At 69.1% G+C, this 115343-nt stretch carries 113 protein-coding genes and 2 pseudogenes (2 of these 115 only partly in view); 50 read left to right on the top strand and 65 right to left on the bottom strand.

Annotation, left to right across the window (positions count from 1 at the left end; translation table 11 throughout):
* Positions 1-573, top strand: partial view of an amidase gene (locus EBN03_RS04365; protein ID WP_122186469.1) — the 3' portion only. Its footprint begins 900 nt before the window's first position; only the last 573 of its 1473 coding nucleotides appear in the window; its start codon lies beyond the left edge, outside the window; the stop codon is at positions 571-573.
* A 54-nt stretch (positions 574-627) separates the two neighbouring features.
* Here the strand turns inward: EBN03_RS04365 and serA are convergent, their stop codons facing one another.
* From serA to EBN03_RS04345, 4 genes are all read right to left on the bottom strand, one after another.
* The gene (gene serA / locus EBN03_RS04360) at positions 628-2217 is read right to left on the bottom strand and encodes a phosphoglycerate dehydrogenase (RefSeq protein ID WP_122186468.1); all 1590 of its coding nucleotides are present in this window, start codon (positions 2215-2217) and stop codon (positions 628-630) included.
* 55 nt (positions 2218-2272) lie between these two features.
* Positions 2273-3175, bottom strand: a complete 903-nt coding sequence (locus tag EBN03_RS04355; RefSeq protein WP_122186467.1) for a DivIVA domain-containing protein — start codon at positions 3173-3175, stop codon at positions 2273-2275.
* Positions 3172-4371 carry a globin domain-containing protein gene (locus EBN03_RS04350; RefSeq protein ID WP_122186466.1) on the bottom strand — a complete coding sequence of 400 codons (1200 nt, stop codon included), beginning with the start codon at positions 4369-4371 and terminating at the stop codon, positions 3172-3174. The genes EBN03_RS04355 and EBN03_RS04350 overlap by 4 nt, the downstream gene beginning before the upstream one ends.
* A 466-nt stretch (positions 4372-4837) precedes the next feature.
* Complete coding sequence (locus EBN03_RS04345; RefSeq protein ID WP_122186465.1) at positions 4838-6877, bottom strand: ATP-binding protein; 2040 nt, start codon at positions 6875-6877, stop codon at positions 4838-4840.
* 208 nt (positions 6878-7085) lie between these two features.
* Here EBN03_RS04345 and EBN03_RS04340 point away from each other — a divergent pair, with 208 nt between their 5' ends.
* A complete protein-coding gene (locus EBN03_RS04340; RefSeq protein WP_233608111.1) occupies positions 7086-7928 on the top strand; it encodes a nucleotidyltransferase domain-containing protein in 843 nt (280 codons plus the stop codon).
* A 96-nt stretch (positions 7929-8024) separates the two neighbouring features.
* Here the strand turns inward: EBN03_RS04340 and EBN03_RS04335 are convergent, their stop codons facing one another.
* The 6 genes from EBN03_RS04335 to EBN03_RS04310 form a co-directional block, all read right to left on the bottom strand.
* The gene (locus EBN03_RS04335; RefSeq protein ID WP_122186814.1) at positions 8025-8228 is read right to left on the bottom strand and encodes a cold-shock protein; all 204 of its coding nucleotides are present in this window, start codon (positions 8226-8228) and stop codon (positions 8025-8027) included.
* Positions 8229-8811: 583 nt separating this feature from the next.
* Positions 8812-9024: a cold-shock protein gene (locus tag EBN03_RS04330; protein WP_122186463.1), complete on the bottom strand. Its 213-nt coding sequence runs from the start codon at positions 9022-9024 to the stop codon at positions 8812-8814.
* Positions 9025-9130: 106 nt separating this feature from the next.
* Positions 9131-10972, bottom strand: a complete 1842-nt coding sequence (gene iolD / locus EBN03_RS04325) for a 3D-(3,5/4)-trihydroxycyclohexane-1,2-dione acylhydrolase (decyclizing) (RefSeq protein WP_122186462.1) — start codon at positions 10970-10972, stop codon at positions 9131-9133.
* Positions 10969-11856: a 5-deoxy-glucuronate isomerase gene (gene iolB, locus EBN03_RS04320; RefSeq protein WP_122186461.1), complete on the bottom strand. Its 888-nt coding sequence runs from the start codon at positions 11854-11856 to the stop codon at positions 10969-10971. Before iolB ends, iolD begins: the two co-directional genes overlap by 4 nt.
* The gene (iolC, locus tag EBN03_RS04315; protein WP_122186460.1) at positions 11853-12824 is read right to left on the bottom strand and encodes a 5-dehydro-2-deoxygluconokinase; all 972 of its coding nucleotides are present in this window, start codon (positions 12822-12824) and stop codon (positions 11853-11855) included. Before iolC ends, iolB begins: the two co-directional genes overlap by 4 nt.
* Positions 12821-13792, bottom strand: a complete 972-nt coding sequence (locus EBN03_RS04310) for a TIM barrel protein (RefSeq protein WP_122186813.1) — start codon at positions 13790-13792, stop codon at positions 12821-12823. Before EBN03_RS04310 ends, iolC begins: the two co-directional genes overlap by 4 nt.
* Before the next feature lie 210 nt (positions 13793-14002).
* Here EBN03_RS04310 and EBN03_RS04305 point away from each other — a divergent pair, with 210 nt between their 5' ends.
* From EBN03_RS04305 to EBN03_RS04285, 5 genes are all read left to right on the top strand, one after another.
* Positions 14003-15049 carry a Gfo/Idh/MocA family protein gene (locus EBN03_RS04305; protein ID WP_199742583.1) on the top strand — a complete coding sequence of 349 codons (1047 nt, stop codon included), beginning with the start codon at positions 14003-14005 and terminating at the stop codon, positions 15047-15049.
* Between the two features lie 26 nt (positions 15050-15075).
* Positions 15076-15885, top strand: coding sequence for a tyrosine-protein phosphatase (locus EBN03_RS04300; RefSeq protein WP_122186459.1), 810 nt, complete (start codon positions 15076-15078; stop codon positions 15883-15885).
* Positions 15886-15951: 66 nt separating this feature from the next.
* The gene (locus tag EBN03_RS04295; RefSeq protein WP_122186811.1) at positions 15952-16989 is read left to right on the top strand and encodes a DUF2332 domain-containing protein; all 1038 of its coding nucleotides are present in this window, start codon (positions 15952-15954) and stop codon (positions 16987-16989) included.
* Positions 16990-17042: 53 nt separating this feature from the next.
* On the top strand, positions 17043-17789 hold the full coding sequence (ugpQ, locus tag EBN03_RS04290; RefSeq protein ID WP_122186458.1) for a glycerophosphodiester phosphodiesterase: 747 nt from the start codon (positions 17043-17045) through the stop codon (positions 17787-17789).
* A gap of 70 nt (positions 17790-17859) precedes the next feature.
* A complete protein-coding gene (locus EBN03_RS04285; RefSeq protein ID WP_147471460.1) occupies positions 17860-18495 on the top strand; it encodes a DUF4232 domain-containing protein in 636 nt (211 codons plus the stop codon).
* 64 nt (positions 18496-18559) lie between these two features.
* On the opposite strand, the gene EBN03_RS04280 is transcribed toward EBN03_RS04285, so the two are convergent.
* On the bottom strand, positions 18560-19102 hold the full coding sequence (locus EBN03_RS04280) for a dihydrofolate reductase family protein (protein WP_122186456.1): 543 nt from the start codon (positions 19100-19102) through the stop codon (positions 18560-18562).
* Positions 19103-19288: 186 nt separating this feature from the next.
* On the opposite strand from EBN03_RS04280, the gene EBN03_RS33595 reads away from it, so the two are divergent.
* Positions 19289-19525 carry a hypothetical protein gene (locus EBN03_RS33595; protein WP_147471459.1) on the top strand — a complete coding sequence of 79 codons (237 nt, stop codon included), beginning with the start codon at positions 19289-19291 and terminating at the stop codon, positions 19523-19525.
* Between the two features lie 133 nt (positions 19526-19658).
* Here the strand turns inward: EBN03_RS33595 and EBN03_RS04275 are convergent, their stop codons facing one another.
* Entirely contained in the window at positions 19659-21047 is a 1389-nt protein-coding gene (locus EBN03_RS04275; RefSeq protein WP_122186455.1) for a hypothetical protein, read from the bottom strand.
* A gap of 148 nt (positions 21048-21195) precedes the next feature.
* Here EBN03_RS04275 and EBN03_RS04270 point away from each other — a divergent pair, with 148 nt between their 5' ends.
* Complete coding sequence (locus EBN03_RS04270; RefSeq protein WP_122186454.1) at positions 21196-22044, top strand: YbaB/EbfC family nucleoid-associated protein; 849 nt, start codon at positions 21196-21198, stop codon at positions 22042-22044.
* Between the two features lie 242 nt (positions 22045-22286).
* On the top strand, positions 22287-23234 hold the full coding sequence (locus EBN03_RS04265; protein ID WP_233608109.1) for an HNH endonuclease: 948 nt from the start codon (positions 22287-22289) through the stop codon (positions 23232-23234).
* 89 nt (positions 23235-23323) lie between these two features.
* Here EBN03_RS04265 and EBN03_RS04260 read toward each other — a convergent pair whose 3' ends face one another.
* Complete coding sequence (locus EBN03_RS04260) at positions 23324-24850, bottom strand: HNH endonuclease signature motif containing protein (RefSeq protein WP_122186452.1); 1527 nt, start codon at positions 24848-24850, stop codon at positions 23324-23326.
* A 248-nt stretch (positions 24851-25098) separates the two neighbouring features.
* Between EBN03_RS04260 and EBN03_RS04255 the strand changes: the two genes are divergently transcribed.
* Positions 25099-25671: a GNAT family N-acetyltransferase gene (locus EBN03_RS04255; RefSeq protein ID WP_122186451.1), complete on the top strand. Its 573-nt coding sequence runs from the start codon at positions 25099-25101 to the stop codon at positions 25669-25671.
* 14 nt (positions 25672-25685) lie between these two features.
* Here the strand turns inward: EBN03_RS04255 and EBN03_RS04250 are convergent, their stop codons facing one another.
* On the bottom strand, positions 25686-26438 hold the full coding sequence (locus EBN03_RS04250) for a Mut7-C RNAse domain-containing protein (protein WP_122186450.1): 753 nt from the start codon (positions 26436-26438) through the stop codon (positions 25686-25688).
* Positions 26439-26668: 230 nt separating this feature from the next.
* On the opposite strand from EBN03_RS04250, the gene EBN03_RS04245 reads away from it, so the two are divergent.
* Entirely contained in the window at positions 26669-27007 is a 339-nt protein-coding gene (locus EBN03_RS04245) for a hypothetical protein (RefSeq protein ID WP_147471458.1), read from the top strand.
* A 124-nt stretch (positions 27008-27131) separates the two neighbouring features.
* On the opposite strand, the gene EBN03_RS04240 is transcribed toward EBN03_RS04245, so the two are convergent.
* Complete coding sequence (locus EBN03_RS04240) at positions 27132-28496, bottom strand: DUF2252 domain-containing protein (protein ID WP_122186448.1); 1365 nt, start codon at positions 28494-28496, stop codon at positions 27132-27134.
* Positions 28497-28690: 194 nt separating this feature from the next.
* On the opposite strand from EBN03_RS04240, the gene EBN03_RS04235 reads away from it, so the two are divergent.
* From EBN03_RS04235 to EBN03_RS04220, 4 genes are all read left to right on the top strand, one after another.
* The gene (locus tag EBN03_RS04235; protein ID WP_122186447.1) at positions 28691-29185 is read left to right on the top strand and encodes a carboxymuconolactone decarboxylase family protein; all 495 of its coding nucleotides are present in this window, start codon (positions 28691-28693) and stop codon (positions 29183-29185) included.
* On the top strand, positions 29182-29664 hold the full coding sequence (locus EBN03_RS04230; RefSeq protein ID WP_122186446.1) for an HPP family protein: 483 nt from the start codon (positions 29182-29184) through the stop codon (positions 29662-29664). The genes EBN03_RS04235 and EBN03_RS04230 overlap by 4 nt, the downstream gene beginning before the upstream one ends.
* Before the next feature lie 37 nt (positions 29665-29701).
* The gene (locus tag EBN03_RS04225; RefSeq protein WP_122186445.1) at positions 29702-30742 is read left to right on the top strand and encodes an AraC family transcriptional regulator; all 1041 of its coding nucleotides are present in this window, start codon (positions 29702-29704) and stop codon (positions 30740-30742) included.
* Positions 30743-30804: 62 nt separating this feature from the next.
* Complete coding sequence (locus tag EBN03_RS04220; protein ID WP_199742582.1) at positions 30805-31566, top strand: DUF2470 domain-containing protein; 762 nt, start codon at positions 30805-30807, stop codon at positions 31564-31566.
* Positions 31567-31584: 18 nt separating this feature from the next.
* Here EBN03_RS04220 and EBN03_RS35475 read toward each other — a convergent pair whose 3' ends face one another.
* The 4 genes from EBN03_RS35475 to EBN03_RS04200 all read right to left on the bottom strand — a co-directional run bounded on the left by EBN03_RS35475 (position 31585) and on the right by EBN03_RS04200 (position 34442).
* Positions 31585-31959 carry a cold-shock protein gene (locus EBN03_RS35475; protein ID WP_122186444.1) on the bottom strand — a complete coding sequence of 125 codons (375 nt, stop codon included), beginning with the start codon at positions 31957-31959 and terminating at the stop codon, positions 31585-31587.
* Complete coding sequence (locus EBN03_RS04210) at positions 31943-32155, bottom strand: hypothetical protein (RefSeq protein WP_122186443.1); 213 nt, start codon at positions 32153-32155, stop codon at positions 31943-31945. The genes EBN03_RS35475 and EBN03_RS04210 overlap by 17 nt, the downstream gene beginning before the upstream one ends.
* A 666-nt stretch (positions 32156-32821) precedes the next feature.
* Positions 32822-33244 (bottom strand): Hsp20/alpha crystallin family protein, encoded by a 423-nt coding sequence (locus EBN03_RS04205; protein ID WP_122186809.1) that lies wholly within the window; start codon positions 33242-33244, stop codon positions 32822-32824.
* Positions 33245-33407: 163 nt separating this feature from the next.
* Positions 33408-34442 (bottom strand): potassium channel family protein, encoded by a 1035-nt coding sequence (locus tag EBN03_RS04200; protein WP_233608108.1) that lies wholly within the window; start codon positions 34440-34442, stop codon positions 33408-33410.
* Positions 34443-34533: 91 nt separating this feature from the next.
* Here EBN03_RS04200 and EBN03_RS04195 point away from each other — a divergent pair, with 91 nt between their 5' ends.
* The 3 genes from EBN03_RS04195 (at position 34534) to EBN03_RS04185 (ending at position 36355) form a co-directional block, all read left to right on the top strand.
* Positions 34534-35166: a DUF1345 domain-containing protein gene (locus EBN03_RS04195; RefSeq protein ID WP_122186441.1), complete on the top strand. Its 633-nt coding sequence runs from the start codon at positions 34534-34536 to the stop codon at positions 35164-35166.
* An 89-nt stretch (positions 35167-35255) separates the two neighbouring features.
* A complete protein-coding gene (locus tag EBN03_RS04190; RefSeq protein ID WP_122186440.1) occupies positions 35256-35915 on the top strand; it encodes a hypothetical protein in 660 nt (219 codons plus the stop codon).
* Positions 35912-36355 (top strand): hypothetical protein, encoded by a 444-nt coding sequence (locus EBN03_RS04185; protein ID WP_158675533.1) that lies wholly within the window; start codon positions 35912-35914, stop codon positions 36353-36355. The genes EBN03_RS04190 and EBN03_RS04185 overlap by 4 nt, the downstream gene beginning before the upstream one ends.
* A gap of 103 nt (positions 36356-36458) precedes the next feature.
* Here the strand turns inward: EBN03_RS04185 and EBN03_RS04180 are convergent.
* Positions 36459-36565 (bottom strand): annotated as a pseudogene (locus EBN03_RS04180) (ketol-acid reductoisomerase); the annotation flags it as partial.
* Between EBN03_RS04180 and EBN03_RS04175 the strand changes: the two are divergent.
* The 4 genes from EBN03_RS04175 to EBN03_RS04160 are packed head-to-tail and all read left to right on the top strand — an operon-like array spanning position 36525 to position 39632.
* Complete coding sequence (locus EBN03_RS04175; RefSeq protein ID WP_233608106.1) at positions 36525-36947, top strand: WXG100 family type VII secretion target; 423 nt, start codon at positions 36525-36527, stop codon at positions 36945-36947. The pseudogene EBN03_RS04180 and the gene EBN03_RS04175 sit on opposite strands and share 41 nt — an antisense overlap.
* Positions 36944-37237: a WXG100 family type VII secretion target gene (locus tag EBN03_RS04170; RefSeq protein ID WP_158675532.1), complete on the top strand. Its 294-nt coding sequence runs from the start codon at positions 36944-36946 to the stop codon at positions 37235-37237. Before EBN03_RS04175 ends, EBN03_RS04170 begins: the two co-directional genes overlap by 4 nt.
* A gap of 17 nt (positions 37238-37254) precedes the next feature.
* Positions 37255-39072, top strand: a complete 1818-nt coding sequence (locus EBN03_RS04165) for a hypothetical protein (RefSeq protein ID WP_122186436.1) — start codon at positions 37255-37257, stop codon at positions 39070-39072.
* A complete protein-coding gene (locus EBN03_RS04160; protein WP_147471456.1) occupies positions 39069-39632 on the top strand; it encodes a hypothetical protein in 564 nt (187 codons plus the stop codon). Before EBN03_RS04165 ends, EBN03_RS04160 begins: the two co-directional genes overlap by 4 nt.
* Positions 39633-39697: 65 nt before the next feature.
* Here the strand turns inward: EBN03_RS04160 and ilvC are convergent, their stop codons facing one another.
* The 3 genes from ilvC to EBN03_RS04145 all read right to left on the bottom strand — a co-directional run bounded on the left by ilvC (position 39698) and on the right by EBN03_RS04145 (position 43270).
* Entirely contained in the window at positions 39698-40699 is a 1002-nt protein-coding gene (ilvC, locus tag EBN03_RS04155; RefSeq protein ID WP_199742617.1) for a ketol-acid reductoisomerase, read from the bottom strand.
* 118 nt (positions 40700-40817) lie between these two features.
* On the bottom strand, positions 40818-41324 hold the full coding sequence (gene ilvN, locus EBN03_RS04150; RefSeq protein ID WP_122186433.1) for an acetolactate synthase small subunit: 507 nt from the start codon (positions 41322-41324) through the stop codon (positions 40818-40820).
* On the bottom strand, positions 41321-43270 hold the full coding sequence (locus EBN03_RS04145; protein ID WP_122186432.1) for an acetolactate synthase large subunit: 1950 nt from the start codon (positions 43268-43270) through the stop codon (positions 41321-41323). Before EBN03_RS04145 ends, ilvN begins: the two co-directional genes overlap by 4 nt.
* 379 nt (positions 43271-43649) lie before the next feature.
* Here EBN03_RS04145 and EBN03_RS04140 point away from each other — a divergent pair, with 379 nt between their 5' ends.
* Positions 43650-44108 (top strand): PH domain-containing protein, encoded by a 459-nt coding sequence (locus EBN03_RS04140; RefSeq protein WP_122186431.1) that lies wholly within the window; start codon positions 43650-43652, stop codon positions 44106-44108.
* Between the two features lie 48 nt (positions 44109-44156).
* Here the strand turns inward: EBN03_RS04140 and EBN03_RS04135 are convergent, their stop codons facing one another.
* Entirely contained in the window at positions 44157-44540 is a 384-nt protein-coding gene (locus EBN03_RS04135; protein ID WP_122186430.1) for a hypothetical protein, read from the bottom strand.
* 263 nt (positions 44541-44803) lie between these two features.
* Between EBN03_RS04135 and ilvD the strand changes: the two genes are divergently transcribed.
* Positions 44804-46645, top strand: a complete 1842-nt coding sequence (gene ilvD, locus EBN03_RS04130; RefSeq protein WP_122186429.1) for a dihydroxy-acid dehydratase — start codon at positions 44804-44806, stop codon at positions 46643-46645.
* A gap of 57 nt (positions 46646-46702) precedes the next feature.
* On the opposite strand, the gene EBN03_RS04125 is transcribed toward ilvD, so the two are convergent.
* The gene (locus EBN03_RS04125; RefSeq protein WP_122186808.1) at positions 46703-47539 is read right to left on the bottom strand and encodes a DoxX family protein; all 837 of its coding nucleotides are present in this window, start codon (positions 47537-47539) and stop codon (positions 46703-46705) included.
* A 155-nt stretch (positions 47540-47694) separates the two neighbouring features.
* Here EBN03_RS04125 and EBN03_RS04120 point away from each other — a divergent pair, with 155 nt between their 5' ends.
* A complete protein-coding gene (locus EBN03_RS04120) occupies positions 47695-48849 on the top strand; it encodes a PQQ-dependent sugar dehydrogenase (protein WP_122186428.1) in 1155 nt (384 codons plus the stop codon).
* Positions 48850-48911: 62 nt separating this feature from the next.
* Here the strand turns inward: EBN03_RS04120 and gatB are convergent, their stop codons facing one another.
* From gatB to EBN03_RS04100, 4 genes are all read right to left on the bottom strand, one after another.
* A complete protein-coding gene (gatB, locus tag EBN03_RS04115; RefSeq protein ID WP_122186427.1) occupies positions 48912-50426 on the bottom strand; it encodes an Asp-tRNA(Asn)/Glu-tRNA(Gln) amidotransferase subunit GatB in 1515 nt (504 codons plus the stop codon).
* 67 nt (positions 50427-50493) lie between these two features.
* Positions 50494-52986: an FtsX-like permease family protein gene (locus EBN03_RS04110; protein ID WP_325052048.1), complete on the bottom strand. Its 2493-nt coding sequence runs from the start codon at positions 52984-52986 to the stop codon at positions 50494-50496.
* 43 nt (positions 52987-53029) lie between these two features.
* Entirely contained in the window at positions 53030-53746 is a 717-nt protein-coding gene (locus EBN03_RS04105) for an ABC transporter ATP-binding protein (RefSeq protein ID WP_122186426.1), read from the bottom strand.
* A 157-nt stretch (positions 53747-53903) separates the two neighbouring features.
* Positions 53904-54251, bottom strand: coding sequence for a hypothetical protein (locus EBN03_RS04100; RefSeq protein WP_233608105.1), 348 nt, complete (start codon positions 54249-54251; stop codon positions 53904-53906).
* Positions 54252-54568: 317 nt separating this feature from the next.
* On the opposite strand from EBN03_RS04100, the gene EBN03_RS34880 reads away from it, so the two are divergent.
* The 6 genes from EBN03_RS34880 to EBN03_RS04070 all read left to right on the top strand — a co-directional run bounded on the left by EBN03_RS34880 (position 54569) and on the right by EBN03_RS04070 (position 62477).
* A complete protein-coding gene (locus EBN03_RS34880; RefSeq protein WP_122186425.1) occupies positions 54569-55885 on the top strand; it encodes a sensor histidine kinase in 1317 nt (438 codons plus the stop codon).
* Between the two features lie 32 nt (positions 55886-55917).
* Complete coding sequence (locus EBN03_RS04090) at positions 55918-56571, top strand: response regulator transcription factor (protein ID WP_407671085.1); 654 nt, start codon at positions 55918-55920, stop codon at positions 56569-56571.
* Positions 56572-56633: 62 nt separating this feature from the next.
* A complete protein-coding gene (locus tag EBN03_RS35750; protein WP_407671076.1) occupies positions 56634-59381 on the top strand; it encodes a serine/threonine-protein kinase in 2748 nt (915 codons plus the stop codon).
* A 55-nt stretch (positions 59382-59436) separates the two neighbouring features.
* Positions 59437-60336: a serine hydrolase gene (locus tag EBN03_RS04080; protein ID WP_233608102.1), complete on the top strand. Its 900-nt coding sequence runs from the start codon at positions 59437-59439 to the stop codon at positions 60334-60336.
* 121 nt (positions 60337-60457) lie between these two features.
* A complete protein-coding gene (locus EBN03_RS04075; protein WP_233608101.1) occupies positions 60458-61378 on the top strand; it encodes a serine hydrolase in 921 nt (306 codons plus the stop codon).
* A 67-nt stretch (positions 61379-61445) separates the two neighbouring features.
* Positions 61446-62477, top strand: coding sequence for an ATP-dependent 6-phosphofructokinase (locus EBN03_RS04070; RefSeq protein ID WP_122186422.1), 1032 nt, complete (start codon positions 61446-61448; stop codon positions 62475-62477).
* 205 nt (positions 62478-62682) lie between these two features.
* On the opposite strand, the gene EBN03_RS04065 is transcribed toward EBN03_RS04070, so the two are convergent.
* From EBN03_RS04065 to gatC, 10 genes are all read right to left on the bottom strand, one after another.
* Entirely contained in the window at positions 62683-64149 is a 1467-nt protein-coding gene (locus EBN03_RS04065) for an FAD-binding oxidoreductase (RefSeq protein ID WP_122186421.1), read from the bottom strand.
* 797 nt (positions 64150-64946) lie between these two features.
* Positions 64947-66962, bottom strand: coding sequence for a protein kinase domain-containing protein (locus EBN03_RS04060; RefSeq protein WP_122186420.1), 2016 nt, complete (start codon positions 66960-66962; stop codon positions 64947-64949).
* 19 nt (positions 66963-66981) lie between these two features.
* Complete coding sequence (locus tag EBN03_RS04055) at positions 66982-67929, bottom strand: undecaprenyl-diphosphate phosphatase (RefSeq protein ID WP_122186805.1); 948 nt, start codon at positions 67927-67929, stop codon at positions 66982-66984.
* Positions 67930-68047: 118 nt separating this feature from the next.
* Positions 68048-68176: a hypothetical protein gene (locus EBN03_RS35470; protein ID WP_267899251.1), complete on the bottom strand. Its 129-nt coding sequence runs from the start codon at positions 68174-68176 to the stop codon at positions 68048-68050.
* A gap of 236 nt (positions 68177-68412) precedes the next feature.
* Positions 68413-68565: a hypothetical protein gene (locus EBN03_RS34010; RefSeq protein ID WP_158675531.1), complete on the bottom strand. Its 153-nt coding sequence runs from the start codon at positions 68563-68565 to the stop codon at positions 68413-68415.
* A gap of 214 nt (positions 68566-68779) precedes the next feature.
* The gene (locus tag EBN03_RS34005) at positions 68780-68938 is read right to left on the bottom strand and encodes a hypothetical protein (RefSeq protein ID WP_158675530.1); all 159 of its coding nucleotides are present in this window, start codon (positions 68936-68938) and stop codon (positions 68780-68782) included.
* Positions 68939-69422: 484 nt separating this feature from the next.
* Positions 69423-69572, bottom strand: a complete 150-nt coding sequence (locus tag EBN03_RS34000) for a hypothetical protein (RefSeq protein WP_158675529.1) — start codon at positions 69570-69572, stop codon at positions 69423-69425.
* A gap of 259 nt (positions 69573-69831) precedes the next feature.
* Complete coding sequence (locus tag EBN03_RS33995; RefSeq protein ID WP_158675528.1) at positions 69832-69981, bottom strand: hypothetical protein; 150 nt, start codon at positions 69979-69981, stop codon at positions 69832-69834.
* A gap of 307 nt (positions 69982-70288) precedes the next feature.
* On the bottom strand, positions 70289-71761 hold the full coding sequence (gene gatA / locus EBN03_RS04045) for an Asp-tRNA(Asn)/Glu-tRNA(Gln) amidotransferase subunit GatA (RefSeq protein WP_122186418.1): 1473 nt from the start codon (positions 71759-71761) through the stop codon (positions 70289-70291).
* A gap of 79 nt (positions 71762-71840) precedes the next feature.
* Positions 71841-72137, bottom strand: a complete 297-nt coding sequence (gene gatC, locus EBN03_RS04040; RefSeq protein WP_122186417.1) for an Asp-tRNA(Asn)/Glu-tRNA(Gln) amidotransferase subunit GatC — start codon at positions 72135-72137, stop codon at positions 71841-71843.
* A 610-nt stretch (positions 72138-72747) separates the two neighbouring features.
* Between gatC and EBN03_RS04035 the strand changes: the two genes are divergently transcribed.
* Positions 72748-73398 (top strand): ACT domain-containing protein, encoded by a 651-nt coding sequence (locus tag EBN03_RS04035; protein ID WP_122186416.1) that lies wholly within the window; start codon positions 72748-72750, stop codon positions 73396-73398.
* 12 nt (positions 73399-73410) lie between these two features.
* On the opposite strand, the pseudogene EBN03_RS04030 reads toward EBN03_RS04035, so the two are convergent.
* Together EBN03_RS04030 and ligA are read right to left on the bottom strand one after the other, a co-directional pair.
* Positions 73411-73901 (bottom strand): annotated as a pseudogene (locus tag EBN03_RS04030) (GNAT family N-acetyltransferase).
* A gap of 6 nt (positions 73902-73907) precedes the next feature.
* Positions 73908-76004, bottom strand: coding sequence for an NAD-dependent DNA ligase LigA (gene ligA, locus EBN03_RS04025; protein ID WP_122186804.1), 2097 nt, complete (start codon positions 76002-76004; stop codon positions 73908-73910).
* 117 nt (positions 76005-76121) lie between these two features.
* Here ligA and EBN03_RS04020 point away from each other — a divergent pair, with 117 nt between their 5' ends.
* On the top strand, positions 76122-77369 hold the full coding sequence (locus EBN03_RS04020; protein WP_122186415.1) for an AAA family ATPase: 1248 nt from the start codon (positions 76122-76124) through the stop codon (positions 77367-77369).
* 74 nt (positions 77370-77443) lie between these two features.
* Entirely contained in the window at positions 77444-77791 is a 348-nt protein-coding gene (locus tag EBN03_RS04015) for a hypothetical protein (protein ID WP_199742581.1), read from the top strand.
* Here the strand turns inward: EBN03_RS04015 and EBN03_RS04010 are convergent.
* From EBN03_RS04010 to EBN03_RS03990, 5 genes are all read right to left on the bottom strand, one after another.
* A complete protein-coding gene (locus EBN03_RS04010) occupies positions 77776-78864 on the bottom strand; it encodes a methionine synthase (RefSeq protein ID WP_122186414.1) in 1089 nt (362 codons plus the stop codon). The genes EBN03_RS04015 and EBN03_RS04010 overlap by 16 nt on opposite strands.
* Positions 78865-78919: 55 nt before the next feature.
* Positions 78920-79624: an HAD family hydrolase gene (locus EBN03_RS04005; protein WP_122186413.1), complete on the bottom strand. Its 705-nt coding sequence runs from the start codon at positions 79622-79624 to the stop codon at positions 78920-78922.
* Positions 79621-80739 (bottom strand): tRNA 2-thiouridine(34) synthase MnmA, encoded by a 1119-nt coding sequence (gene mnmA / locus EBN03_RS04000; protein WP_122186412.1) that lies wholly within the window; start codon positions 80737-80739, stop codon positions 79621-79623. The genes EBN03_RS04005 and mnmA overlap by 4 nt, the downstream gene beginning before the upstream one ends.
* Positions 80736-81986: a cysteine desulfurase family protein gene (locus EBN03_RS03995; protein ID WP_122186411.1), complete on the bottom strand. Its 1251-nt coding sequence runs from the start codon at positions 81984-81986 to the stop codon at positions 80736-80738. The genes mnmA and EBN03_RS03995 overlap by 4 nt, the downstream gene beginning before the upstream one ends.
* 146 nt (positions 81987-82132) lie before the next feature.
* Complete coding sequence (locus tag EBN03_RS03990; protein WP_122186410.1) at positions 82133-82786, bottom strand: TetR/AcrR family transcriptional regulator; 654 nt, start codon at positions 82784-82786, stop codon at positions 82133-82135.
* 102 nt (positions 82787-82888) lie between these two features.
* On the opposite strand from EBN03_RS03990, the gene EBN03_RS03985 reads away from it, so the two are divergent.
* The 4 genes from EBN03_RS03985 to EBN03_RS03970 are packed head-to-tail and all read left to right on the top strand — an operon-like array spanning position 82889 to position 86747.
* Positions 82889-83725 carry an SDR family NAD(P)-dependent oxidoreductase gene (locus EBN03_RS03985; RefSeq protein ID WP_122186409.1) on the top strand — a complete coding sequence of 279 codons (837 nt, stop codon included), beginning with the start codon at positions 82889-82891 and terminating at the stop codon, positions 83723-83725.
* A 27-nt stretch (positions 83726-83752) separates the two neighbouring features.
* Positions 83753-84676 (top strand): ferritin-like domain-containing protein, encoded by a 924-nt coding sequence (locus EBN03_RS03980; protein ID WP_122186408.1) that lies wholly within the window; start codon positions 83753-83755, stop codon positions 84674-84676.
* Complete coding sequence (locus EBN03_RS03975; RefSeq protein ID WP_122186407.1) at positions 84673-85257, top strand: NAD(P)/FAD-dependent oxidoreductase; 585 nt, start codon at positions 84673-84675, stop codon at positions 85255-85257. Before EBN03_RS03980 ends, EBN03_RS03975 begins: the two co-directional genes overlap by 4 nt.
* A complete protein-coding gene (locus EBN03_RS03970) occupies positions 85254-86747 on the top strand; it encodes a flavin-containing monooxygenase (protein ID WP_122186406.1) in 1494 nt (497 codons plus the stop codon). Before EBN03_RS03975 ends, EBN03_RS03970 begins: the two co-directional genes overlap by 4 nt.
* 4 nt (positions 86748-86751) lie before the next feature.
* Here EBN03_RS03970 and EBN03_RS03965 read toward each other — a convergent pair whose 3' ends face one another.
* The 5 genes from EBN03_RS03965 to EBN03_RS03945 all read right to left on the bottom strand — a co-directional run bounded on the left by EBN03_RS03965 (position 86752) and on the right by EBN03_RS03945 (position 90193).
* Positions 86752-87267 (bottom strand): hypothetical protein, encoded by a 516-nt coding sequence (locus EBN03_RS03965; protein ID WP_147471455.1) that lies wholly within the window; start codon positions 87265-87267, stop codon positions 86752-86754.
* A gap of 141 nt (positions 87268-87408) precedes the next feature.
* A complete protein-coding gene (locus EBN03_RS03960) occupies positions 87409-88062 on the bottom strand; it encodes a hypothetical protein (RefSeq protein WP_147471454.1) in 654 nt (217 codons plus the stop codon).
* 14 nt (positions 88063-88076) lie between these two features.
* Positions 88077-88295 (bottom strand): type II toxin-antitoxin system HicA family toxin, encoded by a 219-nt coding sequence (locus tag EBN03_RS03955; protein ID WP_122186802.1) that lies wholly within the window; start codon positions 88293-88295, stop codon positions 88077-88079.
* A gap of 126 nt (positions 88296-88421) precedes the next feature.
* On the bottom strand, positions 88422-89369 hold the full coding sequence (locus tag EBN03_RS03950; RefSeq protein WP_122186801.1) for a lysophospholipid acyltransferase family protein: 948 nt from the start codon (positions 89367-89369) through the stop codon (positions 88422-88424).
* 5 nt (positions 89370-89374) lie between these two features.
* Positions 89375-90193: a GNAT family N-acetyltransferase gene (locus tag EBN03_RS03945; RefSeq protein WP_122186403.1), complete on the bottom strand. Its 819-nt coding sequence runs from the start codon at positions 90191-90193 to the stop codon at positions 89375-89377.
* Between the two features lie 215 nt (positions 90194-90408).
* Here EBN03_RS03945 and EBN03_RS03940 point away from each other — a divergent pair, with 215 nt between their 5' ends.
* Positions 90409-90627, top strand: coding sequence for a hypothetical protein (locus tag EBN03_RS03940; RefSeq protein WP_147471453.1), 219 nt, complete (start codon positions 90409-90411; stop codon positions 90625-90627).
* 73 nt (positions 90628-90700) lie between these two features.
* On the opposite strand, the gene EBN03_RS03935 is transcribed toward EBN03_RS03940, so the two are convergent.
* The 5 genes from EBN03_RS03935 to EBN03_RS03915 all read right to left on the bottom strand — a co-directional run bounded on the left by EBN03_RS03935 (position 90701) and on the right by EBN03_RS03915 (position 96152).
* Positions 90701-91597 (bottom strand): AIM24 family protein, encoded by an 897-nt coding sequence (locus tag EBN03_RS03935; protein WP_147471452.1) that lies wholly within the window; start codon positions 91595-91597, stop codon positions 90701-90703.
* Between the two features lie 4 nt (positions 91598-91601).
* Positions 91602-92399: an AIM24 family protein gene (locus tag EBN03_RS03930; protein WP_122186400.1), complete on the bottom strand. Its 798-nt coding sequence runs from the start codon at positions 92397-92399 to the stop codon at positions 91602-91604.
* A 119-nt stretch (positions 92400-92518) separates the two neighbouring features.
* The gene (locus tag EBN03_RS03925) at positions 92519-93784 is read right to left on the bottom strand and encodes a glycosyltransferase family 4 protein (RefSeq protein WP_122186399.1); all 1266 of its coding nucleotides are present in this window, start codon (positions 93782-93784) and stop codon (positions 92519-92521) included.
* A 32-nt stretch (positions 93785-93816) separates the two neighbouring features.
* Complete coding sequence (locus tag EBN03_RS03920; protein ID WP_122186398.1) at positions 93817-95379, bottom strand: 1,4-alpha-glucan branching protein domain-containing protein; 1563 nt, start codon at positions 95377-95379, stop codon at positions 93817-93819.
* Positions 95376-96152, bottom strand: coding sequence for a class I SAM-dependent methyltransferase (locus EBN03_RS03915; RefSeq protein WP_122186397.1), 777 nt, complete (start codon positions 96150-96152; stop codon positions 95376-95378). Before EBN03_RS03915 ends, EBN03_RS03920 begins: the two co-directional genes overlap by 4 nt.
* 197 nt (positions 96153-96349) lie before the next feature.
* Here EBN03_RS03915 and EBN03_RS03910 point away from each other — a divergent pair, with 197 nt between their 5' ends.
* The 8 genes from EBN03_RS03910 (at position 96350) to EBN03_RS03875 (ending at position 103639) form a co-directional block, all read left to right on the top strand.
* Complete coding sequence (locus tag EBN03_RS03910) at positions 96350-97135, top strand: electron transfer flavoprotein subunit beta/FixA family protein (protein ID WP_122186396.1); 786 nt, start codon at positions 96350-96352, stop codon at positions 97133-97135.
* Between the two features lie 39 nt (positions 97136-97174).
* Complete coding sequence (locus tag EBN03_RS03905) at positions 97175-98134, top strand: electron transfer flavoprotein subunit alpha/FixB family protein (RefSeq protein ID WP_122186395.1); 960 nt, start codon at positions 97175-97177, stop codon at positions 98132-98134.
* A 243-nt stretch (positions 98135-98377) separates the two neighbouring features.
* Positions 98378-99724, top strand: a complete 1347-nt coding sequence (locus tag EBN03_RS03900; protein ID WP_122186394.1) for an ATP-binding protein — start codon at positions 98378-98380, stop codon at positions 99722-99724.
* 70 nt (positions 99725-99794) lie between these two features.
* On the top strand, positions 99795-100205 hold the full coding sequence (locus tag EBN03_RS03895; RefSeq protein ID WP_122186393.1) for a roadblock/LC7 domain-containing protein: 411 nt from the start codon (positions 99795-99797) through the stop codon (positions 100203-100205).
* A gap of 10 nt (positions 100206-100215) precedes the next feature.
* Positions 100216-100554 (top strand): DUF742 domain-containing protein, encoded by a 339-nt coding sequence (locus tag EBN03_RS03890; RefSeq protein ID WP_122186392.1) that lies wholly within the window; start codon positions 100216-100218, stop codon positions 100552-100554.
* Positions 100529-101134: a GTP-binding protein gene (locus EBN03_RS03885; RefSeq protein ID WP_122186391.1), complete on the top strand. Its 606-nt coding sequence runs from the start codon at positions 100529-100531 to the stop codon at positions 101132-101134. The genes EBN03_RS03890 and EBN03_RS03885 overlap by 26 nt, the downstream gene beginning before the upstream one ends.
* Positions 101131-102390, top strand: a complete 1260-nt coding sequence (locus EBN03_RS03880; protein WP_233608099.1) for a cytochrome P450 — start codon at positions 101131-101133, stop codon at positions 102388-102390. Before EBN03_RS03885 ends, EBN03_RS03880 begins: the two co-directional genes overlap by 4 nt.
* 22 nt (positions 102391-102412) lie before the next feature.
* Positions 102413-103639 (top strand): cytochrome P450 family protein, encoded by a 1227-nt coding sequence (locus tag EBN03_RS03875; protein WP_122186390.1) that lies wholly within the window; start codon positions 102413-102415, stop codon positions 103637-103639.
* A 42-nt stretch (positions 103640-103681) separates the two neighbouring features.
* Here the strand turns inward: EBN03_RS03875 and EBN03_RS03870 are convergent, their stop codons facing one another.
* Positions 103682-104539, bottom strand: a complete 858-nt coding sequence (locus tag EBN03_RS03870) for a LysR family transcriptional regulator (protein ID WP_122186799.1) — start codon at positions 104537-104539, stop codon at positions 103682-103684.
* A gap of 110 nt (positions 104540-104649) precedes the next feature.
* Here EBN03_RS03870 and EBN03_RS03865 point away from each other — a divergent pair, with 110 nt between their 5' ends.
* A complete protein-coding gene (locus EBN03_RS03865; protein ID WP_122186389.1) occupies positions 104650-105945 on the top strand; it encodes an NAD(P)/FAD-dependent oxidoreductase in 1296 nt (431 codons plus the stop codon).
* A 103-nt stretch (positions 105946-106048) separates the two neighbouring features.
* Here EBN03_RS03865 and EBN03_RS35745 read toward each other — a convergent pair whose 3' ends face one another.
* The 3 genes from EBN03_RS35745 to EBN03_RS03850 all read right to left on the bottom strand — a co-directional run bounded on the left by EBN03_RS35745 (position 106049) and on the right by EBN03_RS03850 (position 109308).
* Complete coding sequence (locus EBN03_RS35745) at positions 106049-107701, bottom strand: M4 family metallopeptidase (RefSeq protein ID WP_122186388.1); 1653 nt, start codon at positions 107699-107701, stop codon at positions 106049-106051.
* 218 nt (positions 107702-107919) lie between these two features.
* A complete protein-coding gene (locus tag EBN03_RS03855; RefSeq protein WP_122186387.1) occupies positions 107920-108459 on the bottom strand; it encodes a DUF1697 domain-containing protein in 540 nt (179 codons plus the stop codon).
* Positions 108460-108537: 78 nt separating this feature from the next.
* A complete protein-coding gene (locus EBN03_RS03850) occupies positions 108538-109308 on the bottom strand; it encodes an acyltransferase (protein WP_122186386.1) in 771 nt (256 codons plus the stop codon).
* A 178-nt stretch (positions 109309-109486) separates the two neighbouring features.
* Between EBN03_RS03850 and EBN03_RS03845 the strand changes: the two genes are divergently transcribed.
* Positions 109487-110857: an outer membrane protein assembly factor BamB family protein gene (locus tag EBN03_RS03845; RefSeq protein ID WP_233608097.1), complete on the top strand. Its 1371-nt coding sequence runs from the start codon at positions 109487-109489 to the stop codon at positions 110855-110857.
* Positions 110858-110881: 24 nt separating this feature from the next.
* Here EBN03_RS03845 and EBN03_RS03840 read toward each other — a convergent pair whose 3' ends face one another.
* The 5 genes from EBN03_RS03840 to EBN03_RS03820 all read right to left on the bottom strand — a co-directional run.
* Positions 110882-112087 (bottom strand): THUMP-like domain-containing protein, encoded by a 1206-nt coding sequence (locus EBN03_RS03840; protein WP_122186385.1) that lies wholly within the window; start codon positions 112085-112087, stop codon positions 110882-110884.
* Between the two features lie 25 nt (positions 112088-112112).
* Positions 112113-113090: a class I SAM-dependent methyltransferase gene (locus EBN03_RS03835; RefSeq protein ID WP_122186384.1), complete on the bottom strand. Its 978-nt coding sequence runs from the start codon at positions 113088-113090 to the stop codon at positions 112113-112115.
* A 47-nt stretch (positions 113091-113137) separates the two neighbouring features.
* On the bottom strand, positions 113138-113902 hold the full coding sequence (locus EBN03_RS03830) for an enoyl-CoA hydratase-related protein (protein WP_122186383.1): 765 nt from the start codon (positions 113900-113902) through the stop codon (positions 113138-113140).
* A gap of 44 nt (positions 113903-113946) precedes the next feature.
* Positions 113947-114717 (bottom strand): NUDIX hydrolase, encoded by a 771-nt coding sequence (locus EBN03_RS03825; RefSeq protein WP_233608180.1) that lies wholly within the window; start codon positions 114715-114717, stop codon positions 113947-113949.
* A gap of 161 nt (positions 114718-114878) precedes the next feature.
* A protein-coding gene (locus EBN03_RS03820; protein WP_122186381.1) for an ABC transporter ATP-binding protein crosses the window boundary here: on the bottom strand, positions 114879-115343 show its 3' portion. It continues 369 nt past the right edge of the window; only the last 465 of its 834 coding nucleotides appear in the window; the start codon falls outside the window, past its right edge; its stop codon occupies positions 114879-114881.

Below are 115343 nucleotides of genomic sequence, written 5' to 3'. Positions count from 1 at the left end.
CGGGCCGTGACCGAGGTCCTCGAACAGCGGCTGGGTTGCCGGGTCGAAACGGTCACGCCCGGCTGGCCCGATCCGGCCGACGCGTTCTCGGCCCTCATCGTCGCCGAGACGGACCTCACCGGCATGCGCCGCATGATCGACGAACACGGCGAGCGGATGTCTCCGCATCTGGTGGCGTGGATGCGCGAGGACTGGACCGCTCAGCAGTTCACCGATGCGAACATCCGTCGCAAGGCCTTGGTCAATGCCATGGCCGAGTTGATGAGCCGCATCGACGTACTGGTGACCCCTACCTCCGCCGTACCCGCCTTCCCGATCGGCAGCCACGGCCCGGCCGAGATCGACGGGCGCCCGGTCTCGCCGTCGGCATGGATCGGGTTCAACTACCCGGCCAATCTGACGGGCCAGCCCGCCGCGAGCATCCCCGCCGGGCTGACCGACGACGGGCTACCGGTGGGTCTGCAGATCATCGGCCGCCATCTCGACGATGCCACGGTCTTGCGCCTGGCGGCGGCCGTCGAACAGGCCGCGCCGTGGTCGGGGCAGCGGCCGCCGTGCGGAGTCGGCAGCTGAAACGACCGAAGGCCGCCACCTCGCGAACGAGGGGCGGCCTTCGGTACAGCGAACTCAGTTCAGGTCGACCAGGGCGACCTTCGAAGCACCCACGGCCTCACCGATCTTCGCCTGGACCTCGGCGGGGACCTCTGTGGCGACACGCAGGATGACGGTGGCGCCTTCCTTGTCGACGTCCTGGGTCAGCTGGGCGGCCAGGATGTCGACGCCGGCCTCACCGAGCGCCACACCGATCTTGCCCAGCGCGCCGGGCTGGTCGGCGTAGTTCAGCACGGCCAGGTTCAGGCCCTCGGCGCGCATGTCGTAGTTGCGGCCGTTGATGTTGACGATCTTCTCGACCTGGGCGGGCTCGGTCAGGGTGCCGGCCACGTTCAGGGTGCGGCCGTCGCCGAACACGGCGCGCAGGTCGACCACGCTGCGGTGCGAGGGGCTCTCGGTGTGGGTGGTGACCGACGCCTCGAGGCCGCGGTCCTTGGCCAGCGCCGGGGCGTTGACGAAGGTCACCGAGTCCTCGATCAGCGCCGAGAAGACCCCACGCAGGGCCGAAAGTTCCAGCACCGCAACATCATCGGCGGACAGCTCGCCGCGCACCTGGACCTCCAGGCTGACCGGCAGCTCGTCGGCGAGCGCGCCCAGCAGGGCACCCTGCTTGCGCACGATCTCCAGCCACGGGGCGACCTCGTCGGTCACCGCGCCGCCGGTCACGTTGACCGCGCCCGGCACGAACTCACCGGCGAGCGCCAGCTTCACGGACTTGGCCACGTCGGTGCCCGCGCGGTCCTGCGCCTCGGCGGTGGAGGCACCCAGGTGCGGGGTCACGACGACCTGCGGCAGCTCGAACAGCGGGCTGTCGGTCGACGGCTCGGTCTCGAACACGTCGATGCCGGCGGCGCGCACGTGGCCGGAGGTGATGGCGTCGGCGAGCGCCTGCTCGTCGATCAGGCCACCGCGGGCGGCGTTGACGATGATGACGCCCGGCTTGGTCTTGGCCAGGGTCTCCTTGTTCAGCATGCCCTTGGTCTCGGGGGTCTTGGGCAGGTGGATGGAGATGAAGTCGGCGCGCTCGAGCACCTCGTCCAGGGTCAGCAGCTCGATGCCCAGCTGGGCGGCGCGGGCCGGCGAGGTGTAGGGGTCGTACGCGATGACCTTGGTCTCGAAGCTGGCGAGGCGCTGCGCGAACAGCTGGCCGATGCGGCCGAGGCCGATGACGCCGACGGTCTTGCCGAAGATCTCGACACCGTTGAACTTGCTGCGCTTCCAGGTGTGCTCGCGCAGGGTGGCGTCGGCGGCCGGGATCTGGCGGGCGGCGGCCAGCAGCAGGGTGACGGCGTGCTCGGCGGCGGTGTGGATGTTCGAGGTGGGGGCGTTGACGACCATGACGCCACGCTCGGTGGCGGCGGGCACGTCGACATTGTCCAGGCCGACGCCGGCGCGGGCGACGATCTTCAGGTTCTTGCCGGCCTCGAGGACCTCGGCGTCGACGGTGGTGGCGGAACGCACCAGCAGGGCGTCGGCCTCGGGCACGGCGGCCAGCAGCTCGGGGCGGTTCGGGCCGTCGACCCAACGCACCTCCACACCGTCACCGAGCGCGTCGACGGTCGACTGGGCGAGCTTGTCGGCGATCAGAACAACTGGACGGGTCACGGTGAGGCACTCCTGGAGAAGAGGGTCGGCATTTACCGCCGACAAGCTTAGGCCCCTAGTAGTCGTTGTAGTCCGGCGGGCTGGGCAGCGCCGCACGCCCGCGGGTCATGCGGGGGGTCTGGGTCGCCACACCCGACCAGGGCGCCAGCAGTGCGGTCGGCGACGGCTCCATCGGTGCCACCACGACCGCGGGCCCCAGCCGCATGCCACCGGTGGGTGGACCGGACGGCAGGTCGTCGATCTTGTCGATCTCCGCGGACAGCGCCGCGACCACGGCCTGCAGCTGCACTTTCGCTACCCGCGCGTAGGTGCGCAGGTTGTCCAGGTCGGTGCCGTCGGCGGGGGCGGCGGCCGGTTCGGCCAGTTTCATGGCGTTGGCGCGCACCCGTTCGAGGATCTCGCGCTGCTGCCGGCGGGCGGCGGCGACCAGGTCGCGTGCGTGCCGTTCGGCGGACTCGATCACCGAGTCGGCCGACTCCTGGGCCTGCGTGAGCAAGGTCATGGCGTTACCGCTGGCGCTGATCTGGTCGCGTGCGCTGCCCGCGTGGGCCCGGGCGATCTCGGTCCGGGCCTGCTCGAGTTCTTCCTGCGCGCGGGCCAGCTGCATGCGGGTGTCGCTGAGTTCCTGCTGGGTCCGAGCGAGACCCCAGGTGGCGGTGGACAATTGACGCTGCAGGTCCTCGATCTCCTCGGGCTGCAATGTCGCCTGCAACTGGTTCTCCAATTGCCGCGCGTGCGTTTGCAGTTCGTTGTTGACCCGGGCCATCTGCAGCAACTGGCCGGTTCGGTCGGCCGCGGTGCCCAGCCGGTTGTTGTCGTTGAGCACCTGATGCATCGACTGCGCGATCCGCCCGAGGTACTCGTCGACCTGGGCGGTGTCGTAGCCGCGCCGGCCGAATCCGGCCCGCTTGAACCGGACCATGCCGATTTCCTCAGGCGTGACTTGCATTTCACTCATCGAATCACACTCCCACCGCCCAACGGCGACACCGCACGATGCCGCCCCACGCCCGACGTCACCACCCCGCCCGGCACAGTGAAATCACCGTACTTCTCGAATCTGATTGATTCCAGCGGCATTCCGACTCGGCGCAATTGTTCCACCGTCGCAGCCACCATAGCCGCGGACCCGCACACCATGGCGGTGTAACCGGTCCAGTCGGCGGCCGAGGCCGCCACCGCTCCGACCAGCCCGGTGACCCCGGAATATCCAGGGTCGTCCGAGACCACCGGCGTGTACGAGAACCACGGCTGCCGCGCCAGATCGGTCAGCGCCGCGTCGTCGTAGATGTCCCATTCGGTGCGCGCACCGTGGAACAGGTGCACCCGCCGCGCCCGGCCGGTGGTGCGCCCGTGCCGGTCGACGGCGTCGATGATGGCGCGCATCGGCGCTAGCCCGGAACCACCGGCGATCAGCAGCAGCGGATCCGCCTCGGTCGGGTCGATGACGAATTCGGTGCCGATCGGGCTGCCGATCCGGATGCCGTCGCCCGGACCCATCTCCCGGGCGAAGTAGCCGCTGACCTGACCGCCGTCGACGATCTGCACCTGCAGGTCGAGGGTGCCGTCGGGCCGCGGCGCCGACGAGGGCGAGAAGTAGCGCCATTCCCGGGGCCGCTGCGGGATCTCCACGGCCAGGAACTGCCCGGCGTGGAACGGGTAGGGCTGGGTGGGCCGGACGGTGTGCACGGTGACGTCGAGGGTGAGCCGGGTCGAGGCCACGATCTCCGCGTCCCAGTAGGCGGGAGTATCGGCGACCGACGCGGCGGCGTCGATCATGAGCCGGGCGATGACGTCGTAGGCCGCGATCCACGCTTCCTGCAGATAGGGCGTCCAGCGCTCACCGAGGAAATGTTCGAGTGTCGCCAGCAGTGAATCGCGCGTGCACAGGAAATGTTCTGCGATCGTCCCGAATCGCCGATGATCGCGACCCAATTGTTCGACGAACGAACTGTCGATCGCGAGCCGGTCGACATCGGTGATGATCACGCACATCGCGGTGAAGAATCGCGATCTTTGTGCGGTCATGTGAATAGGGAACATTTCACGCAATTCGGGATGCGTGACGAAGAGGTGGGAATAGAAGAATTTGGTGGCCGCTTCCCCGTTGGCAGCGACTTCGCTCCAGCTGATGCGCAGCGCCTCGGTGTCCATGTCGTCAGCCGCCGTTCACCGTCGAGGCCGGCGAACCGGCCGCCACCGGCCCGGAAACCCGCAGCGCGGCACTCGGCCACAGGGTCGCGGATCGGGTACTCGGCCTGCATGCCTCGCCGCGAACCGAGCGGTCGGCGGGGCGTACGGAACGAAGAGTCGAATCGGTGGGTTGCACGCCCGCGTGCGGGCTCGTCCGCGACATCTCGATGGTCAATTCATCCACCTCGTCTGGCCGTCCGCGAGACTCCGCGGCACTGGGGGAATACGCCGGGACCCCACCGACCCCTGCGGCGGAAGATCCCCACGCGCGAAAGATATCGAATTTCTCGATCGGCCGCATCCGTTGCGCGTGCGGCCAGGAAATCCGCAGCGATTTCCCAGAAGGCGTTCACAACTTTTCCGGCCTACGCCACCGGACCGGCGCGCGGGAGCGAATTCGATTGTGATCATTCCCACCCGCCGGGACCTACACCGCCTGCCGCCCGGCCGCCGGATCCTCGTCCACGCCGCGCATGGCGTATACCCGTTCCAGGAAGTCGCGGTGGGCCCGCAGCGTCGAGTCGAGCAGTTCCCGCCAGGTCCGCCGGTCGATCCGCGCGTCGCTGTCCAGCGACGACCGTGACGCCGGCCGCAGCCGGTCGATGTGGTCGACGATGAAGGTCAGCCGCCGGCGCGGGAACTGGGTTCCGATGGCCGGATTCTCGGTGAGATAGGTGTCGAGCGCGTACAGGTAGTTGATCGCGCGGTTGTACTCCTCGTCGGTGAGGTGATAGTCCATCCGTTTGATCTCGACGATCCACAGCTCACCCGAGTCGTGCAGCAGCACGAAGTCGGGTTCGCGCTTCCGGCTGCCGATCGAACTGGTGACCAGTGTCTGGCCGAATTTCTGTGCGTACCAACGCTCGAACCCGGCGCGGACCCGGGTCAGCGATTCGTTCATGCCCAGCGGGGTCCACTCCGGGGCCAGCAGCCACGGCGCGCTCTCGATCAGTTCCTGGAACGGCCGCTCCAGCGACCGCCGGTCGTCGATCAGCCGAGACAGCCGGTCCACCACCGCGACTCGCTCACTGGCGATCTGCCCCAGCGAGTACATCTCGGCGACCCGCGCTCGCTCGAACAGTGCCACCACCGTGTCCAGCCCCTGATCGGATTCGCCGGCGATCTCCGCCAGCGTGGCCAGCAGGCTGCGCTGCGGTCCCAGCGAGAGTGCCAGGCGCACAATGTTCTCCACATGCGAGCGGTCGTCGAGCGCGGCACGGTCCTTGTTGGCCACCAGGATTCGTGCCGCCTCCAGCACCGAGTCCCGGAACAGCCGATCGTTGGGCGCGATCGCGTCGACGGTCGCCTGGATGCCCGAGCGTTCCCGGAATTCCTCCCACACCCGGCGGCGGATCGACCGCTCGCCCATGCGCCCGATCTCGCGGATCAGCTCGCGGCCCCACACCGCGAGCGCCTCGCCGCGCGCCGAGTTCCACATGATGTCGGTGCGATCGGAACGCACCAGGTCTTCCTCGTCGTCGAGCCAGTCCACGTGGATCGCGCCGACCAGATAGGACCGCAGCTTGTACTCCCCGGTGAACCCGGACGCGATATCGAAATCCCTGGTCTGGGCGACGATCTTGCCGCGGGCGTAGATCCGCACGCCCGCCATGGCCTCGTCCCGATAGGGCTGGCGCGAGTAGGCCACCCACCCGGTGACCGGCAGGTACTGCCGTCCGGACCGGACCGGGCGGGTGCTCACGTCGACCCGGGTCTCCTCCATCACGTCGACGGGCAGATCGCTGAGGATGAAGCTCTCCGCCTGCGCCGCGACCGCGCTGTTGTGCACCTCGACCCGCCAGTCGGTGCGCTCGATGCCGAACCGGGCGGCGAGCTGGCGGTTCAGTTCCGGTCCGGAGTTGACGCGCTTGCGATAGAAGTCGCGCAGCACCACCGTCGTGCCGCGGTGGGTGGTGAAGGTCCCGTCCAGTTCGCCGACCCTCGGGTGGTAGTCGCGTTCGGTGTCGGAGAGCATCTCGTCGATGTCGAGCACCAGATGGGATACCGCCCAGCCCTGGGGCCGGCGGTCGGCCGGCGACGAACCGGCCGTGATCACCTCGATGGTGCGGCAGATGCCGAACGCCGCGAGTTTGCCGATTCCCTTGCGCCCCATCACCGGGCGACCGCGCTCGCGGGACAGATCCGAGCCCGTCCGCAGCCGCCGATCCGAGCCGACCATCAGATAGTGCGCGTTCACCTCGGCGGCACTCATCCCGTGTCCGTTGTCGCGCACCACGATCCGGTACTGCGGGTCCTCGGCGGAGCGCACGGTCCCGGCCAGGGTCACGCCCCAGGGCAGGCTGACCGACACCTCGGTGGCGTCGGCGTCGTAGGAGTTCGCGATCAGCTCCGCCAGCACCGCCGAAACCCGGTCGTAGAGTTTGATTCCCAGTTTGTCGATCGTGAGCCGGCTGATCCGCATGGTGTATTTCGGATCGCCGATCGGATCGAATCGCTCGATGTCCATGGCCGCGGCCCCTACTCGCTGCCGGGTAGCCGTCCTGTGGCCACCGCTACCACCAGGGTGGCACCCGACGGCGACCGGCGGATCAACAGCGCGCGACCGGGCCATAACGACCCGGCCCCGAGTTTGCCGGTAGGACACGGAACGATTACCGACCGGTCGGGGTGAAAGCCGGCTGCGCGATCACCCTCCGCCGCTATAGCATTCGGCCATGCGGGACGGGGAGTTGAACGTGGCAGCCGGGCCGACTCGGCCGGCGGGGGCCGATCCGACGATGGATCCGGCGGTGGTCGCAGAGGTGCAGGCCGAACTCGACCGTGTCACAACCGAATTCGGTGTCCGAATCCCGTGGGCGATCGAGAGCGGCAGCCGCGCCTGGGGCTTCCCCTCACCGGATTCCGACTACGACTGCCGTTTCGTCTACGTGGCGGGGCTGGAAACCTACCTGTCCCCGTGGACGCAGCGCGACGTGATCGAGACCCCGCTGGTCGGATTGCTCGATGTGAACGGCTGGGATCTCGGAAAGGCGTTGCGCCTGTTGGTGAACGGCAACGCGGTGATCGTCGAATGGCTGATGTCGCCGATCGTCTACCGCGGCGACCACACCTTCCGCGACGCGCTGCGCGAGCTGGCCGAGGAGGTCGCCGACCGGAACCGGGTGGCCCGCCACTATCTGCACCTGGGCGAACGCCAGTGGGCGCTGTTCGGCGGGGAGGGGCCGCTGAAGAAGCTGTTCTACTCGCTGCGGCCCGCGATGGCGCTGCGCTGGCTGCGCGAGCATCCCACCGCCGTGGTGGCGCCGATGCACCTGCCGACCCTGATGGCCGGATGTACGCTGCCGGCCGAGCTGACCACGGCGGTGGCCGATCTGACCGAAGCGAAGTCCCGCACACGGGAATTGGGCAACGGACGCGCACCGGCGGCGGTCGCCGCCTTCATCGAAGCGGAATTCGCCGCTGCGGAGAATGCGTTTCCGAAGTCCGACGATCGAGATCTGGTGCGGATCAAAGCGATCACAGCGGAATTCTTCCGGACCGAGGCTTTGCGCGGCTGAATGCTGTAAAGCATTGCAGAATGCAACCTAATCCTGGGCAAAAAAGTGCGAGCCCCGCACCGGATCCGGTGCGGGGCTCGCGCGAAGTCTCGCTGATCAGATAACGCGAACGCCCTGAGCCTGCGGGCCCTTCTGGCCCTGCCCGATCTCGAACTCCACGCGCTGACCCTCGTCGAGGGAGCGGAAGCCGCTACCGGTGACAGCCGAGTAGTGCACGAACACGTCAGGACCACCATTGTCCTGAGCAATGAACCCGAAGCCCTTCTCGCTGTTGAACCACTTCACAATGCCCTGTGCCATTTCATACCTTCTGTAGACGAGCCGGGGATCCATCTTCGATCGGCCCGGTCCCGATGGTTACCACCATGCCATGACTTCCAGCGTCCGCGCCAGCACACTTATGACCAGTTGGTATTGCCGATCGTTTGCCCCCGTTCGGAAGTGTTCCGTACCACACCACACCCGGTCGCCGCTTTCCGAACCGGGACGAGCCGTCCATTCGGAAATAGCCGATGGTTGTCGGTGACACCGAACCCGGCCGCCGACGGTGGGGACCGACCGATAGCCGAGGCCGGTCCACCACGACCCGGCCACCGCTCAGCAACCGGGATCCGCGCTGGTCAGCACGAAGAAACGAACTCCCCACCCGGGATGGCACGAGGTCGCTCCGGCCGCTGCGCGGACGCCGCGGGCCGGGTTCCGACGGCCCGAACCCCGCGCTCCGGGGTCGGCGCACCGAAAATTTTCGCGATCAGCGACCGTGGCCACCGGACGATTACCGGGCGGTATCGGGCATTCATTTCTCGTTAGCCGACCCTTCCCCGACGTGACTCGACCGACAAAAATCACGTGGTGTGTATCGCGCCACATCCCACTGAGTGGGTCATCGCGGCGGCACGACCCGCACGGCCCGGGCCTCCGGCCCGGTCTTGGCCGGCCGCGTCTCGAATTCGACCCGCTGTCCGGCCTCCAGGCTGCGGAAACCCTCCCCTTCCAGCTCGGCGTAGTCGACGAACACGTCCGGACCACCATCGTCTGCGGTGATGAATCCGAACCCCTTCTTGCTGTCGAACCACTTGACCGTGCCGTACGTCATCCGCGATACCTTCTGCCGCTGAGCCGTCCTTCGACCCCGACCGGCCAGACCCTAACGGGGACTGCGGCATCAGTCCAGACGGAACCAGAAGCGGCTTCGGTGCAACCTAGTTCACACGACGCACCTGTGCGGACTTCCCGTGCACGAATGTGACGTATCCCTCGAGATGTGCGGGGACTCCGACTTCCCACCACGCGCCCGCGTCGGTCCAGTCACCGGGACGGGTCGGCACCACGATCACGGCCGGGCGGCGATGCGCGAACGCGGCGGCGCGAGCCTGCGGATACGCGGCGCGCAGCCCGGCGAGATCGGCGGCCGGGAACACCAGCGCACCCAGCGCGCGGGCGTGGGCCGCGAAGTCCACTCGCGGCGGCAGCAGATGGTTGGTCCGGCAGTCGGTGAACATGTTGTTGAACGGCGGGGCGCCCTGGTCGCGGCCGAGCCGGTCGATCACCGCGTACCCGTCGTTGTCGCACACCACCGCCACGAACGGATGACCCGCGAACGCGGCCGAGAACAGCTCGGAGCCGCCCATCAGATAGGAGCCGTCACCGACCAGCGTGGTCACGATGCCCGCGCGGTGAGTCATCGCCGCACCCCAGGCACCGGCGAGTTCGTAACCCATACAAGAGAATCCGTATTCGATGTCCATCGTCGGCTCACCGCCGATCGCCCGCCAGCCGCCGGCCAGTTCACCGGGCAGGCCACCGGCGGCGGTCAGCACGTAGTCACCGGGACCGCTGAGATCGTTGACCACACCGACGATCTGGGCATAGCTGGGCGGCCCCGAGTCCGCCGCGCGCAGCGCGTCGATGCGGCCGTCCCAGTCGGCGCGGGCCAGGTCGGCGCGCGCGAGCCACTCCCGGTCCGCGCCCGGCCAGTCCGCGAGCCGGTCGTCGAGGTCGGCGATCGCGGTCGCGGCATCGGCGACGACCGCGACCGCGCCGTGTTTCACCGCGTCGAAGCGGGCCACGTTGACCGTCACGAACCGCACGTCGGGATCGAACAGGGTCCACGACGCGGTCGTGAAGTCCTGCAACCGGGTTCCGACGGCCAGTACCAGATCCGCTTCGGCGGCAACCACATTCGCGCCCGCCGACCCGGTGATGCCCAGCGGCCCGGCATATCCGTGCTGCGAGTGCGGGATCAGCGTGCGCCCGGCGGTGGTCTCGGTGACCGCGAGGCCGTAGCGGCCCGCGAACGCGGCGGCCGATTCCCCGGCCCCCGAATACCGAACGCCGCCACCGACGATCAGCAGCGGCCGGACCGAATCCCGAATCGCCGCCGCGGCCGTGTCGAGTTCGGTGACGTCGGCGCGCGGGCGCGGCGGCGCGTGCACGATCGGTTCGAACAGGCTCTCCGGGAAGTCGAAGGTCTCCACCTGCACGTCCTGCGGCAGGGCGAGGGTCACCGGCCCGGACGCCGCCGGGTCGGTGAGCACCCGCGCGACCTGCGGCAGCGCCGCGAGCAGCTGCTCGGGCCGGGTGATGCGGTCGAAGTACCGGCTCACCGCGCGGAACGCGTCGTTGGCGGTCGCGGTGCCGTCACCGAAGTATTCGAGTTGCTGCAGTACCGGATCGGGCGCGCGGCCGGTGAAGGTGTCGCCGGGCAGCAACAGCAGCGGCAGCCGGTCGGCGTGCGCGACGGCGGCAGCGGTCACCATATTGAGCGCGCCCGGCCCGATCGACGCGGTGGCCACCCCCACCTGCCGCCGATGCGCGGCCTTCGCCAGGCCGACCGCGGCCAGCGCCATCCCCTGCTCGGTGTTGCCCCGCCACACCGGCAGCACGTCGCTGCGCTCCTGCAGCGCGGTCCCGATCCCGAGCACGTTGCCGTGCCCGAAGATCGCGAAAACCGCTGGGAACAGCGGAACTTCACGCCCGTCCAAGGTTTCGGACCGCTGCGCGATCAGCCAGCCGACCAGCGCCTGCGCCGTGGTGAGGTTCATGATCGCTCCTCCGGACCGGTGAGCGGGCACCGCGGATCGGGCGCCAGCGCACCCCAGGATTCGCGCACCCAGGTGTGCGCGGGATCGTCACAGAACGCCATGGACCGGTCCGGTCCCGGCCCCGCCAGCACGTTCAGGTAGTACATCGGATACCCGGGCGCCGCCACCGAAGGACCGTGGTAGCCGCGGGGAATCAGGAACACACCCCCGTCACCGACAGTCACCGTGTCGTCGATCTCCCCGTCCGCGGTGTACGTGCGATGCAACCCGAACCCGTTGCGGTTCGGCGTGATCCCGTCCGGTCCCGCGATCCGGAAGTAGTAGATCTCTTCGTTCACCGACTCCCCCACCCGATCCTCGTCGTGCTTGTGCGGCGGATACGACGACCAGTTGCCCTCCGGCGTCAGCACTTCACACGCGATCAGCCGATCCGCCTGGTCCCATACGCCCGGCACCCCGAAGTTGTTCACCTGCCGCGTGGCCGCACCGGCACCCCGCACCTCCACCGGAACCTCCTCGGCCGCCCCGTATCTCGCGTCCAGCCGCCGCTCACACCGAGCCATGGGCAACGCCACCACCGCATCCCGCTCCGCACCGATCACCACCTCGGCATCCCGCGGCACGTAGGCGAAATCGGTCACCCGAGTGAATACCGAACGGCGACCGGCCAATTCGAACTCCCTACCGTCCACCGCCACCGTGACCCCACCGGACAGCGGCAAGACGAAAGCCTCACTGTCGCCGGTGTGCACGGTCCGGGTGGTTCCCGCGGCCACAGTCAGCACCCGCAGTCCCGCGAACGACCACCCGGCATCCGCGGGCGTGAGAACGACCGGGTCGTCGCCGTCCCGCAGCGATCCGAGCGGCCGGTGCCGGGCGGTCACAGCGCCACCCCCGGCCGAATCACCTGCCGCGCCAACAGCTCCTCCACCTCAACGGCGGTCGGCATCGCATCGGCACACGCCAGCCGACCCGCCACCAGCGCACCGGCCGCATTGGCGTAGCGCGCGATTCGCTCCGGATCCCAGCCGGCGAGCAGTCCGTGTGCCAGCGCGCCGCCGAACCCGTCACCCGCCCCGAGTCCGCACACCACCTCGACCGGCGCGGCCGGCACGTGGACCCGTTCGGTATCGGTTGCGACGAACACTCCCTCGGGGCCGCACTTGATGAAGGCGAGATCGATCCCGTGCGCCAGCAGCCGGTCCGCCGCGAGCCCGGGATCGGCTGTGCCGGTAACGATCTCGACTTCGGCGCGATTGCCCACCACCACCGTCACATGGTCGAGCATCCACCCGATCTCCTGCCGCGCGGTCGCGGCATCCGGCCAGAACATGTGCCGGTAGTCGAGATCGAGCACGGTGTACGCTCGCCGGCCTCGGCGAATCAGCATGTCCCGCTGCGTGCTTCGGGCGGGCTCGACGCTGACGCCGGTCCCGGTCACCCACAGCAGTGGTACCTCCGCGACGATCGGCCAGGGGACGTCGGCGGCGGTCAGGGTCAGATCGGGAGCGACCGGTGCACGGTAGAACAGCAGCGGCGGATCGTCCGGCGGATTCAGTTCACAGAACACCACCGGCGTCTGCAGACCCGGCGCGGTCGACACGAACCCGCTGGTGACCCCGAACTCCCCCAAAGCCTTTCGCACATACTCCCCGAAGCCGTCCGGCCCGACCTTGGTCAGCACCGCAGTCCGCCGCCCCAGCCGCGCGGCCGCCACCGCCACATTGGTCGCCGTCCCGCCCAGCGACTTCGCGAACGACGTCACCTCCGCCAGCGGCACTCCACTCTGCTGCGGATACAGATCGACACCCACCCGCCCGACGGTGAGGATTTCGAGACCGCAAGCGCTCATCCCGCCACCGCCTCGCGATCACCATGTGCCGCAATGTCTTCCAGGTACTGCAGCGAGGCGGCCACATCCGCCCGCGGGCCGTCCGGCCCGTCGCCGGCCGCCAAGCGCGTGTCCTGCTCCAGCACGTACCAGCCCCGATACCCTGCCGCCCGCAACGCCCGCACGATCGCGGCGATGTCCACGTCGCCGCAGCCCAGCGGAACATACAACCCCTGCCCGACGGCGTCGGCGTAATTCCAACCGCCACTGCGGATCTTGGCCGCGTACTCGGCCCGCACATCCTTGAGGTGCACGTGCCCGATGCGCTGCGGATACCGCCGCACCAGCGACAACGGATCACCGCCCCCGGCCAGCACGTGTCCGGTATCCAGGCACAGATCCAGGTCACTATCGGCCAGAAAACGCTCGATCGACTCGGCCGACTCGATATGCGTGCCGACGTGTGGATGCAACACCGTGCGCAGCCCGTAGCCGGCGGCAAGGTCACGCACCGCCCCGGCGGCGTCGACCAGCGCGGACCAGTCGACCGCCTGGCCGACACACTCGGCCTGGTCATCAGGACGCTGCCCGCCCCGCCCGGCATACTTCTGTGCGGCCCTATGATCACCGCCGGACCTGGCACGACCGTCGTAACCCTCTGCACCGGTCCCAGCGCCCAGCACGAGCACCTCGGCCCCCGCCAGCGACCGGCAGACCTGATCAGCGGCCGCCCGTACCGCCTGCGGCCCGCGAGACAACGGCAACGCCGCGAACCCGCCCACTGCCGTCAGCCCGTAGCGGTCCAGCAGCGCCCGCGGCGGGTCGGGAAGATAACCGGGCGGTCCGAGTTCCGTGGCCCGAAACCCCAGCGCCCGCATCTCACCGAGCACGGTGTCCGGGTCGAGCACCGCACCCCAGTCCGGGACTTCACACACCCCCCACGAGATCGGTGCGGCTGCCAGCCGCAGCGGGGGTAACGGCTCGGTCATCGAGTTCTCCGACCTCGGCGATTCGGGCATGCCCACACGAACCGGGCAAGTCCGATCGTAACCGCTCAGGGCCAGGCGGCGCAGGATGCGAATCCGGAATCCCGCGATAAACCCGCTGGTCAGGAAGTTGAGCGGCCCGAAACCACCGCCCACCGCAGCCTGCCGTGCCAGCATGGGGCCACGACCACGTTCTCGACGGGAAGGGCCGCTGTGACGATCCGGGTGGGTCTCATCGGCGTGGGGCGGATCGGTGCGATTCACGCCGCGACCCTGCGCGACCTCGGCGCGTCGGTACTGATCGCCGACGCCGACGCCGCACGCGCCGCCGCGGTCGCAACCGAACTCGGCGTAGACCGTGCGGCCGACACCGACACCCTGTTCACAGCCGGTGTCGACGCGGTGGTGATCGCCGCGGCCACCGACTCGCATCCCGGGCTGATCCTGCGGTCGGTGCGAGCCGGAATCCCGGTGTTCTGTGAGAAGCCGGTCGCCGTCGATCTGGCCGGCACCCGCGCCGTCGTCGCGGAGCTCGCACAGTCCCCGGTCCCGGTCCAGATCGGTTTCCAGCGCCGCTTCGATCCGGGCTACCGGGCGGCCCGCGACCTGGTCCGGACCGGCGCCCTGGGCCGCATCCACACCGTCCGCGCCACCACCCTCGACCCGGCTCCCCCACCGGCACACTACGTTTCGCGCTCGGGTGGCCTGTTCCGCGACTGCGGCGTGCACGACTTCGACATCGTGCGCTGGGTCAGCGGCCGCGAAGTGCGGGAAGTGATGGCCTTCGGATCCGACTGCGGCGCCGAATATATCCGTGCCGCAGGCGATCTCGACACCGCATCGGTCCTGCTCCGCCTGGACGACGAGACCCTGGTCACGGTGTCGCTGACCCGGCACAACGGGCCCGGCTACGACGTGCGGCTCGAGCTCCTCGGCACCACCGGCAATGCCACAGTCGGCCTCGACCGCCACACCCCGCTGCACCCGGCCCAGCCCGATGACGAGATCCCCTCGGCGACACCGTATTCCAGCTTCCTCCAACGCTTCGAACGCGCCTACCACGACGAACTCGCCGCGTTCCTCGATGTGGCGAAGGGCAACACCGGCAATCCGTGCCCGCCCACCGAAGCCCTGGCCGCCTTCACCGTCGCCGAAGCCTGCGAACGCTCCGCCCGGGAACGGCGGGTCGTGACGACCGACGAGTGCCGGGCGATGCGCCAACCACCGAGCACAGCGACACACAACCGTCCAGTATGGTGACTGAAATCGGACGAAAGGACAGTCACATGCTGCAGCCGCGGGTACTCGGTGCGTCGATGATCGTGGCCGCGGCGCTGTCGCTCGGTCAGTCCCCCACCCCCGCCTTCGCGGCGGACCCACCGGCCCCGACCGGTGCTGTCGCACTCGACACCGCGACCCGGTCGCTGAATCTCGCCACCGTGGTGAACGCGCGCGACGCCGGCGGTTACCGCACGGTCGACGGCCGGACCGTCCGCACCGGCCTGGTCTACCGCACCGGTGAGCTCGGCAAGGCCACCGACGCGGACCTGGCGGCCCTGGCCGCCGACGGCGTGGTGTCGGTGCACGACCTGCGGACCGGATACGAGCAGGTCCTGATGGGCGTCGACAAGCTGCCCGCGGGCGCGGTCGAGCACTACGACGACATCATCGGCCAGGCGCCGCCGCAGGTGATGGCGACCAGCATGCTCGCCGGCCCCGACCTGTACCGCGCGTTCATCACCGCGCCCGGCGCGAACGCCGGCTTCGCGGACGTGCTGCGCGACATCGCCTACAACACCGACGGCGCCGTGCTGTACCACTGCTCGGCGGGCAAGGACCGCACCGGCTGGACCTCGGCAGTACTGCTGACTCTGCTGGGCGTCGACCGGGAGACCGTCTACTACGACTTCCTGCTGTCCAACTACTACCGCGGTGCCGCCGGCGGCGACACCATCAACGGTGTGGTGGCGCCCGCGCTGGACGCGGCGTTCGACCAGGTCGACCGCAGCTACGGCAGTTTCGACGCCTACGTGCACGACGGGCTGGGCCTCACCGACGCCGACATCGCGGCCCTGCAGGCGAAACTGCTGTCCTGACAAACAGATCCGGGTGCGACGCAGGTGACATTGCTCCCACCCGCGGCCAGGAGCACAGTGGTCACCATGGCGCTCGACGGTGAGTTCGATTTCCAGGCCCGGGCCTGCCGGCACATGGGTTCCCCGCTGTACGGGGAGTTGGGTGCCGCCGTCGCCGCGGCGCTGCGGGCCGGCGATCCACCGCTGACCGCGATCATGGCCGACCACGCGGACGCGACGCACGCCGACGCGATTCCGTTGCGTCTGCTGGGCGCGGTGCACGCGCTCGTATTGTCCGGCGCCGCACCGGAACTCGCGCCGTTCTACGGCTCCGATCGAGTCGATCCCGCCCCGGCGTGGCCGATCTTCCGGACCACACTGATCGAGCACGCCGACCACGTCCGCGACTGGCTGACCCGCCCGCCGCAGACCAACGACGTCGGCCGTTCGGTGCCGCTGCTGTCGGGTCTGCTGTCGGCCGTGGCGTGGGCCCCGCTGCCGGTACGCCTGTTCGAGCTCGGCAGCAGCGCGGGACTCAACCTGCGCGCCGACCACTTCCGCTGGGAGGGCGACGGAATCGCCTGGGGGCCGGTCGATTCGCCGGTGCGGATCACCGACGCCTGGCGAAAGCCGTTGCCCGCCTGGCTGATCGGCGCGGCCGCGAAGTTCCCACAGGTCGAGGTGGTCGAGCGCCACGGCTGCGATCCCGACCCGCTGGACCCGCTCGATCCGGCCGCCGCCCTGGCCCTGCGCGCCTACGTCTGGCCCGAACACCACGACCGGCGCGCCCGGCTCGACGGCGCACTGGACCTGGCGCCGCAGGTCCCGGCCGAGATCACCCGCACCGGCGCCGGCGAATTCCTGTCCGGCCTGCGACTGGTGCCCGGAACCCTCACCGTGGTCTGGCATTCGGTGATGCGCCAGTACGTTCCGGAGCCGGAGTGGGCGGTGGTCGTCGCGGAACTGGACCGGCTGGCCGCCGCGTCCAGCGCCGACGCGGCGTTCGCCCACATCGCCTTCGAACCGGCCGGCGACTACCGGTTCGTCCTGACCGTGCGGCACGGCGACGGACCGCCGACCGAACTGGCTCGGGCGTTGCCGCACGGCGTGCCCACCTTCGTGTGACCGGTCGCGGTAGGGAACAATTCTCGGCGACCGCCGACCCGAACGGAGTCCCGATGCCGACGACCTGGCCGTATCCGCGCGTGCTCGCCCACCGCGGCGGTGGCGCCCTGGCCCCCGAGAACACGCTCGCGGCGCTGGAAACCGGTGCCCGCCACGGACATACGATGGTCGAATTCGACGTGAAACTGTCCGCGGACGACGTCGCCTACCTGCTGCACGACGACACTGTGAACCGCACCTCCGACGGCACCGGCGAGTCGGCCGAGTTCACCTTCGCCGAGCTGTCCGAACTGGACGCCGGCTCCTGGTTCGCGCCCGAATTCGCCGGGGTGCGGATGCCGTCGTTCGCCCGGGCGGCGGCGCGCTGCCGGGAACTGGGCCTGCTCGCGAACGTGGAGATCAAACCGAATCCGGGCACCGACGCGGCAACCGGCCGCGCGGTGGCGCTCGCCGCCGCCGACCTGTGGTCCGGCGCCGCGGTTCCGCCGCTGCTGTCGTCGTTCTCGGCGACGGCGCTGGCTGCCGCCGCCGAGGCCGTGCCGGATCAGCCACGTGGCATGTTGTACGAGCGGATCCCCGCCGACTGGAAGACCGAAACCGCTGCCCTGGGCTGTGTTTCGCTGCACGCCGACCACAGCGAGTTGGACGAGGCGCTGGTGGCAACCATCCGCGCCGCCGGCCTGCGAATCCTGGCCTATACCGTCAACGATCCGGCGCGAGCCCGCGAACTCGCGTCGTGGGGTGTGGATCTCGTCTGCACCGATCGCATCGACACGATCGGTCCCGGATTCCTGGGCTGACCGCCGTTAACGACCTGCGCCGATACCGGCGATTGCTGGGAAACAATGCCCCACAGGAGGAGTGGATCCCATGCTGAACCGTCGATTCGTCCCGGCCGTACTGGTCGCCGTCGCGGCCCTGGCCGGTGCCGCGGCGTGCACCCCCGACGACTCGGCGACACCGGGCACCCCGGTCACGGTCGTCACACCCAGCGGCGGTCTCCCGGCGCCGAGCAGCGTCCCGGGCAGCGCGGCACCGCACCCGGCCACCGGCACCTCGGTACCGGCCGGTAATCCCGTATCTCCTTGTGGTTCCGGCAAAGTCGGCGTCTTCGTCCAGAGTGCGGGCTCGGGCGCCGGTCACACCGGCGCCGAGATCATCTTCAGCCTCCCCGCGCCCGACAACATCGCATGCACCCTCACCGGATACCCCGGCGTCGACATCGTCGACACCACCGGCACGGTCCACCACGCCGAACGCACCCTGCGCGGCTACCTGGGTGGCCTGCCCCAGGGCGACGACACGCTCCCGACCGTGGTGGTGCGCCCGGGCCATCCCGCGCACGCCCTGTTCGAGGGCACCGCCGCCCGGAACGGCAGCGGCGAGAGCTGCGGCACCGCCAAATCCACGCAGGTCACGCCGCCGGACTCGACCGCCACCGAGTCGTTCTCTACCGGTGTGTACCTGTGCAACCTGCAGATCCATCCGGTGACCGCGGACGAGTGAGTTAGTGAAACAACTCGCCGGCTCTCGGAGTGGTGCACCCGATCGCGAAGTGCACCACCGTCGCTCAGCGCAGAACCCGATACCGAAGATGCGGCACAGCCGCGGTGCGGCCGCGTTCCACCAGCTCCAACGCGATATTCGTCCCCCCGTCGTGTTCGAACAGCCGCACACCGTCCCCCAGGAGCACCGGCGCGACGAACACCAGGATCTCGTCGAGTATCCCCGCGGCCAAGCACTGGGCCGCCACCTGGGCGCCGAGCACACCCACCGTCTTGTCCCCCGCCGCCGCCACGGCCGCCGCTACCGCACTCTGTAAGTCCCCCGCGAAACTCACCCCCGGCACATCCGCCGCGGGCGGCCGATGCGTCAGCACCACCTGCTGGCCGGACCAGCCACCCCCGTACGGCTCGGCCTCGCCCGCATTTCCCACCAACGGGTCGTCCCCGCCGAACGTGCGCCGGCCGACGAGCAGCGCGCCGGTATCTCGCATCACCTCGTCGACCGCCGGATCGGGGCCGAAAAATGGTGTCAGCCAGGACATATCGCCACCCACGCCCGCAATGAAGCCGTCCAGGGACATGGTGCACTGGTACTGCAGCACGGTCATGCGGCGAGGGTACCGAGCGGGTGTGACAGAAATCGGCAGCGTGTAGCGGAGTGTGGTCGTGGGTCGGACGGTCGGCAGCTGGTCGGGCCGGTATCGATTGCTCGGAGGTGCGTGCGATCATCGGCGCGACAGGTCATCCCATCTCGCCACCGAGCGAACCGGCCCGGTCCGAGGAGTAGCCCTGCAATGACCATCGATCCGGCCGCCACCAGCCGAGCGGCAAGCTCGAGCGATCGATCCACCCCAGGGCTTGTCCCCGCGCGTGCCGACAGTCCCGGCCCACGCCGCATCGTGTCCGGACCGGCGGTGGACTTCGCCGTCGCACGGCGAAAGCGGCGGCATGCCTACGTAATCGGCCCATCGGACTGGCTCGAGGACGAGGAGCGTTACCGCGACCAGCAGCGACGATCCTGGCTGGAATGACATGCCGCCCGCTCAGCCACCGGCCGAACTACATCGCAACAATGCCTATGACCAGCGTTCGCTCCCACCACACTCGATGGTGAATTTCGTTGTGGCCGCGCAATTTCGGCGCGCTCATGATCGCTCGTCACGCTCAGGCCTTCGGCAGCAACGCGACCCGAGCGGCGCCGTCCTTCGACGACCACCCATCCGCGGATTCGAAGTAATACCCCCGCCACTCGACGTCCTCTATGAGCCCGGTCGTCGATCCGTCGCCCCACGGTGCCGGATTCCACAACTGCTTCAACTCGGATTCGATCTTGGGTATCTCGGCCGAGTACTTCTGGATGTCGGCATAGATGGACTGCACCTGTTCCAGACCGTTGACCACCATCCGCACGTCCTGGTAGATCTTCGCCATCCGGGCCGCGGTCCACACTGCGGCGACCCCGTCGGCAACCGGGTCCTCCGGCCCGAGCCCCACGACCTCGATCGCCGCGTCACCGGCCACTGTCTCCGCCGCGTCCAGGGCCAGCTTCTTGATCTCCTTGTCGATCAGCTTGCTCACGTAGGTGAGCAGCGTCTGGATCAGCGTCATGATCGCCTCGTACGCCTCCTCGAAGCGTTCGGCGATCTGCTTGCAGCAGTCCCCGACCCCACCGATCCCGTTGGCCCACCGGAACATATAGGAGTCGAACGCCGTGGCTGTGGCACCCGCCCACTCCTGCCCGATCTTCCAGGAGCCCTTGCGCAGGTTCCCGGCGACCGTGTAGCAGGCGTCCCCGAGTGTGTCGTAAGCGTCGCTGAGGTACATCAGCCGATCCCAGTCCCCGACAAGCGGTTTCAGGGTCATGTCGACGAAGCTGTGGCCGGTGACCAGCTGAAATGCCTTGTCGGCGATGAAGATGTCGCTGCCGGCACCGCTCACCCACTTGTGATAAGCGCCTTCGGGCGTCGTCGGATTGCCGGGCTCGAGCTGGGCGTAGAACTTGCCGGCCAGATAGTCCCTGGCCTTCTTGAACGAGCTCCCCTCGAGCTTCGGCGCTTCTTTCGGCGGCGGAGCCGCCGGGTCCATGATCTTGCCGAGTGTCCTGCCGACCAGCAGCGACGACCCCACCGCCCCCGGTTCCACCGGCTCCTTCAGCTGCACATCCCGATCCCCGAAGTCGGCGGCCGCTCCCGTCGGCGTCCCCATCATCGACAGATCCCCCACCCCGCTGAGCCGATCCGGGAACAGCCCGTTCAACGCCGCCGCGTGCTCCGCATCGTGATCACGTAACTGCCGGTCGACAGCGCTCACCTTCCCGGTGATCAACCCCATCCCGCGCTGACTCTGCTGCAGCGCAGCACCAACCGGCTGCGCGATCTGCGGCAGATACGGCTTCAGCTCGCTGAGCAACCCGTCGAGCCCGTCACCGTCGACGCACTGCTTACCGGCCCACGCGATCATGCCCCCGAGATGATCCCCCTGCTTGGCCACCAGCCCGTTGAAGGCCGTGAAGTCCTCGGTAGGCGGCACTTTGAGCGTGTCGGACGCAGCCATGATCCCCCCTTGCGGTCGAACATAAACGCCAGTCCAGCCGGTTCCGAATCCCGGCCCGATATCGATTGGACGCACACCCACCTCGATCGGTTCCCTACAATCCCGGCAAACACCAACATTCGGGACGGCATGCGAGGGGGTCCGCACCATGATGGAGATCGACTTCGGCAGCCTGCTCGCGGACCTCGACCACAAGGAATCCGAGGCAGCAGCAGCCGGCGCCCGCATCGCCACCCTGACCGCCACCGTCCGCTCGCCCGACGGCGTCGTCGAAGTCACTGTGAATGCCGCCGGCACCCCCACAGCACTGGTGCTGTCCCCCAACAGTTTTCGTACGATTTCAGCGGACGAGCTCAGCCGTTCCATCGCCACCGCCGCCCGAGCCGCAGCCCGCCAGGTCCTCGCCGACCTGGCCCGGAGCACCGGTTCCACACGCGATCTGGTCCGCGAGCTGGCTGGCAGCCCGCCCACCGAAGCGCCGACCACACCCGCCACCACTCGCCCCACCACCGCAGCGAAATCCGCAGACGGGACAGTTCGAGTGACCGTCGATGCCATGGGCGTACTGGAGACCGTGCAGATCGCGCGTAGCGCGTTCAGTCGCAACACCCCCGAACAACTCGCCCGATCGATCCTTACGACCGCCACCCGCGCTCTGCGCGGTGACTTCGATGCGCGACTGACCAAGGCAGCCGCCGCCCCCGAGTTGCTCAGCGCGGCACTCGAGGCCATGGTCGAAGTCCCCGACGAGCACGCATCCGAGATCGAATCCCATCCGGAAGCGGCTGACCGTGCGACTACGACGCCGACCGATCCGGCCGTGCGAGTACGCGCGGAAACCCGTACCGGCAGTTCGGAACACACCGCGACCCAACGCTCGGTCGGCATCGCCTCAGCCGCGCGCCGCCGCCTGCGTCAACGGGTGGTCGGCCCGTCGGACTGGCTCGAAGACGAGGAACGCTACCGCGACGAACGGCGAGGGTCCTGGCTCGAGTGACAGCGGCGTGGCTACACCGGCACGACCGAACGACAGGGAACATCCGCAAGAGCGTCAGCTACTCGAGGGAATTCACGGGTCATCAGATAGCCGATATGAGCGATTCGGATGGATACACTCCAAACTGGCGGACTTTCCGCCGGACCGCGCATGCCGAGCCGCTCGACTCGGTGGCCGGAGGCCACACTGACGCCTCGGGGCCTGCCTCTGCAAGACCAGCCTTGACATGCAACAATCCCAGGGTGAACCCGAATTCGGAGGCAGAGCTTCGCGAGAGAATTTTCACCAAGCTCAGACAACTGACAGCCTCGTCCGGCGGATCCTTGACCCGCACGGACCTGGAGAACTTCGAGGTCGACGGCACCAAGATTCCTTTGATCGACCGTAACCGCGGGATCCGAAACCCACGGGATTCTTCCTCGACTCTCTCGATAATGTCGAAACCCGGCAGCGAGTACGAGGACGACACCGTGGGCGACTCGCTGTTTTCTTACGCCTATCGCAAAGGCCCGATCGATGTCGGCGACAACGTGAAGTTGCGCCGATCCTATGTCACACAGCTACCATTCATCCTTCTGCGCTGGATCGACGTCGGCGCAGGTGCCAGATACGTCCCCATCTTCCCGGTATTCACCGTGGCCGACAACGTCGACGCTAGATGCATCGTCATCGCCCTCGACCAATCTCTGCGAGAAGTTTCGGATCCGACTCATCTGACACCGATCGAGCGAAGGTATGCCCAATCGGTCACCAAGCGCCGCTTGCACCAACCACAATTCCGCATCCAGGTTTTGATGGCCTATCAGAACAGATGTGCGTTATGCATGCTGGGGAGACCACAGTTGCTGGAAGCTGCTCACATTATCGCCGATAGCGAAGACCACAGCACTGCCGCTATCAACAATGGACTGAGCCTGTGCAATATTCACCACGCAGCTTTCGACAGGAACCTGGTCGGCATCTCTCCAGATTTCAAGATACACATCGGCCCAGAGCTGATGGATTCACAGAACGAGGGGCCGATCCTCGAGTATGCATTGAAGGGGCTGAACAATACCGATCTGCATCTTCCTGCCAGCAAGAAGCACTATCCAGCAAAAGATGCTCTTGCGGAGAGGTTCGACAGATTCCTGACCGAGGGCAACACCCAACAAGCGACTCGCGGATTGGATATGCGCTGGCTCAAATAGAATTCACCAAGAGAGGCGCGTGAACCGCGCGAAGCTCCTCGATCGGTCGCCCCGCCCCTCCGCTGTCCATCGGTGTGTCACACCCGTGTTCAGAACGGCGGGGCGCTCTCCGGCACTCCGAGTCCGATTTCAACTCCCGGCACCGCCCGCGTCACGTCCTTCCACAACGTCGTGCTCCATGCGCGCTCCACGTCCGGCCACCTGGATGCCTTCGTCAGTCGAATCAGCTCGAACAAGTGTGCCGCACAACCGAAGTCATTCTCGATCATGACCGACCCCTCGGCCGGGTCCAGCTCCTGAACCTTGGCGACCCGCTCCCGCGGGAACAAGTACTCCACGCCCTCAGGCTCACTCACCATCGAAGCCCCCGCTGGCGTAACCCACTCTTCGCGCCGCCCAGCGCCCTGCCGGATACGCCACCTCACGTACCCGTTGTCGATATCTGTCTTCAGCCGATGATGTCGCCGGCATCGGCAGGCCAGATTCGCCTCTGTGGTCGGCCCACCTCGTACCGGATCGCTGTGGTCGAACGGAACACAGTGGTCCAGGTCTGTGAGCGCCGCAGGAACCGTGCAACCCGGCGCACGGCATACGGCGTCGAAGGCACGGACTCGCTGGGCCAGGGCCCGCGATGGGCGGTAGCGGAGTTCGGGTTCCGCGGTAGCTGGGAGATGGTCGGCGGCTTCCGTGGAAGATGTTGGGGTTGAGCCTGTTTCCGGCGGCTCCGGGAGCACCACGAAGCGGGCGTGGCGTGCGATTCGGCGGGCCAGGTGGGCGTCGATGGCTCCGAATCCCTGCAAGAGTGCGGGGTTGTCTTGGATCCCCAGCAGGGTTTCGGCCGAGACTCCGACGTGGACCAGCGCGCGGCGAGGCTCCGGCAGGTCGTCGGACCGCGGGCAATCAGGTCGACCGCACTGGCATGCAAGCCGACCCGTGTCGGCAAGTGCAGCAAGGGCGTCGGATCGGCGTTGGCCGAGAGTGCGTGGATCACGGCCACAGACGTCACCGGTCGCCATTTCGCGCAGGCGGTGGTACAGGGCTCGGCCGCCTTCGGCGGTCATGGTTGCGTCTATGCCGGCGGTGCCGTCGTCGCGGGCGAAGATTGTGACGTCGCGGTCGCGTTCGGCTTGCTTGCGGCGCTTGATCTGGGCGCGGGAGTCCACTTCGAGGACCCAGCGGCGGATGGTGCGCTTCAGCCGCGAGGGGTCGATATCAAGGGCGTGCTGCACGATTCGCGGTTCGAGCGTCGCTACCACCTCGTCTGCGACGGAGTCCAGCTCGGCACAGATGATCTGAACTTTGGCCGGCTCCAGCTGTCCGGCGGCGAAAGCCTCTCGGGTGTGCGGGAAGCGGTGTTGTAGGGCCAGGCCGAGGTTGACGTCGTGGTCGGCTTGGCGCTGGGAGCACTTCAGAGTGACGGCGATTTCGGTGGCTACCGACTCGCCGGCAAACGCGGGGTTGATGCCGAACTCGAGCTCCTCACTGCGACGCAGGTGGTACAGCTCGGTTTCCAGGCGGATCTTGTCGGCCTGGGCGGCGGCGAGGGTGGCGTGCGCGGCGCGGAGCCGGTCGACCAGCTCCAGCCTCGCCTCGTACCTCGCCGCAAATTCGCTCATACGTTCGATTCTAGCGGCGGGAGGCGGAGACGGGAAGGGGCAGCAAACTTGTGGCTGCTGCGCCGGCCTACCCTCGGTATCCGGTACTGGGAACGCGCCTTTGGTACTGCGAACACAAAGTAGGTCTCGGGCACTGCCTCAGTTGTCGAGATGCGCCGCATGTCATTCTTGGGCTTCACGGCAGCCTGTGGCCTCCGGCAGCGGATATCGGGTTGCTGTACCGCCAGTAGTGCCGCCACCATCACCGTATGGATGTCGAACCGCTGCCGGCTCTCGCACCCGGGGTCTGTCCTCCGCAGCGGATCGAATTGGCGGACCTGCTGATACGTCGTTGGCAACCGGAGGATCTGGTGCCGCGGTTCGAGGCGATCGCGGCGTCATACGAGCACATCCATCCCTGGATGGACTGGCTCGCCGAGCCGACCACCCTGGAGAGGCAACGCGCATTCGGTGAGCTGGTCGCCGAGAGCTGGCCCACGGCCGGCGGGAGCTTCAACTACGGCATTTTCGGCTGCGGCGGAACAGTACTCGGCGCGATCGGCTTGCACGACCGCCTCGGGTCGCCGGCGGTCGAAATCGGCTATTGGTGCCATGCCGAGCACGTCGGTCGCGGTGTGGTGACCCGCTGCGCGGGCGCGCTGACTCGAATCGCCCTGGCGTTGCCGGGCGTCGACCGGGCCGAGATCCACTGCGATGAAGCCAACGTTCGCAGTGCAGCCGTCGCACGCAGGCTCGGATATCGCCTCGACCGCATCGAGTTCCGTGGAAAACGCGCTCCAGCCGAATCCGGTTTCGGAATGTACTGGGTGAAGGAACGATAGGTGCGGCAAGCTCATTACGACGAGACGGCCGCGCGAATCCGGGCCACCAACGCCTCCAGATGTTGCTGATGTGACCCCTCCCAATAGATTCGGCCGCAATCCGTGCACCGCCGGAAGGTGTCGTAGTACCGGCGGGTGAGGGGTTCGAGTCTGTCGATGATGTCCTGCTTGGCGACGTCGGCGACAACGCCACCACAGCGCAGGCAGCGACTGAACGGCGTCAGGTGATCCGCCAGGTCGAGTCGGCGGACGAGTTCGACCATTTGCTCGAGCGGGTGGTCCGAGCGGATGTAGATGCCGTGAGTCACGTTGCGGCGCTTGAGAAGTCCGCGGTCGCGGGTGAGCAGGATCCGATGGTCGGCCGCGGCGGTCCGCGCCAGTGCCGCGTCGTCGGCTGTCCAGTCCGCGCGCACGTCGAGGCCCATCAGGCGCATCAGGCGGGCGAGGCCGCCGAGGTTTACGTCGACGATGAAGCGTGGATCGCGCAGTGGACAGGGACGCACCTGGGTCAGCGGGCCGATGTCGAGCGTTTCGAACATCGGGTAGGCCACGATCCGGTCGCCGGGCCGCAGACGGTGGCCGAAGTCGACGGACTCGCCGTTCACCAGCAGCAGGTCGACTTCGGTGTGCGGGATGCCCGCAGCCTCGACGACGTCCTTCACGGTCTGGTGCGGGCGGACCGGCCGCCGCTGCGCCGCGTACCGCACCGCCGAGGGCAAGAAGTCGTTCAGCTCGGCATACACACGCAGCTCGACACCGGCGGTCATACGACAATTGTCCGCCGGAAGCGATTCGCAGCGGGAGAGAGCTGCTCGACGGATCACTATGCAGGTTTCGGCATATTCCCTCGATTCCCCTGTGAGCCGTCTAAACGTGCTGACGCTGGCGCATGGGAGACGCCGCGGCTCCAGTCATAGCCACTCACCGTGACCGCACTGTAACCTTCGGTCGATCTGCACCAATGCGCTTGTGGTGCAACCGATTGGAAGGATTCACTGTGTCCAAGAGCAAGAACCTCGTGCTGCGCGCGGCTCTGGTGGGTGCCGCCCTCACGATTCCCGCGGCGGCGCTCGCGACCAGCGCGTCGGCCGACCCGGTCGAGAACACCGTGACGTTGCAGAACGTCGACGACGGCTGGCACGGCGACGACGGCTGGGACGGCGACAACGGCTGGCACCACGGGCACCACCACCATCACCACCACCACTTCTTCCGCCACGACTTCGACTGGGACGACGACGGCTTCGGCGGCGGGTCGGGCGTGGCCGACGGCATCGACACCATGATCGACGGCATCGTCGGCGGGTTCGCGCAGATCGTCGGTTCGGCCGGCTGATCCCGGCGGACGACGTGCGACGGCCCGGCACCTGTTCAGGTGCCGGGCCGTCGCTGGTCGGCGCGCAGGTGGGTCCGGTCGACCACGCCGTGGCTCCTCGCCCGTCCGGCTCGGCCGCCGACGCTCAGTACGCTCGCTCCGCCATCGTCACCCGGCCGCTGTCGATCGCTTTCTGCAGTGCGGCCTGGTCGGCCAGCGTCTGATCCGCGTACGACAGCGCGAATTCGGCCATCGACTTGTCGAATACGTCGTTGTCGCCCAGGTAGGCCGAGATCGCGACCCGATCGCCGGAGCGGGCGTGCGCCCGGGCCAGGACCGCGCCGCACAGCGCCACATACACCCCGAGGTCCTCGGCGGTCATGGCGCCGACGTCGATCGAGCCCTTCATGTCGCGCAGCTGGCGCACGTAGTAGAAGGTGTGGTCGGAGGCGGTGGACCAGCCGAGGAAGATGTCGCTGGCCGCCTGCATCAGGCGCTGCCCGACCACCACGCGCTGCCCCTGGTTCGCGTATCTGCTGGGTTGCAGATGCGCCGCGAGCACGGACGCCTCGGCCTGTTTCACCTGCAGGAACAGCGGACTAGCGGTTTCCCGGTCCTGCAGCAGCAGGATGAAGCAGCGGGTGCCGACGCTGCCGACGCCCACGACCTTCATGGCGAAGTCGACGATCTCGTAGCGGTCGATCAGGACGCGCCGCTCGTCGGGCAGGCTGGAACGGTAATCGGCGAACGCGGCCTGGACGAGTTTGCGGTCGACGAGTTCGATCGGGACCAGCAGCGGCGGCTGGTTCTTGATCCGCGGGACACCGTCGGGGTCCGGCGCGGTGAGTTTCGACAGTGCCTGCAGGCTGGTGTGTTTGCGGGCGCCTTCGATGGTCTTCTCGACCTGTTTGCGCTGCGACGGTCGCGACACCAGGTCGTCGATCTCCTGGGCGGCGGCCCGCTGATACCAGACCTCGAGGCTGTCCATCCCGGCCAGCTTCGTCATGGCCTCGCGGTAGGCGCGGGTACCGGCCTGCGCGATCTCGCGGGCCTGGTCGTCGGTGGCGCCGTTGTCGCGGGCGGCGACCGCGGCGCTGGCCGCGAGGCGTTTCACGTCCCATTCGAAGGGGCCGGGCAGGGTTTCGTCGAAGTCGTTGACGTCGAAGACGAGACTGCGTTCCGGCGAGGCGTACACACCGAAGTTGGAGATGTGCGCGTCCCCGCAGAGCTGCGCGAGCAGCCCGGTGTTCGGGCTCTGCGCCAGGTCGGCCGCCAGGATCGCGGGCGCGCCGCGCAGGAACGCGAACGGCGACTGCATCATCCGCGCGTACCGGATCGGCACCAGCTGCTGGACCCGGGTTTCGGCCTGTCGCTCCAGGATCGCCACCGGATCCTCCCGGTCGGCGCCCGGCTTCCATTTCCCGGCGTCGGTGCGGGTCAGAGTCTTGCGGGCCTGCTTGCCGGCCGCGGCCGATCTCCGCTGCGCGTCCTCCACGGTCGTATTGGGCATCCGGACAGTGTCGCGCCGCCGCAGGTGCGCGGCAAGCGTCCGGCGGTGGACGCCGCGAGCCGCGCGGTGCTTCCGGCCGGAAGGTGCGTCGTGTTCGGTCCCCGCCGCGGCGCGCGCGGACCTCTCGCGGCGGCCTGTTCCGGCAATACGGTCGTTATCGCACGGTGTTCGTCCCTTCCCCGAAAGGAACTCTCATGATCTCCCCGATCGACGACGCGCCCCTGCTCGACGAGGTGCGCAAGCGCATGGGGCGGGTGCCGAACATGACCAAGGTCATGGCGAACGCCCCGGTGGTGCTCGAGGGCTATCTGGGCTTGGCGGGCGCGCTGAAGCGGGCTACACTGCCGCCGCCGACCGCCGAGCGCATCGCCCTGACCGTCGGTGCCGCCAACGGTTGCGGCTATTGCGTTGCCGCGCATACGTTCACCGGTAAGCGGGTCGCCCACCTCAGCGACGGCGACATCGAAGCCGCCAAGGACGGTAAGGCCACCGATCCCAAAGAGGCTGCCGCACTGGCGTTCGCGCGCGATCTGACCGAGTCGCGGGGCGCGGCGGACCCGGCGGCCGCGCTGGCCGCGGGCTGGACCGAGGAGCAGATCCTGGAGATCATCGCCTTGGTCGCGTTGCAGACCCTCACCAACTACGTGAACAAGGTCGCCGAGACCGAGAACGATTGGCCCGCTGCGTGACCGCGCCCACCACGACGCGCGGCGCGCTCGGTGCCGCGCTCGGAGCGTGGGTGCGGCCGGCGGTCGGCACGGTCGCCATGCTGGTGCCGCTCGCCGTGGCGCAACTCGTGACCGGCCTGATGTTCTGCGCGGCGCCGCTGGCGGCCTCGGCCGCGCTGGCGGCGGCGACCCCGAACGCCCCGGCGGCGCGGCCCGCGTCGATTGCGATCGGTCACGCCGTCTGCGCCGCAACAGGTCTGGCGGTGGCGACCACGTTCGGCCATGGCACGGTCGCGGCCGTGGTCGCGGTGCTCCCGGCGGTGGCACTGTCGACGGCGCTCGGGCGCAGTCACGCCCCCGCGATCGCCTCGGCAGCGCTGGTCGGCGCGTCCGGTTCGTGGCGGGTGGCGGTCGCGCTGGTCGCGGGCGGGCTGGCGCTGGCCGCGATCCACGCGGTCGGAATCCGTTTGCAGGCAGGGAAATCCGCGTCCCAGCCGTGACCAGGGCCGGGCCAGGCGGCGCGGTTACGCTCTGCCCATGCTCGACGGCACCGTCCCCACCCGCATCGCCGGGCTGATCCACGCCACGGCTTTGCGGGCAGGCGTCGCACCGCCGCAGCTGGCGGCCATAGATCCGCAGGTGGACCCCGCGGTGTTCACCGTCGACACGCTTCGGGTTCCCACCGAATGGGCTTGGCGGGCTTGGGAACTGATCGCCGCTGCGGCCGGCCCCGGCTCCGGCCTGCTGGCCACGGAGGCGGCCGGGCGGGGCGGGCTGCACGTCTGGGACTACCTGTTCACCAGCGCACCCACGCTCGCCCAGAGCCTGCGGGTGGTGGTCGAGCTGCGCACGGTCGTCACCGATCCGGCGGTCGGCTGGGAGGTGATCGAATCCGGTGGCCTGCTGACCATTCGGGAGGCGGCGCCGATCGAGCCCGAGCACGTGCTGGCCCCGATCGAGGAGTTCATGCTGTCGATGATGCTGCGCCGGGCCCGGGAGGCGACCCGGACGCCGCTGGCCCCGGTCCGGGTCGCCTTCAGCCACCGGGACACTCGCGGCTACGCCCGGCTGAAGCACGAATTCGGCACCGGCCGAATCGATTTCGGTGCCCCGCACGCCGAGATCACCTTCGTCGACGCCGGAAACCTGCCCACCGGTTCGGATCCGCACCTGGGCACCATGCTGCGCCACTACGCCGAGCTGGTGCTCTCCGCGTCCCGCCCGGTTCCGACCGCGCAGGATTCGCTGCGGATCGCCATCGCCGCCGCGCTGCGCGATGGCGATCTGACGCTCTCGGGTGTGGCGCGCCGGGTCGGGACGAGTCCGCGCACGCTGCAGCGCCGGCTCTACGAATCGGGCACCAGCTGGCGGCGGGAGGTCGAGACCGTGCGTAACGACGAGGCCGTGCGCTACCTGTCCGAGACGGATCTGCCGGTGCAGTCGGTGGCTACCCGCCTGGGTTACACCGACGCGCGGGCGCTGCGGCGCGCGTTCCAGCGGTGGACGGGCCGGGGCCCGGACGAATACCGGCGGCTGCACCGCACGACGCCACCCCGGTTCGCGTCGCAGCGCGTGTAAAGGTTGCCCTGGCGAGCGGAATCACTTAGCTTAGGGTTACCTAATCAACCCGAGGAGCCGCCATGCGCACCGCGACCGTCGTCCCCAGCGCCGCCGAGCGCGTGCGCACCGCGTGCGCCCACGCCGAGACCGCGATGCTCGCGGTGCCGGGCAGCGACCCCGCACCCGCGGCGGTGCACGTCCTCCGCCGAGCCGGGGATGTGGTTGTCGCCGTGGAGAATTCCGCTCCCGCCCTGGTCACCGTGATGCGCGCGGGCACCGGCGGCGTAGCGGCGATGCTCGAACTGACCGACCACGCACCGCTGCCGCTACGCGAGCCGGTGCGGTCGTTGGTGTGGCTGCGGGGCCGGGCGCAGCTGGTGCCCGCCGCGGTACAGCACACCCTTGCCGCACAGCTCGCCGGCGAACACCCGCACCCGAACCTGCTCGACGTCGGCCACACGACCACCCTGCTGCGCATGCCGCTCGACTCGGCGGTCGTCGCCGACGCGCGCGGCGCCGAAGCGGTCGATCACACCGCACTGGCCGCCGCCGCGCCGGATCCGTTCTGGGAGTTCGAATCCGCCTGGCTGCGGCACCTGGCCGGCGACCACGCCGACATCGTGCAGCGCCTGGGCCGCCACCTGCCGGTGCGGCTGCGCGGCGGCGCCGTGCACCCGCTGGCCATCGACCGCTACGGCCTCACCCTGCGGATCGAGGCCGCCGGCGGGGATCACGATGTGCGCCTGCCCTTCCCGGCCCCGGTCAGCGATATCGAAGGGCTGAGCCGGGCAGTACGGCTGCTCGCGGGCTGCCCGTTCGGCGCGGGCCTGCGACACCGCTGAGACCGACGCGATCTCGCGCTACGGCGTGTGGGAGCGAGTGTGCCGGTGTCGCCGCGCATCGAAGGGGATCACTGTGGCGTGATGGGCGGGCACTGGCGGCGTGCGGATGTCGGGCACGACCCGAGTGGCCTCGGGCCCCCGGGGCGTGTCGGTGGCGGTGAACACCACCGATTGCCCCGCGAGCAGGGTCTTGAACCCGGGGACATCGATCACCTGATGGTCGACGAACACCTCGGGACCGGTGTCGGGGGTCAAGAATCCGAAGCCCTTCTCGGTGTCGAACCAGGCGACTCGACCGTGTCGCCAGGTCGGTAGCCGCTGCTGTGTGCTGTTGATATGCGGGTCGCACCGCGTGGCTTCCGCGCGGCAGGCGGGTTCAGTCGTCGTCGTCATCACAGTCCAGTGGGGTGGTCCAGGCTTGGTAGATACGGTCGGTGAGGTCGGCGGATTCGATCGCGGCACGCAGAGTTTCCGCCGGCGGTGCCAGCGGGGCCGGGTCGAGACCCGCGTCGCGGTCGCGGTCGTAGACGAGGATGTTCTGGTCGGCGCGGTCGAAATCGCTACCGGCCGGGACGAAGGTGCTGGTCATGATGGTCCCTCCTCGCAATTCGATCGTATGACGCTGGCTGGACGAGCCGGGTGAGCCCGGCGACCGAAGCCGACCGAGCCCACCCGTCCGCGGAAGGAATTCTGGTTCCGCACGGGGCGGCGAGCCGTGCCGCGCTTGCCGATTGCCACCCGTCGTGGCTGTGCACGCGCCGGGCCGAGGACTGCCCTGATGCGCGGGTGCCGGAATGCAGGCGGCCCGGCTCTGCCATCCCCTGGTCGCGAGAACCGCTATGGCGGAGAACGTTTCGTGAGTTCACCATTGCCTTCGGTGTTTACGACCGGCATCACCTCACTCTCGATCACAGGTTCGGATATATCGCGTCGAGTCCGGCCTTCGTCCGCTCCGGGCGGGTCGCGCCCTCGACCGTGCGTGCAATCGGGTCGCCGGCCACGGCACCCGACGGTCCACCGCCGCCATCGCGAATCCATACGAGGCCGAGGAACTCGGCGGTGGCGTCGCGACCGGGCGGTTCGCCGATCGCCTACCCGGCACAGGATGTCCTCGATCTCGGCGAACAACTCGTCGAGGTCGGGGTCCAACTCCAGCAGCCGGGCATCCAGCCACGACAACCGCTCGGCGGCCTCGCTCGTGGCGGTCGAGGCCATCGTCTCCGACATCATCACTGAACTCCGTGGTGACGTCGGGTCAGGCGTTGATCGCCTGACGCTGGTCGTGGTGGCGGGTGATCTCGATCTTGCGCGGCTTGGCCTTCTCCGCGACCGGGATCACCAGGCGCAACACGCCGTCGCGGTAGTCGGCGCGAATGGCGTCGGTATCGAGATTCTCCCCGAGGAACAGCTGACGGCTGAACACGCCGCGGTTGCGTTCCGCGGCGATCATCGACCGCTCCGGGTCCAGCCGGGGACGTGAGGCGCGCACGGTCACCACGTTGCGTTCGATATCGAGGTCCAGCGATTCCGGGTCGATGCTGGGCAGGTCGAGTTCGACGAAGAACTCGTCACCCTCGCGCCAGGCGTCCATCGGCATCACCACCGGACGGGCCGGCGTGCCGAAAACCTGCTGGGTCAGACGATCCAGATCCCGGAACGGATCGGTGCGCATCAGCATGGTCGCCACCTCCACTCCCTCCATTCTCGATCGCGATGGTCAGATAATCTGTGGTATATGACTGAGATTTGTTTTAGCACTCTGGCAAGAAGAGTGCAAGAGGTTCGCTGAGATAAGTTGAACGGGTCGCGCCGGAGCGCACGACCGGTCGAACTGCGCCCGGTTACCGGCCGGTGTACCGGATGTAGAGCACCCGATCAGCGGCCCGGAGCGAGCCGACCGCCGGATCCCCCACCCGCGTCAGGACACCGTCGCGCACCACACCGAGCGCGATGTCACCGAGATCCCTTGGCGAGGAACCGATCTCGTTGTCGCCGACCGCGCGTTCGGCGATCGCGAACCCCGCCTCGGGGGTGAGCAGGTCCTCCATCATCTCCACCACGGTCGGCGTGGTGGTGGCGATCCCCAGCAGGCGCCCGGCGGTCTCCGACGACACGACAACGGAATTCGCGCCCGACTGACGCAGCAGATGGGTGTTCTCGACCTCGCGGATCGCGACCACGATCGAGGCCGTCGCGTTCAGTTCGCGCGCGGTCAGCGTCACCAACACAGCGGTGTCGTCGCGATTGGTCGCCACCACCACCGACGCGGCGTGCTCGACCCCGGCCAACCGCAGCACATCGGACTTCGTCGCCGAACCGTGCACCGTGACCAGGCCCGCGTTGTTCGCGGCCCGCAGCGCGCCCGCGTCGGAGTCGACCACCACGATGCCGGAGCGCTCGGCCCCGTCGCCGAGCACGGCGTCGACCGCGGCCCGGCCCTTGGTGCCGTATCCGACGACCACGGTGTGGTTACGCACAGTGCGCCTCCATCGCTGAATCTTGAACGCCTGCCGCGACCGTTCGGTCAGCACGCTGAGCGTGGTGCCGACCAGCAGGATCAGGAAAATGACGCGCAGCGGGGTGATGATCAGGATGTTCACCAGCCGCGCTGTCGGCGAAACCGGTGAGATGTCACCGTATCCGGTGGTCGAGAGCGACACCGCGGCGTAGTAGAAGCAGTCCAGGAACGACAGGTCGTCGCCGGCGATGTCGTGGTATCCGGCCCGGCCCCAATAGACGACCAGCGCGGAGACGACCAGCAGCGCCACCGCCAACAGCACCCGCCGCAGCAGCGAACTCCACGGACTGGTCTGCACCTGCGGAATACGCAGGATACCGACGAGCGAGAAGTCTGCCCTCGGCTCACCGTCGGTCACAGCCCGGCAGCCTACCGGCCCGAAGCGAGCCCACCCGGCCACGACGCGAGCGCGGCGACGATTCGCCGGTCATCCACTAGCATGGCGGCCCATGGGCGACTGGCTGCTGTCCGCGGTGGTACGGCTCGTCGGCTCGTGCCTGATCGGGGCCGTGGCCGGCACCACGGTGGGGATCCTCACTCGGCCGCCGCTGGGCATCTCGTCCGGAATCGCGGTCGGGGCAACACTGTTCGTGGTACTCGGGTGGCTCGTGTTGTGGCCGATGACCGCCGAGCAGACCAAGGCCAACGCCCGGCGGGAGAACTTCCAGCCACTCGCCGAGGAAGTGTCCGTGGTGGCGGCGGCGCTGGGCGGTCTGCTCGGGATCGTGGTGCTGGTGGAACTGGGCCACTCCCGCGCCGGCCAGATCGCGGCCGCGATCGGACTGGGCGGCGTGTTCATGACCTGGGCGGCAGTGCATCTCGTCTACGCCGCGCGGTACGCCTTCCAATGGTACGAACACCCCAGCGGCGGAATCGATTTCCACTCCGACATCCCGCCCTCCTACCGCGACTTCATCTATTTCGGCTACAACCTCGGCATGACCTACCAGGTCTCCGACACCGAGGTCTCCGACCCGCGCATCCGCGAGGTCGTCGTGCGCCACACCCTGCTGTCCTACGTGTTCGGGACGGTCATCCTGGCGACCACGATCAACCTGGTCACCGGGTTCGCGGCGGGCTGAGCAGCACTGCGGTACGCCGGGCGAAGCACGCGGGCGCCCGCGAATCCGGTACCGTCGCAAGGTATTCGAAACAATGCTGGGGGAATAGCGTGAATCCACCCGATGAACCACCCATCGACGCCAAGACCGTGAAGTACGGGTCCGCCGACGGAGTTCTGGACCAGGCCGAGGCCGCCGCCAACTTCTCGGAGGCCGGTTATGTCGCGGCGTACTTCGACCTGAAGAAATTCCATTTCGCATCGGACCTGTTCGGCTTCTACCTCGGCGACAACGGTCCCGATGCCCGGTACCGGATGACCGAGGCACAGATCCGGCAGGTATACGCCACCAATGACGTGAAGGCGAAGACGAACGACGGCGTCAACCAGATCAAGGACATGGTCCGGGCCGCGAACGCTGTCGGATGCTATTCGCTGCACACCGATTGGATGGTGACCTTCCCGACCGACGACTCCGATGTGGCGAACGCGCTCGGGCATTTCTCCACGGCCGTAGCGGCCGACGTGACCGTCACCAAGGCGGACGGCCAGGACAAACTGCACGTCAACGCGCAGTTGGCGCTGTTCATTTACGATTACTACAACTTCGATCAACCCCGCCAGTTCGGGCTGAGCGATCCCGAATACAGCCTGAAAACCAATATCGATGCCGATATGCGGCAACTGGAGGCGGCGGGCTGGGCGCGCAGTTTTCGGGTCAGCGGCAACACCCAGAACCTGATCCCCATGTCCTGGGAGGGATATCTGTGAAGTATTCGATGCGCGCACTCGTGCCTGTCGCCGTCGCCGCATTCGTGCTCAGCGGCTGCGGGAGCGGTGACACTCCCCCGCTCGACGACATGGCGAAGTGCGCGAATATCCACTTCGCCACGACCCCCAAGGTCATCGCGCAGCACCGGACCGTGGATTTCGGCACCGGCCGGACCGCCAGCGTCGTCGTCGACACGACGAAGGACCAGCTCGACAGTTTCGAGCAGCTGTCCGCGATCGGGCCGCTCACCCCCGGCGTACCGTCCGAGTGGCGGTCCGAGCAGTGGATGGACGCGGCGGTAGCGGAAAGCCTGAAAACCGACACCGGCAACACGCAGTTCCACGACTACCACCCGACCGCGCCCGCCCGCTGGATCGTGGTCCACGACCAAGGCGGCGATCAGCGCCGCGTGTACATCAAGGTGTATTGCGAAGGCTGACCGAGAACGAAAACCGCCGGGCCCGTTCGCTGTAGCGAACGGGCCCGGCGAAAGTTTCGAAACCTTACGCGGTCTCGGTGATCGGGCGGTCGACCCAGCTCATCAGGTAGCCACCGAACTCGGCGGTGTCGGACACCGAGTAGTTCTGCGAGCGATGCCACCCTCGTACATGAGGTCGACGATCAGCTTCAGCTCGTGCAATACCTTGAAGGATTCGCCGCAGCTCGAGGCGTTTTCGCGACGTTGTACCATGTCTCTTATGGAGGATTCGGGGGAAGATTCCGATCTGTCGGTGGTACCGGCGGATGTTCAGGCCTTGGGAAAGTTCGCCTACGATCTCGCGGACAGCCTGCAGAGCGCGTTGAAACAGATTGGGGCCGAGGTCGGTTCGCTGACCGGTGGCGACTGGACCGGGCCCGCGGCCGACGGGTTCGCGGCCGGGTGGGCGGAGTGCTCCGACGGAGGCGCGAAGATCATCGCCGTGCTGGAGCAGATGGCGAGTTCGCTGGGGGTCACCGCGCAAACCTATGTGGCGCAGGACAATCAGTTCGCCGGCCAGGTCAGTGCTCTGCTCGATTTGCCGCCGCTGTGAACGGGTTCAGCGTCGACCTAGGCAAACTCGACGACATCGTGCGGCAGCTGGAGAACTTCTCGGGGTTCGTCAGCGATCAGCTCGAGGCGCTCGGACAGCGGGTCGGGACCGTGCAGGAGGCGTCCTGGTCGGGGCCGTCCGCGCAGGCCTACCGGACCGCGCACGACAACTGGGCGGCGGCAGCGGCCGAATTCGTCCAAGGCGTGAACGATATGAGTACTGCCGCCGCACTCGCGCACGGGCACTACAGCGGCGCCCAGAATACGAACAGCAAGATGCTACGCGGCTGACGCGGATCGGCAAGCTGATGGCTCCCAACAACACCGACGCGCTGAAGGTCGATCCGCACATCTACTACGACGCAGCCGCCACGCTGATCACCCTCACCGGGCAGATCGGCACCCTGGCCGGGGCGCTGACGGCCGGCATGCCCACCTATGACGGGATGGGTGGCAACTACACGGCGGCCGCGGGCTGGAATACGGCGTGCACCAAGCTGACCAACGACCTGCACGACGCGATCTTGGCCTACTCAGGGGCGCTCGCGCACTTCAGCGACATCCTCAATATCGCCGGATACAACTGGGACACCGCCGAATACAACGCGAACATCAGCCCGAACAAGGGGACCGCGCCACCGCAACCCGCGCTGAACACGGCAACTCCATTGGCCGACAACAGCTTTCCGGCGATCCATCAGACGACAGGTGATAACGGCACCGGTCTCACGATGCGGGGTTCGCCCGGTGGGGACACCTGGGATGCGGCGCCCAATGCCCGCGCCGGTGCGCTGAAGTCGGCCGCGAGCGCCTGGAATACCTTTGCGAACGATGTTCAGCTCGAGATGGCGTCCATCGAGCTCGGTCAGGCGCACGATGCGTTCAACGCAGTCAAGGCACCCGAGGTGGCCGACATCCAGGAGGCGCTCGCGGCTTTGCAGGGCGGGGTCGAGGGGATCAAGAACAGTGCCGGGGTGCTGGCTGACGCGCTGCACAGTCATTCCGACAATCTCGGCAGCTGCCGACAGGCGCTGATGAACGCCGCAGCCTCGGCATTCCCGAAACACCAAGGGCAGGTGACGACTTCGCAGGACGATACGTCGGTCACGGTGAACGTGGCCGGGACGATCATCAGCGACGATCTGAGTCACGCCTTCGACACGTTCAAGAACACGGCCAACGGCACCGACCTGTTCTACTACCTGAGCCAGGCCACCGATTCGAAGGGTTTCCGGGCCGCACTCACCGGGCCGGACGTGCTGGCGAACCTGCCGAAACTGAAAGCGCTGAAGGAGCTTCCGATCCTCGTCGAATCCGGGAACGCGGACGACAACAAGAAGTTGATCGGCGAGCTGGACACGATCGCCACCTGGGAGACACCGCAGGCCTCGCTCACCGCGCTCGATCTCAGCAAGCTGGACCAGTACGGTCCGCTGGTGAAGTCCTGGGCGATGCTCGCGGTCAAGTACGGCAACGAGGCCCACGTCGATCCGGCTATGGTGCTGGCCATGGTTCTGCAGGAGGGTGGGTCGCTGCACACCGGATATCCGAAAGACGGTGTGCAGCTGTGGCAGGCGCTGGAGAATCCGGAATCGTTCCACCCGGACCCGGACGCGCCCGGCAGGGCAGCGCTGTCCGACATGGCCCGAGTCACCGGGAACGCATTGGGATATTCGAAGCACGGCGACACGATCTTCGGTCAGCAGTACCCGTTCCAATACGACAATGTCGGAAACTCGCTCGGGCTGACCAATATCAAAAAGGATCCGTTCAACGATGTGAAGAACGCGTACAAGGATCAGTTCGCCGGGAAGGACTGGTCCGACCTCGCCGGAAACGACGACCTCGACATCAAGACCACGGCATACAATCTGAAACTGCTCAACGAAGGCGCGGCATCGCAGGCGAACGACGAGATCAAAGCGAGTCAGCCGCTCGATCAGTTCCTCGGCTCGGGCTACAACGCTGGCGGTACATTGCAGCACTCACTGGAGGTCGCCGACGGCAAAGCGCATTTCACCGACGACACGAGTAACGGGAACAACGAAACGGCGCACGGGCAAGCGTCGGTGCGACTGGTCGCACTGGCCAACCAGATCCTGAAAGGCAGCGGAGCGTATCAATGATCGGCGACGCGGAGGTCGAACGAAAGCCGGTGCGGTACAGGCGAATACGGACGGCATGGATCGTCGTAGCAGTGGTCGTCGTCGTGCTGGCCGCCGGCATCGGCTACGTCGTCGCGACCTGGCACGTCCGTCCCACCGAAGCCCGGCGCCTGGCGGAAGCCACGACGATTGCCGGATTCACTCGAACCGCCGTCGTCGACGACGACCACGGCGACAGCCCCACGGACGCCACCGCGTACTTCGTCGGCCCGCCACCCGAACCGGACCCGGTCAAGGACGTCGACATCCCGACCATCCCCCTGTCCCCCGCCCCACCGCCGCCGACCGCACCCGAGTGGGACCCCACGCGGTACGCCGGTGTCGATTTCGCCGCAGCGAAAGGACAGCGCGTGGACGGCTGCGCCGCCGCGGTGACCTTCGAAACTCACCCGAAGCAATATCTGCCCGAGGTCGGCGGCCGCAAGACCGTCCGCATGCTCACCGACGAGCAGCTCGCCGCAGTTCAGGCCGGCTCGCTGATCGTCATCGAGCTGCTTGTCGCCAACTGCGGTCCGCACTGAGGTAGCGACCGAAGCCGAAGGGCCCGTTCGCTATAGCGAACGGGCCCTTCGAAAAACCTGAAACCTTACGCGGTCTCGGTGATCGGGCGGTCGACCCAGCTCATCAGACCACGCAGCTTGGCGCCGGTGACCTCGATCGGGTGCTCGGCGTTGGCCTTACGCAGACCCTCGAGCTCCTTGTTGCCGCCCTCGACGTTGGCGACCAGGCGCTTGACGAAGGTGCCGTCCTGGATGTCGCGCAGGATCGCCTTCATCCGCTCCTTGGTGTCGGCGTCGATGACCCGCGGGCCCGACAGGTAGCCACCGAACTCGGCGGTGTCGGACACCGAGTAGTTCATGCGGGCGATGCCACCCTCGTACATGAGGTCGACGATCAGCTTCAGCTCGTGCAGCACCTCGAAGTAGGCCATCTCCGGCGCGTAACCGGCCTCGACCATGACCTCGAAACCGGTCTTCACCAGCTCCTCGGTACCACCACAGAGGACGGCCTGCTCACCGAACAGGTCGGTCTCGGTCTCCTCCTTGAAGGTGGTCTTGATGACGCCCGCGCGGGTGCCACCGATGCCCTTGGCCCACGACAGCGCCAGGGCCTGGCCCTCGCCCTTCGGGTCCTGGTCGATGGCGATCAGGGCCGGAACGCCCTTGCCGTCGACGAACTGGCGGCGGACCAGGTGGCCCGGGCCCTTCGGCGCGACCATGGCGACGGTGACGCCGGCCGGGGGCTTGATCAGACCGAAGTGGATGTTCAGGCCGTGGCCGAAGAACAGCGCGTCGCCGTCCTTCAGGTTCGGCTCGATCTCGTTGGTGAAGATCGACGCCTGCGCGGTGTCGGGCGCGAGCACCATGATCACGTCGGCCCAGGCGGAAACCTCGGCGGGGGTGCCGACGGTCAGACCGGCTTCCTCGGCCTTCGGCCGCGACTTGGAGCCCTCGGCGAGGCCGACGCGCACGTCGACGCCGGAGTCGCGCAGGCTCAGCGAGTGCGCGTGGCCCTGCGAGCCGTAGCCGATGACAGCGACCTTGCGGCCCTGGATGATCGACAGGTCGGCATCGTCGTCATAGAACATCTCGACTGCCACTGGTTGTGTCCCTTCAGGATCATCCCCGCGTCCACGGGGAGTGTGTTGTACGTCCGGATCAGATCCCCGCGGGGATGTGGTCGCCGACCTTCGATCGGCTGCGACTCTATCGGGTCGCTGTGATGGACTTCGGTCCGCGTCCCACCGCGACGACTCCCGACTGCACGATCTCGCGGATTCCGTACGGTTCCAGCATCCGCAGCAGTGCGTCGAGCTTCGACCGGGTACCGGTCGCCTCGACGGTCAGCGCGTCGGGCGACACGTCGATCACCTTGGCGCGGAACAGGTTCACCGATTCGATGACCTGGGTCCGCACGCTGGCGTCGGCGCGCACCTTCACCAGGATCAGCTCGCGGGCCACGGACGAGTCCGCGTCCTGCTCGACGATCTTGATGACGTTGACCAGCTTGTTGAGCTGCTTGGTGACCTGCTCGAGCGGCAGGTCCTCGACCGTCACGACGATGGTCATGCGCGAGATCTCCGGGATCTCGGTGCCACCGACGGCGAGCGACTGGATGTTGAACCCGCGGCGGGAGAACAGGCTGGCCACGCGGGCCAGCACACCCGGCTTGTCCTCCACCAGCACGGAGAGGGTGTGGGTCGTGGTGGTCACTTGGTCTCCTCAGCGCGCTCCTGCGCGGCCTGTCCCTGCGACATGGCCTCGTGGATGACAGCCGGCTCGGCGGCCTGCTCGTCGTCGTCGAACAGCGGGCGGATGCCGCGCGCGGCCATGATCTCGTCGTTGGAAGTGCCGGCGGCGACCATCGGCCACACCTGCGCGTCCTTGCCCACGATGAAATCGATCACCACGGGACGGTCGTTGATCGACTGCGCCTCGCGGATCGCGGCCTCGACATCCTCTTCCTTCTCCACGCGAATACCGTGGCAGCCCAGCGCTTCCGCGAGCTTGACGAAGTCGGGGATGCGCAGCGTGTGCGTGCCCAGGTCGGTGTTGGAGTAGCGCTTCTCGTAGAACAGGGTCTGCCACTGCCGGACCATGCCCAGGTTGCCGTTGTTGATCAGCGCGACCTTGATCGGCACGCCCTCGACGGCACAGGTGGCCAGTTCCTGGTTGGTCATCTGGAAGCAGCCGTCGCCGTCGATGGCCCAGACTTCCTTGTCCGGCGCGCCCATCTTGGCGCCCATGGCGGCCGGCACGGCGTAGCCCATCGTGCCCAGACCACCGGAGTTCAGCCAGGTGCGCGGCTTCTCGTACTTGATGAACTGCGCGGCCCACATCTGGTGCTGGCCGACGCCGGCGCAGTACACGGCGTCCGGACCGGCCAGGCGGCCCAGGGTCTCGATGACGAACTCCGGCGACAGCGAACCGTCGGACGGGGTCTTCCAGCCCAGCGGGTACTGGTCGCGCAGGCCACCGAGGTAGGCCCACCAGTCCGTCAGCTCGAGCAGCGGTTCGCCCGCCTTGCGACCGGCGGCGGCGTCACCGGCGACGGTGTCGGCCTTGAGGGTCTCGATCAGCTCGGTGATGACCTCGCGGCAGTCACCGACGATCGGCACGTCCACGTGCCGGTTCTTACCGATCTCGGCCGGGTCGATGTCGGCGTGGATGACCTTCGCGTTCGGAGCGAAGGAGTCCAGCTGGCCGGTGACGCGGTCGTCGAACCGCGCGCCCAGCGTGATCAGCAGGTCCGACTTCTGCAGCGCGGCAACGGCACCCACGGTGCCGTGCATGCCGGGCATACCCATGTTCAGCGTGTGGCTGTCGGGGAACGCGCCCCGCGCCATCAGAGTGGTGACCACCGGGATGCCGGTCAGCTCGGCCAGCTCCAGCAGCTCGGCCGACGCGTCGGCCTTGATCACGCCACCACCGACATAGAGCACCGGCGCCTTGGCGTCGAGGATCATGCGGGCGGCCTCGCGGACCTGCTTGCCGTGCGGCTTGGTCACCGGGCGGTAGCCGGGCAGCCGCAGTTCCGGCGGCCAGGTGAAGGTGGTCTGCGCCTGCAGCACGTCCTTGGGGATATCCACCAGGACCGCGCCCGGGCGTCCGGTCAGCGCGAGGTGGAACGCCTCCGCGATCACGCGCGGGATGTCGATCGCGTCGTTCACCAGGAAGTTGTGCTTGGTGATCGGCATGGTGATACCGGAGATGTCGGCCTCTTGGAAGGCGTCGGTACCGATCAGGCCGCGGCCGACCTGGCCGGTGATCGCCACCAGCGGCACCGAGTCCATCTGCGCGTCGGCGATCGGGGTGACCAGGTTGGTCGCGCCCGGACCGGATGTGGCCATACACACACCGACCTTGCCGGTCACCTGCGCGTAGCCGGTCGCGGCGTGTCCGGCGCCCTGCTCGTGGCGGACCAGCACGTGGCGGACCTTGGTCGAGTCGAACAGCGGGTCGTAGACGGGGAGGATCGCACCACCCGGAATACCGAATACGGTCTCCGCCCCGAGCTCCTCGAGCGATCGGACGACCGACTGCGCGCCGGTCACCCGCTCGGGGGCGACCTGGCGGTACGTGGTCGCGGGGGCCGGCTGGTTGGCCGAAGGCGCGGGCCTGCGGGCCGCGGGCCCGGGCCGTGCTGTAGGTGCGCTCACCGTCTTGTTCCTAACTGCTTGTCGTTGGCGTTGCGGGCAGGGCCCGAACACAAAAAAGCCCCCGACAGCCGATGGCTGTTCAGGGGTGGCGCGTCGCAGTGCGAGCCGACGTAGACGAACTGTTCGTCAGGCTCAGCGCTGGACGCGCCGGCTGATTACGAGAAGTTCGAGTCGAATCACGCGCACGACGGTAATTGCGCGCGACCCGCTGAGTCAAATCTCTTGACATAAGGTGTCCCATTATGTGAGACGGGGCGGTTCGAGTGTTCCATCACCATGATGCGAAGATGGAGGTGTGTCATCAGCGCATCAGTCCGTGCCACCGGTTCGATCGTCCCACACTCCCGAATCGGAGACCGAGACGGGTCATGTCATCCGCATGAACCGGCTCGGCCATATCGGCGTGTTCATACTGCTGTTCTGTGTGGCGTTCGCCTTCTTCGGCAACCCGGCCGTGCTGTGGGTACTGTTCGCGATCCCGCTGGGCGCCGCCCTGTGGATCGAGCGCACCCGCACCGTGGTGTCCCCCGCGGGTCTGGACCTGCGGACGCTGCGTGGCTCCCGGCACATCGACTGGGACTCGATCCGCGGCCTGTACCTGCCCAAGCGGGCGTTCGCCCGGGTGCACCTCGACGACGACACCGACGTCGCGCTGCCCGCGGTCTACTACGACCGCCTGCCCGAGCTGATCGCCGCGTCCGGCGGCCGGATCCCCGACCCGTTCGCCGCCGCCGCGCAAGCCGAGACGGATGCCGAGCAGGCGAGCTCGGACGCTACCGCGACCGAGAACCCGGCCGGGACCGAGACGGACGGCGACCACTCCGAGACCACCAACTGACCGCCGCGCACCGGGTGAGTGCCCAGACGGACACCCACCCGGTCCGGCTCAGCTCAGCGATACCACCTTGGCCTGGCCGTGCACGACCATGTCGCCGCTGTCGACCAGCGCGGCCCGGACCTGCACGGTCTGACCGGCCGAGATCGGCGCCCCGGTCAGCGTGACCACCGTCGACTGCTGACTGCCGTCGCAGGTCACGTCGGTCTGCTTCCCGGTGGCCGAGGGAGCGAGCGCGTCCGGGGCGCCCACCATCACGTCGATCGCGGCCACCCCGGCCGACGCCTCACAGCTGTAGTCGATCGCGACATTGCCCGGGCCGACGCCGCTCACGTCGATCGTGGGATCGGCGGACGCCGGACCGGCGGCGGTCACCAGGGCTACGCCCAGACCACCCGCGATCAGCAGTTTCCGGAATATCCGAACAGTTGCCATGAATCTTCGTCCTCCTGTGTAGGGGATGTGGATCACGGAACACACTCAGACAAAAACGGCATTGGCCGCGGCCTCATAGTTCCCTACCAGCCCGGTGCTGAAAACCCCTTCGCACAGATCGGTCCAAGATCGACGCACACCGGCCCGTGCATCGAATAAAAGGCCCCGGAGTACCGTTGAACTACTGCGGGACCGAATCCGTCACCGATCCGCGCAGCACACCGACCTAGTTCACTTCGAGACAGAACCTAGGACCGCACCCCATGCCTCCGCTTCGCTCACGCACCACCACCGTCGGACGCAATGCCGCGGGCGCTCGCTCGCTCTGGCGCGCGACCGGCCTCACCGACTCCGACTTCGGCAAGCCGATCGTCGCCATCGCGAACTCGTACACCCAGTTCGTACCCGGCCACGTGCATCTGAAGGACGTCGGCGAGATCGTGGCCGAGGCGGTCCGGGCCGCGGGCGGTGTGCCGCGTGAGTTCCACACCATCGCCGTCGACGACGGTATCGCCATGGGTCACGGCGGCATGCTCTACTCGCTGCCCTCGCGCGAGATCATCGCCGACTCGGTCGAGTACATGGCCAACGCGCACACCGCCGACGCGCTGGTGTGCATCTCCAACTGCGACAAGATCACTCCCGGCATGCTGAACGCCGCCATGCGGCTCAACATCCCGGTGGTGTTCGTCTCCGGTGGCCCGATGGAGGCCGGTAAGGCGGTCGTGGTCGACGGTGTCGCGCACGCGCCCACCGACCTGATCACCGCCATCTCCGCGAGCGCCTCCTCGACCGTCACCGACGACGGCCTCACCGAGGTCGAGCGCTCCGCGTGCCCGACCTGCGGCTCCTGTTCGGGCATGTTCACCGCCAACTCGATGAACTGCCTCACCGAGGCGCTGGGCCTGGCCCTGCCCGGTAACGGCTCCACCCTGGCCACCCACGCCGCCCGCCGCGCGCTGTTCGTCAAGGCCGGGCAGACGATCGTCGACATCGCCAACCGGTACTACCGCGAGGACGACGAGTCGGTGCTGCCGCGAAACATCGCCAACGCCAAAGCCTTCCGCAACGCGATGGCCCTCGATGTGGCGATGGGCGGTTCGACCAACACGGTGCTGCACACCCTCGCCGCCGCGCAGGAGGGTGACATCGACTTCGACCTGAGCACCATCGACGAGATCTCGCGTCGCGTGCCGTGTCTGTCGAAGGTGTCCCCCAACTCCGACTACCACATGGAGGACGTGCATCGGGCCGGCGGCATCCCCGCCATCCTCGGTGAGCTGCGCCGCGCCGGCCTGCTGGAGACCGACGTCAGCACCGTGCACACCCGCGACTTCGACGAATGGCTCGACACCTGGGACATCCGCTCCGGCAAGGCCTCCACCGAGGCGACCGAGCTGTTCCACGCCGCGCCCGGCGGCGTGCGCACCACCGTCCCGTTCTCCACCGACAACCGCTGGTCGACGCTGGACACCGACGCCGAAAAGGGTTGCATCCGCGACAAGGAGCACGCCTACACCGTCGAGGGCGGCCTGTGCGTGCTGCGCGGCAACATCGCCCCCGACGGCGCCATCCTCAAGACCGCGGGCATCGACGAGGACCTGTTCACCTTCGAGGGCCCGGCCGTGGTGGTCGAGTCCCAGGAGGAGGCGGTCTCCAAGATCCTGGGCAAGGAGATCAAGCCCGGCGACGTGGTCGTCGTCCGCTACGAGGGCCCCTCCGGCGGCCCCGGTATGCAGGAGATGCTGCACCCCACCTCGTTCCTGAAGGGTCTGGGCCTGGGCAAGGTGTGCGCGCTGATCACCGACGGCCGCTTCTCCGGCGGCACCTCCGGCCTGTCGATCGGCCACATCTCGCCCGAAGCGGCCCGCGGCGGCGTGATCGGCCTGGTCGAGAACGGTGACCGGATCCGGATCGACGTGCACACCCGCGCACTCGAATTGCTGGTTCCCGACGAGGTTCTCGCCGAGCGCCGCGCGAAGATGGAAGCCTCGGAACGCCCGTGGCAGCCGCTGAACCGCGACCGCACGGTCACCACCGCGCTGCGGGCGTACGCCGCACTGGCGACGTCGGCGGACAAGGGCGCGGTGCGGCACGTGCCGTAAACGATTCACGACGAAGGCCAGGATCCGATTCGGATCCTGGCCTTCGTCGTTTCGGAATCAGCCGAAGGTGCCCACGAACGGGTTGCCGCCGTGGAGCGCCAGCCAGGTGGCGGCTGCGGCGGCGAGGGCGGCGGCGAAGCAGATCACCGAGCCGTAGGCCGGGCGGGTTGCCCAGCCGCGGTTGCGGTCGGCTGACCACCGGCCGGGGCCGGTGAACAGGAGGGCGGTCACGGCACCGATCAGGATCGTCTCCAATTCCAGTGCCTTGTACTGGAATCCGGGTGCCACGCTCTGCTTCCACAGCCAGGCGTCCAGGATGGTGGCCAGCACCGCGCCGCTTGCCAGCGGGGTCGCCAGGCCGACGAGAATCATTGCGCCGCCGCCGATCTCGGCGACGATCGTCATGGCCGCGGAGAGCTCCACCTGCTTCCAGCCGCCGTGCTCCAGGAACGCGTGCGTCGCCTCGATACCTTGACCGTGGAACATCGTGGTCGCCTTGGACAGGCCGTGATAGATGAACGTCAGGCCGATCAGCACGCGCAGGGCGAGCAGGCCCAGATCGGTGGTGCCGCGGCGGTCGTCGCGGCGGGAGCGCAGGCCGGTGCGGCCGTCGGGCGCGGCGGGGATGCTGGCGAAGACATAGGTGCCGTCCGAGTCGTCGTCGTCATCGTCCAGGTCGGCGCTGCGCGGCGCCGGTTTGCGGGTCGGCACGGTGGCGGGACTGCTCGCGGCGGGCCCGTTGCCGGGCACCTCGGGTTCGAGGCCGAGTTCCTCGTCGGTACGTGGTACGGGCCGGGCCGGCTGGCCCGGGCCTGCGGGGCGACCGCCCTGTGCGAACTGCCTCGGGACGGCCCGGACGGTCGATGGGGTGCGGGTATTCGCCGTGTCTGTCACCCGGGTCACGATATTCGGCTCCAAACGTCGATGCCTGCGTAAATGGCGGCGTGTCCGTGACAGACCTGCGCCCCACTGCGTCGAGTGCGCCGAAGAGACAGCCGGGCGGGACCCCGTGCGCGCATTCGCGCCAGGATTTCCGTAACGTCTGAGCCATGAGAGTGGTTGTCGCGAACGTCCGCCACGGCGGGGTGCCTCACCGGCTCGGCCGTACCGCAGCGGGCCTCGCCCTCACCGCGGGCCTGGTAGCCGGGTGCGCGAGCTTCGACGACTCCGCGTCCAAACCCTTCACTCCGGTCCCCGAACTCGCCGGGCCCTCAGGCACCACGCCGCCACCACCCCCGACCGGGGAGCGGCCGACCGGGCCGTGCATCGACCCGGATCCGGCCGTGGTGGTCTCCTGCCTCGACGTCACCGGCGGTGTGACCGCTCTCCCCGACGGCCGCCAGGGCCTCGTGACCGAACGGCTCACCGGGCGGATCCTGCAGATCATGGCCGAGGACCCGACGCACGCGCCGCCGCCCCCGGTCCAGATGGCCAAGCTCGACGTGGACTCCTCCGGCGACGGCGGGCTCACCGGAATCACCATCTCGCCCAGCTACAACGAGGACGGGCTGGTTTACGCGTACCTCACCACGGCCAGCGACAACCGCATCGTGCGGCTCGGCGCGGACGGTATCCCCAAGCCCATCCTGACCGGAATCCCCAAGGGCGCCACCGGAAACAGCGGTGCCATCGACTTCGTGAGCCCCACCAAGATGGTCGTGCTCACCGGCGACACCGGTAACCCGGCCGCCGCCGCGGACCCCGGCTCGCTGGCCGGCAAGCTGCTCGAGATCGACAACCCGGCTCCCGGCAACTCGCATCCGAACGTGCTGGCCGCCGGGATCGGCACCGCCGGCGGGGTGTGTCCCGATCAGGACGGCATCTGGTTCACCGACCGGACCGCCGCGGCGGACCGGCTGCAGCGGATCGACAAGTCCGGCGGCACACCGAATGTCGCGTGGACGTGGCCGGACCACCCGGGCGTCGCCGGATGCGCGGTGACCCCGAACGGGGTCGCGGTCGCGTTGACCGGCGGCAAGGCGATGGCGCTGGCCGCGGCCGACCCGCAGTCGCACGCGGTCACCGTGGCCCCGACCCTGTTGGCGCAGAACAAGTACGGCGCCCTCAACGGCGCCTCGCTCGGCCTCGACGGCAGCGTCTGGGTCGGCACGGTCAACAAGTCCGGCCAGCAGCCGGGCGAATTCGACGACCGCGTCGTCCGCATCCCGCCGCCGTCGGGCAGCAGCGGCGGCAGCCCGGACTGAGGCTTCGACACCCGAAACCGCAACGGGCGCCGGATATCCGGCGCCCGTTGCGGTTTCGGGTGTCAGCCCTCGACGCCGCAGGCGGCGAGCACCAGTTCGCGGACGCGGGCGGCGTCGGCCTGGCCGCGGGTCGCCTTCATGACGTCACCGACGACCTTGCCCGCGGCCTGGACCTTGCCGGAGCGGATCTTGTCGGCGATATCGGGGTTGGCCGCCAGGGCCTTGTCGACCTCGGTCTGCAGGGCCGAGTCGTCGGAGACCATGCCCAGGCCCTTGGCTTCGACGATCGCGCCCGGGTTGCCCTCACCGGCCAGCACGAGGTCGACGACCTGCTTGGCGACCTTGTTGTTGATGGTCTTCGCCTCGACCAGCGCGATGACCTCGGCCACCTGAGCCGGCGAGATCGGCAGCTCGTCGAGGGTGGTCTCGAGGTCCTTCGCCTTCTCGGTCAGGTAGGCGACCCACCAGGAGCGGGCGGCGTCCACCGAGGCGCCGGCGTCGACGGTGGCGATGATCTGGTCAAGCGCACCGGCGTTCACCAGGTCACGGAACACCTCGTCGGACAGGCCCCAGTCGGCCTGGATGCGGCCGCGGCGCAGCCACGGGTACTCCGGGATCGTGCCGCGCAGTTCCTCGACCCAGGCCGCGTCGGGCGCGATCGGCTCCAGGTCCGGCTCCGGGAAGTAGCGGTAGTCCTCCGCGGTCTCCTTGATCCGGCCGGCCGAGGTGGTGCCGTCAGTCTCGTGGAAATGCCTTGTCTCCATGAGGATCTCGCCACCCTCGGCGAGAATCGCGGCCTGGCGGCGCATCTCGAAGCGGACCGCCACCTCGACACTGCGCAGCGAGTTGACGTTCTTGGTCTCGGTGCGGGTGCCGAATACGGTGGCGCCCTTGGGCATCAGCGAGACGTTCGCGTCGCAGCGCAGCGAGCCCTGCTCCATCTTCACGTCCGACACGTCGAGCGAGCGCAGCACCTCGCGCAGCGCGGTGACGTAGGCGCGGGCCACCTCGGGCGCGCGCTCACCGGCACCGGTGATCGGCTTGGTGACGATCTCGATCAGCGGCACACCCGCGCGGTTGTAGTCCAGCAGCGAGTGGTCGGCGCCGTGGATCCGGCCGGTGGCACCACCGACGTGCAGCGACTTACCGGTGTCCTCCTCCATGTGCGCGCGCTCGATGTCGACCCGGAAGACCGTGCCGTCGTCGAGCACCACGTCGAGGTGGCCGTTCTGCGCGATCGGCTCGTCGTACTGGCTGATCTGGTAGTTCTTCGGCTGGTCCGGGTAGAAGTAGTTCTTGCGCGCGAAGCGGCCCCACGGGGTGATCGAGCAGTTCAGCGCCAGGCCGATCCGGACCGCCGACTCGACGGCCTTCTGGTTCACCACCGGCAGCGAGCCGGGCAGGCCCAGGCACACCGGGCAGACCTGGGTGTTCGGCTCGGCGCCGAATTCGGTGGGGCAGCCGCAGAACATCTTCGTGGCGGTGCCGAGCTCGACGTGGACCTCCATGCCGAGCACCGGGTCGAACCGGTCGATGACGTCGGCATAGTCCATCAAGTCCGCGGTGGCTGCACTCATGGGCATCAGTTTAGGGAAATGCGATGGACGGCCCGCACCCGGCTGACCGGGTACGGGCTCCCCTCCATCAATCGACGGCCAGTGCCTCGATGATCGGCATCCGCGCGGCCCGCAGAGCGGGCGGGATCGATCCGGCCAGCGCCAGCGCCAGCGCGGCGGCAGCGTAGACCACCAGCATCGGGCTGGGTCGGTAGGCGATATCGAGACTGAGCGCGTGACCCATGGCCCGGTCGGCCAGCACCTGGGCGGCGGCGCCCGCGGTCAGGCCGAGCAGGGCGCCGGCGATGCCGATGCCCGCCGCCTCGGCCAGCACACTGCGCAGTAGGAACCGACGGCCGCTGCCCATGGCGCGCAGGACGCCCAGTTCGCGGCGGCGTTCGAGCACCGAGAGCATCAGCGTGTTCAGCAGGGCGGCCGTGGATACCAGCACGACGATCCACAGGATCGAGCCCGACAGCTGGGTGCCCTGGCGGACACCGGCCGAGATCGCGTCCACCGAATCGGGGCCGGTGTACACGTTCAGTTCCGGTGGCGAGGCGGCCTGCACCGCGGCGAGGACCGCGTGTCGGTCGGCGCCCGGTGCGACGTCGACCCCGAGGATCGTCTCGCCCGGCCGCTGGTACCAGTCCCGCATGGTGTCCAGGCCGAGCACCACCACGCCGGCGACCGCCGAGAAGTACGGGACCACCGCGAGCACCTCGACGTGGTGCACGCCGGTCGGGGTGGGCAGATCCAGTGCCGACCCGACATGCAGGCCGAGCGTCCTTGCCACATCCCGGGATACGACGACACCCGAGCCGGAATCGACGCGCGCCAACACATCCGGTGCCACCTCGTGCAGGACCGGGCTGGCGACCAGCCCGGATTGGTAGGCCTGCAACATCACTCGCCCGCTGCCGACGGTGGCGAACGCCATCTGAGCTGAACCGACTCCGGCCACACCGGGAATCGCCCCGATCCGCGCTTTCAAATCGGACGGCAGCACCGTCCCGGTCGGGAAGACCCCGTCCCCGGCCGACGACACGTAGATATCGGTGTCGCCGAGGCTGCGGAAGCTGGCGACCGCCGAATCTTCCAGGTTGTTCGACGCGTTGCCCAGGGCCACGGTCGCGGTGATGCCGATCATCACCGTCATAGCGGTCGCCCACACCCGGCGCGGCGCACGTTCGAGCGTGGTGGCGGCGAGGGCGCCCGGGGCACCGAAGACGCGGGCGATCGCCGCGGCCAGGGCCACGATCGGGCCGGTCGCCACGTAGCAGAGCAGGAGGGCGCCGGTGATCGACATCGAGATCCCGCCCAGCGACAGCTTGCCGATGTCGGCGCTCGCGACGACGATCGCGGTCCCGATCAGCGCGATCCCGCCGATGCCCGCGGCCCAGCGCAACAACGGATGCGCCACATCGGATTTCGAGACCCCGACCGGTGCCAGTGCCTCGATCGGCCGGACCTTGTAGATCTGCCGGGCCGCGACCGCGGCGGCGATCGAACTGGCCGCCACGCAGGCGGCGATCGCGACCGGGATCGCGTACCAGGGCAGTACGTAATCGGTTCGCGCCTCGACCGATTCGAGGATGGCCGCCGGCATCGCACCGATCGCGAACCGGCCGGCGAGCACGCCGATACCCGAGCCGAGCAGCGCGCCGAACAGGCCGAGCAACGCCGACTCCAGGATCAGCCCCCGCACCATCGGCGCCCGGTGGCCACCGATCGCCCGCAACAGCGACAGCACCGGACGCCGTTGTGCCACAGCCATACTCATGACGTTGTAGATGAGGAAGCCGGACACGATCAGGGCCGTCATCGACGCCATGAAGGTCGAGTACTGCATCAACTGCATCGCGCCGCCGGCCTGCGCGCTGCGCAGGCTCGGATCGGCGACCACGGCCCGCCCGCCGACGACGGTGGTGAGCGTGGAACGCAGCTGGGCCACATCGGTATTCGGTGCCGCGACGATCTGCACCGAGTCGAGGCGGCCGACCTTGTCCGCGACCTTCTGGGCCACCGGCAGGCCGGTCACCACGATGTGGCCGCCGTTGAGGTCGTGTGAGGTACGCGCGTCCAGCACTCCGGCCACCGTGAGCGATACGCCGCCGAGGGTGAAATGGTCTCCGTCGTTGTGCCCCACCGCATCACCGATCAGCACCCCGTTCGGCACCGTGAGCAGCTTCGCCGCCTGGGTGCGCATCGGGCCGTCCAGGGTGCCACCCAACTGGGTGACCGACGGATCCGAGCCGATCAGCAGGGCGCGGTCGTCGCCGGACCCGATCACGGTGCGCACCATGGGCACTGCCGCCTGCACCCCGGGCACCGCGCGCAGCTGCGGCAGCAGCGCCTGATCGAAGCCGGAGTCGGTGATCCCCGAAACCTCCAGCGCCGCTTTACCGCCCAGCGCCTGGGTCAGCCGGTCCGCGGAGCCGGTGACCGAGCCGGTGATGCTGAGCACCGCGACCAGCAGGGTCGCCGACACCGCCATCACGAGCACGGACATCACGGTCCGCCCGCGGTGTGCCATGAGCTCGCCGATATTGAACAGCCGCAACCGATCCCACGTCGCGTTCACAACCGCACCTCGCAGCTCGTCGCTGCCGCATCGATCCGCTCGTTCACGCCGGCACCTGCACGGTGCCCTCGGTGCGGCCGGTGCGCGTGAGTCGCTCGTCGGAGCCGATCCGGCCGTCGCGCAGGGTGACCACCCGGTCGCAGTACTGCACCGCGCCCATGTCGTGGGTGACCATCACGATGCCGGTGCCGCCGTCGGCGATCCGGCCGAACAGTTCCAGGATGGCGGCGCCGGTCTTGGAGTCCAGGTTGCCGGTGGGTTCGTCGGCGAGGATCAGCGGCGGGTCCATGATCAGCGCGCGGGCCACCGCGACGCGCTGCATCTGGCCGCCGGACATCTCACCGGGCCGGTGGTCGGCCCGGTCGGCGAGTCCGACCAGGTCCAGCAGCTCCAGTGCCCGCGGCTTGGCCTTACGTAAGCCCTTGCCGTCCAGCAGTTTCGGAATCGCCACGTTCTCCCACGCGGTCAGGGTGGGCAGCAGGTTGAAGAACTGGAAGACGAAACCCACACGGTGCCGCCGGAATTCGGACTGCGCGTCGTCGCCCAGCGTGCCGATCTCGTTGCCGTCGAAGGTGATCGAGCCGGAATCGGGCGAGTCCAGGGCGCCCAGCAGATGCAGCAGAGTGCTCTTGCCGGAGCCGGACGGGCCGATGATCGAGGTGAACTCCCCCGCCTCGATCCGCAGATCGATCCCGTCGAGGGCGCGTACCGGCTGCTCCCCGATCCGATACTCCTTGACCACCCCGGTCAGTTCCAACATTGCACTCCCCTTTGGTTCTTGGTGTTGTCGGCGATCGTACGGTGCGCAGAGCTCGGGTCCGCGGGACGGAGTTCGAGCTACCGGCCGCATCCCGGCCCGGTCGGCCGCGGCTCGGACCTTGATCTCCCCGATGGTCTGGTGCGAACAGCGCCCGTGCTCAGGCCGCGGTGACCCGCTCAGCGGTTCGCGCGTACGGCCTGCTGTCGGCCGCTCGCACCGGATCGGCGTGGATGTCGAGCACCGCGCGCAACGCCGGCTGCTCGGCGGCCAGTTCGCGGTAGGCCTCGGCGGCGGTCATGCCGCGCTCGCCGGCGATATCGAGCTTGGCGTGCAGGTGGTTGGCCCAGCGGTACCGCAGCGCCGCGAGCACTCCGGCGGCCCCGCCGAACAGGCGGTCCCGGTCGGGCAGATTCTCGAACAGCATCGGGTCGGCCGGGTCGATCGCCGCTCGGGCCAGAACGTCGTGCAGCACCTCGGTGCGGGCGTGCTGGTCGTTCCAGGTCATCTCGGCACCCCTTCCTGGTTCAGGTCCCGGGTTCGCCGGGCTTCCGTGCCACCAACGCTACGGCCGGGCCGGGCCGTGATCGTCGTGCCGCGGAACCGAATTCGGCTCCTACCGTGGGTGGAGACGGGGTGCGCTCCGGGCAGGACGGCGGGTGTCGGGGATGTGAGCCGGGCCGGTCGGGACCGCCCGCCGCCACCACGCGTCCTACCGCGGTCGGAGCCCGGAATACGCTCGCCGCACGATTCGCGGCGCCGAGTCCGGATCTACGCTGGAATGATGGATCCGTACACGTGGGCCGGGCAGCGGGGCGGGCGGCGATGAGCGGGACCGCGGCTTCCGACCTGCCTGAACTGCCCACCACCGTGCGCGGGCGGCTCGCGGCCTTCCGGCGCAACCCCGCACAGACGGTGAGCCGGGTGGTCGCCGAACAGGGGCACGACTATTCCGCCAGCACCATTCTGATGTCCGACCTGGCGATCGTCCTGGTCGCGCTGGTCTCCGTGGGACTGCGCTACCACTATCTGCCGACGCTGGTGCCGATCCTGGCGGCACTCATCGTGCTCGCCCCCTACCCGGTGCTGCTGCTCACCACCGTGAAGAGCAATCCGATGGTGTTCGGGTTGCCCGCGCTGACCGGCACCGCACTGTTCCTGGCCCAGCCCGTGTACCCGGACTGCGCGGTACTGGTGCCGACGATCGTGGTCGCCGAGATCACCGCCATCGCGGGGGCCCGGGCGGCGGCGCCCTACATGGTGGCCGGGATGGCCATGATGGTCGGCTTCTCCATGGTCGGCGAGGTCGACAAGGGTCTGCCGATGTATTTGACGAGCATCCCGCTGGGCGTGGCGGTGGGTTTGATGATCCGCTTCCAGCGGCAGGCGCTGTATCAGGAACGCGAGAACCAGGCGATTCGCGCGGTCCAGGCGGCCGACGACGAGCGCCGCCGGATCGCGCGCGAGGTACACGACGTGGTCGCCCACTCGCTGAGCGTGACGCTGCTGCATCTCACCGCCGCCCGGCACACCCTGCAGACCGATCGCGATGTGGACGAAGCCGTGGACGCGCTCATCGACGCCGAACGCATCGGGCGGCAGGCGATGGCCGACATCCGCCGGACGGTCGGGCTGCTGGACCAGCAGTCCGGCAACGAACGACCCGAACCGGGACTCGACGACATCGGTGTCCTGGTCGCCGACTTCGTGCGGGCCGGCATGGCCGTCGACTACTCGCTCACCGGCGATCCGACGCTCGTGTCGGCCGCCACCGGGCTGGCGCTGTACCGGATCTGCCAGGAGTCGCTGGCCAATGTCGCCAAGCACGCGCAGGGCGTTCCGGCCGAGGTCCGAATCACCGTGGGCACGAACGATGTCGCGCTCGAGGTCCGCAATGCGCGGCCGGCCGGGGCGGCGAGCCAAGGTCGCGGCATGGGGATCGACGGTATGACCCGCCGCAGCGCGCAGCTCGGCGGCACCTTGACCGCCGGGCAGGCCGGCGCCGAATGGCTTGTCCGGTCACGTATTCCGCTCGGGGTACCCGGTGCGGCGACGAACTGCCCGATGGCCGGCGAGGCGCCGACGCGGCTGCTGCGTACCGCCATCACCGCGATCAGCCGCAAACCCCAGGAGGAGCAGTGACATCCGGTACGCCGGAAGAAGAGTTCGTGACCGTGTTGGTCGTCGACGATCAGGAGCTGGTGCGCGGTGGGCTGCGCCGCATCCTGCGCCGCCGCGACGGCTTCGTGGTCACCGAGTGTGCCGACGGGGACGAGGTGCCGGCCGCGATCGCGACCCAGCGCCCGGACGTGGTGCTGATGGACCTGCGGATGAAACGGGTCGGCGGGATCGATGCCACGCGATTGCTGCGCTCGCGTGCGGACGCCCCGCCGGTGCTGGTGCTCACCACCTTCGACGACGACCATCTGTTGTCGGGCGCGTTGCGGGCGGGCGCGGCCGGATTCCTGCTCAAGGATTCACCGGCCGAGGATCTGATCCGGGCGGTGCGCACGGTGGCGGCCGGCGATTCCTGGCTGGACCCGTCGGTCACGGGCCGCGTGCTGTCGGCCTACCGCACCACGGCGGCCGCCCCGGCCCGACGTGACGACCGTCTCACCGAACTCACGGCGCGGGAATTCGAGGTTTTCACTTTGATCGGGCGCGGGCGGGCGAACGCCGAGATCGCGGCGCAGCTGGGTATCTCGGAGGTAACCGTCAAGAGCCATGTCGGTCATATCTTCGGGAAGCTCGGGTTACGCGATCGAGCGGCCGCGATCGTGTTCGCGTTTGACCACGGTGTGGTCGCACCCGGAGAATCGGCGGGGTAGGACAGGCGACCCGGTGTTGCGGACACCGCGGTGGGGGCCTGACCGGAACAGGGAGGTCATCGGTGAACCCGCCGCGGACACGAACCGGCATGTTCGGCCCGTACGAGTTGCGCTCGCTGCTGGGCAGGGGCGGCATGGGCGAGGTATACGAGGCGTTCGACACCGGCAAGAGCCGAGTGGTCGCCCTGAAATTGCTCAATGCCGAGTTAGCCCTCGATCCGGCGTACCGCGAACGATTCCGGCGCGAGGCGCAGGCCGCGGCACGGCTGTCCGACCCGCACGTCATCCCGATCCACGACTGGGGTGAGCTGGACGGCGCGCTCTACATCGACATGCGCTTGGTGAACGGCTCCGATCTGCATGCGGTGCTGCGGGATCAGGGGCCGATGCCCGCGGCTCGCGCGGTGCACGTCATCGGGCAGGTCGCCGCGGCGCTGGACGCCGCGCACGCGGCCGGGCTGGTGCACCGGGACGTGAAGCCGGCCAACATCCTGCTCACCGCAGGCGATTTCACCTATCTGGCCGACTTCGGGATCGCGCGCAGCGACAGCGATTCCGCGCTGACCCAGACCGGTGCGGCCGTCGGCTCCTACACCTACATGGCGCCCGAGCGGTTCGACGTGGGTCCGGTCACCGGCCGCGCCGACATCTACTCGCTCGGCTGCGTCCTGCACGAATGCCTCACCGGCGCGGTCCCTTTCCCGGCGCCGAACGTGAGTTCGCTGGTCCGCGCGCATCTGTCGGACCCGCCACCGCGGCCCAGCGCCGGCCGCGGTGACATCCCGGCCGCCATGGACGCGGTCCTGGCCCGGGCCATGGCGAAGGCTCCCGCCGACCGCTACGCCTCCGCCGGCGAGTTCGCCGCTGCCGCCATGGCCGCGCTGCAGGGCGCGGATGCGGCCGGAGCGGGCGCTCCCCCGGCAGCCGCGCCGCGAGTGGGCCCGACGCCGGTGTTCGGCGGCGAGACCACCGTGTTCCAGCCGTTCGGCGCGCAGGGACCGGCGTTGCCGCCACTGCCGTCGCGGCAGCCGGCCACACCGCCCGCCGCGGCCGAGGAGCCGGCCGAACACTTCACCGAACCGGCCGAGACCGCGGTGTTCCGGCCGTTCGGCCCGGACGGGCCGACACTGGCCGCCGGGCAGCGGTTCGCCCGGCGGGCTTCCGGTGGAAAGGAACGGGATTCGGCTCCCGCGGCACCGCCTGCGCCGCCAGTGGCCGCGCCCCCGGCTCCGGCCACTCCGCCGGCGCCGCCCGCCACGGGCGCGAATCCCGAGGTGCCGCGACAGCCGCGCACCTACGACACCACCGGTACGCTGCGGATCTTCGCGCCGCCGTCGCAGCAGCCCGAGCACAACACGGGTAGCGATCTGCCGACGTTCACGCCCGCCGATCCGACCGTGGTGCGGCCGGCGGATCTGCATCTGACACCGCTGCCGCCGACCGGGGATCATCCGGTGCAGCGCGGACCGTTCACTGGGCCTGCTTCCGCGGCAACGCAATCCGGGTCAGGTTCCGGCGCGACGCCGTCGGGGTCCTTCGCGGCCGCACCGCAATCGGGGTCGATGCCGGCCGCGTCGCAGTCGGGATCGCTGCCCGGGGCGCCGCAGTCCGGTTCCTTGCCTGCGGCGTCGCAGTCCGGGCCTTTTCCTGCCGCGTCCCAGTCCGGAGGGTTGCCCGCGGCATCACAGCCCGGGTCCTTCCCCGCCGCCTCCCAGTCCGGAGGATTGCCCGCGGCATCACAATCCGGGACTTTCCCTGCCGCGTCCCAGTCCGGAGGGTTTCCTGCGGCGTCCCAGTCGGGATCCTTCCCCGCGGCGTCGCAGTCCGGATCTTTCCCTGCCACAACCCAATTCGGTGGTGCGGGCGACACGACCCAGCAGTCCGCAGGAGGCGTCGGGCGGCCGAATCAGGCCGATGATCTCGACGCTACGCAGGTCATCTCCGCCCCCACCGGACCGGCTTCCGGGTACCCGCTGCAGGAGAACTACGGCGGCCCAGGCGGTTTCGGCAATCGGGCGCAGGGCCACGACGACCGGCGCGGCTTCGGCGACCAGCGCAATCAGGGCGGGTACGGCGACCAGCAGGGCTTCGGTGGCGGGCGGGGTTACGGCGGCGACCAGCAAGGGTACGGCGGTGACCAGGGCGGCTACGGCAGTCAGCAGGGCTACGGCGAGGGTTACGAGCAAGGTTTCGGCGGCGACGGTTACGGCGACCAGGGCGGCTACGGCGGCTTCGGGCACGGCGAGCCGAACGGTTACGGCTACGACGACGACCCGGCGACCGAATACGCTCCCGCCGCGGCGGCTTACCACCCGCCGAGTGCCAAGCGGAAGCTCGCGGTGCCGATCGTGATCGGTGTGCTGTTCCTGGCGGTGGTGTGCCTGGCCGCGGTCGTGGGCTGGCAGACCTTCTCGAACAAGAACACCGCGACGGACGCCACCGCGACCGCGACCACCGCGGTCGCCCCCGCGACGACCGGTTCCGCCGCCGCGAGCACCACCCGGCCCACTACGACCACCAGCGCCGGCAAACCGCCGGAGTTGCCCAAAACGGCCGTCGACTGCCCCGCGACATATCCGGCTGTGAACGGTTTCAGCAGGTCAGCGACGGGTTCCAAGGCCACGACCTGCCAGTTCGCCGAGGAAGTCCGCAAGGTATACGCGCAGTCCGCGAGCGCCGGAACGGGCACACCCGCTACGGTGGTCGCAGTTAGTCCGGTCACCAACCAGTCCTATTCGATGAGCTGCACCACGGCAGGCCGCCTGGTGACGTGTACCGGTGGTGAGAACGCGGTGGTGTATGTGTATTGAGCAGGAGCAGCGGTCACGGCGCGGTAGGTTGCGCTGGTCGGTGGCGGTAGCGGCGATGATCGCGGCTTCGACGTATTCGGCGCAGGCCGGTGTCGCCGAAACCGGGGAGTTACGCACCGGCGACCCGGCGGGAGCGATCGACGGCCAGCCGGCCGCCGCCGCGGCGGGCCCGCAGCCCGGCGTCACGACCACCACCATCGCGGGCGGCCCGATCGGCACCTCCGCGCTGGAGGCCGAGTTCGCGGCCCTGCAGTCCGAGCTCGGCGGCAGCATGGGCCTGGCCCTGATGCCGGTGAACGGCACCCAGGTGATCACCTTCGGCAGCTGGACCGACGGCAACGCACTGTCCACCATCAAGGTGCCGCTGGCGCTCGCGGCGTTGCGCCGGCAGCCCACCGAACTCGCGGACACGGCGGCCGCGGCGATCACCGCGTCGGACAACGACGCGGCACAAGCACTCTGGCAGTCGCTGGGCACCGGCGACGAGGCCGCGGACGCGGTCGAGGCGGTACTGCGCGAGGCGGGCGACACCACCACCGACGTCGCCGACCGGCACGACCCGAATACCACTGTGCGCGTGGACGATCCGCTGTCGTTCGGGTCCACCGACTGGACACTGGTCAACCAGGTGCGCTTCGCCGCGCACCTGCCCTGCCTGCCGCAGGCCAACCTCGTCACCTCGCTGATGTCGCAGGTCACGGCGAGCCAGAGCTGGGGCTTGGGCGCGTTCGACGGTGCCGCGTTCAAGGGTGGCTGGGCGCCCGACGACAGCACCGGCTACTACACGGTGCGGCAGTTCGGCATCATCCCGACGCCCAGCGGTCACCTGGCCGTGGCGATGGCCGCGCAGCCCACGTCGGGCTCGTACGACGACGCCACCGCGATGCTGGACCGGCTGACCGCCGTGCTGGGTCGCCACCTCGGTGAGACCAGCGGCGGAGACTGCCACGCCTGAGGCGACATTCGCCGCAATCGCGACCGTCCGCGCTGGTGGCGTTGACCTGCGCTGTCCGACGGAACAGAATTCGTCGACCGGGTGCTGCCGTTTCGGCCGCCCCACACGGAAGGTGGGATTCGTGGAAGGACCCGAACTACCGTACTCGGTCGGTCTGCCGGCCGGCTCGGGCCGGATGCGCCGGCCCCGGCCGATGATCCTGGGTGCGGGGCTGTTGCTCCTGGCGGCGGCCTGTTCCTCCCCGGCCACGGTCGCGCCGTCCGCGGCACCCACCTCGACCAGCACCGCTCCCGCGGGCAAGGACATCACGGTGTCGGTGCCGGGGACGTTGGCCGCGGATTTCGACGATCTGCTGCCCACCCTGCACGGCCGCGCCGGGCTGGCCCTGATGCCGGTCGGCGGCACCAAGATGGCGACGCTGGGCGACTGGACCACCGGCGCCGCGTGGTCGACGATCAAGGTACCGCTGGTCCTTGCGGTGTTGCGGCACAACGGCGATACCACCACCGCGTCGATGTCGGCGGCCATCACCGAATCCGATAATTCCGCGGCCGACGTGCTGTGGCAGTCGCTGGGGACACCGGACGCGGCCGCGGCCGCGGTGCAGGCGGTGCTGCGCGACGGCGGCGACTCCACCACATCCGTGCCGGCGACGCGTACCCGGCCGGACTATTCGTCTTTCGGACAGGCCACCTGGGCGCTACGCGACCAGCTACGGTTCACCGCGGAGTTGCCCTGCCTGGACGACGCGGACACGGTGACGTCGCTGATGGCCAAGATCTCCGGAAGCCAGCAGTGGGGTCTGGGCCATCTCGAGGGCAGCGAGTACAAGGGCGGCTGGGGGCCCGACGCGAACGGAAAGTACCTGGTTCGCCAGCTCGGACTGGTCGGCACCGAGACCGGGAAACTGGCGATAGTGCTGGCGGCGCAACCGGATTCGGGTTCGTTCGACGACGGCCAGGCGATGCTCACCAAGATCGCCGCCGTGGTATCCAAGCACCTGGACGAATTGCCTGGCGGTAGCTGCGCACCGAAACGCTGACCGAGATCCGCGACGTCCCCGGCGGGCCCACCCTGCGGATCGACCGGCAGGCAGGCAAGATAGCGGCATGCGCATCGGAGTCTTGACCGGAGGCGGGGACTGCCCAGGCTTGAACGCGGTCATCCGAGCAGTCGTCCGCACCGCGAACGGCCGCTACGGGGACGCGATCGTCGGCTTCAACGACGGGTGGCGCGGCCTACTCGAGGACCGCAAGGTCCAGATCAACAACGACGACCGGACCGACCGCCTGCTCACCAAGGGCGGCACCATGCTCGGCACCGCGCGCACCAACCCCGACGTCCTGCGCGACGGCCTCGGCCGCATCCGGCAAACCTTGGACGACAACGGAATCGACGCCCTCATCCCGATCGGCGGCGAAGGCACGCTGACCGCCGCCAGCTGGCTCGCCGACGAAGGCGTCCCCGTAGTGGGCGTCCCGAAGACCATCGACAACGACATCGACTGCACCGACACCACATTCGGCCACGACACCGCCGTCACCATTGCCACCGACGCCATCGACCGGCTGCACACCACGGCGGAATCGCATCAGCGGGTGATGCTCGTGGAGGTGATGGGCCGGCACGCGGGCTGGATCGCCATGAACTCCGGCATCGCCTCCGGGGCGCATCTGACGCTGGTGCCGGAGGTGCCGTTCGACGTGTCGGAGGTGTGCACGATGATCAAACGCCGCTTCCAGCGTGGAGATTCGCATTTCATCTGCGTGGTGGCGGAGGGTGCGAAGCCGGCCGCCGGATCGTTCCACCTGCAGGAGGGCGGGATGGACGAGTACGGGCACGAGCGGTTCACCGGGGTGGCGCATCAGCTCGGGGTGGAGATCGAGCGGCGGATCGGGAAAGAAGTGCGGACCACGGTGCTGGGGCACGTCCAGCGCGGCGGCAAGCCGACCGCCTTCGACCGAGTTCTGGCCACCCGCTTCGGATTACACGCTGCCGAGGCGGTTCACGCGGGGCAGTTCGGGCAGATGGTGGCGTTGCACGGGACCGAAATCGATCTGGTGCCGTTGGCCGATGCGGTACGACAGCTGAAGTTGGTGCCGCAGGACCGGCACGGGGAAGCGGCGGCCTTCTTCGGGTGATCGGACCGGGGTGCGGACATTCGACAAAGCGTCGTTGTACTTCGGCACTGCAACTGTCACGCGTCGCTTGCGAACTCGAAGGTACGAGTCGCGCGTACCTTGGCATGCTCGGCCATCCGACTCGACTGGCCGGCGGCGTGTACCTGCGCACAAGCTCGGGATGGCGATGACCAGCGGCAGCGCTTGCCGGGGCACGTGGCGCGCCTCAGACCCCAGGCCCCCAGTACAGGCTGTTGGCCGCGTCGACGCGGTTGTGCTGCAACCGAACTCGGGCCGCGTTGGCCGCGTAGTAGCGGTCGACGGTGGTGTCCGGCTCGACGTAGTTGACGTAGCCGCCTACGGAATCCGCTGCGACCGCGGCATGAGCGGTGCCGATCCAGGCTCGAGCCGCCACCGGGTCCTGCGGTGATTCGACGATCCACTGCAGCATCGCGGTGTGGCGGCGCCACGGGAACGCGGTCGCGTCCGGGGCCGGGTCGCTCAGGGCGCCGGTCAACGGGTCGATCAGCACCAGGCCGGGTTGGCCGGCGCGGGCGCGGTCCGCGATGACCTTCACGATCGCGGTGGCAGTGGCGGTGTCGAGGGTAGGCAGGACGTCCGAGCCTGCGATCCGGGCCGTCCGGGGCTCGGTGGGACTGCCGCCGGCCAGGGACAGGGCCGCGTCCAGCGGGGCGTAGGTGTTGCTGTCGAGGACAGTCGGGGTGGTCCCGATGGCGGCGCCCAGGGCGGCGACGGTGGCCGCGCCCGCACCGGCAGCGCAGACGACCAGGCCGTCGACGGCGATGCCACCGTTGTCGGTGCGGACCGCCAGATTCGCCCAGGAGGTGCGTTCGGCCGCGGCCGCCCATTCCGCCCAGCCGGTCAGCACCTTGACCGGGTCGGTGACCGGGATACTCAGGCGGACAATGTCTTTCGAGGCGGAAGCAACGGTCCGGAAGGTCAGTGCGGTGACGATGCCGAGGCCGCCTCCGGCGCCCTGCAAGGCCCAGAACAGGTCCGGGTCGGATTGGGCGGACACCTCGACGAGCTGACCGCCCGGTAGGACGAGCTGCGCGGACACCAGGCGGTCACAGGTCGCCCCGTACTGGCGGGAGTCGACCCCGATACCGCCGCCGACGGTGAGACCGGCCAGGCCCACGGTCGGGCAGGTACCGACCGGCAGACTCCGGCCCGCTGCATCGAGGGCGGCGAGCGCCGGGTACAGGCCCACGCCCGCACCGACCGTGGCCGAGTCGCCGGACAGGGTGACCGAGTTCAGCGCCCGGGTGTCCACGATCAGCGCGCCGGAGTGCGCCGACGCACCGACATAGGAGTGCCCGCCGCCGCGCACCGCCACCGATAGGTGGTTCGCTGTCGCGAATTGCACGGCGGATACGACGTCCGCCGAGTCGGCCGCTGCGACCAGCGCTGCCGGTGTCGAGCCGTCGAAGCGAGGGTCGAACAAGCTCACGGCGCCACCGAAACCGGCCGAGCTGGGCAGCGTCAGGCTGCCGCGCAGGGTCTGGGTCAGCCCACTCCAGTCCAGCCCGGACGCCGAGCCGGATACCGCCGGTTGCGCGCTCGCCGGAGTGGTCCTCGCTCCCAGCGCGGTAGCGGCGGCGCCGACCAGGAAAGCCCGCCGGGACGCCGAGGCCGTAGGCAGGCCAGGACCTCCCGGTTCGCGGTCAGCCACGTGATCTCCTCAGCTAGCTCGGGGCGAGACGCGTACCCGCCGTCTGCCGGGCAGCAGTGGAATAGTAGTCGGCAGTGCGGGATCAGCGGTTTCGGTTCAGCGCGGGTCGTGGGCCCGGATGTGGGCATGCAGTTCAGCAAACACAATGTCGAGGCGGGCGGGATTTCTCCGCGCGATCCGTGCGACCGCCCGGAGCGGCACCCGCTAACGTGCGCACGCAAATGCAGCGGTCCTCACGATCCCACAAATCTGGCAATACTTTTCGGCCGATGCCGTAAAAGAAATGTCCTTCACAACGCAATGGTTGCGTGCTTTGCGCCAAGGCCGCTATACCGAAACAGCAACACCTGCATCGTAATCCGAATGCGATGCAAGCGCACAAAGGCCGCTGTCCCGGCACAATCCCGTGGCACTGACCAGCGCGAAACTCCAACGGACACAGCCCGCGGATCCCGGGGACCGGATGAACCGCTGCCTGCCGTGCTACCGGCCACTCCCCGCCGATATCGCCAGCCATGTCGGATGCCCACGGCCCGAGTGCACAATGTCGGGCGTCGGCCGACAAAGGTTGCCGGCACGGGACGACGATTGTGCACTCAGGCCGGTCGAACTCTCCTGCCGAGCTCGATTTCATCGGACCGACCGCCGGCCGAGGGTCGATACTCCCGCCACTCTGGATCACACAGTGCACCAAGCAATTACGCTGCCGCGACATTCGGTCTGATCGCACAATGTCCGACCGGTTCGCATATCGAGTCGGCGCGGGCCGACGATTGTGCCTTCAGGCAGGTCGAAAGCTATACCGGCAGATGCCGCCACCACTCGATGAACTCCGGCGCCGACATGCCGTCCGCGCCCGGCCGGTTCTCCGCGTGGGCCAGGACCAGGAAGTTCGCATGAGCGGGGTCCGGGAAGGACAGCATTGTCCAGAAGCTGCCGGGCGACTCCGTGGTCGGTGTCGGCCATTGGAAGGCAACGGATTCGCGGGCGGCGGCCCCTTGGCTGCGCTGGTTGGCGGGTAGCTGCTGCAGGACGGCGCGGGCCTCGTCGGCGGAGCGGTAGGACAGGACGGCGTAGGCGGGGCGGTCCGGTTCGCCGGCGCAGTCCCAGGCCGCGGTCCAGGTGCCGAGGCGCAGGGTGTCGTCGCCGGCGGCGGCGAGATGGCCGGGCGCGGCGGCGAAACAGCGCTGGCCGTCGAATCCCGGGCCGGACAGAGCGGTTGCGCTGGGCTGGACCAGTTTCGGGAAAGCGGCTTGGAGGGCGCCGAGACCGGTGCCGGTGGCGGCGGGTGGGCCGAAGGCCCCGGACGAGGCCCCGCTGGTCGGGGGTGCGGGGGTGCCGCCGACGACCGGGCCACCCATTTGTTCCAGTGACCGGCGGTGTCCGTCGTTGTGGGACAGAACGCCGAAGCCGACGACAACCGCGGCCACCATCGCGAGGACGAGGAACAGGCCGATCAGGATCCACAGTGGTCCGGGGATGCCGCGACGGCGGGGTGGCATACCGGCTCGAAACGAAAGTACCTGCGGCACAACCGAATTACGGGAAGCCTGGGCGTATGACGGAGGTGCAACCGGTCCCACCGCACCGCCTGGTCCTACCGCCGGACCCTGTCCCCTCGCCGCGTCAGGTCCTACCGCTGGGCCCGGTCCCACGGCCGGGCCTTGACTCATCGCCGCGCCTGGCCCCACGACCGGACCCTGCCCGACAGCCGGGCCTTGACCCATCGCCGCGCCTGGCCCCACCGCCGGACCCTGCCCCATCGCCGCGCCTGGCCCCACCGCCGGACCTTGCCCCACGACCGGACCCTGCCCCACAGCCGGGCCTTGACCCATCGCCGCGCCTGGCCCGACCGCCGGACCCTGTCCCACAGCCGAACCCGGTCCCACAGCCGAACCCGGTCCCACCACCGCACCTTGTCCCACGGCCGCGCCCGGTCCCGCCACCGGAGCCGAGGTCACGCCCGCAGGCGGCACTTCCGGCATCGTCAACGCCTGGCGGGCGGCGGCCGCGAAGTCCTCGCAGCTCGGGTAGCGGTCCACCGCAAGCTTCGCCATGCCTCGGGCCAGCACCGCGTCCAGTGCCGGGGGCAGCCCGGGCCGGCGCGTGGCCAGCGGCGGCAACGGTAGTTGCAGGTGGCCGTGGATCAGTACCTGCGGGTCTTCGGAGTCGAACGGGCCGGTGCCGGTCAGCAGCCAGTACAGCGCGCAGCCCAGGGCGTACTGGTCGGAGCGATTGTCGAGGGTGCCGCCGGTCATCTGTTCCGGTGACGCGTAAGCCAGTGTGGCGGTGAACATTCCGGCCTGAGTCAGGTGGGTGGAGTCCTCCCGCAGCCGGGCGATCCCGAAGTCGGTGAGGTACACCCGCTCGCCTTTGCCGCCGGCGGCACGGCCGAGCAGGATGTTGGCCGGTTTGACGTCACGGTGCAGCACGCCTTGGCTGTGCGCGTAATCGAGTGCGGCGGCGACACCTTCGATGATCTGGACGGCGCGCTCGGGTGGCAGGGTGCGCGCGTCGACGGTCGCGGCGTCGACGCCGTCGACGTACTGCATGCTGATCCACAGCTGCTGGTCCTCGACCCCGCGGTCGTACACGCCGACGATATTGGGGTGTTCGAGCTGGGCGGCCAGGTCGGCTTCCCGCTCGAAGCGGGCCCGTACCTCGTTGTCCGCGAACAGTTCCGGATTGAGCAGCTTCAATGCGGTCTGCCGGTTCAGGCGGGGGTGGCGCGCGAGGTACACCGCGCCCATTCCGCCTTGGCCCAGCAGTCGTTCGACGGTGAATCCGGCGAAGACGTCACCGTTGCCCAGCACCCTGACCTACTTCCGAGAATCAGAAGACGACGAACCGCAGGATGGAGAAGAACCCGGCGGCCAGGCAGTACACCGCGAACGGCACCAGGGTGCGGGTCTTGAAGAACCGTTCCAGGAAGCGCACCGACAGCCAGGCCGCGACGCCGGCGACGACCGAGCCGACCAGGATCTGGCCGTGGATGCCGGAGGCCTCGGGCTTGAACAGTTCCGGCAGCTTCAGCACACCGGCCGCGAAGATGACGGGGGTGGCGAGCAGGAAGGCGAACTTCGCGGTGTCCTCGTGGTCGAGGCCGCGCAGCAGGCCACCGATCATGGTGAGACCGGAACGGCTGAAACCGGACAGCAGCGCACCGCACTGGGCCAGGCCGATGCCGAGCGCGTCCTTGACGCTGAGTGTGGCGAGCCGTTCCTCGGTGGCGACGGTGCCGTACGGGTCCTCGCCGTAACCGAGTTCGCGGGCGCGTTCCTGTTCGGCGAACTTGCGGCCGTAGTCGGCGAGGGTGGGGGCGTTGCGGCGGCGCAGGCCCTCACCGATCAGCAGCACGAAGCCGTTGAGGAACAGGAAGACCGCGGAGAACGACGGTTTGGCGAACATACTGCGCAGGGTGTGCTCGAGCAGCAGGCCGATCAGGCCGACCGGCACGGTGGCGATGATGATCAGCCAGGCGAGCCGCTGGGTGTCGGTCTCGACGCGTCGGGTCACGACGGTCTGGAAGAACCCGATAATGATGTCGCGCCAGTCTTTCCAGTAGTGGCCGAGCAGCGCGATCGCGGTCGCCACATGCAGCGCCACGATGAAGGCCAGATACGGTGTGCCGCTGCTGGAGTCGCTCTCGGTGACCAGCTCTTTCCACGATCCGCCCAGCCAGGCCGGGAGCAGCACCGAATGTCCGAGGCTGGAGATCGGGAACAGCTCGGTCACGCCCTGCAGCGCACCGATGACTACGGCTTGAAAGTATGTGAGCATCGCCGACGAGTCTCCCATGACGCCTGGTTTCGTGCCTAACGACAACGGCCGGGCGGTTCCCGCAGGAACCGGCCCGGCCGTTCAAGTCACGCCGTGTACCGACGCCCCTGACCTCGAATCAGCCCAGCGAGGTGGTGGTGGTCGTGGTGGTGGCGGGGGTGGCCGGCTGCGGCGTCTGCGCCGACATCGAGTTGAAGATGAAGAAGGCCAGGCCGGCACCGAACAGGGGAAGCGGGTTGGAGCCCATCGTTAGATCCTTTCAGTTCCGCCGATCGGCGTCGGCCGATCGACTGGACGCCCCGGTCGGGTACGTCACGAACCCCCGGATCCGATCGAGTTCGGATCGGAATCACGACCGGGTAGTCGCCGGAAGCCTAGACCGATCCGGGAGTGAAATGTTCGCTTTTGGGAAAATTGACAGGTTGATCCTGCTCACCGACGGCCGGGGCGCACCGCCCACGCACCCGGCCGCCGGATCACCTGTCAGACAGCGCTGCCCGCGGGGATGATCGCGCTGGACAGCGTGCCGGCCATGGCCGCGGCGCCGCCGAGCCCGAAGAGCGCGGCCGAGCTGGCCGCGGCAACGCCGGAAAGACCGGTGGAGAGCAGACCGGAGCCGGTGTCAGAGGAGTTCATCGACTTGTCGTTCCTTTCATCAGCACGCCGAACCGCGGCGCGCACCTGGCCCGGCACCGATCAGTCGCGTTATCGGTTAGGGGAACCGGACCCGGTGGCGGGAAGCCTAGCGGGACAGGCGAAGTGAAATGCGCGTTTTTGAGTCGGCCGAGCGTGTCCTGACCGAGCCAGCGACCGGGGCGCACCGCCCGCACTACCCGGCCGCCGAAGTCACCTAGGAGAGGCTCAGGTTGAGACCGCTGGAGCCGAGGCCGGCACCGATACCCGACCCGCCGGAGGACAGGGAGCCGATCAGCAGAAGGCCCGCGAGCGAACCGACCAGGTCGGCGCCGAGGCCGGACACGGAGGCGGAGATGGTGTTAGTCGAACCCATTGACTTGCTGTTCCTTTCGTCAGCGCGCCAGACGGTGGCGCGCACCGGGTTCGGCACCGACGAGTCGCGTGCATCGGTACGAAACCGACCCCGGTGGCGGGAAGCCTAGCGGGACAAGCAAAGTGAAACGTGAGTATTTGGATCGAAAGCCTGGCCTGCCTGGGCCAGGTCAGGGCGAGAGTCGGGCGAGCGGTCACCGCGAAAGCGCTCGAGCCACGGGCAGCGATGGTGACCCACCGGAGTCAACCAGGTGGTATCGGCAATGCCAGCGGTGGCGACTCACTATGATGATGAAGCCGGTTCCACAAACTACGAAGGCGGACAACAAGAGTCGTCCGACCGGCAGGGGGTCGCCCGATCGGAAGTGGGGGCCGGACCGGCAAAGGTGGCGAGAAGTGAGAGCACTCGTCTCCGACCATGGAACGCGAACGGGCCGGGTGAACGCAGAGGGTTCACCCGGCCCGTCGCAGTCTCTAACGCGAGATCAGCTCAGCGCGTTGAGAACGCCGACGCCCGCGGTCGAGCCGACAGCGGTCAGGTCGTTGATCAGGTCCTCGATGCCGAACAGCGCGGTGGTGCCCGCGGTGGAGCCGGCGTTGGTGAGGGTGCAGACGATGCTTTCCACAGAACCCATTACACACATCTTTCTTGTCATGCTTGCCGCGGCCGGCGGCCGCGCATCGAGATCATGGTTCCTCGACTGGCACACCATATACGGTCCACCCGATCGAATCACTACCAATCCCGACGAGGTTCACCGATCGGACCGATCGTGCGCCGGCAACAGGCACAACAAACAGGGTTCGGACACCGAACACACCGCGGGCCGGGTGGATCCGAAGATCCACCCGGCCCGCGTAGCTCTCTTACGAGAGAAGGTCTCTAAAGAGAGATCAGCTCAGCGCGTTGAGAACGCCGTGCCCCGCGCCCGAACCGACGGCGACCAGGTCGTTGATCAGGTCCTCGATGCCAGCCAGCGCGGTGTTACCCGCGGTGGAGCCGGCGCCAGCGAGACCAGTAACGATGCTTGCCACAGAACCCATTACACACTCTTCCTATTCATGCTTGCCGCGCCCCCCAGTGGAGTCGCGCATCGAGACCATGGTTCCTCGACTGGACCCACCATATACGACCGACTTCACCGAATCATCACCAATAGTAGGAAGTTTCGTGCCTCAAATGCGCCTGTAACGCCCCCCTCGGGGTTTACGATAAAGCGTCCGACACCCGGACTCAGGACGGAAGAAGAACTTCCAGCAAACCCACCGCAAATAGTCGAGCCCCGGCCCGAACTGCCTTGTAGCAGTACGAAGCCGGGGCTCAGCCGTTAATCCGCCGTTACGCGCCCGTTCAGCTACCCACGGGCCCACGGGCGGCCTCGTAGGCGGCCCCCACGCGGTACAGGCGGTCGTCCGCCAGCGCGGGCGCCATGATCTGCAGACCGACCGGCAGACCGTCCTCCCGCGCGAGACCCGACGGCACCGACATCCCGCAGTAGCCGGCCAGGTTCAGCGGCAGCGTGCACAGGTCCTGCAGGTACATCGCCAGCGGGTCGTTCACCTTCTCGCCGAGCTTCCACGCCGTGACCGGGCTGGTCGGCGAGACCAGCACGTCCACCTGCTCGTAGGCGGCGTCGAAGTCGCGGGCGATCATCGTCCGGACCTGCAGCGCCTTGCCGTAGTAGGCGTCGTAGTACCCCGCGGACAGCGCGTAGGTACCGATCATGATGCGGCGCTTGACCTCCGGGCCGAAACCGGCCGCGCGCGAGGCCGCCATCACCTGGTCGGCACTGTGCCGGCCGTCGTCGTCGACCCGCAGGCCGTAGCGCATGGCGTCGAACCGGGCCAGGTTGGACGAGACCTCACTGGGCAGGATCAGGTAGTAGGCGGCGAGCGCGTGCTCGAACGACGGGCACGAGACCTCGATCACCTCGGCGCCCAGATCCTTCAGCTGCGCCACCGCGGCGTCGAACGAGGCGATCACGCCGGGCTGGTAACTGTCGGAATGCAATTCGCGGACCACACCGACCTTCACCCCGCGCAGGTCGCCCTGCGCACCCAGCCGGGCCGCGCCGACCACGTCGGGGACCTCGGCGTGCCGGGAGGTCGAGTCGCGCGGGTCGTAGCCGGCGATCACCTGGTGCAGCAGGGCGGTGTCGAGCACGGTACGGCCACACGGGCCGCCCTGGTCCAGCGAGGACGCGCAGGCCACCAGGCCGTACCGGGACACGGTGCCGTAGGTGGGCTTGGTGCCGACGGTGCCGGTCATGGCGGCGGGCTGGCGGATCGAACCACCGGTGTCGGTACCGATCGACAGCGGGGCCTGCCAGGAGGCGAGCACGGCCGCCGAACCACCGCCGGAACCACCCGGAATGCGTTCGGGGTCGACCGGATTCAGGGTCGGGCCGTAGGCGGAGTTCTCGGTGGACGAACCCATCGCGAACTCGTCCATGTTGGTCTTGCCGAGAATCGGCAGACCGGCTTCGCGGAGCTTGGTGGTGACCGTCGCGTCGTAGGGCGGCACCCAGCCCTCGAGGATCTTCGACGCGCAGGTGGTGGGCATGTCGGTCGTGGTGAACACGTCCTTGAGCGCCAACGGGACACCGGCCAGCGGCGAGGCCACGGAGCCGGCCGCGATGGCGGCGTCGACGGCCGCGGCGGCGGCCAGCGCGGGCTCGGCCGCGACGTGCAGGAACGCGTGGTAGGTGCCGTCGACCTCGGCGATCCGGTCGAGGTGCGCCTGGGTGACCTCGACCGAGGACACCTGACGGGAATGGATCTGCTCGGCCAACTCGGCCGCGGTCAGCTTGATCAGGTCACTCACGCCTGCGCCTCGCTTCGCTCGGCTCCGGCGTGCGCGACGCACGCTGAGTCCTTGGTTCGCTCTCTACGTTCGCTCACTGCTATTCGCCCTCTCCCAGGATCTGCGGCACCATGAACCGCTGCTCCTCCACTGCCGGGGCGCCGGAGAGCGCCTCCTCCGGGGTCAGGCACGGCGCCACCACATCCGGGCGGGTCACATTGGTCTCCGGGTTCGGCGCCGCGGTCGCGGGAACGTCGGCGGCGACTTCTGTGATCACCTGCACATGGCTGAGGATCGAATCGAGCTGACCGGCGTAGCGGTCGAGCTCTTCGTCGGTGAGGGCGAGCCGGGACAACCGGGCGAGGTGTGCAACCTCGTCGCGGGAGATAGCGGGCACCGCGAGTCCCCTTTCGGCAGGTGTGGAGCTGGTCATCGGGCAACCCACAGCCTAGCGAGGGGCTCGGTACCGTTACGCACGGGGAATGCGGAGGCCGCGGCCGTAGCGGCCGGGCCACCGCGTCACCTGCGCCTTCAGACCGGGATGCCCGAGATGTTGGTGGTGCTGCCCGTGATCGCCGTCAACGCGGCGATCACGTCGGCGAGGGTGAAGACCTGGATCGTGGCGACGTACTGGGATCCGCCGAGGTTCATGATGTTCCCTTTCGTTCTGGATGCGCGGGATCCTAGAACCGGTCCCAGTGAAGCGTTGACGTTTCAGACAGCCGCACCGCGGGTGTCACACATACGTAGACCTGGCCCCACGACGACACCGGCAGCGGGCGGCCCATCCGCCCAATCCGGTCGAAACGCCGATTTGCGGACGCAGACTTGACAGCTCAACCTCCTGAGGCTTCCACTGGCACTGGACGGCCACCAGGCCGACAATTGGTCGTGGAGTGTGCGATCCGCACGCCTCAGGTCGAGATGCTCGCGGCCGCGAGTGTAAGGAATGCGAGACTCGGGTACTCCTCGGGAATTCTCGGTCGCACAGAAGGGAAGGGCGGCACGTGTCATATCTGCTCCGCGTGCAACTTCCGGATCGCCCAGGAAGTTTGGGCTCGCTGGCTCTCGCGCTGGGTTCGGTCGGCGCCGACATCCTCTCGCTCGATGTCGTGGAACGGGGAGTCGGCTACGCGATCGACGACCTGGTCGTCGAGGTCCCGCAGGGAGCGCTGCCGGACACGCTGATCACCGCCTGCGAATCGATCACCGACGTCCGGGTCGATTCGCTGCGCCCGTACTCCGGCATGCTCGACACCCATCGTGAGCTGGAACTCATCGACCAGGTGGCCAGCGCCCGCGACGACCGGCTGCAAGCCCTGGTCGACGGGGTGCCGCGGGTGCTGCGGGTCGGCTGGAGCACCGTCCTGGACATGGGCCCGCAGGGCGCGTTCCGGGTCGTGGGCAGCCCCAGCGCCCCCGAGACCCAAGCGTCGACCGCGCCCTGGATGCCGCTCGAGAAACCCGTCATGCTCGACGGCGAGGCCGACTGGGTGCCCAAGATCTGGCGCGACATGGACACCGCGCTCGCCGCGGCACCGCTGGGCAACACCGGCAAGGTGCTGCTGCTGGGCCGGCCGGGCGGTCCGGAGTTCCGGCCCTCGGAGGTCGCGCGGCTGGGCTACCTGGCGGGGATCATCGCCACCGTGCTGGGCTGAGCACCCGGGTGCTCACAGCGCGAAACGCATGACCTGCAACGGCATTCCGGTGCGCGTGAGCCAGTCGCGTTCGGTGGCCCGCACGAAACCCATGTGCCCGTACAGCCGTTGCGCGTCGACCATCGGCGGCATGGTGGTCAGCACGACCGCTTCGTAGCCGCTGTCGCGAGCCGTCTGCAGCACCGAAGTGACCAGTGCCGCACCGACTCCCGCGCCCCGGGCCTGCTTCCCCACCGCCAGCATGCGGAACTCCAGCTCGCCGGGCGGGCGATATCGGCGTAGGGCGTGCCCGGATGCGCGATCGTCACCGAGCCCAGCAGGTTTCCGTCGGCCACCGCCACCCGTACATCGGCCACCGCGGCGCGCCCGGCGGTGTCGGATAGCTCCGCGACGTACGGGCTGGCCGGGTCGATGAAACCCTCGCCCACGTAGACCTCGACGGTCAGGGCGCCCACCGCGTCGTAGTCACTCGGCACGGCGGTACGAATGTGCATGTCGTGCATCAACTCTCACTCCGGTGCCGGTGCTCCGGCCACTGCTTCGGGGCCGCCGGCGAGCAGGCGGCGGAAACCGTCCTCGTCGAGGATCGCAACGCCCAGCTCCTCGGCCTTGGCGGCCTTGGATCCCGGCGCCTCGCCGACCACCACGAAAGCGGTCTTCTTCGACACCGAACCGGCCGCCTTGCCGCCGCGCACCAGGATCGCCTCCTTGGCCTCGTCGCGCGACAGCGTCTGCAGCGAGCCGGTGACGACGATCGACAGGCCCTCGAGGGTGCGCTCGATCGACTGGTCACGCTCGTCGGCCATCCGCACGCCGGCGGCGGTCCACTTCGCCACGATGGTGCGGTGCCAGTCGACGGCGAACCATTCCTTCACCGCCTGGGCGATCGTGCCGCCGACCCCGTCCACGGCCGACAGCTCCTCGACACTCGCCGCCTCGATCCCGGCCATGGTGCCGAACTCGCCGGCTAGCGCCCGCGCGGCGGTCGGGCCGACATGCCGGATCGACAGCGCCACCAGCACCCGCCACAGCGGACGGGACTTGGCCTGTTCCAGATTGGCCAGCAGGCGGCGGCCGTTGGCGGACAGACCACCGTTCTTGTTGGTGTACAGCGTGGTGGTGAGCAGGGACTCCTCGGTCAGGTCGAACAGATCGCCCTCGTCGCCGATCGCACCCGATTTCAGCAGGTCGACGGCCCCTTCGTAGCCGAGTGCCTCGATATCGAAGGCGCCTCGGCCGGCCATGTGGAACACCCGTTCGCGCAGCTGCGCCGGGCAGTGCCGCTGGTTGGGGCAGCGGATGTCGGCGTCACCCTCCTTCGCGGGAGCGAGTTCGGAGCCGCACTCCGGGCAGTGGGTCGGCATGACGAACGCCCGCTCGGTGCCGTCACGGACGTCGACGACCGGGCCGAGCACCTCGGGGATGACGTCACCGGCCTTGCGGATGGTGACGGTGTCGCCGATCAGCACACCCTTGCGGACCACCTCGGCGGCGTTGTGCAGGGTCGCCATCGACACCGTGGAACCGGCGACGGTGACCGGAGCCATCACCGCGAACGGCGTGACCCGGCCGGTGCGGCCGACATTGACCTGGATGTCGAGCAGCGCCGTGGTCGCCTCCTCGGGCGGGTACTTGTAGGCGATGGCCCAGCGCGGTGCGCGGGAGGTGGCGCCCAGCCGCCGTTGCAGCGCGACCTCGTCGACCTTGATCACCTGGCCGTCGATCTCGTGCTCGATGTCGTGGCGGTGCTCGCCCCAGTAGGCGATGCGCTCGAGGACCGCGTCCACCCCCTGCACACGTACGGTGTGCGCGGACACCGGTAGACCCCAGGCCGCCAGCGCCCGGTACGCCTCGTACTGCGAGGCCGGCGCGAAGCCCTCCAGGCGGCCGAAGCCGTGGCAGATCATGTGCAGATTGCGCCGCGCGGTGACCGCCGGATCCTTCTGCCGCAGCGAACCGGCCGCGGTATTGCGGGGATTCGCGTACGGGGGCTTGCCCTCGGCCACGATCGCGGCATTGAGCTGTTCGAAATCGGCGAGCCGGAAATAGACCTCGCCGCGCACCTCGAGCAGCTTCGGGATCGGGAATTCGGCGCTGGCCGTGAGCTGTTCGGGGATATCGCTGATGGTGCGCGCGTTGAGCGTGACGTCCTCACCGGTGCGGCCGTCGCCGCGAGTGGCGCCGCGCACCAGGCGGCCGTCCTCGTAGACCAGGTTCAGCGCGACACCGTCGATCTTCACCTCGCACACGTAGTGCAGGCCGGCGCCGGCCTCGGCCTCGACCCGGGCGGCCCAGGCCCGCATCTCGTCGGCGTCGAACACGTTGTCCAGCGACATCATTCGCTCGAGGTGGTCGACCGCGGTGAACTCGGTGGCGAAGCCGCCGCCGACCAGCTGGGTCGGCGAGTCGGGGGTGCGCAGGTCGGGATGGGATTCCTCCAGCGCGAGCAACTCCTGGAACATCGCGTCGAACTCACCGTCGGAGATGATCGGGGCGTCGCGCACGTAGTACCGGAACTGGTGCTCGCGCACCTGTTCGGCGAGCTGCTGCCAATGCGCCCGCACGTCACCGGACGCCGCCGCCGTCTCCGTCCCCGATTCGCTCACGTCCTGCACAGTAGCTCAGCGGTATGACACCGAAGGCCACGTCACGGCCGTCCGACACGAGCCGCGCACGGCCTGCCCGATGTGCGTATTCCGTTCTCGAACGGCAGGATGGCACGGATGTTGCGCAGCTTTCAGGTCACCAATCATCGGTCGATGGCCCAGCCGCAGGAGCTCCGGCTGACCCGGTCCCGCACCGCGGTGCTGCCCGCACCGGTGACCGCGATCCACGGTGCCGCCGCGAGCGGCAAGACCAGCCTCGTCGACGGGCTCGCCCATATGCGGGATGCGGTGCTGCACTCGGTCACTCGCTGGGATCCCTATGCCGGGCCGGTGCGCCGCCCGCATCTCGCACACGCCGACGAGCCGTCGGAGTTCGTGGCGATGTTCACCGCCGAGGGCATGCCGTACACGTACGGTTTCCGGCTGGACAACACCGACGTCCTGGCGGAGTGGTTGCACTGCCATCCGCACAACCGCAAGCGTGTGGTCTTCGAACGCGAGGGTGACCAGGTCCGGATCGGTGCGACGTTCGAGGCCGTCCGGTACGGGATTGGCGCAATTGCGCCACTCGTGCGGCCGAATGCGCTGCTCCTGAGCCTGACCGGACAGCTCCCGGCCGAGGCACTCATGCCGGCCTATCGCTGGTTCGCCGGCCGGCTCGACATCCACACCGGCCCGGGCGACCCGCAGACCGTCGCGCACCGGCTCGGCGCCCACCTGACCCGCTCCCCCGACCACGCCGCCCGGCTGCTGATGCTGTTGCGATCCACCGACACTGGCATCACCGATCTGCTGATCGCCGCGCACGACCCCGCATACGCCGACTACCTCACCGAGTTGGACGCCGATATCACCGGCGCCGCAGCCGAACTCGACGCCTGCCTGAACTCGACCGAACGCGCTCGCGCGCTGGAACAGACCCACGGGCTGACGGTCTTCGGCCTGGAAGCCGAGCTGGAGAACCTGCGCGCCGCCCGCGACACCCTCTACGAACGCATGGTGTCGCGGCGCGGCGTCGGGCTCGGCCTGGTCCACGAGGGCATCGACACCCCGTTCGACATCGCCGACGAATCCGCCGCCACCGTGGCCCTGCTGCGCCTGCTGCCGCCGGTGCTGGACGCCCTCGACACCGGCCGGGTCATCGCGATCGACGATATCGACACCTATCTGACCGGCGACGCCTCCGACCAGCTGATCCAGCTGTTCCAGAACCCGGAGACCAATTCGCGCGGCGCCCAGCTGCTGTTCACGACCCGGGACCGGACCCTGGTCGACCGCGGTAACGGCCGCTCCCAGACCCGCCGCACCACCGTCTGGCAGCTGCGCCGCACCGCCACCGGCGTGAGCGAACTGACCCCGAAGTAGCGGCGCAGGGTGGCGACCTGGTCCGCTGAGCGCTGCTTCCCGGGCCCGCTGCCGGGCGGGCCTAGGATGGATTCGTGCTGGAACTGGCGTTCATCATGGCCCTTGCGGGTGTGCTCGTGTCCCTGCTCGCGTTCTATCGCCGCGGCCGGGGCGGTGGGCGCTCGGTGGCCGAGCCGGTGTCGGGCATGCTGACCGTGACCGGGGTGAGTCCGCGGCCGGCGGCGCAGGGCGAGCAGTACGTCACGATCACCGGGCTGTTGTCCGGGCCCGGCGTCGAGGGCGAGACCGTATACGGCCGGTTCGCCTGGGACGTGAACCAGTGGCCGTCGCCCGGGGACCGCATCGACGTGGTGTACCCGGCCGGACGGCCCGACCGCTGGCAGCTCAGCCACCCGGGTTCGCGGCCCTACCTGGGGTCGTAGCCGACAGTCCGCGGCCGGCTCACCTTGTCCCGCAGGGCGAGTGCTTCCGGCTCGTCACTGTAGGCGTGAGCGATCTCCCGGGCCAGGGTCAGGGCACGCCGCGCCCAGGCCGGGGTCGCACCTGCCAGGCCGCAGGTAGGAGTCACCAGGACACGCTCGGCAAGCAGTCGGCGGGGCATGCCGAGCCGGTCCAGCAGGCGCACACCGGGTTCGGCGAGTTCGCGCCAGGACGGGGGCACGGCGGGTGCGGTCGTGGGAATCAGGCCGAGCGCCACATGCTTTCCGGCGTCGAGGAGTTCGCCGACGGAGTCCAGGTCGGCGGTGCCGATGCGGCCCAGGTCGAAACCGATCACGGTGGCGGCGGTGCCGCGCAGGAAGTTCAGGGCGGGGCGACCGGCGCAGGTGTGCAGCAGGGTCGGGCCGGTCTGGGCGGTCAGCACGGTGTCGAGCAGGGCCTGGGCTTCCGGTTCCGGTAGCGCGCGAACGATATTCAGCACGCTGGCACCGGTCAGGGAGCCGGTGAGGACATCGGTCAGGGACGGTTCGTCGAACTGCACCACCACCGTCGCGCCCAGTCGGCGGGCCACCTCGGCGGCGTGGTTCGCCACGCCTTCGGCCAGGGACTCGGTGAGGTCGCGCACCGCGCCGGTATCGGTCAGTACCCGGTGGCCGTTCATCAGCTCGACCTGGGCGGCGAGGGTCAGCGGGCCGACGGACTGCACCTTGACCGTGCGGCCCGAACCGAGCAAACCGGCTGTCTCCCAGGCTTCTTCGAGCGCGTCGACGTCGGTCCGCAGTAGGTCGTGGGCCCGCCGGGACACCGCGCCGCGACCCGGGCCCAGCCGGTAACCACGCACCGAGGTGTCCAGCCGCAGATCCACCAGCAGGGCGGAGGCGCGGCCGATCATGTCCGAACCGGCCCCGCGCGCGGGCAGTTCCACCAGATGGGCCAGCTCCGGCAGCTCGCCGACCATGGTGGCCGCCGCCTCCCGCGGGTCGGTGCCCGGCCAGGATCCGACGCCGGTCGCGATCCCGCCCGGCAGCGCCGTCGATTCTGTTGCCGCGTCGCTCATCTCGTGGCCCCTTCGATCGAAACCGAAACCGTTTCAGTGCGTGACCGCGCCGTACTCACCGCGCGGCCCAGCGTTGCTCCGTCGCGAGGTCGGGCGAGGCCACCCCGGCACGACCGGGAATCCTTTCGGCCGCACGGTAATCCGCACCTGTGGTGCGCACGGCGGCGAGACCGGTTTCGAACCAGGCAGGAAAGGCATCCAGATCGGCCAACACCACGTCAGCGCCGTACGCCGACAACGCGTCCGCGTCGAACGGGCCGGTCGCCACACCCACCGCGATCGCCCGCGCCGCCCGCGCGGCGTCCACGTCCGCGGTGTGGTCCCCCACGTACGCGCCGGCACCGAATTCCCGTAGCGCGAAGCCCTTGTCGGCCCCGAACACGCCGCCGGTCACGGAATCGACCGGCAGCCCGAGGTATTCGACCGTGCGCACGGTGTCGGCGTGATTCTTGCCCGACACCACGATCACCCGGCCGCCCGCCGCCCGGACCGCGGCGATCGCGGCGGCGGCACCGGGCATGAGGGTGGTGGCGGGCACCGCCACCGACGGATAGATCTCCCGGAACCGCACCACCCGCTCGGCGACCTGGTCGGCCGGAAACCAGTGTGCGAGTTCGACTTCCAGCGGCGGTCCGAGCCGGGACACCACCACATCGGTGTCGATCGGCACCCCGGTCTCCGCCGAGAGCATCCGGTAGACGGCCGCGATCCCCGCGCGGGTGTCCGCCAGGGTCAGATCGAGGTCGAAACCGACGTTCACCGTGCGCTTTCCGCGGTGTCGGCGACCGCGGCGTGCGGGGTGCGGTCGGTGCCGGTGATGGTGCCGCTGCCGATCACGATGTCGCCCAGCTCGTCCGGCCGGTACAGCACGACGGCCTGGCCGCGTGCCACACCGGTGAGCGGCTCGCGCAACCGGACCACCAGACCGGACCCGTCGGCCTCCGCGACCGCCGGTGCGGTACCGCCGTGGGCGCGAACCTGCGCGACGCACTCCACCGGCCCGGTCGGCACGCTGCCCGAGGTCCAGATCGCCCGCTCGGCGTGCACCGTCCACACCTCGAGTTCCTCCACCGCGCCCACATGGACGGTGCCGGAGTCGGGGTCGATCCCGGTCACGTAGCGGGGGCGCCCGTCCGGCGCGGGACCGGGCAGGCCGAGGCCCTTGCGCTGGCCGATGGTGAAGCCGTGCACGCCGTCGTGGTCTCCGAGCTTGCGCCCGTCCGCGTCGACGATCGCACCGGGCCGCACGCCGATCTTGGCACCCAGGAACGCGCGGGTGTCGCCGGAGGGAATGAAGCAGATGTCGTGCGAGTCGGGCTTGTTCGCGACCGCGAGGCCGCGCTCGGCGGCCTCGGCGCGGATCTGCGGCTTGGGGGTGTCACCGACCGGGAACATGGCCCGGGTGAGCTGTCCGGCGGTGAGCACGGCCAGCACATAGGACTGGTCCTTGTCGGCGTCGACCGCGCGGCGCAGCACGCCGTCGTCGAGCCGGGCGTAGTGACCGGTGACCACGGCGTCGAAGCCGAGCGCCACCGCCCGGTCCGCCAGCGCCGAGAACTTGATCTTCTCGTTGCAGCGCAGGCACGGGTTCGGGGTTTCCCCCGCCGCGTAGGCCGCCACGAAGTCGTCGATCACGTCTTCCTTGAACCGGTCGGCGAAATCCCAGACGTAGAACGGGATTCCGAGCACGTCGGCGGCGCGACGGGCGTCGCCGGCGTCCTCCTTCGAGCAGCAGCCCCGCGAACCGGTCCGCAGCGTGCCCGGGGTGGCCGACAGCGCCAGATGCACCCCGACCACCTCGTGTCCGGCGTCGACCGCGCGTGCGGCCGCCACGGCGGAGTCGACACCGCCGCTCATCGCAGCGAGGACCTTCACGGCATAGCTCCCTTCGCGCCGGCCGGAACCGGCTGTCCGGCACCGGCCGATCCGGCGGCCTTGGCGCGCTCCACCACGGCGGGCAGCACCTCCAGCAGGCGGTCGACGTCGGCACGAGTCGTGGTGTGCCCCAGCGAGAATCGCAGCGAACCGCGGGCCTGCCCGGTATCGCGGCCCATGGCCAGCAGGACGTGGCTGGGGCCCGCGACCCCGGCGTTGCAGGCCGAACCGGTCGAGCATTCGATGCCCGCCGCGTCCAGCAGCATGAGCAGCGAATCACCCTCGCAGCCGGGGAACGTGAAGTGCGCGATGCTGGGCAGCCGCGCGGCGGCCGGGCCGTTGCGGATCGCGTCGGGCACCGCGGCCTGCACGCGCATCACCAGCTCGTCCCGCAGTACAGCCAGTTCGGCACTGCGCGTGGGCAATTCGGCGACCACAGCGTGCAGCGCCACCGCCATGCCCACGGCGCCGGGCACATCGGAGGTGCCCGAACGCAGGTCCCGCTCGTGGCCGCCGCCGTGGAACAGCGGCGTGCACGGCACCTGCCGGCCCAGCAGCAATACCCCGATCCCGTGCGGGCCGCCGACCTTGTGGGCGGCGAAACTGGCTGCCGCCAGCCCGCTCCCGGCGAAATCGATGGGCAGACAGCCGGCCGCCTGGACCGCGTCGCTGTGCATCGGGATATCGAATTCCTGTGCCACCGCGGCCAATTCGTGGATCGGCTGGACCGACCCGACCTCGTTGTTGGCCCACATGACGCTGATCAGCGCCACCTCGTCGGCGTAGCGCTCCAGGGCCGCGCGCAGCACGGCCGGACTGACCACACCGTCGGCGTCCACGTCGAGCAGGGTCGCACGGGCCCCCTCGGCCTCGACGAGCGATTCCACCGAGTCGAGCACGGCGTGGTGCTCGATACTGCTGACGAGGATGCGGTCGCGCCGGGGATCCGCGTCGCGCCGCGCGCGGAAGATCCCCTTGACGGCGAGATTGTCGCTCTCGGTGCCACCGGAGGTGAAGATCACTTCGGAGGGGCGGGCGCCGAGATCGGCCGCGATCGACTCGCGCGCCTCCTCGAGGCGGCGGCGGGCGGCGCGCCCCGAACCGTGCAGTGACGACGCGTTGCCGGCCTGGCCCAGCACAGCCGTCATCGCCTCGACAGCGGACGGCAGCATGGGTGTGGTGGCCGCGTGATCGAGGTAGACCGTCTGGGGAACCGCACCGACCGGACCCGGGTAAGCCGACATCATGACCTGATCAAGCCTATCCCACTCTCTACCTGGGCAAACCTCGGGGTATCGGACCTGGTCGGCCCGATCCACCCCGCCAATCGCAACGGTGTCGCCGGAGCCGGTATTCCGCGCGGGCAGATTTTGTCGGTGGACTTCCCGCCGGGTCACACCTCGCCGATGGTGTCCTCGCGCAGGAACATCGTGCCGAGCTGCAGGGCGATGGCGGTGGTGTGGTCGGCGACGCGCTGGGCGTCCACATCGATCACGCCGGTGCGCCAGGCGGTCAGGAGTTCGATGAAGCCGCCGATGCCGGCCAGGGTGCTCATCCGGACAGCTGTTTCGTCGGCGCCGGGCCGCAGGTAGGGCTGGGCGGTGACGATCAGCAGGCTGGTGGCGTCGGTGAGCATGGTCTTGCGGCGCAGTTCGAGCACGGCGCTGCCGGCGTGGTCGGCGAGCAGGATCCGGGCGCGGCCGCGCGGGTCGATCTGCAGTTCGACAGCGCGGGTGATGGCGGCGCGCACGACCGCGGACGCGGTGTCGCCCGCGTGCTCGGCGACGACGGCGGCCAGGTCGGCGAAGACCTCGGCGCAGACGTCGTCCCAGACCGCGCCGAGCAGTTCGTCGCGGTCGGCGAAGTGTTCGTAGAAGTACCGGTCGTTGAGGCCGGCGCGCTGGCACACGCCGCGCATGGTGACCGCGGCCCAGCCGCTGTCGATCCAGACGGCGAGGGCCGCGTCGATCAGGCTGGCGCGCCGGTTCGCACTGCGTTCGCCGGCGGTCAGCCCACCCCAGGTCCGTGCCGGTGCGCGCACATCCATAGTTGACAAAGTACCCGCTCGCGCGCCTAATTGGTGTCAGGTGCGGCCAATGGTGGCAGATGCCACCAGTTGCAGGTCACACCGGTCGATCCGGGAGTCGCCATGCGCCTGTTCCCCTTCGGCGGATCCCGCCGGACCACGAACGCCGATGCGGTGGTGACCGGCGCCGGCAGCGGCATCGGGCGCGCGTTCTCGATCGAATTGGCCCGGCGCGGCGGCCGCGTCGTGTGCTCGGATATCGATGCCGAGCGCGCCGCGGAAACGGCCCGCCTGGTCACCGACGCAGGCGGCAAAGGTTTCGGCACTCGCTGCGACGTCACCCTCGCCGACGAGGTGCGCCGGCTCGCCGACACCGCCCAGGACCGGTTCGGCGGCCCGCCCGCGGTCGTGATCAACAACGCCGGCATCGGCGCCGGCGGACCCGTGGTCGGCGAGTTCGCGCTCATGGACTGGCAGCGCACCCTCGCGGTGAATCTGTGGGGCGTGGTGCACGGCTGCCACGTCTTCGTCCCGCTGCTGCGGGAAGCCGGGCGCGGCGCGCTGATCAATGTGGCCTCGGCAGCCGCATTCGGCGCCGCACCGCGCATGGCCGCGTACAACGTCAGCAAGGCCGGAGTGCTGGCCCTGTCCGAGACGCTGGCCGCCGAACTGTCCGGCACTGGCGTCACCGTCACCGTGCTCTGCCCGACCGGCGTGAAAACCGGCATCCTGCAGGCCGATTCACCGATGGACGCCACCGCGGAGCGGCTCGCCGGGCTGCTGCTGCGCTGGACCGGCCGCCCGCCCGCCACTGTCGCCCGCGCCGCACTCGACGCCGCCGATCACGGCGAGCTCTACGTCCTGCCCCAGCTCGAGGCGAAAGCACTGTGGCAGGCCAAACGCTGGCTGCCCACGACCTACACCCGCTCGGCCGGACTGCTGGAGCGGGTCGTGCGCTGATCCACCATTCGAGAAGGAGATCGGACAATGACGTTCGCCTATCCGGACATGCTCGCCACCATCCGCGCCAAGCAGTGGGCGCTGGCCGATATCGACTGGGACGCACCGGGTGCCGAGACCATCACCGACGAACAACGCCCACGCCTGGCCACCTTCATGGCCGACCTGGTCTGGATCGAACACGTCGGCGCCCGCGGCTTCGCGGCGCTCGCGCACCAGGTGCCACCCGGACCGCTGCGCGAGATCTACAAGCACTTCCACGCCGAGGAACAGAAGCACGCCAATGCCGAACTGGCGCTGATGCGCCGCTGGGGCATGCTCGACGGCGACGCGATGCCGGTGCCCAACAAGAACATTCGGCTCGTGATCAGCTGGCTCGACCGCTACGCCGAGGGGCTGCGGGTTCCGGTGCTGGGCACCGTGATTCCCTCGCTGGAGACCGCACTCGACGGCGCGCTGGTGAAGTTCCTGCTCGACGAGGTCGACGACCCGATCTGCCACCAGGTGTTCCGGCACATCAACAGTGACGAATCCCGGCATCTGGCAGTCGGATTCCAGGTGCTCGAACAGCTTGGCGCCGGGCCGATCCGCCAACTCGCGATCGAGACAGCGGGTTTCGCGCTGCGGCCCACGTTCCTGCTCGGCGCCCTGCTGTACGCACCGCTGCTGTCGCGGATGTCGGCCAACATCATGGCGCTCGGCCTGGACGAGCAGAAGCTGTGGCAAGCCGTGCGGCGCTACGAGAACGTGGGTGAGCGGAGCCCGGACATCCGGCGGGTGCCGCTGTATCACGTGGTGAAGCTGCACGCCAAGGCCACGATTCACCGGTCGCAGCCGCTCCGGCTGCTGGCCGATGTGTCCAATGTCGCCATCGACCGGTTCCCGATCCGGGTGCTCGGCCACCGCCCGTCCTGGGTCCAGGAACTGACCTACGAGCCGGTGGCGAAATGACTGCGCCACGCTTCGCCGACACGTTCACCGGTCGCCAGATCCATTGCACGGCTTTCACTCCGCGGCACGCCTTCACCGGCCGGCGGGTCGCGATCATCGGAAGTGGTGCTGCCGCGGCGCGGTTGCTGCCCGGCATCGCCGCCGAGGCCGCCCGGGTCTCGGTGTTCCAGACCGACGCGGTGTGGATCCTGCCCCGGCCGCCGGTGTGGTCGGCGACCGCGGTGCGGCGGCTGCCGGCCTGGCTGCTGCGGTTCGCCGCCGAGGCCAATCTCCGTGTACAGGTGCGTGATTCGTGGTTGCGTCAGCGCCTCACGCCGGATCAGACCGCCGGCGTGGCGCTGCACAACCAGTACTACCGCACCCTGCAGCAGCCCGGGTGCACCCTGGTGACCTGGCCGATCGCCCGACTGGCGCCGCTGGGCATCCGGACCGTCGACGGGATCGAGCACCGGGTGGACACCATCGTCTACGCCGAGGACACCGGTCACGTCGTCACCACGATCGCCGCCGGCGGACGCGCGGCTCCGGACCGGTTCACCACCGCACTCCCCCGCCGAACCGCCCGAAAGGAACCGGCATGAGTAGTCCAACCACGCCCACGACGGACCACGAGATCATCATCGTGGGCGCCGGATTCTCCGGGATCGGTGCCGCGATCGCCTTGCGCAAGGCGGGTTTCGACGACTTCCTGATCGTCGACGAGGCCGACGGTGTCGGCGGGACCTGGCACTGGAACACCTATCCCGGTGTGGCCGTAGATATTCCGTCGTTCAGCTACCAGTTCTCGTTCGATCAGCGCACCGACTGGTCCCGGGTGTACGCGCCGGGCCGGGAGCTGAAGGCGTACGCGGAGTCCTGTGTCGACCGGTACGAGCTGCGGCCGCGAATCCGGTTCCGCACCACCGTCGTCGGCGCCGACTTCGACTCCGGCACCGACCGGTGGGTGCTGCGGACCGCGGACGGCGAGCAGCTGACGGCACGTTTCGTGATCAGCGCCACCGGCGTGCTCACCCGCCCGAAGCTGCCGGACATCCCCGGGGTGGAGACGTTCGCGGGCACCGTCATGCACACCTCGCGCTGGGACCACGACTGCGATTTACGGGCGAAGCGGGTCGCGATCATCGGCACCGGAGCGTCGGCGGTGCAGGTGATTCCGGAGATCGCACCGCACGTCGCCCGGCTGACGGTGTTCCAGCGCACGCCCATCTGGTGCCTGCCGCGCCCCGACGCGCCGCTGCCACTGCCGGCCCGGCTGGCGCTGCGGGTGCCGGGCGGCCGCGCGCTGACCCGGCTGCTCAGCCAGACCTACGTCGAATTCACCTTCCCGCTCGCCGCGCACTATCACCGCTCGCTGCCCACCGCCGCGATCGGGGAACGCACCGGGCTGGCCCATCTGCGCCGCCAGGTGAAGGATCCGGCCGTGCGGGCCGCGCTGACCCCGAACTACGCGCTCGGCTGCAAGCGGCCCAGTTTCTCCAACGACTATCTGGCTACCTTCAATCGGTCGAACGTGCTGCTGGAGACCTCGGCGATCACCGAGATCACGCCGACCGGGGTGCGCACCGCGAACGGGGTCGAGCACGCGGCCGAGGTGCTGATCCTGGCCACCGGTTTCAAGGTGATGGAGTCGGGCAACATGCCGACCTACGAGCTGCGTGGGGTGGGTGGCCGCGATCTCGAAACCTGGTGGGACGAGAACAGATTGCAGGCTTACGAGGGCGTGAGCGTGCCCGGGTTCCCCAATTTCTTCTCCATCATCGGCCCGTACGGCTACAACGGCGCGTCGTATTTCACGCTGATCGAGAACCAGACCCGGCACATCCTGCGTTGCCTGCGGCACGCTCGCAGCCGGAACGCGGCCCGGATCGAGGTGACCGTGGAAGCCAACGACCGCTTCTTCCGCGAGATGCTGGCGCGGCGCGGCGGGCAGGTGTTCTGGCAGGACAGTTGCACGCTGTCGAACAGCTACTACTTCGACAAGCACGGTGACGTGCCGTTGCGGCCCAGTTCGACCGTCGAAGCCGCCTGGCGCAGTGGTCATTTCGATCTCGACGACTACGCGTTCTCCTGATCGGTCAGGGCACCCGAGGGCCGGCGAAGCGGCTCAGTTCGGCGGCAGTGAAATCGAACAGGCGCACCAGCGCGACGGGGACGATGCCCTCGGCGGGGCATGCCCGGCCGAACAGCTCCTCGCGCTCGGCCAGGGCGGCATCGAGTTCGGCGGTGGCGGCCCGCACCTCGGGCTGTTCCTGTAGGTCGCCGGCCGTGCCGCCGGTGGCCGCCGCCAGCGCCGCGCGGGCCGCGGTGACTCGGGCGACGGCCGCCTCGATCTCCACGGTGGGCACCGCGATCGGCACATCCGGTTCCGGCGGATAGCGATCCGGGTACAGCGTTTCCAGTGCCCGGCGCAGCACCCGGCAGCGGGCGATGTCGCACAGGCTGTGGATCTGTGCCATCGGGCGGGCCAGATCCACCGGCACCCAGCCGATGTCGATCCGGCAGAACAGTGGCGCCAGGCAGGCCACTGTCCATTGCGGCGTCACAGCGTGCTCCGGGTCGTCGAGCACGCCTGCATCCCATTCGGCAAACACACAGCGACTATCGCGGACACAGTCATAAATGTGACACCTCCAGTTCAGAATAAACCGACCGGACGGAATGAATTCGGCACGTACCCGCGCCCGAAAAATGATCTCCGAGTGGGCAACCCGCCCACCCGGTACGAGGAAGCCTCAGCTCTGCGCGTCGGCCCCGGAACGGCGGACCACGATCGAACGCTCGGTATCGGGCTCCGCCGCTGACTTCACGCGCGCCACGAGCTCGGTGACCTCGATGGGCGGCGAAACTCGGGCAACGTCGATCGGGGTGTCCGCCGAGCGGCCGGGATCGACGGCCAGCTGCAGCAGATGCGCCGCCGCGGCGAGCAGGAACTCGTCCGCCGCAACCGAATCCGCCGGTTCCTCGGCTTCGTAGACCCCCGCCAGCTTCTCGGCCAGGCGACGCGAGGACGTGTCCTCCGGGCGCACCTCGGCTGCCCCGGCGGTGAGCTGACCGGCCCGCTGGAACGAGATCTCCAGGGACTGACCGATATCGCGCAGGGTCAGGCCGACGGCGGACAGCTGCTGGGCGGCGCGGCGAGCCTCCTCGGCGGCCGCGTTGCGCAGCGCGTCGGCCAGCTCGTGCAGCTGCCGGGACCGGGCCCAGTGCTCCTGCGCCTCGGCCGGCAGCTCTACCGACATCTCTACTTCGAACGAATCATCCGGAATGCCGAGCAGCATGGCCACCAGGTCGCGCACCATGGCGTCGACCTCCCGCAGGTTGCGAGCCTGCGTCCACTGGTTCAACTCGGGGATGTGGACCAGCCAGAAGCGATTGCCTCGCTTCACCTCGGCATGGTAAATCACGCTCGCCACCAGCCCTTTCCGAGTTTCGCCTCGCACTGCTTGTAGACCCGCACCGCGTAGTACTCGTCGAGGTCGTTGTGCCGGGCGATCGGCACTGTCACCCCATCGAGCCTGTACAGCGTGTGGTTTCCACCCTGACGCAACATCTCCCAGAGCAGCCCCGCGCGCTCGGCTGCCCCCGCAATCTTGTCCACCATATCCACCCTCCGCACCATGAGCACAGTCTAGAACCAGCTGGAATTAGAAATCCAGCGGTAACTAGACTGGATGATGGCCGAAAATTGCGGCGCACCGGCGACTCGCCGATGCGCCGCAAAATTTCTTCCGTCGTCCCAGGTCGATCAGGCCGGAACGCTGTGCAGCGGTACCGGATTCGGCACGATCGTCCTGGTTGCGCCGGTGCCGACCGCCGTGGCGTGTTCGTCGATCCGCAGCGGTTCGGGACCACGCAGCGCGCGCTCGCAGCGGGCGGCCAGCTCGAAGCGATCGGTGCCCGGCGCTTCGACCGGCAACAGCACCAACTCCGCGACCACTCCCTTGGCCCGCAACACCCGTCGCACCGAATCCAGCAGTCCGTCCACACCGACGAAGCCGGCGGCGGTGCTCGGGGTCCCGTCGGAGTTCAGGTAGCGCAACCGAACCGGCTGCACCGCGACGCCGGCATCGATCGCCGCCTGGAACAGCGCCGGGCGGAACCGGCCGCGCGCCCGCCCGCACCAGGTGGTCCCCTCCGGGAACATGCCCACCAGCTCACCGGCGGCGAGCCGCTCGGTCATGGTGTCGACGATCTCGGGCAGCTGGCGCAGCCGCTCACGGTGGATCGGGATCACCCGCATCAGCCGCGCCAGCCGGCCCACGTAGGGCCAGTCGACCAGATCCGCGCGAGCCACGAAGCCGATCGGGTCCACGGCCGCGGTCAGAGCCACCACGTCCGCCCAGCCCACGTGCCAGGCGACCACCAGAACTCCGGAGCCGTTGCGGCCCCTGCGGTTCCGTGCCGGGCGGGCCGCGCCGCCGTACCGCTCGTCGCGCACCCGGACCCGGATCCCGCAGGCCCACATGACGATTCCGGCATACCGCCGCTGGGCCGCGGGCCGGCGCGACGGCGGGGTCAGCAGAGTCACCGCGGGCAAGGCGGCCAGCAGGCCGACCAGCCGCAGCACCCGGCTCGCCACGCGCAGCGAGCCGGCGGCCGGCGGTAGGTCGACACAGCGAGGTTCGCACGGGCTCGTGGGCATCCACGCGTGTACCGCCTCCGCGGGCGGGCACGACAACGATTCAGCGGACATGATGGTCACCCCAGGGTGTTCGCGGCACTCTGCAGCCGCTCGAGATACCGCGTATTGATGGTCTCCAGCCCCAGCAGGGCCACGAAGTCGGCGACCCCGAAGTCGGGGTCGTGGGCGGGCTCGCCGCAGATCTCGGCGCCCAGGCGCAGATAGCCGCGCAGCAGCGGCGGCAGCTTCGGGCGCGCCGGCGCTTCCAGTTCGTCGAGGCTCCGGCCGTCGACGACCACGGGGTTGTAGGGGCGCACCCGGCGCCGCGGGTCACCGGCGTGCTTGGCCAGCAACAGGTCTCGCACCCCCCGGACGTTCACGCCGGGCGGATCGGCCGGGGTGTCCTGCATCGGCACCGAGACGCAGCCCATCACCCAGTCGTAACCGGTGAGCTGGATGTAGTGCAGGATGCCGGCCCACATCAGGGTCAGGACCGACCCGTTGCGGTGATCGGGCACCACACAGGCCCGGCCCATCTCGACGATCCGCCGGCCGGCGGGATCCATTGCGGACAGGTCGAATTCGGTGGCGGTGTAGTACCCACCGGCGGCTGCCACCTTGTCCGGCGGGAGCATCCGGTAGCATCCGACGAACTGATCGGTCAGCTCGTCGCGCACGAGCAGGTGGTCACAGTGGTCGTCGAATCGGTCGGCGTCGAGACCCGCGTCGTTGACCGGGATGTCGAAACCGGGCTCCGAGGCGAAGACTTGGTAGCGCAGTCGCTGGGCGGCGATGCGGTGCTCCGCATCGGAGGACACAACCAGGGAGTACTGTGGCCCGGCCACCCCCGAGGCCGAAGTGCGAGCCGGTGCCGTCAGCACAGACGAAGTTGTCATGTCCTGATGAAGCCAGGGTGAGTGGGCATCGGGGCGACACCGGAGTAACCGCACGATGCCGGTCCGGTGAACGGGCACACGCAGCCGCCGACCGTTCATCGACCGGCCGCTCGCTGTTCGCCGAACCGCCGGGTAACCGGTTCCTACCAGGTGTTTCGACTGCCATTCTCAGGAAACGGACATTAGAAACGCGTTTGTGTCATATTATGCGGGCCATGAAGCACTTCGCCATCGCCGTGATCGCGGGCGCCACCGTCAGCGGTGCCCTGACGGGCGCAGCCTCCGCACAGACGACCACCACCCAGCCGCCCACGTCGACGACGACTCCGATCAACTACGTGGGCTCGGCCAGCATCGGCACCGGCCTGCAGTGCATCCTGGAGGGCATCTCCGGCCTCACCCCGGGCGGTCCCGGGTTCCAGTGCTTCATCTGAAGCTACCCGGCACACACACGAACGGCCATCGGCCCGCCCACGGCGGACCGGTGGCCGTCCCCGTAGGTAGACCTCACCACTGCCGGGACGTGGCCCCCGAGTGCGATCGGATCCGCTCGGACTCCTCCTCCGGCTCGTACACCGACTGCACCGCGACCCGGCCCGGCCCGGTCAGCCGCAGCCAGATACTGCGATAGCTGAAGCTGCGCCACCACGACATCCCCGCCACCCGCGGATACTCCAGATGCAGATAGGCCGTCACCGACAGATCGCGGTACAGCAGCGCCGACGGCTTCACCAGCAGGCTCTGTCCCGGCGCCAGATCGCGCACGAAAGTGTTTCCCGGCGAATGCAACAGCAGCAGCCCCGGCCCCTGCTGCGCGGTGAACACGTCACCGAACATGCCGAGCGGATAGTGGGTCTTGCGGTCGTCGCCGCTGCCGGTGACGAACCAGATCCGGTTGTCGGTCCAGTCGTAGCCGACCGACCCGGTGGCCGCCAGGAACCGATGCTCACGCACCCAGATCTGCTGACCGTGCTGCAGCGGCAACACCACCAGATCACCGGCGTGCGTGCCGGACAACGCGATGTGCCCGGGCCCCTGCCCGGTCAGCATCACCAGCGGCAGCCCGCTCATCATGCGGCGCCAGCCACCGGCCAGGCTCATCCGGTCCAGCCGCGCCGACTCGTCGGCCCACAGCAGATGATGGTGGGAGAAGTAGATCCAATCACCCGGTGCCAGTGCGAAATCGGCGGCCGGCACCAGCGTTCCCTCGATCTGACAGCGGGATTGGCCGAACTGGATGCGTGCCATGTCGCGCACCGGCGGCTGCCGGGTCCAGCCCGACATGCTCACCGCGGCCCGGATGTCCACGGGCGCGCCGCACAGCGGGCAGGTGCTCGCGCCGGGGTCGCTGGGCTGGCGGCAGTAGCGGCAGATGTATTGCTGCGGACCATGATTCGGTTGCACGGCGCTACCCCGAGTGGTGGTGGACGTACATGGACTGGATCCCGACCCGGCCCGGCCCGGTCATCTCGGCCAGATACATCCGGCCGAACAGGCCCACCTTGATGTTCTGCGGCTTCGCCTCCATGGTGACCGTCGAATCCTTGTACAGGAAGCCACCCGGCTCGACCAGGATCTTCTCCCCCGGCCGCAGCACCCGCTCGAACACGTTGCCGTACCCGTGCAGCATCAGCAGGCCCGGATAGCCCGCGGTGATGAAGCGGTCCATGTACATTCCGTTGCCGCCGTGCAGCACGTTCGCCAGGCCCTTGATCCGCACGAACGAATAGTTGATGCTGCCCGAGGCCAGCAGGAACGCGTGCTCGCGCACATCGAGTTCCATGCCCGGATGCATGGGCAGCACCACCAGCTCCCCCGGCGAGTCCCGGGAGAACGCGACCCGGCCCGGACCCTGCGCGACCGTGACCACGAACGGCATGCCGGCCAGCGAACGCTTCAGTCCGCCACCGGTATTCAGCGCGAAGATGGGGACGCCCTCGTCCTTCCACAACATCACGTGATGTTCGAAGTAGACCTGATCACCCTGGCCGAGCGCGATCTCGGCGACCGGCACCAGTTCCCCTTCGACCTGGCAGGTGCTCGCCGAGAAGCGGAACTCGGTCATGTCGCGCAGCCGGGGCGCCTCGCGCCAGCCGGAATCGCTGACCCGGTTGGCCTCGTCCAGGGGCGCACCGCAACTCGGACAGGTCCGGCCCGTGCCGGGCGGCGTCTGCACACCACACCAGTCGCACTGCAGCTTCTCCACCGCAAACCCCTCCCGTGCTGGTCACCACCGCTGGAACATTCGTAACGACGGTAACAGCGGCGGGGAGGCGGTGCGCGAAATCGGCACCACCACAACCCGATCGGGCAGAGCGCGCGGAATCAGCCGACCGGATTGTTCGGATCCCGTTCCGGCAGTGGCCGTTCCACGATCTGCGGTCGGCCCAGCGGGGTGCGGACGCGGCGCTTGGCCTGCTGGTAGACCAGGGTCGTCTCGGCGGCCACCACGTCCCAGGCGAAGTCGGCGGTCAGACGTTCCCGCGCGGCCCACGCCCGGTCCTGGGCAGCGGCCGCGTCGTCCAGGACGGCCCGCACCGCGTCGACCAGACCGTTCACGTCGGCCGGCTCGAACGAGGCGCCGGTGACACCGTCGACGACCAGCTCACCCAGACCGCCGGCCGTGGACGTGACCAGCGGCGTTCCGGCCGCGGCGGCTTCGAGCGCGACGATCCCGAACGGCTCGTAGCGGCTGGGCAGCACGATCGCGTCGGCGCCGTGCAACCAGCCCAGCAGCTCGGCGTGGTCGAGCCGGCCCACGAAATTCACCGCGCGCGCGACCCGGTGCACCCGGGCCCGCTCGCGCAGCCATTCGAACTGGGTGCCGACACCGGCGATGGTCAAGGTGGTGCCGGGATGCACGCGGCGGATCCGGGGCAGCGCGGCGATCGCGTCCTGCACACCCTTCTCGTATTCGAGCCGGCCCACGTACAGCAGCCGCGGCGGGCCCGGACGCGGCGCGCGCTCGCGAAAGGTCCACGCGCCCACGTCGATTCCGTTGCGGATCACCGTCACCGGCGGCAGTTCCGGGCCGTAGAGCCGCTCGATCTCGTCCTGCATGGACGCCGAGCACGCGATCAGCGCGTCGGATTCGCGCGCGAGCCACCACTCGACCGAATGCACCTGCTTGTTGACCCGGCCCGACACCCAGCCGCTGTGCCGGCCGGCCTCGGTGGCGTGGATGGTCGACACCAGCGGGACGTCGTAGAACTCGGCGAGCGCGATCGCCGGATGCGCGACCAGCCAGTCGTGCGCGTGCACCACGTCGGGGGTCCAGCCGTCGGCGATGCCCGGCTTGCTGAGCGCGATCCCGGCGCGGACCATCGCGTGGCCCATGGCGAGCGTCCAGGCGAGCATGTCCTCGCCGAAGTCGAAGGCCGGGGAATCCTCCGCGACCGCGACGACCAGCACGCCGTCGGCGATCCAGGATTCGGTGGGGTGGGTCGTGGCATCGGTACCCATGGGACGCCGGGCCAGCACCACGACCTCGTTCCCGGCCGCGGCCAGTTCGACGGCCAGGTGATGGACGTGGCGGCCGAGCCCGCCGACCACGACCGGTGGGTACTCCCACGACACCAACAAGATCTTCATCCGGGTCCTTCTAGCGGAGGGTGACCATTGTGCTAACTCGGCACCGCCGAGGTGTGCCCGGTCGGCACAGTCGAGGTGTGCTCGTCTCGGCACCGCCGAAGGCGCCGCGCATCCAGTGCGGGGAACAGACCGTCGGCCAGACACCATCCTGCCGCCAACTCCCGTGCCTTGGCCACAGATCCGGTGCCCAGAGCCGCAGCGATCTCTCGTACGGCATGTGCGTGCTGGTGAGCCCGATCGCGGGCATAACCCGCCGCCGAGTCCTTGCTGACCATGAAAGCCCAGTCGCTCGACACCGTCAGCACCGCTTCCCGCAGCAGCTGATCGGCAGCCCGGTCGCGCTCGCCACCGCGCGGCAGCTTGTCCAAGGTGTCCAGCGCCAGCTGCACGACCTCGGCGTTCAGGGTGACCAGATCCTGAACCTGGTCGCCTGCCCACACCCGCCAGTCCTTGCCCGAACCCCAGGAGGAGTCGGCCAGTTCCACCGGCTCACCGACGTAACCGTCGGCCCGCGCGCCCTCGAGTGTACCGACCGTTATGCCCGCTTTCGGCAGTTCGCGCAGTACCTGTTCCAGCCACTGCGGACCCTCGTGCCACCAGTGCCCGAACAGTTCGGTGTCGAAGGCCGCCACCACCAACGCGGGACGGCCGGTGCGGTCGTGCTCGTCGATCAGGCGCTGCCGGACCGTCGCCACGAAGTCGGCGACGTCCCGGCGCACCGCGGCCGCGGCGAGCTCGGGATCGTAGGGCGCCTTGTCGGGTCCGGCGACGTTCTTGCCGGTCACCCGGGACGGCTTGAGGCCGGTGGCGTGGTCGTAGTGGTGGAAGTCGCGGTACGCGCCCTGGCCCGGGTAACCCGACTTCGGCGACCAGACCCGGTAGCTGACGTGCAGATCGCGGCCGAAGGCCACCACATCCGAATCCCACACCGGACGACCGAGCGTGGTGTCACCGCGCAGCGCGGGACCGTCGACCATGAAATGCGTCACACCGGCGGCGGCGTAACCGGTTTCCATCCCGGGCGTGAAACCGCATTCGGGCGCCCAGATCCCGGCCGGGGTGTGCCCCCACCGGTGCTGAGCGTCGGCCAGACCCTCGCGCAGCTGGTACTCGCGCAGCCGTGGGTCCAGCAGCGGCTGGAACGGATGCGCCAGCGGGCCGCCCAGCAGCTCGATCGCGCCCCCGTCGATCAGTTCCCGCCACACCGGCGAACCGCCGTGCCGCCAACGCTGCTCGAAGTCGGCGAGCGCGTGTGCGGCCAGCCGGTGCTCGTGCCGGCCCAGCGCCACATTGCCGCTCGCGGCGGCCTCGTCGGCCCGCAACTGCCAGTTGCCCAGCCAGTGGTGCATGCCGGACAGGCAGTGCGGATCGTCGAGCTGCGCGGCCAGCACCGGCGTGATGCCGAGGCTGAGCAGATCGGTGCGGCCCTCGGCGGCCAGTGTCCGCAGCACCTCGGCCACCGGCAGATAGGACGCCGCCCAGGATTGATACAGCCACTCCTCGCCGACCGGCCAGCGCCCGTGGTGGGCCAGCCAGGGCAGATGCGAGTGCAGGACGAAGGTGAACCGGCCGGGGACCGGTGCGGCGGAACTCACTGCGAGGACTCCGCTTCCACCACGGGCTTGACCGCGATCGCGACCAGGTCCAGGCTCGCGTCGATGTCCTCGGGGGTGAGCACGAAGTCGTCGATCCGGACGGCGGCGACGTCGGCGGCCAGCTCGGCCGGCCAGGGTTCGCCGGCGAGCGCGCGCTGGATCTGGGCGTCGATGATCGAACCGCCCCACTTGGCGTCGAGCGCGGCCAGCGCCGGGCCGTGGTGCACGCCGGTCAGCAGGTCGACGCGGAAACCGGCTTCCACCAACAGTTCTCGCATCTCGTCGGCATTGAGCTCGCGGGTGTGGAACGGGTTGAGCGGGGTGTCGCGGCCGGGCGAGAAGGTGATCCGGTTGGGCGTGCTGATCAGCAGCTCGCCGCCCGGACGCAGCACCCGCAGGCATTCGCGCAGGAATTGTGCCTGGTCCCAGAGGTGTTCGATGACCTGGAAGTTCACCACCACGTCGACCGAGGCGTCGGGCAGCGGCAGGTCGGCGAGGTTGCCCTGGATCATGTGCACCCGCGGGTACGCGGCGCGCACGTGCTCGACCGCGCTGGTGTCGTAGTCCACGCCCGTCACCTTCGTGGCGACACCGGCGATCATGTCCGCGCCGTATCCTTCGCCGGATCCGGCCTCCAGCACCTCGCGATCCACGCACCGGTCCAGGAGCCGGGCATAGACGATCTCGTGCCGGCGGAACCAGTAGTTCTCCTCCGGGATGCCCGGAACGGTCCGCTCGCCGGTCAGCGGCAATGGCTCGGTCGCCTCACTCATCCCGCCGACGTTAGCGGTTGCCTGTATCACACCGGCGCGCGGTATCACCCATGCTGAACATCACAGCCTAAGTTACTGGCGAGTAACTTAACGTTTGGTAATGTCCCGCTCGAGCCAATCGCAGACGAGCGGGCAAACCGCGCGTGCGACTCCACAAACCGCTAGTGCCACCCAGAAAGCGAGGTCGACGAATTCCGATGCCGAACATCGTCGTACTGATCAAGCAGGTTCCGGACACCTGGTCCGAGCGCAAGCTCACCGACGGGGACTTCACCCTCGACCGTGAGGCCGCCGACGCCATCCTGGACGAGATCAACGAGCGCGCCGTCGAAGAGGCGCTGCTGATCAAGGAGGCCCAGGGCGGCGAGGTCACCGTCCTGGCCATGGGTCCGGAGCGGGCCACCGAGGCCATCCGCAAGGCACTGTCCATGGGGGCCGACAAGGCCATCCACATCAAGGACGACGCGATCCACGGCTCCGACGCCGTGCAGACCGCGTGGGTCCTGGCCGGCGCGCTGGGTCAGGTCGAGGGTGTCGAGCTGGTCATCGCCGGCAACGAGGCCACCGACGGCCGTAGCGGTGCCGTCCCGGCGATCATCGCCGAGTACCTGGGCATCCCGCAGCTCACCCACCTCCGCAAGCTGACCGTCGACGGTGAGCGCATCACCGGCGAGCGCGAGACCGACGAGGGCGTGTTCAAGCTCGAGGCCACCCTGCCGGCCATCGTCTCGGTCACCGAGAAGATCAACGAGCCGCGCTTCCCGTCCTTCAAGGGCATCATGGCGGCCAAGAAGAAGCCGGTCGAGGTGTTCACCCTCGCCGACCTGGGCATCGACCCGTCCACCGTGGGTGTCGCGAACTCCGGCACCGCCGTCACCGGCGTGACCCCGAAGCCGGCGCGCACCGCGGGCGAGAAGATCGTCGACGAGGGCGAGGGCGGTAACCAGATCTCCGCGTACCTCGTCGGCCAGAAGATCATCTGATCGCGCCCCGACCACAACTACTTTCAGGAGAGAAGAACAATGGCTGAAGTGCTTGTGCTCGTGGAGCACGCCGACGGCGCACCCAAGAAGGTCACCACCGAACTGCTCACCGCCGCGCGCAACCTGGGCACCCCGGCCGCCGTGGTCGTCGGTGCCCCCGGTACCGGCGCCAAGCTGGCCGACGCCCTGGCCGCCGCCGGCGCGGAGAAGATCTACATCGCCGAGTCCGACGATGTCGACGGCTTCCTGGTCACCCCGAAGGTCGACGTCCTGGCCGGCCTGGTCGAGGGTGTCTCCCCCGCCGCCGTCCTGGTCGCCGCCACCGCCGAGGGCAAGGAGGTGTCGGGCCGCCTCGCCGCCCGCATCGGCTCCGGTCTGCTGGTCGACGTCATCGCCGTTAACGGTGACGGCACCGCCACCCACTCGATCTTCGGTGGCGCGTTCACCGTGGCCGCCAAGGCCACCGGCGACGTGCCGGTGATCTCGGTCCGCCCGGGTGCGGTCGAGGCCGCCCCGCAGGCCGGCGCCGGCGAGCAGGTCGCCGTCGAGGTGCCCGCCCAGGAAGAGGGCGTCACCAAGGTGATCTCCCGCGAGCCCGTCGTCGGTGGCGACCGCCCCGAGCTCACCGAGGCCACCATCGTGGTCTCCGGTGGTCGCGGTGTCGGCTCCGAGGACAACTTCCACAAGGTCGTCGAGCCGCTGGCCGACGCGCTGGGTGCCGCCGTCGGCGCCTCGCGTGCCGCCGTCGACTCGGGCTACTACCCGGGCCAGTTCCAGGTCGGCCAGACCGGCAAGACGGTCTCCCCGCAGCTGTACGTCGCCCTGGGCATCTCCGGCGCGATCCAGCACCGGGCCGGTATGCAGACCTCGAAGACCATCGTCGCGGTCAACAAGGACGAAGAGGCGCCGATCTTCGAGATCAGCGACTACGGCATCGTGGGCGACCTGTTCAACGTCGCCCCGCAGCTGACCGAGGCGGTCAAGGCCCACAAGGGCTGATCACACGGTAGCGGAACGGTTTCGGTGGCCCGGTCGGAAACGACCGGGCCATCGGCCTTTTCGCTCCGAGCGGCCGATTCGCGCCCATGATCGAAAAACCGGCCGTGGCCCCACATCGCTGCCAGTGTTGCTAGGGTGGTCGCAGCCGAGCGGCCGATATGCTTGACAGCCGGTCGATTTCGGTGGATGTGGTGTGGCAGCGCGGGAAGGATGGGCGGCCGCCGCCGTCGGCGACGAAGACTGATGACTCTTGGTATTTTCCCGGTGCTGTTCGTCCTGACCCTGATCCTGTCGGTCGCGGTGAGCGTGCTGCTGTACTTCGCGATCCAGCAACGCAATCGCGCCAACAGCGAACTCCGTTCCAGCACACTCGATCTCGAACGGCTACTGGGCAGCACCATGCCCGCCGTGCAGGAGGCGGTGTCGCGCCCCGACGGGCAGCTGCCGCAGTTGCCGCCGCCCAGCTCCCAGGATCGGACCGCGCGGCTGATCCGGGAAGTCGCCGAACGCTACACCAACGACCTGCGCCGCATGCAGGCCGAGACCCGCGACCGAGTCCGGCGCAGCACCGAACACGAGGCCCAGCAGGCCGTCGCGCGTGCCCGCGCCGAGGCCCGGGCCGAGGCCGCCGGCGCCGCCCGCGACGCCACCGGTGCCGCGGTGCGCTCGTTCGGAACGTCGGTGGTCAGCCTCGGCACCGACGTCGGCCAGATCGTCAGCGCCGCCCTGCGCACCCACCGCGGCGACGAGGTCTACGAGACGCTGACCAGCATCGATCACAGTGTGCAGCAGATGATCCGGCAGGCCCAGTCGTATGTGATCGTCTGCGGTGGCCTACCCGGACGCCGGTGGCCCGCACAGTCTTTCACCGATGTCGTGGCCGGTGCCACCGGACGCGTCCGCGACTTCACCCGGGTGCGCTCGGCACAGCTGGACCGGACCGTGCTGAGCCGGACCGTCGAGCCGCTCGTGCACACGGTGGCCACACTGCTCGACAACGCCCTGCGCTACTCGCCACCGGGCGCCTTCGTCGACGTCACCTTCCAGGAAGGCCATCACGGCATCACCGTGATCGTCGACGACGCCGGTCTGCGGATGAACGCCGAACAGCTCGAGGAGGCGCGGCAGCTGCTCTCCGGCGAACGCAGCGTCGACCTGCACCAGATGGGTCCGTCGCCGCGACTGGGCTTCCCGGCCATCGCCGCGCTCGCCCGCCGCTACGGCTTCTCCATCGGCATCGACGGCCCCAACGCCTACGGCGGCATGCGAGCGACGGTCTTCGTCCCCGACCGGCTGCTGGCCGAATCGGCGGCACCGGCACCCGCCCCCGGGTCGGCATCCGAACAGCAGGCCGTGCCGGTCCAGGCTGTCTCGGAAGCCCGCCCGGTCACCGACCTCACCCACACCACTGCCAGCGGCCTGCCCAGAAGGCGGCGCCGCGAACTTCCGCCCGAGGTGCCCGCTACCGCGCCACCGCCCGCGGACAGCGCCGCACCACCGAGTCCGAACACGCTGATCGCCTGGCACACCGGCTCGCGTTCGGGCCGGGCCGCGGCCACCGCACCCAGCGAAGGGATGGATCCACGATGAGCGAACGAAGTGAGCGAATGTGCCGGCGCGCTGTGCGCATCGCGAAGCCGAGCGACAGCGAGGCGCAGCGATGAGCACACCTGGAATGGCACTCAACGACGCCGGCAACAAGCTCTCGTGGTTGTTATCGGATCTCACGGTGCCCGGCGTGCGTTTCGCGGTGCTGCTGTCCGAGGACGGCCTGCGCATCGCTCACGCCGGCGCGATCACCACCGACGACGCGGACCGCTTCGCCGCGGCCGCGTCCGGGCTGCGTTCGCTCGGCCGGGCGCTCGGCGAGTTCTGCGGCAGTGCGCAATCGGTGCGGCAGAACCTCACCGAATACGACGGCGGCATGATCTTCATCACGGCCGCCGGCGCCGGTGCGCTGATCGGTGTCTCGACCACCGCCGACGTCGATGTCGCCCTGGTCGCGCACCGAATGAACGAGCTGGCGGTCCGGGTGGGCCGCGAGCTCGGCATCCTGCCGCGTCAGCGCTAGGCGAGCCACCGTGGCCCGCGATCCCGATCTGGTCCGCGCCTATGTCCGCACCGGCGGGCGTACCCGGCCGACTCGATCTCTGGATCTGGTGTCGCTGGTGGTGACGGTCGCCGACCCGTCGCCCGGCGCCTCCGCCGACGCGCGCCGGATCCTGCGGCTGTGTACCGGGGGCGCGCTGTCGATCGCGGAGATCGCCGCCCACCTGGATCTGCCACCGTCGGTCGTCACCATCGTCGTGGCCGATCTGATCGACGACGCCCGGCTCGCCAATACCGTTCCGGCACCGCATCAGCCGGAGATCGCCCTGCTGCAGGAGGTACTCGATGGGCTCCGCGCCCTCGCCGGCTAGTCGGGTCGTGGAGTATGTCCCCGACACCGTCACCCGATCGGTGAAGTTACTCGTGGCCGGCGCCTTCGGGGTCGGTAAGACCACGTTCGTCGGTGCCATCTCGGAGATTCGGCCGCTGCGGACCGAGGAGACCATCACCGAGGCCAGTGTCGGCGTCGACGACATGTACGGCCTGCCGGACAAGACGACCACCACGGTGGCCATGGACTTCGGACGCATCTCGATCAATCCGTCGCTGGTGCTGTATCTGTTCGGAACGCCCGGCCAGCAACGGTTCCGGCCGCTGTGGGAGGAACTGTCGCGGGGCGCCCTGGGCGCCCTGGTGCTGGTCGACACCCGCCGCCTGGACAAGGCCGACGAGGTGCTGTCCACCCTGGAGAGCGGCCGCGTGCCGTATGCGGTGGCGGTCAACGAATTCGACGGCGGGCCGCGCTACGAGCTGACGGAGGTCCGTGAGGCCCTCGATCTCGCGCCGGAGACGCCACTGATCTCGCTGGACGCCCGGGAACGCGCCGGCTGCCTCGAGGCGCTGATCACCCTGTGCGAGTACCTGTTCCAGCGTCTGGAGGCCCAGTCGTGACCCTGTCCGATCCCACGCCCGGCGACGACCGGCCCACCGAGACCGGGATCGCGATCGACGCGATCGGGCCACGAATTCCCTTGTACACCAAGGAGTTCGCCGCCGATCCGCACCGAATGTACCGGGCCATGCGGCAGGACTACGGCACCCTGGTCCCGATCGAGCTGGCGCCGGGGATCCGGGCGAGCCTGGTCATCGGATACCACACGGCGGTCCGGATCCTCAACGACCCCGAGAACTTTCCCGCCGATCCGCGGCTGTGGCAGCGCACGGTTCCCGCGGACAACCCGGTGATGCCGATGCTGGAGTGGCGGCCGAACGCGCTTCGCTCGAGCGGCGCCGACCACGTCCGGTACCGGCAAGCCACGGTAGCGGCGATCGCCGAAATCGATCTGCACGGGCTGCACTCGGTAGTGGCACGCACCGCCACACCGCTGATCGACGGTTTCAGCGCCAACGGCGGCGCGGATCTCATCTCGCAGTACGCGTTTCCGCTCGTGTTCCAGATCATCAATGTGCTGCTCGGTTGCCCGGCCGACATCGGCCAGCGGATCGCCCAGGGCACCGCGATCATCTGGGCCGCCGGCGAGAACGCCGAGCAGGGCAACAAGATGCTGACCGACGCGATGCTCGAGCTGGCGCTGCTGCGGCGGGCCAACCCGGCCGACGACATCGTGTCCCGCCTGATCAAGCATCCCGCGCGGCTCAGCGACGAGGAGATGACCCATCAGATCGCGACACTGTACGGGGCCGGGATCGAGCCGACCACGAACCTGATCGCCAACACGATGCTGAAGATGCTCACCGACGATCGCTTCGCCGGAAATCTGCTGGGCGGCAACCTGACCACGCGCGACGCGCTCGACGAACTGCTCTACACCGACCCACCCGGCGCCAACTACTGCCTGAGCTATCCGCGGCACCCCATCCTGGTCGACGGGGTGTGGCTGCCCGCGCATCAGCCGGTCATGATCAGCATGGCGGCCTGCAACAACGATCCCGAGATCCGCGGCAGCGGTGGCTTTCTCGACAACCGGGCGCACCTGGCCTGGAGTGCCGGGCCGCACGCATGCCCGGCGAAGTCGCCGGCGTACCTCATCGCGCAGGACGCGATCGACCAGCTCACCGACGTGCTGCCCGAACTCTCCCTCGCGGTTCCGGCAGACGAATTAGATTGGCGCCCAGGGCCTTTCAATCGGGCCCTGGCAGCCCTGCCGGTCCGGTTCCCGCCCTCACGGCCGGCGGCGATGCCCTAGGCGAACGCACGGAGGTTCCACCATGACGTCGCAGCCCATCGTCCTCGACCCCACCGGATCCGATATCCAAGCCGAAATCGACCGACTGCGCGCACAGGGACCGGCGACCCCGGTCGAGCTGCCCGGCGGCATCCGCGCCTGGTCGATCACCGATACCGCACTGCTGGAACGACTTCTGGTCTCCCCGCAGGTGTCGAAGGACCCGCGGCAACACTGGCCCGCCTTCGCCGGCGGCGAGATCACCCCCGACTGGTCGCTGTACCTGTGGGTGGCGGTCAACAACATGTTCACCGCCTACGGCGCCGACCACCGGCGGCTGCGCCGACTGGTCGCACCCGCCTTCACCGCCCGCCGCACCGACGCGCTGCGGCCGCGCATCGAGGAGATCGCCGCCGAGATCCTGGACGAGCTGGCCGCCACCCCGGCCGGCACCGTCGTCGACCTGCGCGACGAATTCTGCTACCAGGTGCCGGTCCGGGTCATCTTCGAATTGATGGGCGTGCCGGCCGAACTCGGCACCGGCATGCGCGCCTGCTTCGACGCGGCCTTCGACACCACGATCACGCCCGAGGACGCGCAGGCCAACTATCTCGAGCTGTACCGGTTCCTCGGTGAGCTCGTGGCCTACAAGCGGGCCACCCCCGGCGACGACATGACCAGCCTGCTGATCGCGAGCCGCGACGACGACGGGGAGGGCGCGCCGCTGAGCGAACCGGAGCTGATCGACACCCTGCTACTGGTGATCAGCGCCGGCCACGAGACCACCATCAACCTGCTCGACCAGACCATCACCGCGCTGCTGACCCACCCGGACGAGCTGGCGAAGGTCACCGCGGGCAAGGTGTCGTGGACGGACGCGATCGAGGAGGCGCTGCGGTTCGAGTCGGCGGTCGTGCACGTTCCGCTGCGCTACGCCGTCACCGAGATCGAGGTCGCGCCGGGCGTGGTGATCGCGCCGGGCGATCCGATCCTGGTCTGCTACGCCGCGACCGGCCGCGATCCACGGACGCACCCCGGCGACGCCGCCGTGTTCGATGTGTCGCGGGCGGACAAGGCGCACATGGCATTCGGCTACGGCGTCCATCACTGCCTGGGCGCTCCGCTGGCGCGGGCCGAGGCCGGAATCGCGCTGCCGGCGTTGTTCGCGCGGTTCCCGCGGCTACGGCTGGCGGTGCCGGCCAAGGAGCTCGAACCGCTGCCCAGTTTCATCTCCAACGGGCACCGCGCGCTGCCGGTCCATCTGACCTAGGCGCGTGTGACGGGTGGTCCGGCGATCGCGCGCCGGGCCACCTCACGAACTGTGCAGGGCGGCGAGCAGCGTCTCCAGGATCGGTGAGCGGCGGACGTCGCTGCGCACCACCGAGCAGACCGGGATCCGCAGCGGGTGACCGACCAGTTCGAGCGTGGCGATGCCCTCGGTGGGGGTGGTGGCGTAGAGGATCGTCCACGCGTCGGGGCGGTTGATCAGTTCCATGGTGGCGGTGTGATCGGCGGTGATGGGCGGGCCGAAGGTGGGCCGCAACGCCAGCTCGGCGAACGAATCGCGCACGATCGTGTGCAACAGCACCTGCTCCTGCTCGGGCGGCAGCAGCAGCGGATATTGGCACAGTTCGGCCAATGTCACATTTGGTCTTTCCGCGAGCGGATGGCCGGACGATACGGCCAGCACGAGGTCCTCCACCCACAGCCGTTCGACCGTCAGCCCCGGCTGGTCGACGCCGCCCCGAATGAGAGCCACATCACAGTCACCGTCCGCGACCGCCGCGATCCGTTGCCGGAACGGCTTGATCACGAACTCGATCTCCGCACCCGGATGCGCCTCGCGCGCACCCGCGATGGCCGACAGCGACCGGGTTGCGAAAGACATGTTGGCCGCCAAGCGAATCCGCGGGCCGGCCGGGCGCACAGCTGCGCGAATGGCGGACTCGAGACTGAGCATCTGCTTCGCAAGAGGCAGTAGCCGGACAGTGGCCTCGGTCGGCGCGACCGACCGCGTGGAACGCTCGAACAGCTGCACGCCGAGGTCGTGTTCGAGACGCGCGATCTGGTGACTGATAGCACTTTGCGATATGAAGCACCGATAGGCCGCCCGGCTGAAACTCAGCTCCTCGCACACCGCGACGAAGTACGTCAGCTGCCGTAACTCCACCATGAGCTCCATTCATTAGCGATCAAGATAATAGTCATCTCAAGTATGCCTGCCACCGGCGGAACGGGCCCATTCCACATCGCGTTTACTAATGACAGAAGGAGGCTGTCATGCAGAACATCGGCGCGGTGAGCGAAACCGTGGACGTAGTGATCGTAGGTTCGGGCTTCGGCGGGTTGGCCGCCGCGAAACAGCTCAACAAATCGGGGGTGAACTACGTCCTCATCTCGAGCACGCCGGAACACCTGTTCCAGCCACTGCTGTACCAGGTTGCGACAGGTGTGCTGCCGTCCACCGATATCGCCCCGCCGATCGCGAATATCCTGCACCGGCACCGCAACGCCGACGTCCGCCTCGGTACCGTCGTCGACATCGACGCCGCGGCCGGCGTGGTCACCTACCAGGGCCCCGACGGCACCCACCGGATCGGCTACAGCTCGCTGATCGCGGCCACCGGCGCCAGCCAGTCGTACTTCGGTCGCGACGACTTCGCGCAGAAGACGTTCTCGCTCAAGACCATCGACGACGCCACCCGGCTGCGGGCGCAGATCGAGCGGGTGTTCGCCGAGGCGGCCACCGCCGATCCCGCAACCAGGGAGCGACTGCTCAGCTTCGTCGTGGTCGGCGCCGGCCCGACCGGGGTCGAGGTCGCCGGCCAGCTCAAGGAACTGGCCAAGCGGCACTACCGCCAGGAGATCACCGTCACGCTGGTCGAGGGCGCGGGCGCGGTCCTGCCGCCCTTCGGCGGCAGCCTGTCGGAGTACGCGCGGGAGTCGTTGACCCGCAACGGCGTCGAGGTCCTGCTCGACAGCTTCGTCACCGATATCGAACAGGGCAAGGTCACCGTCAAGGCCAAGGACGGCATCGAGCGCCAGCTCGCGGCCGAGACGGTCGTCTGGTCGGCGGGTGTCCAGGTCGGCGGATTCGCGGCGCTGCTCGCGGACGTCACCGGCTGCGAGACCGACCGCGCCGGCCGCCTGCTGATCAACGACGACTGCACCGTCGGCGGGCACGCCGACATCTACGCCATCGGCGACATGACCTCGCTCAACGGCTACCCGGGCCAGTCGCCGACCGCCATGCAGGAAGGCCGCCACGTCGCGGACATCATCCGCGGCAAGAAGCCGGCCGGCACGCCGTTCCGGTACTGGGACAAGGGATCGATGGCGGTGATCAGCCGCTTCAGCGCCGTCACCAAGATCAACGACCGGGTCAAGTTCACCGGCCTGCTCGCCTGGGTCACCTGGCTGGCCGTGCACCTGTTCTACCTGGTCGGCTTCCGCAACCGGTACATCGCGGTGGCCTCGTGGCTGGTCGCCTTCGTCGGCACCGGCCGCCCCGGCTTCCACGAGGCGGACCGGCCGGCCACCCGCGCACCCGCGGCCGCCAGGCAACACGCCGCGTAACCGGCTGCGGCACACCGCCGCTCGGCAGCCTCCGCGAAACCCTCCGATTCCGTTGCGAGCCGGGGGGTTTCGCGTTCTGCGGCCGTCCCACCTGCACCCCGGGTCAGACGTGGTCGGCTAGCAACGGGATCCGCACGGCCCGAATCGCATTGCGTACCTGGGCACAGTCCCCTGCCGTGAGCCCGGCCAGGCCGTCGGCGGCGTCCTCGGCGCAGGCGGTGATCAGGGTGCTGGCCAGTGCGGGGTAATCGGCGCTGGGATACAGCTCGGTCTGCACCGTCCAGTACAGCGCCGCCACCTTCGGAATCCCCAAGCCGCGCACCGTGGTTCCGTTGAAGGTATCGCCGTCGGTGAGCAGGTAGGCGAGCTTGTTCCCGACCCCGCTGTTGGTGTGCACTCCCCCGTGATCGGGAACCGGCCGGCTGTCGTCGTAATTCGTGGGCGCCCACCCGGGACCGCGGTAGTAGTCAGGTTGCGGGGACTTGGTCGACCGCGGTGACTTCATATCCCGGATGACTCCGAGCGCCGTGGTGGCGCCGATCTTCCAGCGCAGGGCCAGCGGATGGTCGGTGCCGGTGGTCAGCGCGGTGAACTCACCGAAGATATCCGACATCGACTCGTTGATCGCCCCCGATTCGTTCACGTAGTCGAGCCCGTTGGACTTGTCGGTGACGCCGTGGGTGAGCTCGTGAGCCACCACATCGAGACCCATGGCGTCGGAACCGATCACGAAACCGCGGCCGTCGGACCAGTACGCGTTGGCGTACGGGCAGGACGTCTCGCACACCCGCACGGTGGCCCGCAATGCCCGGCCGCGGCCGTCACCCGCATCGATACCGATGAAGTCGGTGAGGCTGCCGAGCTGCGTATAGCGCTGGTAGAACACCTCGGTATCACCGATCCAGTCGTAGACCTGGCCGGCCTCGGTCGTGGGCGGCACGGACCTGCCGTCCTCGACCAGGACCACCGGATAGCTGCCATGCCCGCCGCACGGCACATCCAGCTCGAACTGATCGCCGGTCTCGGCGGCGTCGCACACCACCCGGGTCAGGTTCTCGGCCGTCTGCCAGGCACCGAGCACGGCCGGCTCGGGCGCCGCGGCCACGAACACCCGCCACAGCCCGCTGCCCGACGCCGTATCGAACCGGAAGGCCGGCACCGCCACCTGGCCCGGGCCGCCCGAGCCCGACAGGTCCGGGTCGTACCAGGAGGCGCTCTGCGCGCTCACCCGCACGGATTCCGGTGGCGCGGCGGACAGTTCCGCCGTGCGCGCGACGGCCGCCGTGACGGCCGCCGGCGGCGGCGTGAGCCCACCGGCCGGATAACTGCCCTTGGTGGCCTCGGCGAGGGCACCGGTGGCCGACAGCAGGGCACCGTCCTGGCTCAGGGCCAGTGCGACATCCGCGCCGTAGATCGGGACGCCGGCGGCCCGCTGCGCCATCCGCACGGTGGCACCGGTGCCGCGCTCGGCGATCCGCTGCACGACCAGATCGGCGTCGACCCCCGGGCCGAAGAGCTGCTCGATACTCGCCGCGTGGGCCGCGGCGGCCGCGGCCGGATCGGCCGCGCGACCGCCGGGCACCGGGACCGGAACGTCCGGCACCACCTGCCGCACCGCCCCGGAAGCACTGCGATGCACCTGTTTCGGCGCCTCGACCAGCGACACGGGCGCCGGATCGGCCACCACCGGGGCCGCCAGCAGCACGCACAGCGCGGTGACGACCGAGACCACCCATCCTGCCCAGACTTTCAGCATGGTTCACACCCCAAACGCGTGTCGTACGGACGTGGATTCAGCACCTGATTTCCACGCGGCCACGAGGGGACGCGGTCCTCCGAGACGGCGACGGCGCGACGAGCGGCACCGTATGTACTCGGCAATTACCGGGAGCGACAAGGAAAGTCGTCCACCCATCGGGATGTATCCGGATTCCCCGACGACTGACGCCCCGATACCGGAGGGGCCCGTTCAGATTACAGCTTCGCCAGCACTTTGTGCACCGTCAGCCAGGTGCGGGTGGTGATGTCCTTGCCGTACACCTGTTCCACCCAGCCCATGTACTTGGAGGTCTCGGCCGACGTGTTGTCGATGACCGAGAGCACCGCGCGGGCCGGGACGTCGTAGCGGACCACCCGAACCGCCGCGGCCAGCTCGGGCGGGGCGGTCGCGAGTGGCCCGGGCATCGGCTGCTTGAGAAAGGTGGCGGTGAGGTAGGACCCGCGGCCGTGGGTCAAGTCCGCGAAAGGGTCACTGTCGACGAGTGCCCGCAGCTCGTCGCGGGCGCGGACGATGGTGCCGCCGCCGATACCCAGCTCGGCGCGCAACGCGGCCTGGATCTTGTCCTCGAGCTCCGCGGGATCGGTCTGCGCACAACCGAAGACGATGTTCCCGCTGCTGAGAACCGAACCGACACCGTCGAATCCGAGCCCCTCGACCACCGCCCGGAGCCGATCGTTGCGCATATTCGGATTCGACGGCATGATGCCGCGCAGAAATGCCGCATATCGGGTCATGCCCCGACGGTACCGTCTGCCACCGACACCGCCGGGCTACTCGCCGCGCGCCCCGGCAACGCGGCGCGCGGCGAACGGTCACTCGCCCAGCGCCGCGACTTCCTCGATCTCGGCGCCGCCGGACTTCTTCCGCTCGATATCGGCGAGCGCGGCCGCGTGCCGGGCCCGCTCGTCGGCGGCGTCCTCCCACGCCTTCTTGCGGTTCTTGACCACCTTCGCGGGCGCGCCGACCGCGATCCCGAAGTCCTCGATGTCACCCTTCACCACGGCGTGCGCGCCCAGCACACAGCCGCGCCCCACGCGCGTGTTGCGCAGCACGGTCACCTTGGCCGCGATCCAGGTGTCGGGCCCGATCCGCACCGGACCCTTGACGATGCCCTGATCCTTGATCGGCAGCGTCATGTCCTCCATGCGATGGTCGAAATCGCAGATATAGCACCAGTCGGCGACCAGCGTGGACTCCCCGATCTCGATGTCGAGGTAGGTGTTCACGACGTTGTCCTTGCCGAAGACGACCTTGTCGCCGATGCGCAGCGAACCCTCGTGGCAGCGAATGGCGTTGCCGTCACCGATGTGCACCCACTTGCCGATCTCCAGCCGGCCCAGCTCCGGGGTCGCGTGGATCTCGACGCGCCGGCCCAGGAACACCATGCCGCGCAGCACGACATGCGGGTTGGCCAGCTTGAACTTGGCGAGCCGGTAGTACCGCACGAGATACCAGGGCGTGTACGCGCGATTGGCCATCATCCAGCGGAACGACGCCGCGGTCAGGAAACGCGCCTGCTCGGGATCCCGGCGGCGCGAGCCGCGCCAGCGCGAACGCAGCGGTGCGCCCCACATGCTCGTCACGAAACTTGCTCCTCACGTTCGGGCGACCGGGTCGTCCATCGGTGTCATCCAGGTAACAGGGTACGTTCGCGACCGATAACCGCGATCGCGGACCCGCAATCCACAGGCCCCATCTCACCGTCACGACCGGGGTACTACTCTCGTCCCAGCCCGTACACGCAAAGGGAGGCACAGTCACGTGCGCAGCAGCCGCCGACGCGAGCCCAGCGAACGCGCGAGGATTCGGCGCCGGCCCACGGTCCGGGCCGCCGCCGCGATCGGTGCCGTCGCCGCACTGACCCTGAGCGGATGCGGCGGCACCCACCTCGACGACATCCGGGTCGGGCCGGGGAAGGGCTGGCCGTCGGCCTACCACGACGCCCGCAACAGCGCCTTCAGCTCGGTCACCGGTTCGCGGAACCTGGTGCTGAGCTGGTCCCGCCCGATCGGCGGCCCGGTCGCCGTCCCCCCGGTCACCGGGCCCGACGGGCAGGTGTTCGTCACCACCCGCACCGAGACCGGCTGTGTCGGCAAGCCCGGTACCACCGGCACCCTGTTCTCGTTCCAGATGCACACCGGCCGCAAGCGGTTCTGCGACGAAATGGGCCCGGACGTGATCGGCGCCGGCGCGGCCGTCGACGGCCTCACCAATGTCTACGTGGGCGACAACGGTGGCGTGTTCTCCTTCAACGCCCTGGGCCAGCCGCGCTGGCGCACCCCGGTCGCGGGCGTGCCGGTGTCCGTCCAGTTCACCGGCGACAGCCGCGTGCTCACCGTCAGCCAGCTCGGGCAGATCGACGTCCTCGACCGCCAGACCGGCGACCGTACGGTCCCGACCTTCCAGGCCCTGGGCGAGCCGGACTTCCTCGCGCAAGCCGACCTGCCGCGGCCACCCGACGGCGTCGGTCTCGACGACTGCGGTGTCGGCGGCCCGCACTGCCCCGTGCCGTCGGTGTCCGCGCTGGACCAGGCGAGCGGCGACTTCTATCTGACGGTGTGGAAGCCGGGTTCGCCGCGGGCGTCCCTGGTGGCGCTGCGCTACGCCGACGGCCGGATCAGCACACGGTGGAGCGCGGACCTGCTGACCGACGGCAGCGCGGCCGGCCCGTCCCTGTCCGCCGACGGCAAGACGGTCTACGTCGGCGACAACTCGAATCGGCTGATCGCGGTGGACACCGCCACCGGGCACACCAAATGGACGCAGCCGCTCGGCTTCGCACCCCGTGGCGCGATCTCCGCGGCGAACGGCCTGCTGATCCCCGGCGGCAACGACGGCCACCTGACGGCCGTCCGGGACAAGGGCGACAGCGCCGAGATCGCCTGGCAGCGCCCGGATGTACCGCTGCGCGGCCGCCCGGTGCAGACCGCCGGCGACACCGGATACACGGTCGCGCCCGCCGGCGAGGACGGACTACAGCTGGTCACCTTCGACACCGGCAACGGCACCACCCTCGCGACCGCGGACTTGCCTGGAGCACACGGTGATTCGGTCGGCACCGCGGTGGGCGCGAACAGTGAGGTCGTGATCACCACCCGGCTCGGCGAACTGTTCGCGTTCAAGCCGGCGTAGATACCCGACCGGCTCCAGCCGAACTCAGGCGGGCACGCCGCGAACCTGGACCGGCGGGGTCGCGCACACGAACGCGGTGGCGGTCGTCCCGATCCGGGTGACTACCACTGTGTGCGGCACACTGCCGCGCGGTTTCAGCTTGGCCCGCAACACATCCGGATCGACCGGGACGCCACGGGCGAGGATCTCCAGTGGGCCGCAGTCGCGGCGGTGCAGGGCCGCCCGAAGCGGCTTCTCCCGGAAATCCATACGTTCCAGGATCTCGAATCCGCGCACGCCGGGCGGAACGGTGTCGCCGGTCAGGTAGGCGATCCGCGGATCCAGTTGCCACAGGCCGTGTTTCGCGGCGTAGTGCCGGACCAGACCGGCCCGCACCACCGCGCCGTCGGGATCGACGATCCAGCGGCCGGGTGCGCGCTCCTCGATCCCGTCCGGGTCGGCGTCGGTCAGGGTCCACGAAGTACCGTCCGCGGCAAGGACAGTCGCGCGTCGGCGCACACGCGGGGCCGCCAGCCCCGGCGACCAGAGACAGGCCTCCCGGACCGAACCGTCCAGCGACACCACCTCGACCTCACCCGCCCACGGGCTACCGTCCGGGCCGGCGGTGTCGAAATCCAGCCCCGGCGCGCACTTCACGACCAGGTCGCGGCCGTGATACGCGGCCAGCAGATCCGGCAGCGGAGGTTGTAGCGCCGCCGGATCGTGGGTCCGCCGGCCGCCCGCACGCCGCGCCGGGTCGGCGATCACGACCGGATCGGCCGTCACCGGAACCAGCGCGTCGGCGCGCACCAGCCGCACGGCTTGCTCGGCCGCCAGATTCGCCGCAGCCATGTCCAGCCGCACGGCGTCGATATCGCTGCCGATCACCACCGGGCACTCCCGGGCCAGCGCGACGAGTTCGGCTCCGACGGAACAGGTTACGTCGTGCACGGACCGCCCGGCCAGCCGCTGCGCCCGATGCCGGGCGACCGGCGCCGGAGTGGCCTGCTGCAGCGCGTCGTCGGTGAGCAGCCACGGGATCGCCGGATCCAGCTTGGCCGTAGCCCGCCGGCGCAGCCGCACGGTCTCGACCAGCATGCCCGTCCGGTCGCCGTGCGTGCGGCGGGCCACCTCGAGGTCGCGCACGAGACTCGACGCGCTCAGGGGCAGCGCACCGACCTCCGCCAGCGCCGCCTGTCCGGCGGCACCGGCGAGGTAGCCGACCTCGGCCCGGGTGAACTGGTAACCCATTACGGGCGACCCGGCGGGGTAGGCACTACTTGCGGTTTGCGCCCGGCTTCACGCCGGTGATCATCGCGTTGTAGAAGAACTGACGCGGCACGACGTGCTTGAGCACGTTCTCGTCGACCCAGCTCAGGCCCAGCCAGGCGCGGTACTGGGCCATCCGGTAGCCCACCGACAGCTTCTCGGCGGGAACGGCGGCCTCGAAGGTGCGCACCGGCCAGCCCCACAGCGCGGCCGCGAACTCCTCGGTCGCCGCATGCACCTCGACCGCACCGGCGGACCGGGCGATAGCCTCCAGCTCGGCCGGGTCGAAGGTGTGCAGGTCGACCACGGCTTCCAGCGCCGCGGCACGCGAGGACTCGTCGAGCTCCTCCTGCGGCCGGCGCCAGCCGCGCAGGAACGGCAGCTTGGTGATCTCGGTGGTGGCCTTCCAGGTGATCTGACCGAGCTTGCGCGCGTAGAAGTTGCCGATCGTGGTCGGCTCCCCCGCGAACACGAACCGGCCGCCCGGCTTGAGCACCCGCAGGCACTCCTTGAGCGCCAGCTCGACATCCGGAATGTGGTGCAGCACAGCGTGTCCGACGACGAGGTCGAAGGTGTCGTCCTCGTACGGGATGGTCTCGGCGTCGGCGACCCGGCCGTCGACATCCAGGCCGAGGTGCTCGGCGTTGCGCAGCGCGACCTTGACCATGCCCGGCGACAGGTCGGTGACCGAGCCGCGTTCGGCGATCCCGCCCTGCATCAGGTTCAGCAGGAAGAAGCCGGTACCACAGCCGAGCTCGAGTGCCCGGCCGTAGGGCAGCGGCTGCGGGCCGGCGACGGCGTCGAAGCGGCCGCGGGCGTACTCGATGCAGCGCTCGTCGTATGAGATCGACCACTTGTCGTCGTAGGTCTCGGCTTCCCAGTCGTGGTAGAGCACCTGGGCGAGCTTGTTGTCGGTGAGGGCGGCCTGGACCTCGGCTTCGGTCGCGTGCGGGTTCGGCGCCGGGTCGGCAGGGCGTGCGGTCATGGAGACGTAGCGTAGTCGAGCGTCCAGGTCGGCGGTAAGGCTGCCCTTCAGCTGCCGGTGAACACCGCCACGCCCGGACCGTCCACCTGCAGCGATGTGGTTCCGGTCACCCGATCGTCCGTTGTGAACAGTTCGGCCCATTCGGTGCGTGCCCGATCGTGACCGTGCGTGCCCGCCTCGAAGACCCGCTTGGCCGCGGCCAGCGCCAGCGCCGGGCCGCCGGCGAATCGGCGCGCCCAGCGCAGTCCCGACTCGTAGACGTCGTCGGGCGCGACCACCTCGTCGGCCAGTCCCAGCGCCTTCGCCTCGTCGGCGTCGACGAACCGGCCGCTGTAGACCAGGTCCTTGGCCGCGGACGGCCCGATGAGCAGACTCAACCGGCGGATCCCGGCGAGCGGGATCAGCCCGGCCCGGATCTGCGGCAGGCCCAATTTCACGTTGTCGCCGATGATCCGCCGATCGGCGCCCAACGCCAGTTCCAGGCCCGCGCCCAGCGCGTAGCCGCTGATCGCGGCGACCGCCGGCTGCGGCAGCCGGGCCAGGCAGCCGAGCGCGGCCTGCAGATCGGCCGCCATCGCCCCGGCCTGCTCAGCCGACAACCCGGCCAGCTCGGCGACGTCGTCCCCGGCGCTGAACACGCGCGCGTCGCCGTACAGCACGACCGCGGCGACCGACGGGTCGTTCCCGAGTTCGGCCGCGGCTGCCGCGAGTTCCAGCGCCACCTGGACGCCGATCAGGTTGAGCGGGGGCCGCTCGATACGCAGGACGGCGATCCCGGCCTCGGGGCGGTCAACGGTCACAAATTCGGCCACGAGCGACGAGCGTACTGGTCCGCACATCCGGGCCCGGCCGGGGATCAGTTCGGCTTACGGCCGCCGAGGATGCCGCCCGGTAGATCGGCCATGTACTGCTCCCAGTTCGGGAACTCGAGCCGGATGATGCGGCCGTCGGCGAAGACGGGCGTCGGCTGGATCGGGGTGATGGCCGGGGTTGCCGCGAGCATGGCCGCGGTGGAGTCGAACCGGCCCAGCGAGGTCAGCTGGGTCCAGGTGGGGGGCATCAGGATGTCTTCCTCGGCCTTCCACCGGTCCAGCGCGTCGGCGGGGGTGGACCAGCGGGCGGCGGCGGCCTCGCTGGTGGCACCGTCGGCTTCCTGGCCGGTGGGCAGGAGCGCGACGAAGAAGCGGGTGTCGTAGCGACGCTGCTCGACCGTCGGCGTGACCCAGTTGTCCCACGGGCGCAACAGGTCTGCGCGCAAGACCAGATTCGCGTCGGCGAGGAACTGCGGGAACGACAGCTCACGCTTCTCGATGCGCCGGCGGGCCTCGGCGTACCCGGAGGTGTCGCAGACGACGCTGTCCGGTGTAGGACCGGCCAGCAGCACACCGCATTCCTCGAAGGTTTCGCGCACGGCCGCGCACACCAACGCCTGCGCCCGGCCGGCCTCGATCCCGAATTGCTCACCCCACCATCGCGGCTCGGGGCCCGCCCAGGCGATATCCGCCGTCGCGTCCGACGGATCCACGCCGCCGCCGGGGAACACGGTCATCCCGGCGGCGAAGGCCATCGCCCGCACCCGCCGCTGCAGGAACACCTCGGGCCCGGCCGCGCTGTCGCGCACCAGCATCACCGTCGAGGCGTCCCGGACCGGCGCGACCTCTGTTTTGCTCTCACTCACTCCTGCACGGTAACCGGACCGCCGCGCGACGCCGCCGGGGACCGGCAGATCGGATGTGCGGTTCCCGCTCTGCGGGATATCCGCGCGCCGCGCGACCGGATTCCGGCCGGTCAGCGGGAGCGGTGGCGACCCAGCCGGCGCGAGCGGCGGGCGAAGTAGCGCCCGTCGATCCGATCGAGCGTGATCGCCTGCCGGAACGCCTTGCTGAGGTTCTCGGAGGTGAGTACCTGATGCAGCAGGCCCTGCGCGACGATCGAGCCCTCGTCGAGCAGCAGGGCGTGGGTGAAGCCCGGTGGAATCTCCTCGACGTGATGGGTGACCAGCACGGTGGCGGGTGCGTCGGGGTCGGCCGCGAGATCGCCGAGCCGCTCGACCAGTTCCTCGCGCCCGCCCAGATCCAGGCCGGCCGCGGGCTCGTCGAGCAGCAGCAGTTCGGGATCGGTCATCAGGGCGCGGGCGATGAGCACCCGCTTGCGTTCGCCCTCGGACAGGGTGCCGTAGGTGCGGTCGGCCAGATGTTCGGCGCCCAGGCTCTCCAGGATGTCGACCGCCCGATCGGTGTCCATGGCGTCGTA

Source organism: Nocardia stercoris, assembly GCF_003696265.1.
Classification (GTDB): domain Bacteria; phylum Actinomycetota; class Actinomycetes; order Mycobacteriales; family Mycobacteriaceae; genus Nocardia; species Nocardia stercoris.
The sequence above is the reverse complement of the archived record's forward strand: the minus strand, read 5'-3'. Positions and strand labels throughout refer to the sequence as shown.

Coding starts and splice junctions, on each gene's coding strand:
- EBN03_RS04020 (WP_122186415.1), top strand. CDS start 76,122: ATGTTGCGCAGCTTTCAGGTCACCAATCATCGGTCGATGGCCCAGCCG.
- ilvD (WP_122186429.1), top strand. CDS start 44,804: ATGCCTCCGCTTCGCTCACGCACCACCACCGTCGGACGCAATGCCGCG.
- EBN03_RS04225 (WP_122186445.1), top strand. CDS start 29,702: ATGCTCGACGGCACCGTCCCCACCCGCATCGCCGGGCTGATCCACGCC.
- EBN03_RS04195 (WP_122186441.1), top strand. CDS start 34,534: ATGGGCGACTGGCTGCTGTCCGCGGTGGTACGGCTCGTCGGCTCGTGC.
- EBN03_RS04105 (WP_122186426.1), bottom strand. CDS start 53,746: ATGTTGGAACTGACCGGGGTGGTCAAGGAGTATCGGATCGGGGAGCAG.
- EBN03_RS04295 (WP_122186811.1), top strand. CDS start 15,952: ATGGCGCTCGACGGTGAGTTCGATTTCCAGGCCCGGGCCTGCCGGCAC.
- EBN03_RS04100 (WP_233608105.1), bottom strand. CDS start 54,251: ATGACCTGGAACGACCAGCACGCCCGCACCGAGGTGCTGCACGACGTT.
- EBN03_RS04140 (WP_122186431.1), top strand. CDS start 43,650: ATGAACCGGCTCGGCCATATCGGCGTGTTCATACTGCTGTTCTGTGTG.
- ugpQ (WP_122186458.1), top strand. CDS start 17,043: ATGCCGACGACCTGGCCGTATCCGCGCGTGCTCGCCCACCGCGGCGGT.
- EBN03_RS03955 (WP_122186802.1), bottom strand. CDS start 88,295: ATGGTGCGGAGGGTGGATATGGTGGACAAGATTGCGGGGGCAGCCGAG.
- EBN03_RS04345 (WP_122186465.1), bottom strand. CDS start 6,877: ATGGACATCGAGCGATTCGATCCGATCGGCGATCCGAAATACACCATG.
- EBN03_RS03950 (WP_122186801.1), bottom strand. CDS start 89,369: ATGTCCGCTGAATCGTTGTCGTGCCCGCCCGCGGAGGCGGTACACGCG.
- EBN03_RS04355 (WP_122186467.1), bottom strand. CDS start 3,175: ATGAGTGAAATGCAAGTCACGCCTGAGGAAATCGGCATGGTCCGGTTC.
- EBN03_RS34880 (WP_122186425.1), top strand. CDS start 54,569: ATGAGCGGGACCGCGGCTTCCGACCTGCCTGAACTGCCCACCACCGTG.
- EBN03_RS03835 (WP_122186384.1), bottom strand. CDS start 113,090: ATGACCGCACGCCCTGCCGACCCGGCGCCGAACCCGCACGCGACCGAA.
- EBN03_RS03875 (WP_122186390.1), top strand. CDS start 102,413: ATGACGTCGCAGCCCATCGTCCTCGACCCCACCGGATCCGATATCCAA.
- EBN03_RS34000 (WP_158675529.1), bottom strand. CDS start 69,572: ATGGGTTCTGTGGAAAGCATCGTCTGCACCCTCACCAACGCCGGCTCC.
- EBN03_RS35745 (WP_122186388.1), bottom strand. CDS start 107,701: ATGCTGAAAGTCTGGGCAGGATGGGTGGTCTCGGTCGTCACCGCGCTG.
- EBN03_RS04175 (WP_233608106.1), top strand. CDS start 36,525: ATGAGGTCGACGATCAGCTTCAGCTCGTGCAATACCTTGAAGGATTCG.
- EBN03_RS04210 (WP_122186443.1), bottom strand. CDS start 32,155: ATGACCAGCACCTTCGTCCCGGCCGGTAGCGATTTCGACCGCGCCGAC.
- EBN03_RS03905 (WP_122186395.1), top strand. CDS start 97,175: ATGGCTGAAGTGCTTGTGCTCGTGGAGCACGCCGACGGCGCACCCAAG.
- EBN03_RS04300 (WP_122186459.1), top strand. CDS start 15,076: ATGCTGCAGCCGCGGGTACTCGGTGCGTCGATGATCGTGGCCGCGGCG.
- EBN03_RS33595 (WP_147471459.1), top strand. CDS start 19,289: ATGACCATCGATCCGGCCGCCACCAGCCGAGCGGCAAGCTCGAGCGAT.
- EBN03_RS03990 (WP_122186410.1), bottom strand. CDS start 82,786: ATGGATGTGCGCGCACCGGCACGGACCTGGGGTGGGCTGACCGCCGGC.
- EBN03_RS04280 (WP_122186456.1), bottom strand. CDS start 19,102: ATGACCGTGCTGCAGTACCAGTGCACCATGTCCCTGGACGGCTTCATT.
- EBN03_RS03925 (WP_122186399.1), bottom strand. CDS start 93,784: ATGAAGATCTTGTTGGTGTCGTGGGAGTACCCACCGGTCGTGGTCGGC.
- EBN03_RS04330 (WP_122186463.1), bottom strand. CDS start 9,024: ATGACGTACGGCACGGTCAAGTGGTTCGACAGCAAGAAGGGGTTCGGA.
- EBN03_RS03840 (WP_122186385.1), bottom strand. CDS start 112,087: ATGGGTTACCAGTTCACCCGGGCCGAGGTCGGCTACCTCGCCGGTGCC.
- EBN03_RS04350 (WP_122186466.1), bottom strand. CDS start 4,371: ATGGACACCGAGGCGCTGCGCATCAGCTGGAGCGAAGTCGCTGCCAAC.
- iolC (WP_122186460.1), bottom strand. CDS start 12,824: ATGAGCGCTTGCGGTCTCGAAATCCTCACCGTCGGGCGGGTGGGTGTC.
- EBN03_RS03945 (WP_122186403.1), bottom strand. CDS start 90,193: ATGACAACTTCGTCTGTGCTGACGGCACCGGCTCGCACTTCGGCCTCG.
- gatB (WP_122186427.1), bottom strand. CDS start 50,426: ATGAGTGCAGCCACCGCGGACTTGATGGACTATGCCGACGTCATCGAC.
- EBN03_RS04275 (WP_122186455.1), bottom strand. CDS start 21,047: ATGGCTGCGTCCGACACGCTCAAAGTGCCGCCTACCGAGGACTTCACG.
- EBN03_RS03940 (WP_147471453.1), top strand. CDS start 90,409: ATGAAGCACTTCGCCATCGCCGTGATCGCGGGCGCCACCGTCAGCGGT.
- EBN03_RS04220 (WP_199742582.1), top strand. CDS start 30,805: ATGCGCACCGCGACCGTCGTCCCCAGCGCCGCCGAGCGCGTGCGCACC.
- EBN03_RS04070 (WP_122186422.1), top strand. CDS start 61,446: ATGCGCATCGGAGTCTTGACCGGAGGCGGGGACTGCCCAGGCTTGAAC.
- EBN03_RS04285 (WP_147471460.1), top strand. CDS start 17,860: ATGCTGAACCGTCGATTCGTCCCGGCCGTACTGGTCGCCGTCGCGGCC.
- EBN03_RS34005 (WP_158675530.1), bottom strand. CDS start 68,938: ATGGGTTCGACTAACACCATCTCCGCCTCCGTGTCCGGCCTCGGCGCC.
- EBN03_RS03895 (WP_122186393.1), top strand. CDS start 99,795: ATGAGCACACCTGGAATGGCACTCAACGACGCCGGCAACAAGCTCTCG.
- EBN03_RS03980 (WP_122186408.1), top strand. CDS start 83,753: ATGACGTTCGCCTATCCGGACATGCTCGCCACCATCCGCGCCAAGCAG.
- EBN03_RS04340 (WP_233608111.1), top strand. CDS start 7,086: ATGCGGGACGGGGAGTTGAACGTGGCAGCCGGGCCGACTCGGCCGGCG.
- EBN03_RS04260 (WP_122186452.1), bottom strand. CDS start 24,850: ATGAGCGAATTTGCGGCGAGGTACGAGGCGAGGCTGGAGCTGGTCGAC.
- EBN03_RS35475 (WP_122186444.1), bottom strand. CDS start 31,959: ATGACGACGACGACTGAACCCGCCTGCCGCGCGGAAGCCACGCGGTGC.
- EBN03_RS03975 (WP_122186407.1), top strand. CDS start 84,673: ATGACTGCGCCACGCTTCGCCGACACGTTCACCGGTCGCCAGATCCAT.
- EBN03_RS04165 (WP_122186436.1), top strand. CDS start 37,255: ATGGCTCCCAACAACACCGACGCGCTGAAGGTCGATCCGCACATCTAC.
- EBN03_RS04250 (WP_122186450.1), bottom strand. CDS start 26,438: ATGACCGCCGGTGTCGAGCTGCGTGTGTATGCCGAGCTGAACGACTTC.
- EBN03_RS04255 (WP_122186451.1), top strand. CDS start 25,099: ATGGATGTCGAACCGCTGCCGGCTCTCGCACCCGGGGTCTGTCCTCCG.
- EBN03_RS04240 (WP_122186448.1), bottom strand. CDS start 28,496: ATGCCCAATACGACCGTGGAGGACGCGCAGCGGAGATCGGCCGCGGCC.
- EBN03_RS04160 (WP_147471456.1), top strand. CDS start 39,069: ATGATCGGCGACGCGGAGGTCGAACGAAAGCCGGTGCGGTACAGGCGA.
- EBN03_RS35470 (WP_267899251.1), bottom strand. CDS start 68,176: ATGGGCTCCAACCCGCTTCCCCTGTTCGGTGCCGGCCTGGCCTTCTTC.
- EBN03_RS03910 (WP_122186396.1), top strand. CDS start 96,350: ATGCCGAACATCGTCGTACTGATCAAGCAGGTTCCGGACACCTGGTCC.
- EBN03_RS04055 (WP_122186805.1), bottom strand. CDS start 67,929: ATGCTCACATACTTTCAAGCCGTAGTCATCGGTGCGCTGCAGGGCGTG.
- EBN03_RS03855 (WP_122186387.1), bottom strand. CDS start 108,459: ATGACCCGATATGCGGCATTTCTGCGCGGCATCATGCCGTCGAATCCG.
- EBN03_RS04080 (WP_233608102.1), top strand. CDS start 59,437: ATGATCGCGGCTTCGACGTATTCGGCGCAGGCCGGTGTCGCCGAAACC.
- EBN03_RS03885 (WP_122186391.1), top strand. CDS start 100,529: ATGGGCTCCGCGCCCTCGCCGGCTAGTCGGGTCGTGGAGTATGTCCCC.
- EBN03_RS04270 (WP_122186454.1), top strand. CDS start 21,196: ATGATGGAGATCGACTTCGGCAGCCTGCTCGCGGACCTCGACCACAAG.
- EBN03_RS04010 (WP_122186414.1), bottom strand. CDS start 78,864: ATGAGCGACGCGGCAACAGAATCGACGGCGCTGCCGGGCGGGATCGCG.
- EBN03_RS03995 (WP_122186411.1), bottom strand. CDS start 81,986: ATGATGTCGGCTTACCCGGGTCCGGTCGGTGCGGTTCCCCAGACGGTC.
- iolD (WP_122186462.1), bottom strand. CDS start 10,972: ATGAACCTCACCACGGCGCAGGCGCTGGTCGGCTGGCTGATCGCGCAG.
- EBN03_RS04235 (WP_122186447.1), top strand. CDS start 28,691: ATGATCTCCCCGATCGACGACGCGCCCCTGCTCGACGAGGTGCGCAAG.
- EBN03_RS04335 (WP_122186814.1), bottom strand. CDS start 8,228: ATGGCACAGGGCATTGTGAAGTGGTTCAACAGCGAGAAGGGCTTCGGG.
- EBN03_RS03900 (WP_122186394.1), top strand. CDS start 98,378: ATGACTCTTGGTATTTTCCCGGTGCTGTTCGTCCTGACCCTGATCCTG.
- EBN03_RS33995 (WP_158675528.1), bottom strand. CDS start 69,981: ATGGGTTCTGTGGCAAGCATCGTTACTGGTCTCGCTGGCGCCGGCTCC.
- EBN03_RS34010 (WP_158675531.1), bottom strand. CDS start 68,565: ATGAACTCCTCTGACACCGGCTCCGGTCTGCTCTCCACCGGTCTTTCC.
- EBN03_RS04120 (WP_122186428.1), top strand. CDS start 47,695: ATGAGAGTGGTTGTCGCGAACGTCCGCCACGGCGGGGTGCCTCACCGG.
- EBN03_RS03970 (WP_122186406.1), top strand. CDS start 85,254: ATGAGTAGTCCAACCACGCCCACGACGGACCACGAGATCATCATCGTG.
- EBN03_RS03825 (WP_233608180.1), bottom strand. CDS start 114,717: ATGCTGGTGCGCGACAGCGCGGCCGGGCCCGAGGTGTTCCTGCAGCGG.
- EBN03_RS04205 (WP_122186809.1), bottom strand. CDS start 33,244: ATGCTGATGCGCACCGATCCGTTCCGGGATCTGGATCGTCTGACCCAG.
- EBN03_RS03915 (WP_122186397.1), bottom strand. CDS start 96,152: ATGAGTGAGGCGACCGAGCCATTGCCGCTGACCGGCGAGCGGACCGTT.
- EBN03_RS03865 (WP_122186389.1), top strand. CDS start 104,650: ATGCAGAACATCGGCGCGGTGAGCGAAACCGTGGACGTAGTGATCGTA.
- EBN03_RS04135 (WP_122186430.1), bottom strand. CDS start 44,540: ATGGCAACTGTTCGGATATTCCGGAAACTGCTGATCGCGGGTGGTCTG.
- ilvC (WP_199742617.1), bottom strand. CDS start 40,699: ATGTTCTATGACGACGATGCCGACCTGTCGATCATCCAGGGCCGCAAG.
- EBN03_RS04310 (WP_122186813.1), bottom strand. CDS start 13,792: ATGACCGAGCCGTTACCCCCGCTGCGGCTGGCAGCCGCACCGATCTCG.
- EBN03_RS03985 (WP_122186409.1), top strand. CDS start 82,889: ATGCGCCTGTTCCCCTTCGGCGGATCCCGCCGGACCACGAACGCCGAT.